The sequence below is a fragment of the Streptomyces sp. MNU76 genome (assembly GCF_020982545.1).
Lineage (GTDB): Bacteria > Actinomycetota > Actinomycetes > Streptomycetales > Streptomycetaceae > Streptomyces.
The window spans coordinates 914,972-1,028,771 of sequence record NZ_JAJKLK010000019.1 but is presented as its reverse complement, the minus strand read 5'-3'; the positions used below and the strand labels follow the sequence as shown (position 1 = coordinate 1,028,771).

Sequence of the window (113,800 nt, the reverse complement as noted above, 5' to 3'; positions counted from 1 at the left end):
GCTACGTCGGCGCCGGCACCGTCGAGTTCCTGGTCGGCATGGACGGCACGATCTCCTTCCTGGAGGTCAACACCCGCCTCCAGGTGGAGCACCCGGTCACCGAGGAGGTCACCGGCATCGACCTGGTCCGCGAGATGTTCCGTATCGCCGACGGCGAGGAACTGGGCTACGACGACCCGCCGATGCGCGGCCATTCCTTCGAGTTCCGCATCAACGGCGAGGACCCGGGCCGGGGCTTCCTTCCGGCGCCCGGCACGGTCACCACGTTCACCGCGCCCTCGGGCCCCGGTGTCCGCCTGGACGCGGGCGTGGAGTCCGGCAGCGTCATCGGCCCGGCGTGGGACTCCCTCCTGGCCAAGCTGATCGTCACCGGTGCCACCCGGCAGCAGGCCCTGCAGCGCGCGGCCCGCGCTCTGGACGAGTTCACCGTCGAGGGCATGGCCACCGCGATCCCCTTCCACCGCGTGGTGGTCAAGGACCCGGCGTTCGCTCCCGAACTGACCGGCTCCAGCGACCCGTTCACGGTCCACACCCGCTGGATCGAGACCGAGTTCGTCAACGACATCAAGCCCTTCGCGGCCCCCGCCGACACCACCGAGGCCGACGACGACGCCGACCGCGAGACGATCGTGGTCGAGGTCGGCGGCAAGCGCCTGGAGGTCTCCCTCCCGGCCGCCCTGGGCATGACCCTGGCCCGCACCGGCCTCGCCGCCGGCGCGAAGCCGAAGCGCCGCGCGGCCAAGAAGTCGGGCCCGGCGGCCTCCGGCGACACCCTCGCCTCTCCGATGCAGGGCACCATCGTCAAGGTGGCCGTCGAGGAGGGCCAGGAGGTCAAGGAAGGCGATCTCATCGTCGTCCTGGAGGCCATGAAGATGGAGCAGCCGCTGAACGCCCACCGCTCCGGCACCGTCAAGGGCCTCACCGCGGAGGTCGGCGCCTCCCTCACCTCGGGCGCCCCCATCTGCGAAATCAAGGACTGACCAGCACGTGAAATCCCCGCGCCCCATCTTCTTGGGGGCGCGGGGAACCGCGCGAGAAGCCCCACGCCGCTGCACCCGCGCACCTTCCTCCGTCACCCGAGCTCTTGGGCTGAAGGCGCCCCCAGCAGAAGAGAGCAGGTGAACACCGCAGTGAGCCTCACCCCGGCCCAGCCTCCCGCAGGGACCCGGCTTCCCGCAGCAGGCCGGAGGCCCATGCGCGCGGACGCGCGTCGCAACCACGACCGCCTGCTCATGGAGGCCCGCCTCGCCTTCGCGGCCCACGGCACCGCCGCCTCGCTCGAGGACATCGCCCGCCGGGCGGACGTGGGCATCGGCACCCTGTACCGCCACTTCCCGAACCGCCAGGCCCTCCTGAGCGCGGTCTTCGAGGAAGCCGTCGCCGATCTGCTGGCCCGCTCCCAGGTACACCTGCGCGCGGAACACCCCTGCTCGGCGCTCGTCGCCTGGCTGCGCGACATCATCACCCATGCGGGCGAATACCGGGGACTGGCGCAAGCGCTGATGACGGTCTCGTACGCGGACTCCCGCGCCGTGGACGAGAACCCCTCGGACCTGGCCCGGTGCTGCGCCCCGATCCGGGAGGCGGGTACGGCCCTCCTTCGGCGGGCGCAACACGCTCACGTCGTACGCGACGACGTGTCCATCGGAGATCTGCTCCAGCTCACCCACGCGATCGCGCTGGCGGCCGAGGAAACCCCGGACGACCCGGAGTTGGCCGACCGCCTGCTGACGCTCACCTTGCGCGGCCTGAAGCCGTAGCAACCGCCGGCCCGAGCCCACCCGGGCTCAGCCCGCGCTCCCCTGCCCGACGCCGCGGCTCACGCGCCCTGCCCGACGCCGCGGCTCACGCCCCCTACCGGCGCCGCAGATCCGCGACCCGGGCCGCCCGCTCCCGTTCCCGTTCACCGGCGGGCGGCTGGTCCCCCAGAACCGTGGCGGTGCGCAGCTGGGGCGCGGTGCCGTGGACCTGGTTGCGGCGGGGCCCCGGAAGGGGCAGGTCCCGGCGCGAAGGGCGCGCCGGGACGGGATCGCCTCCCGCTCCCCCGGCGCCCGACGCCCCGGCCACGGAGATCTGCACACCCTGATCGGCCAGGGCCTGCAGCTCGGTGACCGCGCGGTCGTCGTGGCCGGACGGATCGTCGGTGACCAGCCGGGTGATCACATCCGTCGGCACCGTCTGGAACATGGTGTCGGTGCCGAGCTTGGTGTGATCGGCGAGCACGACGACCTCGGCGGCGGCCTGGACCAGCGCGCGGTCGACGGACGCCGACAGCATGTTGGACGTGGACAGGCCGCGTTCGGCGGTCAGTCCGCTCCCGGAGAGGAAGGCCTTGGAGACACGCAGCCCCTGGAGGGACTGCTCGGCTCCGGAACCGACCAGGGCGTAGTTGGAACCGCGCAGGGTACCGCCGGTCATCACGACCTCCACACGGTTGGCATGGGCCAACGCCTGGGCCACCAACAGGGAGTTGGTGACGACGGTCAGCCCGGGGACCCGCGCGAGCCGGCGTGCCAGCTCCTGCGTGGTGGTCCCCGCCCCGACCACGATGGCCTCGCCCTCTTCGACGAGGCTCGCGGCGAGATCGGCGATGGCCGTCTTCTCGGCGGTCGCGAGATGGGATTTCTGCGGAAAGCCGGACTCCCGCGTGAACCCGCCCGGCAATACCGCACCGCCGTGTCGGCGGTCGAGGAGTCCTTCTGCCTCCAGAGCGCGCACGTCCCGCCGTACGGTCACTTCGGAGGTCTGGACGACGCGGGCGAGCTCACGGAGCGACACGGCTCCATTGGCCCGCACCATTTCGAGGATCAATTGACGACGTTCTGCAGCGAACACGAAACTGACAGTAACGCCAACGACCATCCGCTTTCAGCAGTTTGCGCCGAATAGCAGAAGTTGTTCGCAGGGTGGGGCGAGAAGTGATATAGGGGCCATCCCGGACGGAACTCGGCACACATCGGTCAGAACGCACAGATCGCACGGTCCGAACGGACCATGCGATCCGTACGGACCGTGCGAACCCTACGGGTCGTCAGACCCCTCCGCCCGACTTGCGTGTGTGGAGCTGGCGCGCGACCTCGGCGATCGAGCCGGACAGGGACGGATACACGGTGAACGCGTTCGCGATCTGCTCGACCGTCAGGTTGTTGTCGACCGCGATCGAGATCGGGTGGATCAGCTCGGAGGCGCGCGGCGAGACCACCACACCGCCCACGACGATGCCGGTGCCCGGCCGGCAGAAGATCTTGACGAAGCCGTCCCGGATGCCCTGCATCTTGGCGCGCGGGTTGCGCAGCAGCGGCAGCTTCACCCCGACGGCGTCGATGACGCCCGCGTCCAGGTCGGCCTGGGTGTAGCCGACGGTGGCGATCTCGGGGTCGGTGAAGACGTTGGACGACACGGTCTTCAGGTTCAGCGGGGCCACGGCGTCGCCGAGGAAGTGGTACATGGCGATACGGCCCTGCATGGCGGCGACGGACGCCAGGGCGAACACCCCGGTGACGTCACCGGCCGCGTACACGCCGGGGGCGGTGGTCCGCGACACCTTGTCGGTCCAGATGTGCCCGGACTCCTTGACCTTGACCCCGGCCTCCTCCAGGCCCATCCCGGCGCTGTTGGGGACGGCGCCGACGGCCATCAGACAGTGCGAGCCGGTGATGACGCGCCCGTCCGCGAGCGCGACCTCGACCCGGTCCCCCACCCGTTTGGCGGACTCGGCGCGGGACCGTGCCATGACGTTCATGCCGCGCCGCCGGAACACGTCCTCCAGGACGGCGGCGGCGTCCGGGTCCTCGCCCGGCAGCACCCGGTCGCGGCTGGAGACGAGGGTGACGCGCGACCCGAGCGCCTGGTAGGCGCCGGCGAACTCGGCACCGGTGACACCGGATCCGACGACGATCAGCTCTTCCGGCAGCTCGTCCAGGTCGTAGACCTGCGTCCAGTTGAGGATGCGCTCACCGTCCGGCTGCGCGTCGGGCAGTTCGCGCGGATGTCCGCCGGTGGCGATGAGCACGGCGTCGGCGGTCAGGGTCTCCTCGGACCCGTCCGCCGCCCGCACGACGACCTTGCGCGACCCGTCGAGGTCCTGCTGCCCCACGAGCCGCCCGCGCCCGCGCATGACCCGTGCGCCGGCGCGCGTCACCGAGGCGGTGATGTCGTGCGACTGCGCCAGCGCGAGCCGCTTCACACGCCGGTTGACCTTGCCGAGGTCCACACCCACGACACGCGCGGGCGTGTCGATGTGCGGGGTGTCGTCGGCGACGATGATCCCCAGCTCCTCATAGGAGGAGTCGAAGGTCGTCATCACCTCGGCCGTCGCGATGAGGGTCTTCGACGGCACGCAGTCGGTCAGCACCGACGCCCCGCCCAGACCGTCGCAGTCCACGACGGTCACCTCCGCGCCGAGTTGCGCGGCCACCAGCGCCGCTTCATATCCGCCGGGTCCGCCACCGATGATCACGATCCGAGTCACATGCCCCATTGTCCCGCACGAGCGGGGGTGCCAACGAGTCGGGGGTGCGGGCCGCCCCGCAAGGGGCGCGGGGAACTGCGCGACCAGCCACAACACACCCGCACCCGCCGAACAACCGCACCCCTCCACCCCTCAGGCGCCCGGCCCCCAAGCGGAGCGCTCCCGTACCCTCTCCCCCATGTCGCTCTACGCCGCCTACGCCGGCAACCTGGACTCGCGTCTGATGTCCCGCCGCGCCCCCCACTCCCCGCTGCGCGCAACCGGCTGGCTGAACGACTGGCGGCTGACCTTCGGCGGCGAGCACATGGGCTGGGAGGGCGCCCTGGCCACCGTCGTGGAGGCCCCCCGCTCCCAGGTCTTCGTGGCCCTCTACGACATCGCCCCCATGGACGAGGACGCGATGGACCGGTGGGTCGGCGTCGGGCTGGACATATACCGCCGGATGCGGGTCCGCGTACACACGCTGGACGGTGAGGAACCTGCCTGGGTCTACGTCCTCAACGGCTACGAGGGCGGCCTGCCCTCCGCCCGCTATCTGGGTGAGGTCGCGGACGCGGCGGAGTCGGCGGGCGCGCCGCACGACTATGTGATGGAACTCCGCAAACGCCCCTGCTGAGGGACCGGCCCGGGGGGGGCGAGCGCCTCCCTCGGTGTTGGAAACGACAAGGCAACGATCCGGATCCCGGGAGCCTGGTCATCTACGCGCGTAGGCCCAAACCGGATACCCTCGTCACGTGAACGCATCTCTTCTTCCGGACGACATCCAGAACGACCCGTACGCCGCCGCCGACGCCGCCGCCGCGCGCCTGCGTGAGCTGACGGGCGCCGAGACCCACGACGTCGCTCTCGTGATGGGCTCCGGCTGGGCCCCGGCCGTGGACGCCCTGGGCGCCCCCGAGGCCGAGTTCCAGGTCACCGAGCTGCCCGGCTTCCCGCCGCCGGCGGTCGAGGGGCACGGCGGCAAGGTCCGCTCGTACAGGATCGGCGACAAGCGCGCGCTCGTCTTCCTGGGCCGCACCCACTACTACGAGGGGCGCGGCGTCGCCGCCGTCGCGCACGGCGTCCGTACGGCCGTCGCCGCCGGTGTGAAGACGATCGTCCTCACCAACGGCTGCGGTGGTCTGCGCGAGGGCATGCGCCCCGGCCAGCCGGTGCTGATCAGCGACCACCTGAACCTGACGGCGACGTCGCCGATCGTCGGCGCGAACTTCGTCGACCTCACGGACCTCTACTCCCCGCGCCTGCGCGCCCTGTGCAAGGAGATCGACCCCTCCCTGGAGGAGGGCGTCTACGCGCAGTTCACGGGCCCGCACTACGAGACCCCGGCGGAGATCCGCATGGCCCGCGTGATCGGCGCGGACCTCGTCGGGATGTCCACGGTCCTGGAGGCCATCGCCGCGCGCGAGGCGGGCGCCGAGATCCTGGGCATCTCCCTGGTGACGAACCTGGCGGCCGGGATGACGGGCGAGCCCCTCAACCACGAGGAGGTCCTCCAGGCGGGCCGCGACTCGGCGACCCGCATGGGCGCGCTGCTGACGCAGGTCCTGAACCGGCTGTAGCGCGGAGGGCTCCGCCGGGGGTGCGTTGTCGGGTGCGGGTGGGTGGGGGCTGGTCGCGCAGTTCCCCGCGCCCCTGAAAAGCAGGGGCTGCGCCCCGTGCTTTTCAAGCCCCGCACCCTTCCAGGCCCGCAGGGCCTGGTCTTTCAGGGGCGCGGGGAACTGCGCGAGCAACCCCACCCGGCCCGCACCCGAAGAACCCACTGAGAGCGGGGTCAAAGGGGCGCAGCTCCTGGGATGGGTAGGGGCGGCGGGGGCGAGGACAATCGAACCGACGGCACAGCAGAAGACCGACGGCAGACATAGAACGAGAGGTTGACCCCCGTGCACGACGACCTGATCGCCCGCGCCAAGGCGTGGCTGGCCGAGGACCCCGACCCGGACACCCGGGACGAACTCGGCAGGCTGATCGACGCGGCGGACACGGCGGAACTGACCACCCGCTTCTCCGGCACCCTCCAGTTCGGCACGGCCGGCCTCCGGGGCGAACTCGGCGCCGGCCCCATGCGCATGAACCGCGCGGTCGTCATCCGCGCCGCCGCCGGCCTCGCCGCTTACCTCAACAAGCAGGGCGACACCGGCGGCCTGGTCGTCATCGGCTACGACGCCCGCCACAAGTCCGCCGACTTCGCCCGCGACACGGCCGCCGTGATGACCGGCGCGGGCCTGCGCGCGGCCGTCCTCCCCCGCCCCCTGCCCACGCCCGTCCTGGCCTTCGCCATAAGGCATCTGGGCGCGGTGGCCGGTGTGGAGGTCACGGCCAGCCACAACCCGCCGCGCGACAACGGCTACAAGGTCTACCTGGGCGACGGCTCCCAGATCGTGCCCCCGGCCGACGCCGGGATCGCGGCCGAGATCGACGCCGTCCGCTCCCTCGACGACGTGCCCCGCCCGGACGCCGGCTGGGACACCCTCGACGACAGCGTCCTTGAGGCCTATCTGGCCCGTACGGACGCGGTGCTCGCCCCCGGTTCCCCGCGGACCGCCCGCACGGTCTACACGGCCATGCACGGCGTCGGCCGGGACACCCTGCTCGCCGCCTTCGCCCGGGCCGGCTTCCCCGAGCCCGTCCTCGTCGCCGAGCAGGCGGACCCGGACCCGGAGTTCCCGACGGTCGCCTTCCCGAACCCGGAGGAGCCCGGCGCGATGGACCTGGCCTTCGCGAAGGCCCGCGAGACGGACCCCGACCTGATCGTGGCGAACGACCCGGACGCGGACCGCTGCGCCGTGGCCGTGAAGGACGGCACCGACTGGCGCATGCTGCGCGGCGACGAGGTCGGCGCACTCCTCGCCACCCACCTGGTCGCGCGCGGCGCCCGGGGCACCTTCGCCGAGTCGATCGTCTCCTCCTCCCTCCTCGGCCGTATCGCCGAGAAGGCGGGCCTCCCCTACGAGGAGACCCTGACCGGCTTCAAGTGGATCGCCCGCGTCGAGGGCCTGCGCTACGGCTACGAGGAGGCACTCGGCTACTGCGTCGACCCCGAGGGCGTCCGCGACAAGGACGGCATCACGGCGGCCCTGCTCATCACGGAACTCGCCTCGCGGCTGAAGGAGGAGGGCCGCACCCTCCTCGACCTGCTGGACGACATCGCCGTCGAGCACGGGCTGCACGCCACCGACCAGCTGTCGGTGCGGGTCGAGGACCTCTCGCTGATCGCCCGCGCGATGGAGCGGCTCCGCGAGCGGCCCCCGATGGTCCTCGCAGGCCTGGCCGTCACCGGGACCGAGGACCTGACCCGGGGCACGGACCGGCTCCCGCCCACGGACGGCCTGCGCTACACGCTCGACGGCGCCCGTGTCATCGTCCGCCCCAGCGGCACGGAGCCCAAGCTCAAGTGCTACCTGGAGGTCGTGGTGCCCGTCGCCGACCCGACCGCCCTCCCGGCGGCCCGCGCGAAGGCGACGGAGCTGCTGACCGGCATCAAGCGGGACCTCTCGGCGGCAGCGGGCATCTGACCGCCCTGCCTCTCCTCGCACACGGGGCCCCGGCCGGTTCACCCACCGGCCGGGGCCTCCGCCACGCGCGGGCCGGCGAGGCGGCGAGGCACGGTCCGCCGACCTCACCGGCACCAGCCCCTACTGCGTCGGCACAGCCGTTACGGCACCAGCACCAGCACCGCCGCCCACCCCACGGCGAGCACCGCACTCAGCGGCCACAGGGGTATCCCCCGCCCGACGTACTCCCCCTCCGGCCGCAGTGAGGGTTCCTGCCACAGGGCGGTGATCTCGGCGGCGGTCCTCTCGTAGGGGTGAACGAGCCGCAGCTTGCGCTCCAGCCAGCGCCAGCGCTCCGCCCGGACGCTCCACAGCTCGAACGACTCCTGGCGGCTGTCCACCGTCAGCACGGCACCGGCGCACCGCACGGTCGCGAGGTCGTCCCATGTGACGTGCCGGGGCCTGCCCCAGCCGCTCAGCCACAGCCCCGAACGGTCGGCTGTGATGCGCCAGGTGAGCATCTGGGGCAGCGTCAGGACGCCGAAGAGGCCGAGGAGCCCCCCGAGGACGTAGCGCGTCGGTCCGTCCGGGTAGAGCCCCACGGCGGCGGTCACGGCGATCATGAACAGGGCGGCGGCCCAGTCCGCCCAGCCCGCCCGCCAGCGCCGCAGGGACACCGGCTCGTCCCCCAGCCGCGCCCGGCTCTCCGTGACGGCCGTGGCCCGCAGCTCCTCGTGGACCGTGTGCCGCTTCGCCCCGGCCCGCTGCCGGGCGGCCCGGTGCCGTACGGTCCGGTCGGACAGGGGCCGCACGGGCCCGCTGGACGACTCGACGACCAGTTCGGCGGGCGCACCGCCCTCGGCGGACGCCGTGGCGGACGTCGGCTTTGCCAGGTCCACCGGTCCGCCGGCCCCGCCCGGGGCCTCCGGCGCCTCCGCCGCGCTGACGATCACGATCTCGGCGCCGTCGTGGGGCAGCCCGTACAGCACGGCCTCGCGCAGGGGACCGGGCTGGTCGTCGTCCTCGTCGACGCCCTCGACGGCGTCGAGGAGCGCGTCCCGCTCCGACCGGCCGTCGCGCTCCTCGGCCTCCTCGGCGTCCTCATCGTCTTCGTCGGCGTCGTCGTACCACTGCTCGGTGGCGACCGTGAACAACGGCCGCAGCGCCGCCATGTCGTCGACGGCGAACACTTCCGCGTCCCCGTCGGCGCCGTCGCGGACGAGCACCCGCAGCACCGGCACGGGAGCGCCCCGCAGCGCGGCGGACCGGCGGCGGCCCAGCAGCCCGGAGAGCGACGTGGTGAGTCCCCAGCCGACCACGAACCAGCCGACGAGCGTGGCCTGGTGCCCGTCGGTGGCGACGTCCCAGCCGGAGACGGCGGAGAGCATCCCCGCGCCGACCACGGTCAGCACGGCCCCGAAGCCCATGAGGAACCGGCCGCGCCGCAGCGGCCCGGCCTGGTCCGGCACCGTGGCCGTGACCCCCTCGGTGGCCGCGAGCGCCCACTGCCGCTGGAGTCGGCGCTTGCTCAGCCGGATCTCGGCCGCCGCCCAGGTGAAGGTCGCGGCGAGGAGGCCCACCAGGGTCGGCACGTCGTGCGAGCCACCGAACCAGGCGAGCAGAAGCAGCAGGGCGGGCGCGGAGAACCGTACGACCTCGGGCCTGACCAGGGTCCACACCAGCTGCAACGGCACCAGCGCGGCGAGGGCGGCGGGCACCTCCACGAAGTTCGCCAGCCAGAAGCCGACGATCAGGCCACCCGGGACCACGGCGAGCAGATGCAGGGGCCGCGTCCGCGCGGGCACCCACAGGGGCGGCCGGGTCCGCGCCCAGACCTCCGTCTTCTCCCCGCTCCAGGCGACGCTGCCGTCGGGCACGGCGAACGCGGGCAGGGGACGCGGCGGTGGGGAGACCCCGGCCGGGAACTGGGACTCAAGCTCGGTACTCATCGTTGTGTGGACACTCCGGCCGCCGTCGTGGTTGCGCCGCGCGGTCCGACACGATCCAAGCGGACCAGGCTGTGAAGGCGGGACACACGAGCAGCGCCACCCTAGAACAGACGTCCGGTGTTCCTCACGGAAACGACTCCCCGGAGCTCCACGTCACACCGGACCGATGTCACAACGGACCGATGTCACACCGGAACCAGTGTCACACCGGACCGATGTCAGACCAGGCCGGTGTCACCCCAGCGCGATCAGCACCACCAACAGCACGGCTCCGGCCGCCGCGGGCCCCACGATCTCCCAGGCCCACCGCACGCTCGGCTCCCCCTGCGACCCGGCCGCCTTCGCCCGCGCCTCGCACAGGTCCCGCAGATCGGCCATGACCTGATCGGCCTCCGCCCGCACGGGCCGCCCGGCGTCGGCGGTACGCCCGCCACCGTCGCCCCTGGCCGCCCGACGGGCCTCCCGGGCCTGCTGCCGATGGGCCTTCTTGCGCCCCCGCAGCGAGACGGGGATCGCCCAGAGCTGGTACTTGGTGCCGCTCTCGTCGATGACCTCGTTCGTGTAGCCGGACCGCAGCGACACCACGCTCGCCCAGGGCAGTTCGATCACCCGGAACGGATTGCGCACCCGCAGCCGGTCGTCGTTGGCGAACACGGCCGGCCGCACCGAGAACGCGACCACCACCGGCACGGCCACCAGCATCGAGGCCAGCGCCAGCCAGGGCGTACGCCCGTCGCCGGACACCACGGCGTCCCCACCGAGCCAGGCGATCAGCCCGAGCAGCAGCACGCCGCCCACGAGCCCGGCGGGCGACCGGTACGCCCGGTCCTTGTAGACGGGCTTGTTGTCGGGCCTGTTGTCGGGCTTGCCGTCGGGCTTGCCGGGCGTCGACGCGGAGGCCTGATCCGAGGTGCTCATACGTCCGATTCTGCACGATGGCGCGCACCTGCCCGCAGCCGAGGTCGCGCCCCGCGCGGGGCGCGGGGAACCGCGCGACGAGCCACGGACGGCCCGCACGCGCCGGAGACGGCACGCGCCCGCCCCCTCACTCGCCCGCGGAACAATCCCGAGGGCTGTACACCCGCTACGCGCGTAGATATGCTCGTCTGGTGACCATGTCCACAGCTGCACCCCACGCTCTCGCCGACGTCACCGCGTCCGACAGCACGCTGCGCCGCTTCCTCCACGGGCTGCCCGGCGTCGACCCGGTCGGCCTGGAGGCGCGCGCCGCCTCCCTCGGCACTCGTTCCATCAAGACAGCCGCCAAGGCGTACGCCATCGACCTGGCGATCTCCATGGTCGACCTGACGACCCTGGAAGGCGCGGACACCCCCGGCAAGGTCCGGTCCCTGGGTGCCAAGGCGGTCCTCCCCGACCCCACCGACCGCACCACGCCCGCCACCGCCGCGGTCTGTGTCTACCCCGACATGGTGCCCGCCGCGAAGGCCGCCGTCGCCGGCTCCACCGTGAAGGTCGCCTCCGTGGCCACCGCCTTCCCGGCCGGCCGCGCCCCCCTCACCGTGAAGCTGGCGGACGTCCGCGAGGCCGTCTCCGCGGGCGCCGACGAGATCGACATGGTCATCGACCGTGGCGCGTTCCTCGCGGGGAACTACCTCAAGGTCCACGAGGAGATCACCGCGGTGAAGGAGGCCTGCGGCACCGCGGCCCGCCTGAAGGTCATCTTCGAGACGGGCGAGCTCTCGACCTACGACAACATCCGCCGGGCCAGCTGGCTCGGCATGCTCGCCGGCGCGGACTTCATCAAGACGTCCACCGGCAAGGTCGCGGTGAACGCCACGCCCGCCAACACCCTCCTCATGCTGGAGGCCGTCCGTGACTTCCGCGCCCAGACCGGCGTCCAGGTCGGTGTGAAGCCCGCCGGCGGCATCCGCACCACCAAGGACGCGATCAAGTTCCTCGTCCTGGTCAACGAGACCGTCGGCGAGGACTGGCTGGACAACCACTGGTTCCGCTTCGGCGCGTCCTCGCTCCTCAACGACCTGCTGATGCAGCGCCAGAAGCTGGCCACCGGCCGCTACTCCGGCCCCGACTACGTGACGGTGGACTGATCCCCATGGCTTCCGCATTCGAATACGCACCGGCCCCCGAGTCCCGGGCGATCGTCGACATCGCCCCCTCCTACGGCCTGTTCATCGACGGCGAGTTCACCGAGGCCGCCGACGGCAAGGTCTTCAAGACGGTCAGCCCCGCCTCCGAGGAGGTCCTCTCCGAGATCGCCCAGGCGGGCGAGGCGGACGTGGACCGCGCCGTACAGGCAGCCCGCAGGGCGTTCGAGAAGTGGTCGGCCCTGCCCGGCACGGAGCGCGCGAAGTACCTCTTCCGCATCGCCCGCATCATCCAGGAGCGCTCCCGCGAGCTGGCCGTCCTCGAAACCCTCGACAACGGCAAGCCGATCAAGGAGACCCGCGACGCCGACCTCCCCCTGGTCGCCGCGCACTTCTTCTACTACGCGGGCTGGGCCGACAAGCTCGACCACGCCGGCTACGGCGCGAACCCCCGCCCCCTCGGCGTGGCGGGCCAGGTCATCCCCTGGAACTTCCCGCTCCTGATGCTGGCGTGGAAGATCGCCCCGGCCCTGGCGACCGGCAACACGGTCGTTCTGAAGCCCGCCGAGACGACCCCCCTCTCGGCCCTCTTCTTCGCGGACATCTGCCGCCAGGCGGGCCTCCCGAAGGGCGTCGTCAACATCCTCCCCGGGTACGGCGACACGGGTGCGGCGCTGGTCGCGCACCCGGACGTGAACAAGGTGGCCTTCACGGGCTCCACGGCGGTCGGCAAGGCGATCGCCAAGACGGTCGCGGGCACCCGCAAGAAGCTCACCCTCGAACTGGGCGGCAAGGGCGCGAACATCGTCTTCGACGACGCGCCCATCGACCAGGCCGTCGAGGGCATCGTGAACGGCATCTTCTTCAACCAGGGCCAGGTCTGCTGCGCGGGCTCCCGCCTGCTGGTCCAGGAGTCGATCCAGGACGAGCTGCTCGACTCCCTCAAGCGCCGCCTGTCCACCCTCCGTCTCGGCGACCCGCTGGACAAGAACACGGACATCGGCGCGATCAACTCCGAGGAGCAGCTCACCCGGATCACCTCGCTCGTCGAGCGCGGCGAGTCGGAGGGCGCCGAGCGCTGGTCCCCGGCCTGCGAACTGCCCACCGCCGGCTACTGGTTCGCCCCGACGCTCTTCACGAACGTCACGCAGGCGCACACCATCGCCCGTGACGAGATCTTCGGCCCGGTCCTGTCCGTCCTCACCTTCCGCACCCCGGACGAGGCGGTCGCCAAGGCCAACAACACCCAGTACGGCCTGTCGGCGGGCATCTGGACCGAGAAGGGCTCCCGGATCCTGGCCGTCGCGAACAAGCTGCGCGCGGGTGTCGTCTGGTCCAACACGTTCAACAAGTTCGACCCGACGTCGCCGTTCGGCGGCTACAAGGAGTCGGGCTTCGGCCGCGAGGGCGGCCGCCACGGCCTGGAGGCGTACCTCGATGTCTGACCGCTTGACTGTCTTCAAGACCTACAAGCTGTACGTCGGCGGGAAGTTCCCGCGTTCCGAGAGCGGCCGGGTGTACGAGGTGACGGACTCGAAGAACAACTGGCTGGCGAACGCGCCGCTCTCCTCCCGCAAGGACGCCCGTGACGCGGTGGTGGCCGCGCGCAAGGCGTTCGGCGCCTGGTCGGGAGCCACGGCCTACAACCGCGGCCAGGTCCTCTACCGCGTCGCCGAGATGCTGGAGGGCCGCAGGGCGCAGTTCGTCCACGAGGTGGCCGACGCGGAGGGCCTGTCGAAGTCGAAGGCGGCGGCCCAGGTGGAGGCCACGATCGACCGCTGGGTCTGGTACGCGGGCTGGACCGACAAGATCGCCCAGGTGGTCGGCGGCGGAAACCCGGTCGCGGGCCCGTACTTCAACCTGTCCTCCCCCGAACCGACGGGTGTGGTGGCGGTCCTGGCCCCCCAGGAGTCGTCGTTCCTGGGCCTGGTCTCGGTCCTCGCCCCGGTGATCGCGACGGGCAACACGGCGGTGGTGGTGGCTTCGGAAAGGTCTCCCCTCCCGGCCCTCTCCCTCGGCGAGGTCCTGGCCACCTCCGACGTCCCCGGCGGCGTGGTCAACGTCCTCTCCGGCCGTACGTCGGAGATCGCGACGCCCCTCGCCGCGCACCAGGACGTCAACGCGATCGACCTGGCCGGCGCGGACGACGTCCTGGCGAAGGAACTGGAGATCGCCGCGGCCGACAACCTCAAGCGCGTTCTGCGTCCACAGCCTGTGGACGACTGGTCGGCCACGCCCGGCACCGACCGCATGACGGCGTTCCTGGAGACGAAGACGGTCTGGCACCCGACGGGGTCACTGGGGGCGTCGGGGTCGGCGTACTGACACAACGAGGCTTCAACGCAGATCGACGGAGCCGCGCCCTCCTCCGTAGGGGGAGGGCGCGGCTCTTTCCCTGTCCATCACACCAGCACGGTCCGCGTCACGCGCATCTAGTTAAATAAATTGCTCACAAGAGTAATCATGTGCCACCATGCGCCCATGGTTGAGATCGCCATCAGTGCCGCCCGCTCCCAGCTCGGGGACCTGGTCCGCCGCGCCGCCCACGGCCGCGAGACCATCGCCCTCACCGACCACGGACACGTGGCCGCGCTCCTCGTTTCGCCGCAGGTGATAGAGGACTTCGAAGACGCCCTGGCCGTGGCGGACTACCAGCGGCGCAAGGCGGAGGGAACGCTCGGCCCCGGCATTCCGATGGCAGAGGTTCGTCGACGGCTGGGGCTCGAACAGCAGTGAAGTACCAGGTCGTCTTCGAACCACACGCCCTCGACTCGGCAGCGCGGTTCCTGAAGGAAGACCCGAGCGGCCTCGCGCTGGTCCTCGACACCATCGACAAACTGGCCGACGACCCCCGCCCAGCGGCATCGACTCCGTACGGGTCACCCGACGTCCGGCGCCTCCGTGTCGGCGACTACCGAGTCCTGTACGTCATCGACAACGAGGTGATCCACATCATGATCACCCCCTTGGGCCGTACCGTCTGAACAAAACGCGTCGACCCCCTTCGGGCGAAGGGGGTCGACTCACGTCACTCACGGGCGTACCGCGCACCCGACAACTCAGCGCAATCCGCCCACCACCTGCCCCACCACCGGAATGCTCCCGATCGACGATGCCTGTGCCACCGGCCCGGTCAGCGCCGTCGACGTCAGTGGCTGGAAGTCGGCCAACTGCGTCCCCACCCCGTTGTCGAGAGGATCGACCCCGGTACCCGCCAGCGGGTTGGGCTTGAGCCCCGCGACCGGTCCGGTGACGTAACCGACCGTGCCGGTCAGGGCCTGCAGGCCCGCCTGCGGGTCGATCTTCCCCAGCGACGTCGGCCGGGTGCGCAGCACGTCGACGACCGGGGCCGCGTCGTCCGCCGCGGCGGCCGTGCCCGCGCCCGCGCCGAGCGCGACCCCGGCGGTGGCGGCGGCCAGCAACGCGCGCCGGGCGGTGGAGTTCTGGGGAGCCGAGTGTCGAGCCATCAGGGGGCCACCTTCTGCTGTGCGTTCCTCTTGCGGAAAGTAATCATAGAGACACGTAAGGTAGTTGAGGTGTGATGTGCGCTCCAAGGGCGACCCGCCGTCTCGGCGGGAGCCGCGCGATGCCTCACACTGGACTCTCGTGAGTTCGCATCCCCCGATACCGACCCGAGTCGTCCTGCTGTCCGGTCCGTCCGGCTCGGGCAAGTCCCTCCTCGCCGCCCGCTCCGGCCTGCCCGTGCTGCGGCTCGACGACTTCTACAAGGAGGGCGACGACCCGACGCTGCCGCTGGTGGAGGGCAGCACGGACATCGACTGGGACCACCCGCTGTCGTGGGACGCGGACACCGCCGTCGCCGCGATCGGGGAACTGTGCCGCACGAGCGGGACGACCGTCCCGACGTACGACATCTCCCTCAGCGCGCGGACGGGCGCGGAGGCCCTGCACATCGGACGGACGCCGGTGTTCATCGCCGAGGGCATCTTCGCCGCCGAGATCGTCGAACGCTGCCGTGAACTCGGTCTGCTGGCGGACGCGCTCTGCCTGACCCGTGGACCGGTGAAGACCTTCCGCCGCCGTTTCCTGCGCGACCTCAAGGAGGGCCGCAAGTCGGTGCCGTTCCTGCTGCGTCGCGGCTGGCGGCTGATGCGGCTGGAGCGTTCGATCGTGGCCCGGCAGACGGAGTTGGGCGCCCACCCCTGCGACCGGGACGAGGCGCTGGGTCGGCTGGCGGCGGCCGCCGGCCGCGTCGCGAAGGCCCCGGCCTGAGCCCGAGGCCCCCTGGGCCCGACGCCGGACATGAAAGCGGGACTGGACGGACCCCCCGGCCCTCCAGTCCCGCTTCCCCGTGATCCCCCCATGTGTCACACCGGCGCCCCCAGCGCCACGGTGACGTTCCCCGTTCCCCGTGCTCCCCGCACCCCCGCTTTCCCCGTTACTTACCCCCCGCTGACCTTCAGGCGACAAGCTCCCCGAAGGACTCCTCCTCGTCACGGCCGAAGCTGAGGACCTCGTCCTCACGCAGCCGGCGGAGGGACCGCCAGATGCTGGACTTCACCGTGCCGACACTGATGTCGAGGATCTCCGCGATCTCCGGGTCGGTGCGGCCCTCGTAGTAACGCAGGACCAGCATCGTCCGCTGGAGTTCGGGGAGCCGGGCGAGCGCCTGCCACAGGACGGCGCGCAGTTCGGTGCCGCGCATCGCGTCCGTGTCGCCGGCGGTCTCCGGCAGTTCCTCGGTCGGGTACTCGTTCAGCTTGCGGCGGCGCCACGCGCTGATGTGCAGATTGGTCATGGTGCGGCGGAGGTAGCCCCCGACCGCGGCCTTGTCACTGATCCGGTCCCACGCCCGGTAGGTCGAGAACAGCGCGCTCTGCAACAGGTCCTCGGCCTCGAAGCGGTCTCCGGTCAGGTGGTAGGCGGTTGCGTACAGGGAGGCACGACGCTCCTGGACGTAGGCGGTGAACTCCGCCTCCGACACAGACCGGTGTTCCCCCGTGCCCTCCCCGTACGCGGTCCCCGTTCCCCGTGGCGACCCCCGTTGCCCCGTGGTGCTTCCCCACGTGTGCGTCAACCACCGACATGAACGTGGTGTGCTGACGCCCGGTGCCGCGAGCGCACCCTGCTCCCCCACGCTCGACTGCGCTCGCGCGGGAGGTACCCCCATCCGCACCGGACTTCTCCGTGCTCCGGACGTCGTGGAGACGCGTGACAACTGCGCCAGTGCTGTTGCCGTGCAGCGTGTTCATCTCGCGCCCCCCGTCGTGGAGTTCCGGTCTTCGGCCTGCTTGCTTGCCTGTGCCGAAAAGATTGCCGGTTCACCTTCATGGCTCTGTCCGCCGACTGTCACAGACCTGTCACAGGGGTCGGTGCCTGGGCACGGCCCAGGCGGGGCACAGGTCGATCACAGAGAAGAGTCGTACGGCTACGCGATCGGCACGATCGTGTGCGGGTGTCGGGTGGGAGCGCTCCAACGGTCGATTCGCCGCCATGCCATGGGCCAGAATGAGCCCGTGCCTTCCCTGTTGCTGATCGAGGACGACGACGCCATCCGCACGGCCCTGGAGCTCTCACTGACGCGCCAGGGGCACCGTGTCGCCACCGCCGCCACCGGCGAGGATGGTCTCAAGCTGCTGCGCGAACAGCGGCCGGATCTGATCGTTTTGGACGTGATGCTGCCCGGCATCGACGGCTTCGAGGTGTGTCGGCGGATCCGGCGCACCGACCAGCTGCCGATCATCCTGCTCACCGCGCGCAGCGACGACATCGACGTCGTGGTGGGCCTGGAGTCGGGCGCGGACGACTACGTGGTCAAGCCCGTGCAGGGGCGGGTGCTGGACGCCCGGATCCGCGCGGTGCTGCGGCGCGGTGAGCGCGAGGCCAACGACGCCGCGACCTTCGGCTCCCTCGTGATCGACCGCGCGGCGATGACCGTGACGAAGAACGGCGAGGACCTCCAGCTGACGCCCACCGAGCTGCGGCTGCTCCTGGAGCTGAGCCGCCGCCCCGGACAGGCCCTGTCCCGGCAGCAGTTGCTGCGTCTGGTGTGGGAGCACGACTACCTGGGCGACTCCCGCCTGGTGGACGCGTGTGTACAGCGGCTGCGCGCCAAGGTCGAGGACGTACCGTCGTCGCCGACCCTGATCCGTACCGTGCGCGGCGTGGGCTACCGGTTGGACACGCCTCAGTGACGAAGGCCCGAGGGGGGATCCGCGGCTGGGCCGCGGTTCGCAGGACAGTGCAGTCCCGGATCCGTTTCACCAGTCTGCGGCTGCGCCTGGTGGTCGTCTTCGGCCTGGTGGCCCTCACGGCCGCCGTGTCGGCGTCCGGTATCGCCTACTGGCTCAACCGCGAGGCCGTCCAGACCCGCGCGCAGGACGCGGCGCTCAACGACTTCGAGCGTGAGATGCAGAGCCATGTGAGCACGCTGCGCCCGAACCCGACGCAGGACCAACTGCGCGTCGCGGCCCGGAAGATGGCGGACGGCGGCGAGCGCTCCAGCGTGCTGCTGATCGCCCAGGGCGCCGACGGCGAGACGGTCTCCGGCTCCTCCACCGACAACGCGCTCACCGGTTTCTCGCTGGAGGACGTGCCCGCGTCCCTGCAGAAGGCCGTCAACAAGCGGCAGAAGCTGACCTCGGGCAACAAGCACGCGTACCACGTGTACTGGCAGCGGGTCATCGACGGCGACACCCCCTATCTGGTGGGCGGCGCGAAGATGATCGGCGGCGGGCCGACCGGCTACATGCGCAAGTCCCTCGCGGAGGAGGCGAAGGACCTCAACTCCCTCGCCTGGTCCCTCGGTATCGCCACGGGTCTGTCGCTGATCGGCTCGGCGCTGCTCGCGCAGGCCGCCGCGACCACGGTCCTGAAGCCGGTGCAGCGCCTCGGGGTGGCTGCCCGGCGCCTCGGCGAGGGCAAGCTCGACACCCGGCTGCGGGTCTCCGGCACGGACGAACTGGCCGACCTCTCCCGGACGTTCAACCTCGCGGCGGAGTCCCTGGAGAAGAAGGTGGACGACATGAGCGCCCGTGAGGAGGCCTCCCGCCGCTTCGTCGCCGACATGTCCCACGAACTCCGTACGCCGCTGACGGCGATCACCGCCGTCACGGAGGTGCTGGAGGAGGAGCTGGACGCCGACACCGGCAGCCTCGACCCCATGATCGAACCGGCGGTACGGCTCGTCGTCAGCGAGACCCGGCGCCTGAACGACCTGGTCGAGAACCTGATGGAGGTCACCCGCTTCGACGCGGGGACGGCCCGGCTCGTCCTGGACGACGTGGACATCGCCGACCAGATCACCGCCTGCATCGACGCCCGCGCCTGGCTGGACGCGGTGGAACTGGACGCCGAGCGCGGCATCATCATCAACCTGGACCCGCGCCGCCTGGACGTGATCCTGGCGAACCTGATCGGCAACGCGCTCAAGCACGGCGGCTCCCCGGTGCGCGTGTCGGTGCGCACGGAGGGCGAGAACCTGTTCATCGAGGTCCAGGACCACGGGCCCGGCATCCCCGAGGACGTCCTCCCGCACGTCTTCGACCGCTTCTACAAGGCGAGCGCCTCCCGCCCGCGCTCCGAGGGCAGCGGCCTCGGCCTGTCCATCGCCCTGGAGAACGCCCACATCCACGGCGGCGAGATCACCGCCGCCAACTCCCCCAAGGGCGGCGCGGTCTTCACCCTGCGCCTGCCCCGCGACGCGGCCTCCCTGGTCGCGCAGGAACGGGACGAGCTGGACGGCGATCAGGGCGACAGCGGCCCGGCGGGCACCGAGGGGGACGGCCAGTGACGATACGAACCGTGCACGGCGTACGGCTCCTGGCGGCAACCGGGGCGCTCGCCGGCCTGCTCACCGGCTGCGGCATCCGGGCCACGCAGGTGCCGACGGACTTCGGGCCGGCGCCTTCGATGGTGCCGTGCGAGCTGTCGGTGTCGGACATCGCGACCCAGGCCACCCCGTCCGAGATACCGGTCGAGGTGTTCCTGCTCTGCTCGGGGGCGCTCGTCCGTGTCAACCGCTCGGTGCAGGTCGCCGAGGGCACCGAGGATGCGCAGCGGCGGGTCGTCGTCGCCCAGGGCCTGCTGGACGCCCTGGCCGGCGACCCCAGCGACGTCGAGGACGAGGTCGGCTACAGCACGGCCGTCCCCCGGCCTCACGGTGTCGGGCCCCGCCCCGGGCGACCCCGAGGACACCCTCCGCCTGTCCACCGCCCCCGACTCCCTCCCGAAGTACGCCCTCGCCCAGATCGTCTGCACCTTCGCCGACTCCGCCGCCGCCGGCGACAACGGCTCGGTCGTCCTGGGCAGCACCGGCGCGGCCTCCCTACGCCGCTACGAGTGCACCCAGGAGACCCAGTCGGCCCCGGGAGAGGGCAACCCGCCTTCCGAGGAGATCGACGGGTCCTGACGGACGCCCACGGTCACGGGTTCACGAGCGAGCGCCTATCCCACCGACGGCCCCTTGGCAGGCCCACTGCAACAGGGGTCGGCGAGTGAGCCGAAGGGGCGCGCCTGTGTCGAGACGGTGATCGCGCGCAGCGCCCGACGAAGGAGGGCCGAGCACGATCGCCGTCTCGACACAGGCTTCTGCGCCCCGGAGGCGAACCGAGCCCAAAAAAAGAAGGTGCAACCGATCGTGCCGGGGGCCGCGTCTTGGGGGGCGTGCAGCCTCAAGGTACGAACGGCCGTAGCGCCGGGGTCCGTGTCCGTGTGGCGGGGGGTGTCCTCCTCGCCGTACATCTCGTGGTCGTTGCCTGGATCACGCTGCGCCCGCTGGACGTCACCTGGATGAGTCCGGCGAATCTGCGGCCGTTCGCGGGGATCAGAGCGGATCTGGCGCTCGGCTGGCCGGAGGCCGCCCACCGCATCGGCGAGGGGCTGGCGCTGCTCGCCCCGCTGGGCGTCCTGCTGCCGATGCTGCACGGCAGGCTCGCCGTGTCGCCGCTCGCCTCGCTGGCCCGGTCGGTCGCGGCCGGGGCGCTGCTGTCGCTGGCCATCGAGCTGTTGCAGACCGGGGTGCCCGGTCAGGTCGTGGATATCGACTCGATCCTGCTGAACTCGGTCGGCGTGGGCCTCGCCCATGTCGCGGTCGTACCGGCGCTCAGGTCGGCGTTGCGGCGGAGGGCGAAGACGCGGGTGGGGGCGGCCCGGTTGCTCCCCGAGGAGCTGTCTCAGGGTCGGACCCCGACGATTCCCAGGGTGGGGATGGCCCCGTAGAGGGACGCTTCGTCCGGTTCGTCACCGTAGTGTCGAAGGTGTGGAAAAGAGAGCGGGCCGCTTCGAGGTCCCGTCCCACCGTCGGCCTCCGGTCGACGTCCTACGCTGACGAAGGAGCCCTCATGAGCCGCCTTGCCCGCCCCACCGAAGGCCGGATGATCGGCGGAGTGTGCGCCGCGCTGGCACGGCGCTTCGGCACCTCCGCGACCACGATGCGCGTGATCTTCCTGGTGTCGTGTCTGCTTCCGGGCCCGCAGTTCCTGCTGTACATAGCCCTCTGGATTCTGTTCCCCTCGGAGGGCAAGGCCCGCGCGGCCTGGTGACGCTCGCCGGACCGGCGGCCGACCACGACCGGGGACCGGCGACCGACGACGACCGGCGGCCTCCCGGCGCACGCACCGACGGGGCGCCCCCTGCGAAGGGTGCGCCCCGTACAGGTGTCGCGAGGTGCCTCAGGCGGCGGGGCCGCCGCCGAGGGGCAGGCCGTTGACGCCGAGACCCTTGGCGGGGAGGGTCTTGCCGACGGGGAGGCCGCCGAGCAGTCCGGCGACGGGGCGGTGGGCCCTCGGCGAGGACGTTGGTGGCGGCGGGCTGGGCGGCTTCGAGGCCGGCTGCCGAGCGCGCTCTGACCCTGGGCGAGGGCGCCGGAGGCGGTCGGCAGCACCTTCGAGACGTTCTCCACGGGCAGTGCCTGGGTGACGGTGCCCAGGGCCTGGGAGGCGTCGGGGGCACCCGGTGCGGCGTTCGCGGCGCCCGCGCCCGCGGCGGCGATGGCGGCACCGACGACGGCGACACCGAGGGTCTTGGCAGCAGACTGCTTCATGTTGAATGCGTCCTTGGAATGCGTGTGACGGGTGGAGAGCGGTGCCGAAACGTAAACACCAAAGTCCCGCCGGAGGCAAACATCGAAAAGCGGCCGCGTCGCCGTCGGCGCGACCGCTTCCCGATGCCGCCGGTCAGCCCTGTTCGCCCTCAGAACCGCTGGTGGAGACCGTCTGACGGAACAGCCATTCGGATTTCAACTCGGCATATCCGGGCTTGATCACGTCATTGATCATGGCCAGTCGTTCATCGAAAGGAATGAATGCTGACTTCATAGCATTGACCGAGAACCACTGCATGTCGTCGAGCGTGTAGCCGAAAGCGTCGACAAGGTGCTCGAATTCGCGGCTCATGCTGGTGTGGGACATCAGCCGGTTGTCGGTGTTCACGGTGGCCCGGAAGTGCAGTCGCCGCAGCAGCCCGATGGGGTGCTCGGCATACGAACGGGCCGCGCCGGTCTGGAGGTTGGAGCTGGGGCACAGCTCCAACGGGATGCGCTTGTCGCGGACGTAGGAGGCGAGGCGGCCGAGCTTCACGGAGCCGTCCTGGTGGACCTGGATGTCGTCGATGATGCGGACGCCGTGGCCGAGCCGGTCGGCGCCGCACCACTGCAGGGCCTGCCAGATGGAGGGCAGTCCGAAGGCTTCACCGGCGTGGATCGTGAAGTGGTTGTTCTCGCGCTTGAGGTACTCGAAGGCGTCGAGGTGGCGGGTGGGCGGGTAGCCGGCCTCGGCGCCCGCGATGTCGAAGCCGACGACCCCCAGGTCGCGGTAGCGGTTGGCGAGTTCGGCGATCTCCAGGGCGCGGGCCGCGTGCCGCATGGCGGTGAGCAGGGCGCCTACGCGGATGCGGTGGCCGTCGGCCCTGGCCCGCCGCTCGCCTTCCCGAAAGCCCTCGTTGACGGCCTCGACGACCTCTTCGAGGGCGAGGCCGCCTTCGAGGTGTTGCTCCGGGGCGTAGCGGATCTCGGCGTAGACGACGCCGTCGGCGGCGAGGTCCTCGGCGCACTCGGCGGCGACGCGGAAGAGGGCGTCGCGGGTCTGCATGACGGCGACGGTGTGGGAGAAGGTCTCCAGGTACCGCTCCAGCGAGCCGGAGTCGGCGGCCTCGCGGAACCAGAGGCCGAGCCGGTCGGCGTCGGTCTCGGGGAGTTGGGAGTACCCGCTGTCGCGGGCGAGTTCGACGACGGTTCCGGGGCGCAGGCCGCCGTCGAGGTGGTCGTGCAGCAGAACCTTGGGCGCCCGGCGGATCTGGTCCGAGTCCGGGGTGTTACCGGTCGGGTCGGTCTGGTTCGTCATTTTCGTACGATATCTCCTACGCGCGTAGAGCGCCTGTCGGGCGGTTCCGTCGATACCCAACGGTGACCCTCAGGACGGGTGGCGTACACCATCTCTTCTGACACTGTTCTGCCATGGCGCAGCAAGCAATGCCGGTACGTACGCCCCGACTTGGGCGGACGATCGGCCCGGAGCCGAGCACGGTCAGCGGGGTCGTCCTGCTGCTCCCGGCCGGCGACGAGGCATCCACCCGCAGACCCTCCCCCATGATGGCCACGGCGTCCGTGCGCGCCCTCGGCCGCCGGCTCGCCCGCGCGGGCCGTACGGAGGGGCTGGCCACGCATGTCGTGCACTACCGCTACCGAGGGTGGAACGGCTCTCAGGCGCGGCTTGCGCGGGACGCCGAGTGGGCCGCGGACGAGGTCGTCCGGCGTTACGGAGACGTCCCGGTGTGTCTCGCCGGGCTCCACATGGGGGCGCGGGCCGCGCTGCACGCGGGCGGGCACGAGGCCGTCAACTCCGTGCTGGCCATCGCTCCCTGGTTGCCCGAGGAGGATGTGGCGGCGCCGCCCGAACCGGTGAAACAGCTGGCCGGGCGGCGGGTGCTGATCGTGCACGGGACGAACGACGAGCGGGTGGATCCCGAGTTGTCGTTCCGGTACGCGGCGCGGGCGAAGAAGACGAACCCCGACATCTGCCGGTTCGAGGTGCACGCGGATCGGCACGGGTTGACGCAGTACCGGGACGAGGTGCACGCGTTGGCCGCGGATTTCGTGATGGGGGTGTTGTTCGGGCGGGCGTTCGCGCGGCCCGTGGAGGACGCGCTCGCGGCGCCGCCGCCGTTGGGGTTGCGTATGCCGCTTGCCTCCGGCTTCGGGGGGGCTCGCTCGCAGAGGGGTGTCTGAGGTTCGTTGCGCGACCGCGGGTTCGGTGGGGCTTCTCGCGCCCACGCGGCGGAGCCGCACGTTCGACACAGCCCCGCGCCCCTGAGGGGCGCGGCTGCGGCTCAGCTGCCCAACAGGTTGCCCCTTCTCGACAGCAGGAACTTCTTGAAGGCCGCTACCGGGGGTGTGTCCGGGTGGCCGTCGAGCCAGGCGACGCCGATTTCGCGGGCCGCCCGCGGGGCGGTGACCGTCAGTTCGACGACGCCCGGTCGTGGGACGGCGGGTGGGGGCAGGAGGGCCACGCCCAGGCCCGCCGCCACCAGGCCCCGTAGGGTCTCCGCCTCCTCGCCCTCGAAGGCGATACGGGGTTTGAAGCCGGCCTCCTTGCAGAGGTCGTCGGTGATGCGGCGCATGCCGTAGCCGGGTTCGAGGGTGACGAAGGTTTCGTCGGCGGCCTCGGCGAGGCGGACGCGTTTGCGGGCGGCGAGGCGGTGGTCGGCGGGGACGACGAGGCGGAGCTTCTGTTCGTCGAGGCGGCGGGCCACCAGGTCGGGGGCATCCGGGACGGGCGAGGTGAGGCAGAGGTCGAGTTCGCCCGCGCGCAGGCGCTCCAGCATGGCCTCGCCGTAGTTCTGGACGAGGCTGAAGCGGACGCGGGGGTGCTCGGCGCGGAAGGCATGGAGGAGGCCGGGGACGGTCTCGGCGCCCATGGTGTGCAGGAAGCCGAAGGCGACCTTGCCGGTGGCGGGGTCGGCGTCGGCGCGGACCTCGTCGGCGGCGCGTTCGATCTCGGTGAGGGCGCGCTCGACGGAGGTGTGGAAGGTGCGGCCGGCGTGGGTGAGGGAGACCGTGCGCCCCCGGCGGGCGAACAGGTCGACGCCGAGGTCCTGTTCCAGGCGGACCATCGCCCGCGACAGCGTCGACTGCGGGACCCGCATCTCGCGCGCGGCCCGGGTGACGTGCTCGGTGCGGGCGACCCCGGCGAAGTAGGCGAGGCGGGGGGCGAGCCGCAGGACGATCTCCTCGATGTCCCCGCCCTGGTCGCCGTGCCCGGTGTGCTCGATGTCTTCTGTGTCACCGGACGGTGACAGCCGCGACCCTGACCTCTGCTGATGCTTCACAGGAACGATTATGACCGTTCCATGCATTGGACGGATGAATGGCGGCGTACGTAGTTTCGAGGCATGCCTTCCGCGAGTACCGAGGCGCCCACCAGCGTGGGCGCCGGATCAGTCATCACCCCCATCGATTCCCGTGTGGCCCCGGGCGGGCCCGGCTACCGGCGGATGAGCCTCGCGCTGTTCCTCGCGGGTGTCGCGACCTTCGCCCTCCTCTACTCCACGCAGGCGCTGCTGCCGTTGATCTCCGACGGTTTCGGAACGACGGCGAGCGCGGCCAGTTGGACGGTGTCGGCGGCGACGGGTGCGCTGGCGCTGTTCGTGCTGCCGATGAGCGCGCTGTCGGAGCGGTTCGGGCGGCGGACGTTGATGACCGCGTCACTGGCGGTCGCGGTGACGGTCGGGCTGCTGATCCCCTTCGCGCCCTCGTTGGGGGCGCTGGTGGTGCTGCGGGCCGTGCAGGGTGCCGCGCTGGCCGGGGTGCCGGCCTCGGCCACCGCCTACCTCGCCGAGGAGGTGCGGCCCAAGGCGCTCATCACCGCGATCGGTCTCTTCGTCGCCGGCAACAGCGTCGGCGGCATGAGCGGGCGGGTCGTCACCGGGTGGGTCGCCCAGGAGTGGGGCTGGCGGGTCGCGCTGGGCGTGCTCGGGGTGGTCGCGGTCGGCTGCGCGGTGGCCTTCCGGCTGCTGCTGCCCGCGCCGAGGCACTTCGTGGCCGGGTCGCTGCGGCCCGCGGTCTTGGGCCGTACGGTCCGGGCGCACCTCGCCAACCCGCTCCTGCGTCGGCTGTACGCGATCGGCGCTCTGTTCATGACCGTCTTCGGGGCGGTGTACACGGTGATCGGCTACCGGCTGACCGACGCGCCGTTCTCCCTGCCGCAGGGGGTCATCGGGTCGATCTTCCTGGTGTATCTGGTGGGCACGGTGTCGGCGTCGACCGCCGGGAAGCTGGTGGGCAGGCTGGGGCGCCGGGGCACGCTGTATCTGGCGGGCGGTACGACGACCGCCGGTCTGCTGGTGTCGCTGTCCGACTCGCTCCCGCTGGTCCTGCTCGGACTCGTCCTGATCACCGCCGGGTTCTTCGCCGGGCACGCCGCCGCGTCGTCGGCGGTGAGCCACACGGCGAAGGAGGGGCGGGCTCAGGCGTCGGCGCTGTACCAGTCGGCGTACTACGTGGGTTCCAGCGCGGGCAGCACGCTGGGGCGGTGGCCTTCCATGCGGGCGGCTGGGGCGGGACGGTTTCGCTGGGGCTGCTGGCTGTGGTGGGGTTGTGGGGATCACTGTGGTGGGGTCGCGTGCGGCTCGGCGGGGGCCGGTGCCGGTGCCGGTTCACTGAGGTTTTCGCCCCCGCCGCCCCTACCCGTCCCATCCAGAAGGGGCTGCGCCCCTTCGCCCCCTTTCGCGCCCGCGCGGGTGGGTCAGCGCGGGTCGGTGGGGTTCTCGCGCAGTTCCCGCGCCCCTGAAAGCAGGCTGCGCCCCGTGCTTTTCGATGAAGGGCCGAAGGCCCCTTCAGGGGCGCGGGGAACTGCGCGACCGGCCCCCACCGGCCCGCGGACGACCCGCAGCCCCCTGACCTGTGCCTTCGCTCCTACGCCAGGCCATTGTCAGTGGGCTGCGGTAGCTTCCGAGGTGGTGCGCAAGGGTGCGTGCGACGGAGTGAGCCACAGGGGTGGGTTGGGCCATGAGCGACGGTACGGCGACGGCGGAACTGGACGTCCGGCTGGAGAAGCACCGGGTCGAGCTGACCGGGTACTGCTATCGGATGCTGGGGTCGTCCTTCGAGGCCGAGGACGCCGTGCAGGACACGATGATCAGGGCCTGGCGGAGTTACGAGAAGTTCGAGGGGCGGTCCTCCCTGCGGTCCTGGCTCTACCGGATCGCCACGAACGTCTGTCTCGACATGCTGACCGCGGGGAACAAGCGGGCCCGGCCCATGGATCTCACCGACTCCACGCCGCTCGCGCAGGCCGCCCTCTCCCCCCGCCCCGACAACACCTGGCTGGAGCCGGTGCCGGACGCCCGGGTGCTGCCGACCACCGACGATCCGGCGGAGGCCGCCGTGGCCAAGGAGTCCGTGCGGCTGGCGTTCGTAGCGGCGCTGCAGAAGCTGCCGTCCAAGCAGCGGGCGGTGCTCATCCTGCGCGAGGTGCTGGCGTGGAAGGCCAGCGAGGTCGCCGAGCTGCTGGACACGTCCGTCGCCTCGGTGAACAGCGCTCTCCAGCGGGCCCGCGCGACCCTCGCCGAGGGCGACGGGAAGGTCGCGCCGGCCGATGTCTCCGACCCGCTCGACGACGAGCAGCAGAAGCTGCTGGAGCGCTATGTGGCCGCCTTCGAGGGGTACGACATGGCGGCGCTGACGGCCCTGCTGCACGAGGACGCGGTCATGACGATGCCGCCGTTCGACCTGTGGCTGACCGGCACCGGCGACATCACCGGCTTCATGACCACGCTCGGCGCGCCCTGCGCCGGATCGCACCTCGTGCCGGTCGCGGTCAACGGGCTGCCGGGCTTCGCGCAGTACAAGCCGGACCCGGAGAAGGGCGGCTTCAGCGCGTGGGCGGTGCAGGCGCTGGAGATATCAGAGGGCCGGATCGCCGGATTCCACTGCTTCCTCGACACCGCCCGCTGGTTCCCCCTCTTCGGCCTGCCGCTCCACCTCGAAGGCAAGCCCGACCAGGCCCAGTAGCGCGCGCAGCGCCGGGTCGGGGTCCCGCAGCCGTATGCGGCCCCCGGCCCGGCGGGCGGTGAGCTGCATCCGCGCCAGTACGTCGACCACGGCGAGGCCCGGCGGTCCGACACCGGCGACGTCGCACACCACGGTCCCGCCCCCGGTCTCTGCCAGTCGCGCGTGTACCTCGGCACAGAGCCGAGGCGTCTCGTCCCGGGTGACGGGGCCTGGCAGCACGAGTACGGCGGGTGTCGTCGCGTCCACGATCGGTAGACCGGGGAGCGTCCCGGAACTCATCGCGGAGGCGACCACACCCGCCGTGACCTGCCCGGGTCCGCCGGGCTCGACCGTGTCAGGCGATGCGGTCCAGCACGATCGGGGCCGGGGAGTACGCGGTGCCGGGGGCCGCGATGTCGTACGACCCCCGCACGGCCTCCAGGGCGTAGTCGAAGCGCTCGGGCGTGTCGGTGTGCAGCGTCAGCAGGGGCTGGCCCTCGGTGACCGTGTCGCCGGGCTTGGCGTGCAGCTCGACGCCGGCGGCGGCCTGGACCGGGTCCTCCTTGCGGGCGCGTCCGGCGCCGAGGCGCCAGGCGGCGATGCCGATGTCGTACGCGTCCAGGCGGGTCAGGACCCCGGAGGCGGTCGCCGTGACCACGTGCTGCTCGCGCGAGGTCGGCAGCGGGGCGTCCGGGTCGCCGCCCTGGGCGGCGATCATGCGGCGCCAGGCGTCCATCGCCGAGCCGTCGGCCAGGGCCTTCGCCGGGTCGGCGTCCTTCACCCCGGCCGCGTCGAGCATCTCGCGGGCCAGGGCGACGGTCAGCTCGACGACGTCCGCCGGGCCGCCGCCCGCCAGGACCTCGACCGATTCGCGGACCTCGAGGGCGTTGCCGGCGGTGAGACCGAGGGGGGTCGACATGTCCGTCAGGAGGGCGACGGTCTTCACGCCGTTGTCGGTACCGAGGCCGACCATCGTCGACGCCAGTTCCCGCGCGTCCTCGATGGTCTTCATGAAGGCTCCCGTGCCCACCTTCACGTCCAGGACCAGGGAGCCCGTGCCCTCGGCGATCTTCTTCGACATGATCGAGGAGGCGATCAGCGGGATGGCCTCGACCGTGCCCGTGACGTCGCGGAGCGCGTAGAGCTTCTTGTCCGCCGGGGCCAGGCCGTCGCCCGCCGCGCAGATGACCGCGCCGACCTCGTCCAGGACGTTCAGCATCTCCTCGTTGGAGAGCAGGGCGCGCCAGCCGGGGATGGACTCCAGCTTGTCCAGGGTGCCGCCGGTGTGGCCGAGGCCCCGGCCGGAGAGCTGCGGTACCGCCGCGCCGCAGGCCGCCACCAGCGGTGCCAGGGGCAGGGTGATCTTGTCGCCGACGCCGCCCGTGGAGTGCTTGTCGGCGGTGGGGCGGGACAGGGACGAGAAGTCCATGCGCTCGCCGGAGGCGATCATCGCGGCCGTCCAGCGGGCGATCTCGCGGCGGTCCATGCCGTTGAGGAGGATCGCCATGTTGAGGGCGGCCATCTGGTAGTCGGCGACCTCGCCGCGGGTGTACGCGTCGATGACCCAGTCGATCTGCTCGTCGCTGAGCTCGCCGCGGTCCCGCTTGGCGCGGATGACTGAGATGGCGTCCATGGCCATGGCTGTCCTTCCAAAGATCTGCGAAAGTGCGCGGCCCCTCCGACCGTTCGTCAGGAGGGGCCGCACGGGACTTACTTGGTGAGATGGCCAGGGCCGAAGGCCTGGGGCAGCATCTCCGAGAGGGGCAGGATTCCCGCCGGGGTCTCCAGCAGCAGGCCGGGCCCGCCGAACTCGTACAGCAGTTGTCGGCAGCGGCCGCAGGGCACGAGGATCTCGCCCTTGCCGTCGACGCAGGTGAAGTGCGTCAGCCGGCCGCCGCCGGTGCGCTGCAGCTCCGAGACCAGTCCGCACTCGGCGCACAGACCGAGGCCGTACGAGGCGTTCTCGACGTTGCAGCCGGAGACCGTGCGGCCGTCGTCGACGCGGGCGGCCACGCCCACCGGGTAGCCCGAGTACGGGGCGTACGCGTGGGACATGGCGTCCCGCGCGAGGGCGCGCAGCTCGTCCCAGTCGGCCTCGGCCGGTGCGCCGGCGGTCACTTGCCCTGGCCCTTGCGGTACGGCAGTCCGTCCGCCTTCGGCATCCGCAGCCGTTGTGCGGAGAGCGCGAGGACGATCAGGGTGATGACGTACGGCGTGGCGGCGACGACCTGGTTCGGGACCTCGTTGGTGGTCGCGTACCAGGCGTAGACCAGGGCGCCGATGACGAAGGTGATCGCGGCCGGGACGTACTTCTTGCGCACGGCCTGCCAGATCGCGCCGATGATCAGCAGGAGGGCACCGAGGAGCAGCAGGGCGTGGACGTTCTCGGAGCCGCCGCGCAGGTTGAGGCTGTCGGTGTAGCCGAAGAGGCCGGCGCCGAGGGCGAGGCCGCCCGGCATCCAGTTGCCGAAGATCATCGCCGCGAGACCGATGAAGCCGCGGCCGCTGGTCTGGCCCTCCAGGTAGAAGGGGTTGGCGACGATGGAGAGGAAGGCTCCGCCGAGGCCGGCCAGACCGCCGGAGATGATCACGGCGAGGTACTTGTACTTGTAGACGTTGACGCCGAGGGACTCGGCGGCGATGGGGTTCTCACCGCAGGAGCGCAGGCGCAGGCCGAAGGCGGAGCGCCACAGGATCCACCAGGTGGCGGGGATCAGTGCGACGGCGACGAGGGTCAGCCACGAGACGTTGGTGACCAGACCGCCGAGCAGCCCGGCGAGGTCCGAGATGAAGAACCAGCCCTTGGAGTTGAGTTCCGTCAGCGCGTCCGACAGTCCGGGGATGGTGAAGTCGCCGATGGACTCGACCGGCGGGGACTGCTTGGCCGAACCGCCCTGGTGGCCCTCGAAGGCGAGGGGGGCCAGGTAGCGGGTGGCGCCGAGGGCGAGGATGTTGATGGCCACACCGGAGACGATGTGGTTGACGTTGAAGGTGACGGTGACGAAGGCGTGCAGCAGGCCGCCGATCGCGCCGCCGGCGATGCCGACCAGGACGCCGGTCCACGGGCCGTACTGGAAGCCGGCCCAGGCACCGAACCAGGTGCCGAGGATCATCATGCCTTCGAGGCCGATGTTGACGACGCCCGCGCGCTCGGCCCACAGACCGCCGAGACCGGCCAGGCCGATCGGGACGGCCAGCTCCAGCGCGGTGGACATCTGGCTGACGTTGGTGATGCCGTCGGCGCCGGTGATGATGCGGACGATCGAGGTGAGTGCCAGGACGCCGGCGATGACCAGCAGCAGCACGGGCAGCGACATCTTGCGCCCGGTCGGGGCGGTCGGCTCCAGCGAGGGCTGGTTGAGGTCGGTCGCGGTGGTGCTCGTGGTCATCGGCCCGACACCTCCTTCTTGACGTTGTTGTTGTCGGAGGCGTCCGCGCCGAGGACGTTCCCGGCGGCGAGTTCGGCGCCGACCCGGCGCTGCTGCCGGCGCAGGCCCCACTCGCGGACGGTCTCGTAGGAGACGACGACCGAGAGCACGATCAGGCCCTGCATGATGACCGCGATCTCCTTGTCGTAGCCGTGGAAGTCCAGCTCCGGGGAGGCCTTGTCGAGCCAGGCCCACAGCAGGGCGGCGAAGGCGATGCCGACGGGGCTGTTCCGGCCGAGGAGAGCGATGCCGATACCGAGGAAGCCGATACCGGTGGGGAAGTTGAGGCTGTAGGTGTGGGTGTCGCCGAGCAGGATCGGCAGGCCCGCGAGGCCCGCGACACCGCCGGAGATCAGCATGGCGGTGAGGACCATGCGCTTGGGGTCGACACCGCTGGCCGCGGCGGCCGACTCCGAGGCGCCGGAGGCCCGCAGGTCGAAGCCGAAGCGGGTGCGGTTGATGACGACCCAGTAGCCGACGCCGAGGAGGACGGCGAGGAGGACCAGGCCGTAGATCTCGCCGGCCTTGCCCATGTCGATGCCGGGCACCCAGCCCGACTCGGCCATCTCGCCGGTGGTGTTGTTGTTGCCGACCTTGACGCCGAAGACGTTCGGCAGCCAGAGGTAGCCGATGACGGAGGTCGCGATCGCGTTCAGCATGATCGAGGAGACGACCTCGCTGACGCCGCGGGTGACCTTGAGGACACCGACGATGGAGGCCCAGAACGCGCCGGTGCAGATCGCGGTGAGCATCAGCAGCGGGATCTGGAGGGCGGCCGGCAGGTCCATGTGGGCGCCGACGATCGCGGTGATCATGGCGCCGAGGAGGTACTGGCCGTCGACACCGATGTTGAACAGGTTCATCCGGAAGCCGATGGCCACCGCGAGGGCCGCGATGTAGTACAGCGAGGCCTGGTTGATGATCCGGACCTGGATGTCGGAGAACGTGGCCTGCTCGAACATGATCGCGAACGGCTCGACCGGGTTCTTGCCGGAGGCCAGCAGCACGATCGCGGTCAGCGCGAAGGCCACGGCGAGCGCGAGGACCGGTCCGGCCACCGCGAGGAGCACGCGCTCCTTGTCGAACTTCTTCATCAGCGGGCCTCGTCTTCCTCGGACCCGGACGCGGACTCGTCCGCCGAGGTCTCGGGGGTCTCTTCGTGTTCGAGGTGGCCGGTGGCGGCACCGGTCATGGCCGAGCCCAGCTCCTCGGGGGTGATGGTGGCCGGGTCGGCGTCGGCGACCAGCTTGCCGTTGTAGATCACCCGGAGGGTGTCGGACAGGCCGATCAGCTCGTCCAGGTCGGCCGAGATCAGCAGCACGGCCAGGCCCTCGCGGCGGGCCTCGCGGATCTGGTCCCAGATCTGGGCCTGCGCGCCGACGTCCACACCACGGGTGGGGTGGGCGGCGATCAGGAAGCGCGGCTTGTGGCTCATCTCGCGGCCGACGATCAGCTTCTGCTGGTTGCCGCCGGAGAGGGAGGCGGCGGTGACGTCGATGCCGGGGGTGCGGACGTCGTACTCGGCTACGATCCGGCGGGTGTCCTCCTGGGCGGCCTTCGGGTCGAGCCAGACGCCCTTGGCGTTGGGCCGCTCGGTCACATGGCCGAGGATACGGTTCTCCCAGAGGGGGGCCTCCAGGAGCAGACCGTGCCGGTGGCGGTCCTCGGGGATGTAGCCGACGCCCTGCTCGCGGCGCTTGCGGGTGGCCCAGGTGGTGATCTCCTCGTCGGCGAGCGAGATCGTGCCGGAGTCGGCGTGCTTCAGGCCGATGAGGGCGTCGACCAGCTCGGTCTGGCCGTTGCCCTCGACGCCGGCCAGGCCCAGGACCTCGCCCGCGTGGATGGTGAAGCTGATGTCGTCGAGCAGTGCCTTGCCGCCGACGGCCTCCAGACGGAGGTCCTTGACGGTGAGGACGGGACGGTCGGTGACCGTGGACTCGGCCGTCTCGGGGGTGGGCAGTTCGCTGCCGACCATCAGCTCGGCGAGCTGGCGCGGAGTGGTCTCGGCGGGGACGGCCGTACCGACGGTCGTGCCGCGCCGGATGACGGTGATCTCGTCGGCGACGGAGAGCACCTCGCCCAGCTTGTGCGAGATGAAGATGACCGCGAGGCCCTGCGCCTTGAGTTCGCGCAGGTTGGCGAAGAGGGAGTCGACCTCCTGGGGCACCAGGACGGCGGTCGGCTCGTCCAGGATGAGGGTGCGGGCGCCCCGGTAGAGGACCTTGAGGATCTCCACGCGCTGGCGCTCGGCGACGCCCAGTTCCTCGACCAGGACGTCGGGGCGGACCCCGAAGCCGTACCGCTCGGAGATCTCCTTGATCTTGCGGCGGGCCTTGGCGCCGATGCCGTGGAGCTTCTCGCTGCCGAGGACCACGTTCTCCAGGACCGTGAGGTTGTCGGCGAGCATGAAGTGCTGGTGCACCATGCCGATGCCGCGCACGATGGCGTCGGCCGGGGAGGAGAACGAGACCTGTTCGCCGTCGACCGCGATGGTGCCCTCGTCCGGCTTCTGCATGCCGTAGAGGATCTTCATCAGGGTCGACTTGCCGGCGCCGTTCTCCCCGACGAGGGCGTGGACGGTGCCCTTGCGGACGGTCAGGTGGATGTCGTGGTTGGCCACGACGCCGGGGAATCGCTTGGTGATCCCGGCGAGTTCGACGGCGGTCACCGAGTCGTTGACCGCCGCGTCGGCCGGAGGGCTGCTGGACGCGTTGATGGCGCACTCTCCTGAGAAAGGGGGGTCGTCTACGCGCGTAGCGCCCCTACGGCATCGAAATTGGGCGGCGACGCACCGGGACAACGGGGTACAGGGAGCGATACTCCCCGTGCCCCGTTGAGCGGACGTAACCCCGCGGTTACCGGAGACTTCGGGAGGGCCTCGGTGGTGTCCGAGACCACCCCTCGGTCGCCCGGCTGCTCGTGCTGTGGCTGGGTGGGTCGGTCGCGACCTGGATCAGCTGGTCTTGACCTTGATCTCGCCGCTGATGATCTTCTCCTTGGCCGTGGCGATGGCCTCCTGGAGCTCGGTGTCGCTCTTGAACTTCGGGTTGGAGTCGGCGAGGCCGACCTCGCCGGTCTTCAGATCGCCCCTGACGATACCGGTCCCGGGCTTGCCGTCCTCGACCGACTTCGCCAGGTTGTACACCGCCTTGGCGACGTCCTTCGTGGCCGAGGTCAGGATGGAGTTCTTGTACGTCGCGAGGGCTTCCTGCCGGTACTGGTCGGAGTCGACGCCGATCGCCCAGATCTTGTTCGCGGCGGCGGCCTCGATCACTCCCTGGCCCGACAGACCGGCCGCCGCGTACACGACGTCGGCCTTCTTCTCGATCTGGCCCTCGGCGGCCGTCTTGCCCTTGTCGGGGCTGGAGAAGCCGCCCTCCTCGGCCGTCTGGGTGAGGTACTGGGTGAGCACCGTGGCCTTGGGGTTGGTGTCCTTGACGCCCTGCGCGAAGCCCGCCTGGAACTTGTGGATCAGCGGGATGTCCACGCCGCCGACGAAGCCGACCGTGTTGGTCCTGGTGGCCTTCGCCGCCGCGACGCCTGCGAGGTACGAGGCCTGCTCCTCGGAGAAGACCAGGTCCGCGACGTTGTCCAGCTGCACCGTGGAGTCGTCCACGATGCCGAAGGTGGTGTCCGGGTACTGCTCGGCGGCGGCCTTCACGGCCGTCGCGTAGGCGTAGCCGACACCGACGACCGGGTTGTAGCCCTGCTTCGCCAGGGAGACCAGGCGCTGCTCCTTGTCGGCGTCCGTCTCGCCCTCGGTGGGCTCGATGTCCTGCGTCTGGTACCCGAACTCCTTCTTCGCCTTCTCCAGGCCCGCGTACGCGGCGTCGTTGAAGGACTGGTCGCCCTTGCCGCCGACGTCGTACGCGATGGCGAGGCCCTTGTCGCCCTTGGAGTCGGCCGAGGACGAGGCGTCCGTCGACGTACCGCCGCAGGCGGAGAGGGCGAGGGTGAGGGAGGCGGTCGCTGCGCCTGCGACCGCGAGGCGGGAAACCCGGCGCATTTGTGGTGCTCCTGTCGTACAGCGCCGGAGGGTACTGGACAGTAGTGCTGCCCGGCATCGGCGCCTGGTATGGCTTTCGTCGCAGAGTAACGCGCGTAGACCCTCCGGGTGAAGCCTGGTGGACCACGTTGTTATGGGGCCGTGTTGCAAGGGTCGTCCGGCGGTTGGGGGCGCCAGGTGGGGGGTGGTTCGGTCGGGTCGCGATCGTCCGTGCGTCGTGGCTGGTCGCGCCGTTCCCCGCGCCCCTTGGCGGCGTGGGGCTCGTCCGGCGCTGGAACGTGAAGCGGGCGGGTGTACATGTACACCCGCCCGCTGTCAGGACGCTCTCGGAGGCGTGACCGTTACTCGGTCTTCACCTTGATCGTGCCGTCGATGATTTCCTCCTTGGCCTTGGCGACCGCGTCCGAGAGGCCGGCGATCTCGGCCATCTTCGGGTTGGAGTCGGCGAGGCCCACGCCGTCGACCTTCAGGTCGAAGGTCTGGACACCGTCGAGCGGCTTGCCGTCCTCGACGGACTTGGCGAGGGCGTAGACCGCGCCGCCGACGTCCTTGAGGGCGGAGGTGAGGATGTACTCCTTGTAGGGGGCCAGGGCCTCCTGGTTGTACTGGTCGGAGTCGACGCCGATCGCCCAGACCTTGGCCTTGGCGGCGGCCTCGATGACACCCTGGCCGGAGAGGCCGGCGGCCTGGTAGAGGACGTCCGCGTCCTTCTCGATCTGGCCCTCGGCGGCGGCCTTGCCCTTGTCGGGGCTGGAGAAGCCGCCCTCCTCGGCCGTCTGGGTCAGGTACTGCGAGACGACCTTGACCTTGCCGCCGCTGGTGTCCTCGACGCCCTGCTTGTAGCCGGCCTCGAACTTGTGGATCAGCGGGATGTCCACACCGCCGATGAAGCCCACGGTGTTCGTCTTGGTGGCCTTGGCGGCCGCGACACCGGCGAGGTACGAGGCCTCCTGCTCGGCGAAGACGAGGGACGCGACGTTGTCGCCCTCGACGACCGAGTCGACGATGCCGAAGGTGGTGTCCGGGTACTGCTTGGCGGCGGCCTCCATGGCCGGGCCGTAGGCGAAGCCGACACCGATGACCGGGTTGTAGCCCTGCTTGGCCAGGGACTCCAGACGCTGCTGCTTGTCGGCGTCCGTCTCGCCCTCGGTGGGCTCGATGTCCTCGGTCTGGTAACCGAACTCCTTCTGAGCCTTCTCCAGGCCCGCGTACGCGGCGTCGTTGAAGGACTGGTCGCCCTTGCCGCCGATGTCGTACGCGATCGCGAGGCCCTTTTCGCCCTTGCTGGTCTCGCCGCCGTTGCTGCTGCTCTCGCTGCTGGTGCCACCACAGGCCGTGGCGGCGAGCGCCAGCGACGCGACCCCCACCGCGACGCGGGTCAGTTTGGAAATCCGACGCATCTTGAAGTTCCCCATCTTCTCCAAAGCCCCGCGACCGGGTGCTCAGTTCGGCGCACATTAACGCGCGTAGACCCTCCTGGGAACGGGGTTTCGACTGGCCGTTATCCATTCGTGCCGGTGGCCGTTACGCCCTCGTGAACCAGGGGATCGAAAGGGACGTCTCGGGCACGGGGCCTTTCGCGTCCCTGACGGTCCGTGTACAGGGGGCGACTTCAGCGTGAGCGTGCGCGGTCCGTACGGGGCTCGTACGGACACGCGCACCAGGCTGCCGCGAGGGTGGGCGGGGCGCAAGCCGACGGCTCGGGAGGGATTACCGGCCGGCCGCGTCGAGGACCCGCATGCGGGCGTCGAGGAGGGCGGCAGCGGTGAAGAGCTCGACGCCCACGGTGATGGCGTGTTCGTCGGCGTCGAAGTCGCCCTGGTGGAGGTCGCGGACGGTGAGGTCGCCCGGGCGGCGGACGCCCAGGCGGGCCATGGCGCCGGGGACGTGCTCCAGGTACCAGGAGAAGTCCTCGCCGCCGAGGCTCTGCTCGGTGTCCTCGACGGACTTCACGCCGCGGCGGGCCACCATCGAGTCGTGCAGCAGCTCGGTGACGACGGGGTCGTTGACGACCGGCGGGACGCCCCGGATGTAGTTGATCTCGGGCTTGGCACGGTGCATGACCGCGACCTCCTGGACCGCCTCGTGGATCAGGTCGGGGGCCTGCCGCCAGGCGTTGATGTCCAGGCAGCGGACGGTACCGGAGAGCTCGGCGTGCTGCGGGATGACGTTCGGCGCGTGGCCCGACTCGATGCGGCCCCAGGTCACGACGAGCCCGGCGCGGGCGTCGAAGCGGCGGGCGACCAGCGCGGGCACGTCGGTGACGACCCGGGCGGCGGCGGTGACGAGGTCGGTGGTGAGGTGCGGGCGCGCGGTGTGGCCGCCCGGGCCGTCCAGGGAGAGCTCCAGCCGGTCGCAGGCCGAGGTGATGGGGCCGTGGCGCAGTCCGATGCGGCCCGCGTCGACGCGGGGGTCGCAGTGGACGGCGATGATCCGGCCGACGCCTTCGAGCGAGCCGGTCCTGATGACGTCCGCGGCGCCGCCGGGCAGCACCTCCTCGGCGGGCTGGAAGATCAGCCGGACGGGGCGGGGCAGCTCGCCCCTGCGGTGCAGGTCGGCGAGGACGAGGCCGGCGCCGAGGACGACGGTGGTGTGCACGTCGTGGCCGCAGGCGTGGGCGCGGTCCGGGACGGTGGAGCGGTAGTCGCAGTCCACCTTGGTGTCCGGGATCGGGAGGGCGTCGATGTCGGCGCGCAGGGCGAGCGCGGAGTGGTCGGCGCCGCTCCAGTCGCCGATGTCACAGATGAGTCCGGTCCCGGTCTCGAGCACGCGCGGCCTGAGCCCTGCCTTCTCCAGGCGGGCCTTGATCGCGGCGGTCGTACGGAACTCCTGGTTGCCGAGCTCCGGGTGCATGTGCAAGTCGCGGCGGAACGCGACGAGTTCGGCACGCAGGGCTTCCGGCAAGGTGCCGGGGAGCGACGTTTCGGCTTCCCCTGGCAGATCGGCCTCGGACTCTCGGGACATCAGTTGGTTCACCCTCTGAAGGGTAGGGCGATCGGGCGACCTTCTCACCCTCGATCAACAAAAAATCAGCCTGTAAGGGGAAGTTTTCCGGCCGCACAACGCATACGTATTGGCAGGGATGGGTATACCCGTCCGTCTTGCGGTGCGGGTGGCCCGTCGGAGACGGGAGCGCCGGGTTTGCCCGCGAATCCCATCGACTAAACGTCCGGGGGTGCCCGAACGATTCCCACACTCCACCCTTACCACGTCCGCGTCGTCCCACGGTGCCGGAAGCGTCACCAGCGCGCGACCGTTCGGCTACGTGGTGTGTTCGGCCGTGCGGCCGGACCGCCGTCGCGCCCAGGCGGGACGGGGGCGGTGGCCTGCGGTTGTCCGGGCGGGCGGGGCGTCGGCGACCGGTTGACCGACCGGGCTATGTACGCATGCCCGGGGTGACGGGGATCACGGTCGGCGCATGACCCGGGACACAGGGACCGGTGGTCCCGCCGGCCCTCAGGCCGACGCCACCGACGACAGCCGGTGGACGTCGCGGGCCGTGCCCGTGACGCCGGACAGGAAGCCCTGGGCGCGGGGTGAGGCGTTCTCGGTGAGCCACGCCGGGTCGATGTCGCAGACGGCGACGCGCACGTCCGTCCCGGCCAGGGCCAGGGGCAGGGTGTGGACGACCGTCGACGGGAAGCTCAGGATCGTCCGGCCGATGGGGCCGCGGCGGGCGATGAGCTCCAGAGGGAGGTCGGGGCGGACGATCTCCAGGCCGGTCTCCGCGCCGAGGGTGTGGAGTTTCTCGGCGCTCTCGCGGCGGTGCGCGAAGTAGCGCGTGGCGCCGTGGGCCTTCGCGAGGGAGCGCACGGCTTCGCGGTAGCGGTCGCCGTCCACCACTCCGGTCTCCACGAGGGAGGTGCCCACGAGGTCGGCGCCCTTGGTGATGCGGGGCGGGCCGAAGCGGGAGCGGGTCCAGGCGAAGTCATTGGCCGTGACGAAGACACCCTCGGGGGTCTCGTCGATCGGCATGGAGGAGAAGACCTCGACCCGTCGGCCGTCGGCCGGGGTGAGGCGCTTGCGGGCCTTGGCGGAGACCGGGGCGAAGATCAGGTCGCGGGGGCCGGGGCGGCCGCCCTTGCGGTGCCAGCGCACGAGGCGTTCGCCGCGGGCCAGCTGGGAGACGAACTCCATGGTCGCGGTGCCGTCGTCGACGACGACCACGTCCGGGGCCCGGGTGATGGTCAGCAGGAGCTGGACGTAGCGGGAGAAGGGGTCGCCCAGGACGATGCGGCGCGCGGCGCGCAGCAGCGGGGCGAGGCCGCCGACGGTGCGGAAGGGGGCGGCGGTGCCGCCGCGCGCCTCCTCCCAGCGCACCTCGTGGCCCTCGTCCCGGGCCAGCTCCGCCATCCGGCGCAGCTGGCCCCGGGTCATGGGGTCGTTGGGCGACAGGACCACCAGGGTGAGCCCCGCGCCACCGGAACGGAAGGGCCCCGCAGCGGGGTCCTCGGGGGTGCCGAGGGCGTGGGTGTGCGCCCACTCCAGCACGTTCAGGAGCTGTACCGGGCTCTCGACGAAGGCGAGAGTGCGGGGGCCGGCGGTTCCGGTGCGGGGGCTCATCGACGTATGTCCGTCGCTTCCGGGAGTACGGATGGTGGGGGCGGGGCTGGGGATCGCTCGCCGACGGTGGCGGGTGCCGCCGTGGGCCGCGGGCCACCCGTGCCGCCCCGGCGGCACGACGGCCCGCGGCCACCTGCGGTCGGTCAGACGCCGACCGGCTCGCCCGCCGCCACCGCGATCTCCGCCTCGGCGACGACGCCGGTGACACGGCGCAGCTTCTTCATGGGGCCGAGCTCGGAGTCGTAGACCTTCTTGACGCCGTCGCCGAGGGAGGCCTCGATGGTGCGGATGTCGCGGACCAGGCGGGTCAGGCCCTGCGGCTCGACGGAGGCGGCCTGGTCGGAGCCCCACATGGCGCGGTCGAGGGTGATGTGGCGCTCGACGAAGGTGGCGCCGAGGGCGACGGCGGCGAGCGTGGTCTGCAGGCCCGTCTCGTGGCCGGAGTAGCCGATCGGGACGTTCGGGTACTCGGCCTGGAGGGTGTTGATGACGCGGAGGTTGAGCTCCTCGGCCTTGGCCGGGTACGTCGAGGTGGCGTGGCAGAGCAGGATGTTGTCGGAGCCGAGGACCTCGACCGCGTGACGGATCTGCTTGGGGGTCGACATGCCGGTGGAGAGGATGACCGTGCGGCCGGTGGCGCGCAGGGCGCGCAGCAGCTCGTCGTCGGTCAGGGAGGCGGAGGCCACCTTGTGGGCGGGGACGTCGAACTTCTCCAGGAAGGCGACGGCCTCGGTGTCCCACGGGGAGGCGAACCAGTCGATGCCCTTCTCCTTGGAGTACTCGTCGATCTGGCGGTACTCGTCCTCACCGAACTCCACGCGGTGGCGGTAGTCGATGTAGGTCATGCGGCCCCAGGGGGTGTCGCGCTCGATGTCCCACTGGTCACGGGGGGTGCAGATCTCGGGGGTGCGCTTCTGGAACTTGACGGCGTCGCAGCCGGCCTCGGCGGCGGCGTCGATCAGCTTGAAGGCGTTCTCCAGCTCACCGTTGTGGTTGATGCCGATCTCGCCGACGACGTAGACAGGGTGACCCGGGCCGGCGGTCTTCGAACCGAACGTGCGCAGACGGGAGTTGGTGCTCATGGTGGGACCAGTTCCTTACTTGTCGAGGGGGTCGAGAGAGTCGAGAGAGGGACCGAGGATCCAGCCGGCGATCTCCCGGATCGCGCCTTCACCGCCGGGGACGGTGGTGACCGCGCGTGCGGCGCCGCGTACGACGTCGTGGGCGCTGCCGACCGCCACGGGCCAGCCCACGAGGGCGAAGCACGGGAGGTCGTTGACGTCGTTGCCGACGTAGAGCACGCGCTCCGGCGCGATGCCCTGCTCCTCGCACCACTGCTTCAGTGCGAGGTCTTTGCGGTCGATGCCGTGCAGGACCGGGATCTTGAGCTTCCGGGCCCGTGCGGCGACGACCGGGTTCTGTTCCGTGGACAGGATGAGCATCTTCAGGCCGCTCCTGCGGAGGGCCGCGATGCCGAGTCCGTCGCCGCGGTGCACGGAGACGAACTCCCGTCCGTCGGAGTCGATCAGCACCCGGTCGTCGGTCTGGGTGCCGTCGAAGTCGAGGACTACGGCGTCGATGTCGTCGTAGACGGGGAGGGCGCCGGGCCGGTTCGCGTCGAAGAGCGGCGCGAGGGCCTGGGCGCGGGCGAGGTCGTGCGGGTCGTCGATCTCCAGGACCCGGGCGGGGTCGGTGCGGACGGGTTCCGTACGGCCGAAGAAGCGGTGCTGGTGCTTGCGCAGTCCGGCCGCGTCCATGGCGTAGGCGGCGCCGGTCTCCAGCAGGTCCTGGGGGCGGTCCTGGCGGCGGGGACGGAAGGACTTGTCGTGGTTGACGCCGTAGCCGCCGGCGGTGAAGCCGGGGGTGGTGCGGACGTCGCCGGGCAGGGCACCCGGGGCCCCGGTGAGCCCGGTCGCCGGGCGCGGGGCCTCGGGTCCGGCGGGCCCGTCGGCCCCGGCGGGTTCGCCGTGTGCGCTCGCCGACGCGGGCGACGCCGTACCGAGCGGTGTCGTCCCGGGGACGCCGTACGGCTCCCCGTTCATGTCGTGGCTCTCGGCGTTCACATCGCCGCCGGTGAACTCGTCCGCCGTGTCGCGCCAGATGAAGCCGTGGAACGGGGCGACGGTGAGGGCGGTGTCGGCGCCGTGCTCGACGACGGCGCGGGCGACGCCGTCGATGTCCTCGCGGAGGATGAACGGGCTGGTGCACTGCACGAGGAGGACGACGTCGACCGGGGCGCCGTGGCGGGACTCGTGGGCGTCCAGGGCGTGCAGGACGGCGGCCTCGGAGGTGGCGGTGTCACCGGCGATCGCGGCGGGGCGCAGGACGACCTCGGCGCCGGACTCACGGGCGGCGGCGGCGATGGCGTGGTCGTCGGTGGAGACGACGACGTCCGTCACCAGCTGGGCGGCGAGGCACTCGCGGACCGCGCGGGCCACCAGCGGAACGCCGCCGACGGGGGCGAGGTTCTTCGCGGGGACGCCCTTGGAGCCGCCCCGCGCGGGGATCACGGCGAGGACGCGGCGGGCGGAAGGCGTCTGGCCCGCTTCCGGGTTGGACATGTCGGGAACTCCTAGCGGCTCTTGCGAGGCGGTGGGGCGGCGGCTCACAGCTCCCCCATCCGGCGGATGACGGGCGCCACGCGCTGCACTCCGTGGCGGTAGGCGCCGCGCGCCGCCCGGCGCACGATCTGGCGTACGGGCCCGGCCTGCCGGTCCTCGGCGGGCGCCCCGGGCAGCGGTGCGCCGTCGGGGCCGAGGTGGTGGCGGGCGAGGATGCCGGGGAGGTAGCCGGGCGCGGTGACGGGCGTGTAGTACGGCGCGAGGGGCGGCAGTTCGGGCGCCGTGACCAGCTTCGCGATACGGGTGCGGGCCGTGTCGAAGGCAGTGGCGTACGAGCCTCCCCCGGACTCCGTCCGAGAGGTCCCCCCAGCCATGACCCCTTGCCGGGCCACCCACTCGGGGTCCGGCGTCGGCTCGTACCCGGCGTCCAGCTGGTCCCAGGAGGCGAGGCAGCCGGAGCCCACGAAGTGGTGGTTGCCGAGGGTCTCGCGGATCCCGAGGTCGGTGAGGACGACGGTGGGGATCCGGCGGTGCAGCGACTCCAGGGCCGCCGTGGAGCTGACGGTGACCAGCAGGTCGGTGGTGTCGAGGACCTCGCCCATGTTCCCGTACGCGAGACGGAAGTTGGCCGGCAGACCGCCGGGAAGCTTCTCCGTCAGCTTCTGGTAGGGCAGTTCCTCGATGTGCGTGGTGTGCTCGCCCGGCTTGGAGCGCAGCTTCAGCAGCACCTGGCGGTCCGGGTGCAGCCTCGCGTGCTGGACGAGACGGTTCAGCAGGTACATACGGTCCCGGCGGTTGTCCGGGACGGACGGCTGTACGGCGAAGACGACCGTGTAGGGGCCGTCGGGGCCGGCGTACGCCTTGCCGCCCAGGAAGGGCAGCGCGACCTCGGTGACCGAGGAGGCGTCGGCGCCCACGCCCTCGTAGACGGCCCGGAAACGGTCCGCGTCCTGACGGGAGTTGGCGAGGACGAGGTCCGCGCCGTGCCGCAGCAGCAGACCGTCGGCGAGCTTCTCGTAGACGACACCGACGTAGCCGGTCACGACCACGGGCCGCTTCGTCCGGCCGTCCCATGCCCGGCGCAGGCCGTGCAGTATCGCCTGGACGCCTCCGCCGACGAGGGAGAGCACGATGACGTCGTACGCGTTCTCCCTCGTCTCCTTGCTCGTGTCCTCCTTCATGGCGCGCAGGAATTCGAGGCCGGTCACCTCGCGCAGGGAGTCGGGGCGGACCCCGACCTCCTGGAGCTGGCGGGCGGTGGGGGTGGCCCGGCCGCGCAGGAGGAAGCCGTCCAGGCGGATGTCCGCGTCCTTCGGAGCGAGACGGTGCGCGGTGAGCGCGCCCCATTTCCACCGGGTGTCGGAATCCGCGAGTACGGCGACTCGCAGGCTGTTCGTAGCACTTGCTGGCACATCGAAGACGCTAGGAAGCGATTCCGTTGATCGGCCCAACCCGAATGCAACAAAGGGTTAACAGCACATCGCCGAACGGCGAATCGGGGCGCGAATGGCACCGGAAAGTATCTGGTTCACGGTTCCGCCACGCGTCGTTCACCTGACATCAAGCAGGTGGTCAAGACGAATGCCGGAGCGCCGCCTAACGTCACGGGGGTGGTCAAGCTCTCCGTCATCGTGCCGTTCTACAACGTGCAGCAATACGCGCCCGACACCCTGAAGAGCCTCGGAGCCAACGCTCGTGAGGACTTCGAATTCATTCTCGTCGACGACTGCTCCCGCGACGAGACACCGGACATCCTCGCGCGCGCGGAGCGCGAGCTGCCGGGGGCGGTGTACGTCAGACACGAGCAGAACGGAGGACTGGCGACCGCGCGCAACACGGGCATCGACAAGGCCCGCGGCGAGTACCTGACGTTCCTCGACGGGGACGACTGGCTCGCCCCCGGCTACTATCCCCAACTGCTCGGCGCCATCGAGGACTTGGGCTGCGACTTCGTGCGCACGGATCATGTCCAGTGCACCGCGCGGGCCCGCTCGGTCCACCGGGTGCCCAACGGGCGGCGGGGCGTGGTGATGAACCCGCGCGACGCGATCCTGCCCGCCGACCGGTCCACCTCCGTGGACTACGCGTACGCCTGGGCGGGCATCTACCACCGCCGGCTGGTCGACAAGGGCGTGCTGCACTTCACCCACGGGCTGCGCACGGCCGAGGACCGGCCGTGGATCTGGAAGCTGCACCGGGAGGCCGATTCGTTCGCCACGGTGGGGCTGCTGGGCGTCTTCTACCGGCGCGGTGTGGCTTCCTCGCTGACCCAGATCGGCGACGTACGACAGCTCGATTTCATTCGCGCATTCGACCAGGTCGTCGCGGAAACCGCGAAGGACCGGGACGCGGACAAACTCCTCCCCAAGGCCGTGCGCACCTATTGCGCGATCATCTCCCACCATTTGGGTTCCATCGAAAGGTTCGAGCCGGCGGTGGCACGGAAACTGAAGTCGATGAGCGCGGTCGCGCTGCGCGGAATGCCGCAGGACGTGCTCGACGAGGCCCTCGACTCCATGGACGTCCAGCGCGCCACCCGGCTGCGCCGGCTGCGCCGCCGTCCCGCCGCCACGGGGGTCGCCGCATGACCACGCAGATCTTCATGGCGTCCACCCTGTACGGCGTGGCCACGCTGGCCGCCGCCCTGGACACCGAGTGCTTCCGCCCCGCCTCCCGGCGCATCCTGCTGGTCTCCAACAACGCGGCGACCCCGGAGACGGCCCCCGGCCCGGACGAGATGCCCGGCTTCGAGCGGCTGCGGTCCCGCTTCGACGAGGTGATCTCGTGGAACGAGACCATCTCCCCCTTCCACCCCGGCGGCTGGTCCCCGCGCATGGACGACGTACCGCTGTGGGAGCGGCATCTGCGGCTGCTGTGGAACCTGGGGGACGACGACGTCGAACTGGCCGTGGAGTCCATCCAGGTCCACCCCGCGCTCGGTTTCACGCAGATCTTCACCGGCGCGCCGGTGACCGTGTACGCCGACGGTCTGATGAGCTACGGCCCCACCCGGAACAAGATCGACCCGCTGGTCGGCACCCGTATCGACCGGCTGCTCCACCTGGACCTCGTACCGGGTCTCGAACCCCTGCTGCTCACCGAGTTCGGGGTCGGGGCGGAGATCGTGCCGACGGACGCCTTCGTGAAGGTGCTGGCCGAACTCGTGGACACGGGTGACGAGTTGCCCGCGATCGAGGAGCCGGCGCTGCTGCTCGGCCAGTACCTCTCCGCGCTCGGCATCCTGACCGCCGAGGAGGAGGAGGACCTCCACGTACGGATGCTGAAGGGTGCCGTCGCGCTCGGGCACTCCAAGGTCGTGTTCAAGCCGCACCCCAGTGCCCCGGCCCGCTGGTCGCGCGGTCTGGAGAAGGAGGCGGAGCGGCTCGGCGCCGACCTGACCGTGCTGGACACGCCGGTCCTCGCCGAGGTGCTCTACCAGCGGATGCGTCCGGCCCTGGTCGTCGGCTGCTTCTCGACGGCCCTGCTGACGGCCTCCGCGCTGTACGGGCTGCCGGTGGCACGCGTCGGCACGGGCGCGCTGCTGGACCGGCTCGCCCCGTACGAGAACAGCAACCGGGTGCCCGTCACGATCGTGGACGCGCTGCTGCCGGAGCTGGGGGACGCGGCGGCCGTCGCCTCGCAGCGGCCGGGCACGGCGGTGTCCGACCTCAACAGTCTGGTCCGGGCGGTGGGGTTCGCGATGCAGTCGAAGATCTACCCGTCGCTGCGGGCGGAGACCGAGGCGTATCTGACGCGGCATCTGAGCACGCACACGCTGCGGTACTTCAAGCGGCGGCGTTTGACCTCGCTGGGGCTGCCCGGTGGGATTCCGGTGCAGCTCGCGTTCATTCCGCGTAACGCGACGGTGCGGAGAGTCGCCCGGCGGGCTCGGTCGCTCAAGCGGGCGACTCTGGGGTGAGCCCTCGGTGACTTCTTCGACCAAGGTTGATGACCGGGTCGAGTCGCGGGTGCGGGTGAGTGGGGGCTCGTCGCGCCCCGCGGCGGAACCGCAGATCGACGCAGCCCCGCGCCCCGACAGGGGCGCGGCCAACCCTCGACCCCGGCTCTATGCGCTCGACGGCTTGCGGCTGGTCGCCGCTCTCGCCGTCGCCGCTTATCACTACGGTGGGCGTGACGGTGAGATCGCGAAGGCCTGGGGGGCCTCGCCCGCCCTGCAGTTCCCCACCGCCCACAGCTGGCTCGCCTATGGCTGGGCCGGGGTGCAGGCCTTCTTCGTGATCAGCGGGTTCGTGATCTGCGCCAGCGGCTGGGGCCGTTCGGTGCAGGCGTTCCTCGCCTCCCGGGCGGCCCGGCTGCTGCCGGCGTACTGGGCGGCGGTGATCCTGGTGGCGGCGGTGTTCGCGCTGCCGGGCTTCGCCTTCGCACGGGTGTCGGTCAGCGAGTTCCTGGTGAACCTCACGATGCTGCAGATGCCACTCGGCGCGGACCGCGTCCTCGGCGTGTGCTGGACGTTGTGGGCGGAGGTCCGCTTCTACGTCCTGTTCGCGCTGTGCGTGGTGCTGCCCGGGGTGACCCGCAGACGGGTGATCTGGTTCTGCGGAGGCTGGACCCTGGCCTCGGTGCTCGCGCACGGGGCGAAGGAGCCGCTGTTGGACATGGTCCTGATGCCGGAGTACGCGTCCCTGTTCATCGGGGGCATGGGCCTCTATCTGGTGCACCGCGACCGCCGGGACACCGCGGCCTGGCTGATCGTGGTCTTCAGTCTGCTGCTGAGCCAGTACCAGACGGTCGAGGCGATGTGGCACGCCCCGAACGCGGACTACTTCTCCTACCGCTCCCAGCTCGGCATCATCGTCGCCGTCACCGTCGGCTTCGTGGCCGTGGGTGCCGTGGCGCTGGGCCTGCTGAACCGCGTCGACTGGCCCTGGCTGACCACCGCGGGGGCCCTGACGTACCCCTTCTACCTGGTGCACGAGCACCTGGGCTGGCCGGTGGTGCGGGCACTGCACCAGGGACTGGGCGTTCCGTCGGCCCTGACCGTCGCGCTCACCGTGGCGCTGATGCTGACGCTCGCCTGGCTGCTGCACCGGTGGGTCGAACGTCCGTTGCAGCCGCTGCTGCGGACGTCGCTCGGTGGACGCCGCCGCTGAAGGGTCCCGGAACCTGGAATTGGCCCACTGTTCATGCGACGCGAGGATTCGAAAACGCTTCCGCGGAGAGGCTCCGCAGCATCCTTGACCGGGCCATAGGCATCTCATAGGTTCCTGGCCCGTTCGCCGGTTCGCCTCGTCGACGCAAGAAGGTCTTCCGTCCTCATGACCTATGAAATGACCTCTGAACACGGCACGATCCGACTTCCCCGTGAGCTCGACGACGTCCCCGGCTGGTTCCCGGTGCTCGACCAGCTGCTCTTCGACTGGTTCCTGAACCGGCAGGAGGCAGCGGGCGAGAGGGGCGACCTCCTGGAGGTCGGCGTCTACATGGGCAAGAGCGCCATCTTCCTCGGCCACCATCTCCAGGAGGGCGAGGCCTACACGGTCTGCGACCTCTTCGAGAGCGACGCACCGGACGACGCCAACGCGGCGGAGGCCACCAAGTCGTACCGCAGCACGCTCACCCGCCGGGCCTTCGAGGCGAACTACCTCTCCTTCCACGACGAGCTGCCGCGGGTGCTGCAGGGTCCCAGCTCGGTCGTCCCCGGCGAGGTCAAGCCGCGCTCCTGCCGTTTCGTGCACATCGACGCCTCGCACCTGTACGAGCACGTCGAGGCCGACATCACCGCCGCCCGGGACATCCTCCTGCCCGGCGGCCTCGTCGTCCTCGACGACTTCCGCTCGGAGCACACACCGGGCGTCTCCATCGCCGCATGGGAGGCCGTCCTCAACCGGGGCCTCAACCCCGTCTGCCTCAGCACGCAGAAGCTGTACGGCACCTGGGACGACCCCGAACCCCTCCAGGAGGCGCTGCTCGCCATGGTCGCGGACCGGGACGACTGCCACCTCAGCAACCAGCAAGCCGCCGGTCACCGCATCCTGCGCCTGAAGTCCAAGGGCATGAAGGCCCCGGCCTTCCCGAAGTCCCGCCACTGGACCGAGCCCGCGCCGCCGGCACCCGCCCCGGCCGCGCCCGCACCCCAGCCCTCGGCCCGCCCCGCCCGCCCGGAGCCCCGCCCGGAAGCTGGCCGCGGACCTGCTGCCTCCGGTGGTGACGAGGGCGATCAGGAAGGCGCGCGCGGCGAACCGGCCGGTGAGGTGAGCCGGGGCGGTGAGGTGAGCCGGGGCGGGCCGGGGGCGCGGAGAGGCTAGGCGCTGCTCGCGAGCGACAGCTTGACCGCGAATCCCAGGAACAGGGCACCCGCCGCCGAGGTCGCCCCCGCCGACAGTCGCTTCCGGCGGCGGAACGTGGCGGCCAGCCTGGTGCCGCTGAATATCAGCGCGCTCAAGTAGAGGAAGCTGGCGAGCTGGGCGAAGGCGCCGAGGACCACGAAGGAGAGGGCCGGGTAGGCATAGCCCGGGTCCACGAACTGCACGAAGAAGGCGACGAAGAAGAGGATCGCCTTCGGGTTCAGCAGACTGATCACCAGGGCCCGCCGGAACGGCCGCTCGCCCTCCGCGACCTCCTCGCCCGGCCCCTGCACGACCCGCTCGCGGCGGCTGCGCCACATCGCCCACGCGGCCCGCAGCATCCCGATCGCCAGCCACGACAGATAGCCGGCGCCCGCGTACTTCACGATCCCGAACAGCACGGCGTTGGCCTGCAGCAGCGAGGCCACTCCCGCCGCCGACAAGGTCATCAGCACGGTGTCGCCGACCCATACGCCGGCGGCGGCCCGATACCCGGTCCGTATCCCGCGCCGGGCGGCCACGGACAGCACGTAGAGGGAGTTGGGGCCGGGCAGCAGCACGATCAGGACGAGGCCCGCCAGATAGGTGGGGAGGTCGATGACACCGAACATGAGAAGGAGTGTCGCACGGGGGTCCGACATCCCGATATGCCCGTCCGAAGCCAGACGAATACCAGACGAGAGCCAGACAAAAGGGCGGCCGGAAGGCGGCCGCGGTCGATCGCGATCGGCCGCGGTGAGCCGCGGTCGATCGCGATCGGCCGCGGCTCACGCACGAGCGGTCAGAAAGCGTCGCTGGGGATGTACGTGCCCCACACCTCACGGAGGGCGTTGCACACCTCGCCCACCGTCGCGCGGGCCCTCAGGGCCTCGCGCATCGGGTAGAGGACGTTGTCCGTGCCCTCGGCGGCCTTCTTCAGGGCGGCCAGGGCCGTGTCGACCGCCTGCTGGTCGCGTCGCGCGCGGAGCCCGGCCAGCCGCTCCGCCTGCTGGGCCTCGATCGCCGGGTCCACCCGCAGCGGCTCGTACGGCTCCTCCTCGTCCAGCTGGAAACGGTTGACGCCCACCACGACCCGTTCCCCGGAGTCGGTCTCCTGCGCGATGCGGTACGCGCTGCGCTCGATCTCGCCCTTCTGGAAACCGTGCTCGATGGCCGCGACGGCACCGCCCAGGTCCTCGACCTTCCGCATCAGCTCGACGGCCGCCGCCTCCACGTCGTCGGTCATCTTCTCCACGACGTACGAACCGGCGAACGGGTCGACCGTCGCCGTCACGTCCGTCTCGTAGGCCAGCACTTGCTGGGTGCGCAGCGCGAGGCGGGCGCTCTTGTCGGTCGGCAGGGCGATCGCCTCGTCGAAGGAGTTGGTGTGCAGCGACTGGGTGCCGCCCAGCACCGCCGCCATCCCCTGCACCGCGACCCGCACCAGGTTCACCTCGGGCTGCTGCGCGGTCAGCTGCACCCCGGCCGTCTGCGTGTGGAACCGCAGCATCAGCGACTTGGGGTTCTTCGCGCCGAACTCCTCACGCATCACCCGCGCCCAGATCCGACGCGCCGCACGGAACTTGGCGACCTCCTCCAGGATCGTCGTCCGGGCGACGAAGAAGAACGACAGCCGGGGCGCGAAGTCGTCCACGTCCATGCCCGCCGCGACCGCCGTGCGCACGTACTCGATCCCGTCGGCCAGGGTGAACGCGATCTCCTGCGCGGGCGAGGCACCGGCCTCGGCCATGTGGTAGCCGGAGATCGAGATCGTGTTCCACTTCGGGATCTCGGCCCTGCAGTACTGGAAGATGTCGGCGATCAGCCGCAGCGAGGGCTTGGGCGGGAAGATGTACGTCCCGCGCGCGATGTACTCCTTCAGCACGTCGTTCTGGATCGTGCCCGTCAGCCGGTCCGCCGGTACGCCCTGCTCCTCGCCGACCAGCTGGTACATCAGCAGCAGCAGCGCGGCCGGCGCGTTGATCGTCATCGACGTCGAGACCTTGTCCAGCGGGATGCCGTCGAACAGCACCCGCATGTCCTCGACGGAGTCGATCGCCACCCCCACCTTGCCGACCTCGCCGTGGGCGATCGGGGCGTCGGAGTCATGACCCATCTGGGTGGGCAGGTCGAACGCGACCGACAGCCCCATCGTGCCGTTGGCGATCAGCTGCTGGTAGCGGGCGTTGGACTCCACGGCCGTACCGAAGCCCGCGTACTGACGCATCGTCCACGGACGACCCGTGTACATCGACGGATACACACCCCGCGTGAACGGGTACGCGCCCGGCTCCCCCAGCTTCTCCGCCGGATCCCAGCCCTCCAGCACCTCCGGCCCGTACACCGGCTCGATCGGCAGCCCGGACTCCGACTCGCGCGCCATGATGTGTGCCTCCGTCTTGCTCGTCGCTTCGGATGCTCGCTTGTTACTCGTCAGTACAACGGCCTTGGCGTCGGACTGTAGCGGCGACCGTTGGTCCGGTGGAGTGCCCCTGGCTGGGACCTTGCTCACAACCATGCCCGTTTGTTCGCGACGGCTCACGTCCGGGCAACCTGTCCGGGAAGAACGACCGGACGCGGCCGATCATGAGACGACGGGGACCCCGATGCGTACCAAGGACATGCGGAGATCGGTGGCCGCGATCGCGGCACTCGCCATGACCGGCGCCTGCACGGCCCAGGGGATCGAGGTGCACGGCGGCCAGCGCCAGCCCGTGCGCGTCGACGGGAGCGCCACGCCGAACGGCGCTCCGAAGCAGGGCGAGGGCGACGGCGGCGGCGAGGACCAGGTCGCGGGCGGGAGCCGAGGAAGCGGAAACGGAGGAAGCGGGAACGACGACAAAGGGGCGCCCGAGGAGGCCCCGACGACCGCGCCTCCCTCCCCACATCCACCCCACCCCGCACCCCCGCCCCGGTCCTCTGGTCCCAGGGCGACGAGGGCCTCGACGTACGCGAGTTGCAGGCCCGGCTGCGGCAGGTCGCCTGGCTCTTCGCGGGGCCCACGGGGACGTACGACGACCTGACGGTCCAGGCGGTCAAGGGCTTCCAGGGCAAGCGGGGGCTGCCGCGGACCGGGAAGACGGACAGCGTGACGTGGGCGCGGCTGCTGAACATGACGCGGGAGCCCGGCAAGTGGGAGCTGTACGCCTACGGCGGGCAGCCGGCCGCGTCACCCGATCCGCGCTGCATGACGGGCCGGGTGCTGTGCATCAGCAAGACGAGCCGCACGCTGCGCTGGATGGTGGACGGCAGGACGCTGACGACGGTCGAGGTGCGGTTCGGCTCGGAGTACACCCCGACCCGGGAGGGCCTCTTCAGCGTCTACTTCAAGTCCCGCGACCACTGGTCGACCCTGTACGACACCCCGATGCCGTACGCGATGTTCTTCAGCGGCGGCCAGGCCGTCCACTACTCCTCCGACTTCGCGGCCCGTGGGTACTACGGCGCCTCGCACGGCTGTGTCAACGTCCGGGACAAGGCGGCGATCGCGCGGCTGTTCGACCAGGTCAGGAGCGGCGACAAGGTCGTCGTGTACTGGTGATGGATGCCCGGTGACAGAAGTCCGGTGACGGAAGAATTCGTGACGTGCGTCACATGACGCATAGCCGGAGGGCGCCTGGCGCGTCAGGGGGAGTACGGGGTCACGGGGACCACGGGGAAATACGGGGGTTATGAGGCGCGGGCGGGACCGGGGGAACGTGTCCCGCCCGCGCCGAGGTGCACGAGCCGTAGGTACGGGGGGAACCCCGGCTCAGTGCGACGGCCGATGACCAGTCGGCTCACTCATTACTGCGCCGGGGCCGCCAAAAGTGTTACCCGTTCCGCGAAAGAATTCGTGACGGGTGCGAAAGCACAGGTCGGGAGGGGTCAGGAGGGGGTGATGCGGACGGCCACTTCGGTCCGCGCCGCTGAGGCGAGCTGACTCCGGTGGCCGTTGCCCCCGTTACCCTTGCCGCCCTTGCCGCCCTTGTTCCCCTGGCCGCCCTTGCCGTGGCCGTGGCCCTTGCCATGACCACTGCCCTGGCCCTTGCCGCCGTCGCCGTGGCCCTTGCCGTGCCCGGGGCGGTTCTTGCCCTTGCCGTCGCCGTGCCCGCCGCGGTGGGAGTCGTCGTCCTCGTCGGAGTCGCCGCCGGACCGCGGGCTGCCGTCACCGCCACCGGACCGGCCGGCCGAGTCACCTGAGTCCGCCGTACCGGACCCGCTCCCCGTGCCCCGGCCCGTCCCGGTGCCCCGCCCGGCCGCTTCTTCGTGCCGGGGTAGTCGGAGCCCCCGGCCAGGACGCCCTCGCAGTACCGCTTCAGCTGCCCCTTGCCGTTGCCGCCCGCCGCGTCCTCGAGGCTGCGCCGACGGTCGGCCCCCAGGCCCTTGCCGTCGCGGACGTCACGGCAGGCGGAGAGGACCTTGTTCCACCACTCCTGACCGGGGGTGCCGTTCTTCCCGGAGTCCCCGGTCCGCCCGTCCTCGTCGGTGCCGTCGGAGCCGTCACCGGAGGGGCCGTCGCCCTGCGCGGAGCCGTCCGGGGTCATCTCGGGTTTCGTGTCGCCCCACGCCCCCCGTCGGCCGTCGCCGTCCTGCGCTTTCGGTGACGGCGACAGCAGCGGCCGGTCCGGCGACTGGCCGGCGGAGACGGTGGCGGAGGGTTCCGGTTCGCCGTCGCGGAACGCGGTCAGCGCACCGCCGCCGACCGCGACCGCGACGCCGCCGAGCATCCCGGCGGCCACGGCCGCGACCAGCCCGAACCGTACCGGCCGGCCCCAACGGGCCCGGTGTCCGTCGACCCCTGCCGGGCGCCCGGGACGTCCCAGGCGGACGAGCCCCGCGTCGGCGGCGGGCGCGTCGGCGGTGCGCTTACGGCTGCCACTGCCACGGCCGGGCTCCACGGCCCGCCCGCCGTCGGACGAGAGGGCGGAACGGGCGGAGGTGGAGGAGACAGAGGTGGCAGAGGTGGCGGACGTGGTCGCGTCGGACGCGCGCGCTGTTCGCGCGCTGCGGAAGGCGGCCAACGCCGCTTCCTCACCGGGGAGTTCGGGGCTCCGCGAGGACACCGGGGCGACATCGGCGGTCAGCGCGCCGAGCGCCTCGGCGAGCCGGGCGGCACGGTCACGGGTGTCGGCGTCGACGGCTTCGAGGGGCTCCCCACGCAGCAGCCGCTCCGCGGCGTCGCGGTTGAGCCACCTGTACTGCTCGTCGGCCATCACACATCCTTCTGCGTCCGCCAACGCGTATGCGTCACACCGGCGGACGAAGCCGCGCGTGCGCGCGGCCCTCTCGGTGGGGGTACGGCGTCCAGCGGATCTCCGGACTCCGGGTCGGCATCACCGGCCGTCTCCGGATTCTCCCCGATCAGTTCGGCGAGCCGTTTCAGACCCCGGTGCGCGGCCGTCCGTACGGCTCCCGCGCGCTTGCCCAGGGTCGCGGCCGCGGTCTTCGCGTCGAGTCCGACGACGACCCGCAGGACCACCGCCTCCGCCTGGTCCTGCGGCAGCTGGGCGATGAGGGAGAGCGTGCGGCCGGTGGCCAGGGCCTCCATCGCCTCGCCGGCCGTGTCGGACTCGGCGGCCCTGCCGGTCAGCTCGGCCTCGTCGCCGCCTATCGCGGGCCTGCGCCCCCGCATGCGTATGTGGTCGAGGGCCCGGTTGCGGGCGATCCGCGCGGCCCAGCCGCGGAACCGGTCGGCGTCACCGCTGAACCGCTCCAGGTCACGGGCTATCTGGAGCCAGGACTCGGAGGTGACGTCCTCCGCGTCCGGATCGCCGACCAGCGTGCGCACGTACCCGAGCAGCCGTGGGTGCACCGAGCGGTACACAGTCCGGAACGCGGTCTCGTCCCCGTCCTGTGCCGCAAGCACCGCGGCGGTCAGCTCCGCGTCGTCCCCCAGCACCCGCGCGCGCCCCTCTTTGCGCTTCGACCGGGCCGCTCTCGCGGACCGGGTCCTCGCTGTCGTGGTCGTGGTCCTCAATGAATCGTGCGGTGCCGGGCCGTCGATGGTTGTGGTGGTCTTCCGCCATCCACGATCCGGCGCGAATGGCACGTTACGGCCTGAAACCGCTGGGCGTCCATGTCCGTAGAACATGCAACTAACTCGTGATGCGGTGAGGTGTGACAGAAAACGTGGACGCGGCGCTGTAGGTAGTACGGGTCGCCGCGCGGCCCGTGCCGCGCGACGGTCGGGGCCTCTCCTGTGGGGGGTGGCGGCCCCGACCGTTGCCATCGGCGGAGTGGCCGGGTGTCTTGCGAGTACGGGGGTCTTGCGAGCACGCCGGCCTCACTTCGTTCTCCGCGCCTCCTGAGGCGTTTCCGGGGCGGCCTCCTGCCGCGACTCCGGCGCGGTCTCCTCACGCGACTCCGATGCGGTTCCCTCACGCGACTCCGGCGCGGCCTGCGCCTTCGGTCCGGTCGGCCCGTTCGTCTCTCCGGGCCGGGGGGACTCCGGCCGGCTGTCGGCGCCGACATCTCCGCTGCCGTTGCCGGACCCATTGCCGGACCCATTGCCGATGCCGTCGCCGTTGCCGGTGCCCGTGCCGTCGCCTGTGCGCGTGCCGCCCGAAGACGTCTCCCGCGTGCCCTTGCGGTCGTTCTGTCGGTCCTTCTGTCGGTCGGCCCGCCGGTCGGACCCGTCCGGGTTCCGGGACGCGCCGTCCTGGTCGGGCGTGCCGGCGGGGTCCGGTGCCGGAGGAGCCGTACGCGGAACGTCCGCGGGGCCGGGCCAGGTCGGGGCGCCGTCGGTGGTGCGGTCGTGCCGTTCGCGGTTCCCGTAGCTGCCGTGCTCCCGGTCGGCTTCCTTGTCGCCGCGCGCGGCCGAGCCGATCGCCGCGAAGGCGACCCCGCCGAGGGTGAGGCCGGCCAGCAGGACGGCCAGGGTGGTGCGGACGGAGAGCTGGACGCGGCGCCGTGCGTTGGGCCGCCAGTCGTCGCGCCGCCGGGTGCGTGCGGTGCGGCCCCCGCTCTCCCGCGCGGCCCGGAAGGCGGCCACGGCTCGCGCCTCCCCCGCGCTGTCGGCCGGCGCGTCGGCGCGCACGGCGGCGGCGAGAAGCGAATCGACGGAGGGGGGGTCCCGCACGGCGGCAGGCGAGGTGTCCGGGTAGGCGGGAGGCGGGGCGTCCCGGAACTCGGGGACGGTGGGTCGGAGGCAGCGGAGGTGTCGTCCCGCTCTCCGTTGTCAGGCCGGTCGCTCATGTCCGGCTCCGTCCTGCCCGACGGCATCTCGCGCCCTTCCCTCTCGCCGTGCGTCCCGGCGTCGCTGTCGGTCATCTCGACTCCCCCAGCGTCCGGGGGCCGTCATCCGTCACACCCTCGCTCCGCAGGAGCTGGGCGAGACGCTTCAGGCCCCGGTGGGTGGCGGTACGGACCGCGCCGGGGCGCTTGCCGAGGACACGGGCGGCGGCGGGGCCGTCGAGGCCGACGACCACGCGCAGCAGCACGGCCTCGGCCTGGTCACGCGGCAGCCGGGCGACCAGCGCGAGGGCCTGTTCGGTGGAGAGGCTCTCCAGCGCCTGGTCCGGGGTGCTGTGCGTGCCGGGCAGTTCCAGCAGGTCGTTCTCCAGCGCGGTCGCCCGGGGTCTGACCCGCTGGCGCCGCAGATGGTCCAGGGCCCGGTGCCGCGCGATGGTCGCGCTCCAGCCGCGGAAGCCCGCGCCGTCGCCCTTGAACCGTCCGAGGTCCCGCGCGATCTCCAGCCAGGCGTCCGAGGCGACGTCCTCCGCGTCGTCCCCGACGATGCCGCGGAGATACCCCAGCAGCCCCGGCTGCACGAGCCGGTACGCCACCGCGAACGCGGCCTCGTCCCCGGCCTGGGCCCGCGCGACGGCCGCGCCCAGCTCCCCGTCGTAGGCCTGCACGCGCCGCGGTTCCCCTCCCTGGCCCCGAACTGTCCGGGACAGTGCCAAGTCAGTGCCGGGATCGCCTTCCGAGGGCCGTCCCGGCCAACGCCCAGCCCCCACGCTGATCTGCGTCACGCCTCACGGAAGTGTCACAGCGGCCGGTACACCCCTTCCCATCACCCCTCCGCCTTCCGGGCATTGGCCGCACATCGTCCCGAAGCGGGAAGACCGCCCCCCGCGTGACATAGGCCACACCCACACCCCCGGTGCCGATCTCCGTGAAGCCCTGTGCGCTGAATAGAGGGGCCACCCCTGCGCCGGGGTGGCGCCTTCGTACCGTTCATCCAGGGGTGGGGCATTTGAGTCACCGTAGGAGCCATGCGTCGGAGCCGCTGGGGCCGAGGCGGAGGGGCTGGCTGACGTTGGGGGCCGTCGTGGCCGGTGGCGCGGGCCTCGTGTCGTACGCCGTGGTCGGTCCGGGCGTCGGCACGGCCGCCGCCGACGACGTACCCACCGCCCGCCCTCGACCGTCACCCGCCCCCGATCGTCAGCAGGGCCGCGTGGGGCGCGGACGAGGCGGCCGTGACGGGAACGCCCGAGTACAACGACCGGATCAGCGCGGTGTTCGTCCACGACACGGGCGGCACCAACGCCTACAGCTGCGCCGAGTCGCCCGCCCTGATCCGCGCGCTCATGGCCGACGACGTCCAGGCGGCGGGCCGGGGCGACCTCGGCTACAACTTCGTCGTCGACAAGTGCGGCCGTATCTACGAGGGCCGGGCGGGCGGCGCGGACCTGTCGGTGCGCGGCGCGCACACCCCCGGCTTCGACGGGGAGTCCACGGGCGTCGCGGTCCTCGGCGACTTCGACGGCGGCGCGCCGAGCCGGGCGGCCGTGGAGTCCGTGGCACGGCTGGCGGCGTGGAAGCTGGGCCAGTACGCGGGCGACCCCACGGGCAGGGTGACGCTGACGGCGTCCGAGGACACCGGGGTGTACACGGGCGGCGAGTCGGCGGAGTTGGACGTCGTATCCGGCGGCAGCGACGCGGCGTCCCTCACCTCCCCCGGAGCCGGTCTCTACGCCGAGCTCCCCGAGATACGCCGCTACGCCGCCTCCCCGGCCCGCGCATCCGCGATCCCGACCGCCGACTACACGGGCGACGGCGTGATCGACCTGGTGGTGCCGACCCCCCGAACCGGCAGCGGCTGGGTCACCCTGGTGCCGGGTGGTGCGAGCAGGCCCGTCCCGACCGCCAGACTCCGCCTGAACCAGGCGAGCGCGGGCGTGCCGGGCGTCGCCGAGTCGGGCGACCAGTGGGGCGCGGCGACCGCGTGGGGCGATGTCGACGGCGACGGGTACGCGGATCTCGTGGTCGGCGCGCCCGGCGAGGACGACACCACCGGGCACGCGGACCGGGGCGCGGTGACGATCCTCTACGGGCCGTCCTTCACCGACGGCGCCGACACCATGGCCCTCGGCGACGACCACGAGCCGGCCGGCGCGCGGTTCGGCGCGACCGTGGCGACCGGGGACTTCAACGCGGACGGCAGGGCGGACGTGTTCACCGCCGCCACCGGGACGGGCGGCAACTGGGCGGCCCGCTTCGGCGACGGCCACGAGGTCGCCGGGGACCTCACCACGGCGACCGGTTCCCTCGCCTACGCGGACGCCGCGACCGGCGACTTCAACCGGGACGGCTACGCCGACGTGGCCCTCAACTACCGTGACGCGTCCGGCATCGGCCGGATCGCCTGGTTCAAGGGCTCCCGGTCGCTGGGGCTGACGAAGGCGGCGACCCTGACCGTGAAGGGCGGCCGCGCCGTCGCGGCGGGCGACATCGACGGGGACGGCTACGACGACCTCGCCGTCGGACAGCCCTACGCCTCCGAGTCCGGCGGCAACGCGGGCGGCCAGGTGACCGTGGTCCCCGGCACGTCCACCGGGCTGGGCTCGACGGGGACGCGGACGGTCCACCAGGCCACGGCGGGGGTGGCGGGCGCCTCCGAGACCTCGGACGGCTTCGGCTCCTCGGTCGCCGTCGGCGATGTCGACGCCGACGGGTACGCCGACGTGCTGACCGGGGCGCCGAACGAGGACATCACCCGGGCCGGTAAGAACCGGCCGAACGCGGGGTCGGTGTGGCTGTTGAAGGGAGCCGCCGCCGGGGTGAGTGGTGCGGGGTCCGTGGCGTTCTCGCAGGACGCGCCGGATGTGCCGGGCTCGACCGAGGCCGAGGACAAGTTCGGGTCCGCGGTGTCGGGGGCGGATGTCACCGGGGACGGGTACGGCGATGTGCTGGTCGGGGTCGAGGGGGAGGACGCAGGAAACGGCACGGTGCTGTTCATGCCGTCGGTGGACGGCGTGCCGGTGGCTTCCCGGTCCGTGTACTACGGCGTCACGCAGCTGGGTGCGTCGGGGGGCGCGCGTCTGGGGCAGCTCCTGACGCCGTAGCCCGGCTTTTCCTCGCCCCCGCCGCCCCTACCCGTCCCTCCCAGGGGCTGCGCCCCTTCGTCCCCCATCCGCGGGTCCGGTGGGGGCTTCTCGCGCAGTTCCCCGCGCCCCTTGAGGGCCTACGGCCACTCAGGGGCGAAAAGCACGGGGCGCAGCCCCTGCTTTTCAGGGGGCGCGGGGAACTGCGCGAGAAGCCCCACGCACCCGCAGCCGAAAACCCGCCCTCACCCGGAGGGCATCGCATCGTGGCACAGCAGCCGCAGCGACCCGCCCCCCGTGTAGCACCGGCGGGCCTCGTCGAAGGGGTCCCAGAAGCGGCCGTCCCAGGTGCGGACCCAGTAGCCGCCGTCCGACTCGACCCACTCGCCGCCGGCCCACCGCACGACGACCTCACCGCCGTACGCCCCGAAACCCCGCAACGCCCCCTCCACGGCGGCGTACGGCGCTCCCTCCCGGCGGATCTCCTCGATCATCCGGTCCACCCGCCACAGGCTCTGCGTCGAGTAGTCGAGGCGCACCCGCGCCCCTTCCCGCATCATCGCCACCGCGTCGGCGGCCCACCGAAGGGGCTTCGCCGCGCTGCCGGGCCGGTTCCCGCGGCTCCCCGGTGCGCCGGAGGGACCGACCGAACTGAATGTCTGCTGTGCGCTCACACTCGGGAAAGCGCCCGCCTGGCACGAGACGTTTCGCGATTTCGGCCTGTCCCCGACACCGGTGCAGGACCGCCACACGCGACCCCAGGACACCCACAGGACCCGCCAGGAAACGAGGTTTACCGCCGCGCCCCTCGCGCGCGCCGTGACACGACCGCCCGCAGCACCCGCCGCCCCTCCGTGGCGACACCGAGCGCCTGCCGCAGCCCCGCCGCGCCGTGCTGGGCGAGCAGTTCCAACACCGCGATCTGACGACGCAGTTCGGCGGCGACGAGATGGGACGCGCCCTCGGTACGGCCCTCCCGGCACGCCGCCACGGAGTCGGCGCCCCCGGCGTCCAGCGGGTCGAGCAGCTGATGGATCCGCAGCGCGGAGACGGAGCACATCTCCGCCCACTCCCGCAGCCCGTCACCGGACCGCTCCCCGGGAACCGCGTCGAGCATCCGGCGGGCGAGCAGGACGACTTCCTCGCCCCCGTCACCACTGCCGTCACCTTCACCGCCCGCGTCGGAGCCGGGGTCGGAGGGGCCCGGTGGCGCCAGTTCGCCGCGTATCTTCGCGACTCGCTCTCCCCACTCCTCCCCCTCGTCCACCAGGCCCGCCCACAGCGGACGCAGGACCTCGTCGTCGCCCCCGAGAAGCGGTACGCAACGGTCCAAACAAGCCAACCCGCCGGCCGCCAGACCACGTTCGTCGGCCTGGGCCAACAGCTCCACCAGGCTCATCGCGCCTCCCCTAGATCCCGCTCGACCGTGCCCCGGAAATACGGAGCCCGCACTTCCCCTTACTGCGTGCGACGACCCGGGAGTGTCACAGAGGGACGACCCCGAGCCGGTCGAGCAACCGGAAGAGAATGTTTTCAGCCAAGGGGTCCGCCGGTCCAGGCTCCGAGGCCAACACCTCGACCAGGGAACGCTCGACGACGACCCGTCCCGCCTCCGCGGCCCAGGCGACGGCGCGTTCGGCGGCGTCGCGCGGTTCGAGGAAGTAGTCCTCGACCGTGAGCCCCTGGACGTCCCCCAGATAGGCGGCCATGGCCCGCCGCGCGAGACACGTCGTCCACGCCCCGCTCTCCGGTGCCGCCGCCTCGACGACCACGCAGTCGCTGTCCATGACATAGCCGAACAGCGCGGGCGCGCCCGTCTCCCGGGCGAGCGTGTTCATGTTGCCGACATCGCCGGTACTCCCGGAACCCCCGGCAGCCTCGACACCCGGCGCGCCCGTCGGGTACGCCCAGATCTGCCAGCCGTCGTCCGCCGTCACGCACAGCGTCAAGGCCTCGGCCTCGGCCAGCGCGTCCAGCTCCGCGAGCGGCCGCTCGCTTCTGCCCACGACGTAGTACCCCCAGTACCCCATACCGGGAATAGACCACACCCGTAGGGCGGTTCGCCCCCGGAATCGGGCAATCCGCCCGGGTCCCCCTGGACGGCCGCGAAGGAGGACAGGTTCACGGAGGACAGGTTCAGAGGGCGGCCACGGGCTCGGGCTCGGCACGCGGCCCGGTCCGCGCCTTGTCGTCCTGCATACGGGTGAGGGCGAGGACGAAGAAGATGGCGAACACGGCGGTGGGGATCTCGAAAGCGTCCGCGAACAGCACACGTTCGGTGGCCGTCCGCAGTTCCTCCGCCGTCTCCGCCCGGCGCAGGGCCAGGCCACTCACCTGGTTCGCCACACCGCTGATGATCCACATCGTCCACCAGGCGTTGACGAGGGCGTGCGACCGCGGCTTCGTGGACGGGCTGCCGGCGTCCCAGCTGTCCAGGGCGATCCGGCGTGGGTACCAGAGGTTCACGATCGGCACGATCCAGCCCGCTATGGCCCAGCCCCGCTTCTTCTGGTGCCCGAAAGGCTCGAACACCTCCGCGTTGACCCGCACCCGGTGGAACCAGATCAGGAAGACGACGACGGTGACGAGATAGGCGAGGATCTGCGCGCTTCCGGTCAGACCGGTGAGCCGGTCGGCCCGGTCCGCGTCCGCATCGACACCGAACCCGTACTCTCCGTCCGTCATCCTTCCCAGCACGTCGAGCATCACGAGATCCGCCCACACCGCGACCAGGTCGGTCACGGCGACCACTCCGAGCAGGATCGCCACCGCACGCCCCACCGGCGACCGCAGCCACGCGGGCCCGTGCGGGGACTGGATCGGCAGGGCCGTGTGGACGGGGAGCCCCGGCGCCGCCGGATGCGGAACGGCGGCGTGCGCGGGCGTGGGCGCCGGCGCGGGGTGCAGATCCGCCGCCTCGCACTGCCGGCACAGCTCACCGCCGGGTGCCGCCGCATAGGTCGCGCAGCGCGCACAGTTCATCGTGGAGCCCCCGTGTGATCGGTCGCCCGCGCTCGGACGCCCATGACCGGTGATGGTGATCGGGGATCGAGATCGGATGATCGGAACAGACCGAACGGCGGTCCTCCCCAGACCCTCACGCTCGGCAATCGAACAGGCGGAACATACGGTTCACCCGCGCTGCCCGTCCACCTGTTTCCCCTTCCATGACGCCGATCGTCGCGCGGGCCGGTGCCGGGCGGCACGCGGGCCCGCGCCCCGGGACTCAGCTCACCCGTCCCGCCAGCTCCCGGAACTGCGCCCAGGTCAGGCCCGGTTTCCCCGGGTCCCACAGCTTCTGCGAGAGCGCCCGCAGCGGCATCCGGACGCCCGCCGCGACCTGCGCCTCGGTCTGCCGGTTCGCGAGGTCGCACCAGACGGCGAAGGAGCCGCCGAGAATCTGGTCGTCGTACTGGGCGGGCACGGCGGTGGTGCCGCGCAGCACCCGGGGGGTCCAGGACTCGTAGATGCGCTGCCCGGTCGGGTAGACGAACTGGTTGGGCTCGCCGAGGACGTAGTACAGGTACTCGTCGTTGTAGTTGATCACCTGTCGCCCGGCGCTCAGGTATTCGATCGGCGGCCGGGCCCCGATCTCCTTGCCCGTCCAGTACGCGACCTGGATGGCCTTGTCCGCCTGGACCGAGCCGCCCCGGAAGAACCCGTCGTTCCAGGCCCGGACGGTCCGGTCGTGTCCGCGCATCACCTTGGCGCGGTCGTTCAGCCAGCCGGTGGCGAGGTCCGCGACGGTCGCACCGGCGCCGTACTTCTGCCGCGCGGCGGCGGCCAGCTGCGGGTACGAGGCCTCGGGGTCGGAGGCCATCAGCGCCCGGTACTCGTCGGCGCCCAGATGCCAGTACGCGCCGTCGAACAGGTCGGCGTACTCGTCGAGCAGTTCGTCCACGACCTCGGCGGACCGGGGATTGGAGATGTCGACGGCACCGCTCGCGGCGACGCCCTGCGCGTTCTTCAGCTGGAGCCCCGGATTGCCCGCGATCACGGCACCCAGATGTCCGGGTGAGTCGATCTCCGGTACGACCGTGATGTGCCGGCTCTCCGCGAGGTCCAGGATCTTCCGCACCTGGGCCTTGGTGAGGTGCTGCTCCGACACCACCTCGGGGTGGCTCGTGGACTCGATCCGGAACCCCTGGTCGTCGGAGAGGTGCAGGCCGAGCTGGTTGTACTTCAGGTCGCCCAGCTCACGGATGCGGTCCTCGATCCAGCCCGCCGTGAAGTGCTTGCGCGCGATGTCGAGCATGAACCCGCGCTGCGGTTTGGCCGGCTCGTCCCGGACGACGCCCTCCGGCGCCGTACCGCCGCCGCGCACCTCCTGCTTCAGGGTGCGCGTGCCGTAGAAGACCCCCGCCTCGGCGGGCGCGGCGATCCGCACGCGTCCGTCCTTCACGGTGAGGGTGTACGCCTCCGACCTCGGCGCGTCGGTCTCGGTGAGCGCCAGTTCCACGTCCCCGGCCCGGGGCCGGGCCTCTCCGCCGTACGCCAGCCCCAGCTCCCCGGCGGTCAGCCGCCCCTCGTCGGCCAGCGCGGCGTTCCGTACGACGACGCGGCCCCCGTCGGCGGGCTTCCAGCCGGGGCCGCGGGCGGGCTCGTGCTGCCGTACGGCGGGGATGGTCCGCGGCTTCGTCGACAAGGGGTAGGTGCGCGACGGCGAGGGGGACGCGGAGGGCGTGGTCCCGGCGGCGCTCACGGACGACCCCTGCGGCGACGGCCCCGAGCCGCTGGGCGCGCCCGTCCCGCCGCCCGGCCACACGGTCACGGCCACGGCGACCGCGCCGCCCGCCAGCACCACTCCCGTGCCCAGGAGCAACCCTTTCGACGTGATCGCCGTCTTCCCGCGGGGTGCCCTGCGCCGGCCTCGGTTCACGACAGGCCCCCGGTCTCCGTGCCCGTCCTCGTCCCGCTCGCCGTCCACGACATCTCACACACCTCTCGCCACGCGCTTTCCCCCGGCCTCACTCCCGACTCTCCGCCGAGCCCCCTTCTCGAACCTACGACGTCTCACCGCCCGAACCGTCCACCACTGGTTCCGAAACTCTCCCGTCCGGGTGAATTTCGGGCATCGAACGGACAGCCCATGAACCGCCTCGATATCGTGGTGGCACCTTTCGCACAGCCTGCCCAGCCGGCCCCTACGCATCGCCGAGGACCCACGCTGCCTCCGCACCGTCTTCCACGCCTCCCCGGCCAGGTCGCCGTCCCGGAGCAGGCCCACACTCCCGGCCCCTCGGCCCTGGAGCGGTTCAACCACGCCCCCGCCGAGACCGCCCGGCAGGCCCTGCTCGCCTGCCTGCGCAGCCTGCGCTGGGCGCACCGCCTCACCGACCACCGGCCCTACCCGGACCTGGGCGCCCTGCTCGCCGCGTCCGACGAGGCCGCGTACGACCTCACACCGGCGGACCTGGCGGAGGCCCTGGCGGGCGAGACCCTGCCCGCCCTGCCCGACGACACCTACGGGGTCGCCCACACCGCGCTCAACGCCGCGCACGCCGCGTACGAGGCCCGCTTCGGCCATGTCTTCGTCATCGCCCTGGACACCACCCGCCCGGACGAACTCCTCGACCGCACCCTGGAGGGCATCCGCTCCCGCCTCTCGAACGACCCGGAGGAGGAGCGCGTGGTGGTGGCCGAGGAACTACGCCGCCTGGCAAGAACCCGCCTGACCACCCGCATCAGCCCCACGAACACCTGCCCGGTGCCGTAGACCGCGGGAACCGCGTGTTTTCGGGAGCGCGGGGAGCTGCGCTTGTAGGGGCGCGGGGAACCGCGCGAACAACCCCCACCCACCCGCACCCGGAATCCAACCCGCACCCCGCCCCGCCCCGCCCGGTACTCACCCTTACGTGCGCCTTTGTATGCCAGTTTGATCACACCAACCCTCCCGGCTTAAGCCAAGTGCAACGACGTCGCTACCATGGCCGGGGCCGGTGGACCGTACCCGGCCGGGTCAGACCGACAAGCAAGCCGGCCGGCCCCAATCCCCGCTCCCGGAGGGTTCTTCCGTGCCGGCTGGAACGCTGTACCGCGGCCGGGAAGGAATGTGGTCCTGGGTGGCTCATCGAGTCACCGGCGTCCTCATCTTCTTCTTCCTGTTCGTACACGTGCTGGACACCGCTCTCGTCCGTGTCTCCCCCGACGCCTACGACAAGGTCGTGGCCACGTACAAGACGCCGATCGTCGCGCTGCTGGAGTACGGCCTCGTCGCCGCCGTCCTCTTCCACGCGCTCAACGGTCTTCGGGTCATCGCCGTCGACTTCTGGTCCAACGGCCCCCGTCACCAGAAGACGATGCTGTGGTCCGTCGTCGGCGTCTGGCTCGTGCTGATGATCGGGGCCCTGTACCCCGTCCTCGGTCACGCCGTCCGTGAAGTCTTCGGGAGCTGAGGCAGATGTCCGCCACTGAAACCACCGCCTCCGGCATCGGCCCCGTCGAGGGCGCCGGTGAACTGTCGGGCTACAGCCCCGACAACCCGGCCCCCGTCATCGAGCCGCCCCGCAAGCGCACCAAGAAGACCCCCCGGTCGACCCGCGGCAACTTCGAGATGGTCGCGTGGCTCTTCATGCGTCTGTCCGGCATCGTCCTGGTCGTCCTGGTCGTCGGCCACCTGCTGATCCAGCTCGTCCTCGACGGCGGCGTCTCCAAGATCGGCTTCGCGTTCGTCGCGGGCCGCTGGGCCTCGCCGTTCTGGCAGACCTGGGACCTGCTGATGCTGTGGCTCGCGATGCTGCACGGCGCGAACGGCCTGCGTACCGTCATCAACGACTACGCGGAGCGCCCGAACACCCGGCTGTGGCTCAAGGGCCTGCTCTACACCGCCACGGTGTTCACCATCCTGCTGGGCACGCTGGTGATCTTCACCTTCGACCCGAACATCCGCTAGGCACGGGGCTGAGGCAACCGATCATGAAGATCCACAAGTACGACACCGTCATCGTCGGCGCCGGCGGCGCCGGTATGCGCGCGGCCATCGAGTCCACGCAGCGCAGCCGCACCGCCGTGCTGACCAAGCTGTACCCCACCCGCTCCCACACGGGCGCCGCGCAGGGCGGCATGGCCGCCGCGCTCGCCAACGTGGAGGAGGACAACTGGGAGTGGCACACCTTCGACACGGTCAAGGGCGGTGACTACCTGGTCGACCAGGACGCCGCCGAGATCCTGGCGAAGGAGGCCATCGACTCCGTCCTCGACCTGGAGAAGATGGGCCTGCCGTTCAACCGGACCCCGAACGGCACGATCGACCAGCGCCGCTTCGGCGGTCACAGCCGCAACCACGGCGAGGCGCCGGTCCGCCGGTCCTGCTACGCGGCCGACCGCACCGGCCACATGATCCTCCAGACGCTCTACCAGAACTGCGTCAAGCACGGCGTGGAGTTCTTCAACGAGTTCTACGTCCTGGACCAGCTGATCACCGAGGTCGACGGCGTCAAGAAGTCGGCCGGTGTCGTGGCGTACGAGCTGGCGACCGGCGAGATCCACATCTTCCAGGCGAAGGCCGTGATCTACGCGTCCGGCGGCTGCGGCAAGTTCTTCAAGGTGACGTCCAACGCGCACACCCTGACCGGTGACGGCCAGGCCGCCGTCTACCGTCGCGGGCTGCCGCTGGAGGACATGGAGTTCTTCCAGTTCCACCCGACCGGCATCTGGCGCATGGGCATCCTGCTGACGGAGGGCGCCCGCGGTGAGGGCGGCATCCTCCGCAACAAGGACGGCGAGCGCTTCATGGAGAAGTACGCGCCGGTCATGAAGGACCTCGCGTCCCGTGACGTCGTGTCCCGCTCCATCTACACGGAGATCCGTGAGGGCCGCGGCTGCGGTCCCGAGGGCGACCACGTCTACCTCGACCTCACGCACCTCCCGCCGGAGCAGCTGGACGCCAAGCTCCCGGACATCACCGAGTTCGCGCGCACCTACCTCGGTATCGAGCCCTACACGGACCCGATCCCGATCCAGCCGACCGCGCACTACGCCATGGGCGGCATCCCGACGAACGTCGAGGGTGAGGTCCTCAGCGACAACACCACCGTCGTCCCCGGTCTGTACGCCGCCGGTGAGGTCGCCTGTGTCTCCGTGCACGGCGCCAACCGTCTCGGCACCAACTCGCTGCTCGACATCAACGTGTTCGGGCGCCGGGCGGGCATCGCGGCCGCCGAGTACGCCCAGAAGGCGGATTTCGTCGAGCTGCCGGAGAACCCGGAGTCCCTGGTCGTCGAGCAGATCGAGCGGCTGCGCTCCTCCACGGGCAACGAGCGCGTGGCGGAGCTGCGGCGCGAGCTGCAGGAGACCATGGACGCCAACGTCATGGTGTTCCGCACCGAGCAGACGATCAAGACGGCCGTCGAGAAGATCGCCGAGCTGCGCGCGCGCTACAGGAACGTGGCGATCCAGGACAAGGGCCGCCGGTTCAACACCGACCTGCTGGAGGCCGTCGAGCTGGGCAACCTGCTCGACCTGGCCGAGGTCATGGCCGTCTCCGCGCTGGCCCGCAAGGAGTCCCGCGGTGGTCACTACCGCGAGGACTACCCCAACCGCGACGACGTCAACTTCATGCGTCACACCATGGCGTACCGCGAGGTCGGCGACGACGGCTCCGAGACCGTCCGCCTCGACTACAAGCCGGTCGTCCAGACCCGCTACCAGCCGATGGAGCGTAAGTACTGATGGCAACTCCGACTCTGGACAAGGCGGACGCGGCAGGCAGCCCCGAGCCCGGCTTCGCCAACTCCCCGTACATCACGGTCACGTTCCGCGTGCGCCGCTTCAACCCCGAGGTCGCGGCCGAGGCGGTCTGGGAAGACTTCCAGCTGGAGATCGACCCCAAGGAGCGCGTCCTCGACGGTCTGCACAAGATCAAGTGGGACGTGGACGGCACGCTGACGTTCCGCCGTTCCTGCGCCCACGGCATCTGCGGGTCGGACGCCATGCGGATCAACGGCAAGAACCGTCTGGCCTGCAAGACGCTGATCAAGGACATCAACCCCGAGAAGCCGATCACGATCGAGCCCATCAAGGGCCTCACGGTCCTCAAGGACCTGGTCGTGGACATGGAGCCGTTCTTCCAGGCGTACCGGGACGTGATGCCCTTCCTGATCACGAAGGACACCAACGAGCCGACGCGTGAGCGGTTCCAGACCGCCGAGGACCGTGAGCGCTTCGACGACACCACGAAGTGCATCCTCTGCGCCGCGTGCACGTCCTCGTGCCCGGTGTTCTGGAACGACGGCCAGTACTTCGGTCCGGCCGCGATCGTCAACGCCCACCGCTTCATCTTCGACTCGCGCGACGAGGCCGGCGAGCAGCGGCTGGAGATCCTCAACGACCGTGACGGCGTGTGGCGTTGCCGTACGACGTTCAACTGCACGGACGCCTGCCCGCGCGGTATCGAGGTCACCAAGGCGATCCAGGAGGTGAAGCGAGCGCTCATCACGCGCCGCTTCTGATCCCCGTCGCGGCAACGGCCGCGGCAACGCATGAGGAAGGCCCGCAGGATCACCTGCGGGCCTTCCTCATGCTCGGGGCGTGCGCGGCGGGCGTGCGACCCGGGCGTGCCCACGCACGAGGGCCCCGTCCCCGCGCGGAGCCTTGGGGGAAGCTCCGGGGTGGACGAGGCCCTTCGGTCGATCACCTGAACGGCGATCCTCCGCACTCAGCCGCGCAGGACACGACCCTGCGAGTCGGTGCGGTCGTTGCTCGTGAGGAACAGGATGCCGTCGATCAGGGACCAGAAGCCCAGACCACCGCAGGTGAGGAGCTGGGCGACGCCCACGCCGACCGAACCGACGTAGAACCGACCGATGCCGAGCGTGCCGAGGAAGAGCTGCAGAATGCCGGCGACGATCTTCGACTTGTCGGAGTACGGGCGACCCTGCGGGTCGTGGCCGAAGGGAGCGTCAGGGGTGGGGACGGTCATGGAAGTAACTCCTGGATGTACTGACTGAAATACCGAAGCGGATTGCTCCGGGAGCGATCACAGGAGAGAAGGCGCGGCAAAGAACCTGCGGCGATCGGGCACGGCAAACACCGGCCGACGATCGAGCACGACGTAATCCCCCGTCATCCCCCCTGTAGCCGTTGCAGCGTAATGAGACGTGAGGGGCGGATGGGAGTGGATCCGGGCGATCGTTCCGATTCCGTGATCCGATTCCAGCCAACTTGCGACAACTGAGCAACATAAAGCGGGCGTAAGGGATTTACGGGGGCCGCGCGGGCTCGGTGCATGCTCGGTGCAGGCTGCGTGCGGGCTGCGTGCGGGCCGGCTCAGTGCAGATTGCGGACGATCGTCCACGTCACGGCCACGCCCAGGATCAGCGCCTGGGTGCGGGGCTTGAGCCCGGGGCGCCAACGGCGGCCGCGCAGCCCCTCGAAGGCCCAACGGCCGAGCAGGGCGAGCGCGAAGGGCGCGGCGAGCAGCAGCATCCGGTTGTCGTGCCAGGCCGCGGTGAACTGGCCGTGCATCAGGTCGTACACCATGCGGGTGCCGCCGCAGGCGGGGCAGAGCAGCCCGGTGACATAGCGGAACGGGCACTGGGGCAGCAGATGGCCGGGCTCGTGCGGGTTGGTGCCGTACAGGTACGCGGCGCCCGCCAGCCCGGCGGCGGCCACCGCGAGGGGGGCCGCCGCCGGATGCCGGAGGGTGCTGAGACCGCGCTCAGCCACGCAGGACACGTCCGTTGGAGTCCGTGGTGTTGCTGCTGGTGAGCAGGATGATGCCGTCGACCAGCGCCCAGATGCCGAGGCCGCCGCAGGTGAGGAGCTGTGCGACGCCGAGACCGACGTGACCGATGTAGAAGCGGCCGACGCCGAAGGAGCCCAGGAACAGCGAGAGGACGCCCGCGACGATCTTCGACTTGTCGGAGTACGGGCGGCCGTACGGGTCGTACCCGTACGGGGCGTTGGGGTCGCCCGTGTACGCGCCGCCCGGCGTCGGGGGCACCTGGTAGCCGCCCTGGGGGTAACCGCCCTGCTGCGGGTAGCCGCCCTGCGCGGGGTAGCCGTAGCCGGGCTGGCCCGCGCCCGGCTGCTGGTAGCCGCCCTGCGGAGCCCCGTACGGGCCGGCGCCCGGCTGGCCGGGGGCGGCGTTCGGGTACCCGTATCCGGGCTGCGGCGGCTGCGGGGGCTGAGCGGGCTGCTGAGGCTGCTCGGTCACGGTACTGACTCCTGCGTGTTGTTTGCTTGAGCGGCTGAAAACTCTATGGGCTGTCCGTCATATTGCAGGAGGCAAGGGCCCGGAGAGAAGTTGTTACTTCGACCGGTCCCGCCCCGACTCCCGCATGTGGGCGGAGTCACAGCCCCTGATCACAGTTGGCTGAGGATCGTCGGGTCCGTGATCTCCGTGTCCTTGGCGAGCAGCATCGCCTTGCTGAGGATGACTGCGAGCATACGGTCGCCCTCGAAGGGGAGACAGCCGGTCTGCGGGGTTCCGTTCCTACCGCTGCTTCCGTTCCCGCCGGTGACGGCCGACTTGGGGACGATGCACGGATAGCGGTCGTTCGGGGGCATCCGGATGCTCCCGGAGCCGAGATGGATCCGGTACGTGTACAGCTTGCCCTCGACCTGGAGGAACCGCCCGTCGAACGTGCACCGGTCGGCGATCGCGAGCCGGGGGACGAGCCGCTCCAGCAGCACCCGACGGGTCTCGGCAACGTTGGCCCGAAGGCTGGCCCGGACGCTGGTCCGAACGCTCGGCCGATGCCAGGAGGACGACGACCCGCCGCCGGATCAGCTCCCGCACCGCCATCCGCTCCTCGGCGAGTTCGACCGCCCGGCCGTCGCCCCGCACCCCACTCGCCGTCTCTTCGACGAACGTCACCGTTGCCATGGCAGGACAGCAGGGGGCCGCACTGACAGGACCGACACTCAGTCCATGTCCTCCGACATGGGCTCGTACTCCTCCCACGCCTCCGGGTCCTTCTCCACGGCGCCGAGCAGCCGGTCGAACGCGACCTCGTCGTAGAGGATCCCGGAGTACTCCTCGCTGACCCGGTTCCCGTTGATCACGGCGGTGGGTGTGCCGGGTCCGCGCGGGTCGGAGCCCGCCTGCTCGTAGGCCTTCTCGGACCTGGTCACGAAGTCGCGGTACTTCATGGTCTTGACGGCGGAGTCGAACGCCGGAACACGCAACCCCTCCACCTCGGAGGCGAGTTCGAGCAGATACGCATCGGTGAAGCCGTCGACGATCTCCTCCGGCTGGTTCTCGTAGAGCACGGCGTGGTACTCGGCGAACTTGCCCTCCTCCAGCGCGGCGCGCAGGGCGTTGACGGCCTTCTTCGAGCCGCTGCCCCCCACTCTGTCGTCCAGGAAGGAGGCGAGGGTGTACTCGGTCACCACCGTGCGCCGCAGCGTCCGGTCACGCGCGGCCGGACCTCCGCCGGTCTGCTCGTACTCCTCGCAGTAGGGGCAGCGCGGGTCCTCGTAGAGACGGAGGGTGACCGGCGCGTGCGGATCCCCGACACGGATCGTCGTACCGTCGGCGTCCAGCTCCTCGGGCAGCTCCCCCAGGCTTTCGTACGCCGGCTTCCGCTCCACCGAGGTGGCACGCTCACCGCATCCACCGAGCAGCAGCCCCAGCGCCACGACCACCACGGCCGTCACCCCTCTTCTCCGCGCACCCACCGTCGAGAACGCCCCTCCCCCACTCGCCGACGGGCCGGATCACAGCCTGCGCGGCTCTCCTCCCTCAGCACCCGTCGTCCTCGCCCGGAACACCCACGGGCCTGACATGTCCGCGTACTGTACGACGTCCGGCGTTGCCCCGGCACTCGGAAGAAGACCTCTCCCGTCCCGTACAACCCTCGCGATCTCAACAAGTCTTACCTTGAGCCTGTTCGGCACGTCAGCGAAAGTCCGTTCGCCTCGCGATCGCAGCGCGGCCGCGTGCACAAATATGCGGATATCCGGGCAGGGCACCCCTACCAGCACGGGGCCCCAGCGGGCCCCGCGCCCACCGCAGGAGACGCATGTTCACGCGCAGGAACACCCGCCTGGTTCTCGCGACGGCCGCGGCCGTGTCGCTGACCGGCGGACTGCTCGGCCTCTCGACCGACACCGCGAGCGCCGCCCCCGCGAAGTACGCCGACGATTTCAACGGCGACGGGTACCGGGACTACGCGACCACCGACTGGGGGTCGTTCACGGTGACGTACGGGACGGCGACCGGCCCCGGCACCAAGGCCAAGACGTTCACGCAGAACAGCGCGGGTGTGCCGGGGAAGTCCGGCGACGCGGGCGGCTACGGCGACGGATTCGGTGAGGACCTCGCCGCCGCCGACCTCAACCGTGACGGCTACGCCGATCTGGCGGTCGCCGACCGCAGCGAGAAGGTGAGCGGGAAGGTCAGCGCGGGCGCGGTCACCATCATGTGGGGCGCCAAGTCCGGTCTCGGGACCAAGGCGACCAGGCTCCCCCTCAAGGCCAAGTCCCACCTCAGTTTCGGCAATGAGCTCGAGACCGGCGACTTCGACGGCGACGGCAAGGCGGACCTGGCGGTCGCCGACGGCATCGACACGGTCCACATCTACCGGGGTGGTTTCACCAAGACCGGCAAGACGGGAAAGGTCACCCGGCACACCCGCTCGAACCACGCCCGCACCCTGGAACCCACGGGGCTCGTCGCCGGGAAGGTCACCAGGGACAAGGCCACCGACCTGTACGTCCTCGGCCAGGGCTACCGCAAGAACAAGATGACCCAGGACGCCTGGTTGCTGCGCGGCGGCAAGACGGTCAGGTGGAGCGACAAGCTGGTCGCGATCAACAACACGGAGCCGGACTACGACCCGACCGGCGTCATCGCGGACTTCGACAAGGACGGCTACGGCGACCTGGCGGTCGGCGACACGTCGTACAACAAGGGCGCCGGCTCGGTGGTCGTCGTGCGCGGCGGGAAGAGCGACCCAACCACCAAGTACCGCCTCACCCAGGCCACTTCCGGCGTCGCCACGGCCGCGACGAAGAGCGACGGCTTCGGGTACGAGCTCTCCGCCGGCGACACGAACCGCGACGGCTACGCGGACCTCGCGGTGGGCGTTCCCGGGGAGAAGATCGGCTCGGCAAAGGACGCGGGCGGCTTTCACATCCTGCGCGGCGGCAGGAAGGGCTTGTCCGGCACCGGCTCCCAGTGGTTCAGCCGGACGACGGCGGGAGTGCCGGGCAACCCCGAGGAGTACGGGATGTTCGGCTCCGCCATCCGCCTGCGCGATCTCGACGGCGATGGCGACAAGGACCTCCTGGCCGGCAGCGTGAACCGCGCGACGAGCCTGCATTTCCGAGCGGGCGCGTCCGGGATCACGAGCGACATCGTGACGGAGCTGAGCCTGACCCCGACCTTCCCACAGTAGGACTACTGGTCCGGCGCGCGCGTGGGGCGTTGCCGCTTGGCTGGATTGCGTCCAACTCCCGTGACGGATGGGGCGGTTGATCACACACTGCCTCCATGACCAACCTGAGGAAAGCCGCGGCCGCACTGTCGGCCGCGGCCGCGATCCTGATCGCGACACCCCCACGGCCTCGGCAACGCCCGCCCCGCACGCCCCTCCAGCCACACGTACGGCGGCACGCTCGTCCGGGAGAACTTCGACCGCCTCCCTCTCGGCCCGGTGACACGGGGCCGAGGCTGGACCACCGACACCTCCGACGGCACCCTGACCGTCGCCCCCAGCTCCACCGGCCACGGCCGTGAACTCCGCGTCCACACCGAGGGCAACGGCCGCGCCTTCATGGTCCTGTCCGACCTCGCCCCGCGCGGCAACAGCTTCTGGGCCCGTGTGCGACTGCGCGTGACCGAGTTCCCGATCGCTCCGGACTGGGCCCACTGGACCCTCGCGGAGGCCTCCGGCCACGACTCCCCCACCCTGGTCCGCCCCCTCGGCGGCCAGTACGCCCCCACCGACAAGGGCAACTTCTGGGGCGTCGGCTCGGACCTGGGCCCGACGGGCGACTGGACGGCCTGGAAGACCACCTCGCCGGCCGTAGCGGGGAAGTGGCAGTGCGCGGAGTTCCACCTGGACGCCACCGACAACCGCGTCACGGTCTACTTGAACGGTGTGCCCCAGCCCGACCTGACCGTCTCCACTAAGAACCACGGCGGCACGCCGGACGACTTCACCTTCCCCACCTTCGACAAACTGAAGCTGGGCTGGCAGCTGTATCAGGCGAACCCGACCCCGGCGACGTTCGAAATGAGGATGGACGACATCGCGGTGAGCACACGACGGGTGGGCGGCTGCGCGGACTGACCAAGGGGGCCGCACACCACGCTTCTGCTGTTCTCGAAGCCAAGGCTCCCGAGGGGCCACTCGTTCTCTGCGAACGGGTGGCCCTCTCGCCTATACGCCCGGGAGACGCCACTCCGCCCACACCTCCTTGCCACCGCCGCCACGGCGCCCGTTGACGACGAGGTAATGCCCCCATTCATCGGCGCACGCCCTCGACAGCCACAGCCCCCGCTCTCGGTGTCGAGCCCCGGCCTTGGCGTCTGGCGCGGCAGACACGGGCTGCTGTCCCACACGCTCAACCGCAGCCGCCCCCTGAGGGAGCTTGAGGCGAGCGAGAACTCAACCTCGTGTCTCATCTCTTCGATCACGGACCCGGAGACCGCCAACTTCATTTTCTGTTGGCCTATTTACCGGGAAGGGGAAGATGTCTACGTGCAAAACCCGATCATCTTCCTGGATGACCCCGAAGAGCACTTCGATCCGCAAGAGCCTTGGCGATATGTGGAGGCGCGAAGTTTGGTCGATGAGGACGGAAACCAAATTTCTGAGTGGACGACGAACATCTCTCAGGTGCGGCGGTTCCGCGAGTCCATCGGGGGACAGTAGCCCACGTGCACGCGCAAATTTGAAGCCCCGTCAGGCCGTGCCTGGCGGGGCTTCAACGTGGTGTGACGGCAGTAGTTGACGGCAACGTCAGCGGACGGAGGCTACGCAGAACGGCGGTTCGTCACCGCCGTCGGGCTGGTTGCCAGTATCGGCGGAAGCTCGGAGGGCGTGGTCGAGTAGATCGATGGCGTCTCGCTGGAGGCGGATTCGGACGTGGGCGTAGACGGTGGCGGTGACGCCGATGTGGGCGTGGCCGAGTAGTTCCTTGATGACGACGAGTTCGACGCCCTGTTCCAGGAGCAGGGTGGCGGTCGAGTGGCGGAGGTCGTGGAAGCGGATGCGGCGGAGGCCGGCCTTGCCGAGGAGCGTGGTGAAGGTGCGGGTGAGGTTGGTCGGGTCGATCGGCCTGCCCTGGGGAGTGGTGAAGACGTGCCCGTTGTGCTGCCACGTGGTGCCTGCTGCCTCGCGCTCGCGCTGCTGCTGTTCGTGGTGGTGCTTCAGCGACTGGATGCAGCGGGCGGGGAGGGCGATTCGGCGCTCGGAGGCGCGGGTCTTGGTGGGCAGCGTGGTGAGGCCGCCTGCGCTGGTGCGCTGGAGAGTGCGGCGGATGGCGGCGGTGCCCGAGCCGAGGTCGAGGTCTTCCCAGTGCAGGCCGAGGAGTTCGCCCTTGCGGAGTCCGGTGTGGAGGGCGAGTTCGAACAGCGCGTGCAACCGGTGTCCGCGCGTGGCCGTGAGGAACTGGCGGGCTTCGTCGGCGGTGAGGGGTTCGAAGCGGCGGGGTCGGGGCGTGCCGGTGCGGACGTTGCGGGCGACGTTGCGCGGGATCTCTTCCTCGCGGACGGCGTGCTCCAGGGCGGACTTGAGTACGGAGTGGATGTACGTGAGCGTCAGTGGGGAGAGCCGCTTGGAGCAGCATGCTCCGGCGGCGCAGCAGCGGGGCTGATCGCGGTCGGCGTCGATGCCGCGTGCGCAGCACTGGCAGATGGTGCGGAGCTGGTTGAGCCAGGTGCGGACGTCCTTGGCGGTGATCTTGGTGAGCTTCTTCTTGCCCAGGCCGGGGAACAGGTACCGGTCGACGCAGGCGGCGTATCGCGTGTGGGTGTTCTCGCGGAGTTGATGTACGGCGACGTTCTCCAGCCAGTACGTCAGATACGCGGCCACGCTGCCCTGGGCGGAAGGGACGGGGAGGCCGCGGTTGCTGGCGGCGATCTTCTCGGTGAGCATGGCCAGAGCGTCCTTGCGGGTGGTGCCGTAGACGCGGACCCGCTTGCGGGTGTTCCCGGGGGCGAGGACGTATCCGGCGGCTTCCCAGCGGCCGTCCTTGCGTTGGTAGACAGTGCCGTCGCCGTTCGCGCGCACGCGGCGGGAGGCGGGGGTGTCACGGGGCGTGGTCATCAGGCGGCGGCTTCCTGTTCGAGTCGGGTGGTGATGAGGGAGTCGAGCGCGGGGGCGGGGATGCGGCGGGCGCGGCCGAGGGTGATGGAGGGGAGTTGCCGGGTGCGGATGAGGTCGTAGACGGCGGTGCGGCCGAGTTGGAGGCGTTCCATGACCTGGGGGACGGTGAGGAGTTCGGTGCCGGCGGTCACGCGAGGGCCCCCGTCCGGACAGTGCTGGTCAGCCGATGAGTGGCGTGGCCGACCCTTCATATCCGTCACCGGGCTCACCGAGGGCGGTGGCCGACGTTGCCTCCAGCGGGGAGCGAAGCTCCCAGCGCCCCACCATCGTCCGGTCCCTCTCCGCCTTGCCTTCGGAACATGCACTCGGCCGTTCGCCGGGCTGGCGTACGGCTTCCTGCGCGTACCCGCCCCCCGGGGCAGGCCACCGGCCCAAGACCCGACAATGCCTGCGAGGATCGGCGCACGCGCGTTCGGAGATCGGCTCCGTGGGGTGAAGCCCGGTGCCAGCACAGGTCGGTCCCCGTATGCTGGCCTCGGTAGTCACATCCCGTCCCTGGTGGAGGTCCCGATGAGCACACCCGACGCGGAGTACTTCGGCTACCCACCGCTTCGGCCCCGCGTTTCGGTCGAGGAGCTGCTGGCCGCGAAGAACACCCAGCCGATCCGGTCCCTGGACGACCTCGCCGCCGACACCTTCGAGTCAGACGAGGAACTGGAGGAGTTCCTAGCCTTCACATACGCCGAGCGCCACCGCGACGTCGCCTGAGCCGCCGCCGTGCAACCCGTCATCCTCGACACCGACGTCGCCTCGCTGTCCCACAAGCGCAAGCTCACCGGCCCGCTCGCCACCAGGCTCATCGGCCGCAAGCCGCTGATCACCTTCGTGACCTTCGGCGAACTGACCAAGTGGACCGAGATCCGCCACTGGGGCCCCCGCAGCCGCCAGGAACTCGCCGACTGGCTCTCCGGCGTCCCGATCCTGCCCGGCGACGAAGCCGTCGCCGCAACCTGGGGCCGTCTGTCAGCCGCGGGCATCCAGCGCGGACGACCACGCCCGATCAACGACATGTGGATCGCGGCCTGTGCCCTCACCTACGACCTGCCGCTGGCCACGCTCAACCTCAAGGACTACGAGGACTTCCAAGCCCACCACGGTCTGCGCACCCTCGGTACGGAGTAGCCGCCGGCGCAGCCGGACCGGGCTCCCGGACGAGGCAGCGGCCCGTGACCAGGCCGACCAGAAACGGGCTGTCGGCGCGTCGCCTCCGACAGAGAGCGAAGCTGGCCCCCTGCGAGCGGCGAACCCGTCTCGCCCCGCCCCCGCACTGCCTGACTGGCGGACGCACGAACCTTGCCGCACGCAGACCGAGGGCTGCGGAAGCCCACCGCCGGGCCGCCGCGTGGACCCAGCCCTGCCTGATTGGTCAAGACCCTTGACGGCAGTAGTGACGGCAACAACCACGAACAACCCTGGCCGAACCCGGACGTCAGCGGACCAGCGAATATCACTTGACCTGCGAAAACGCAGGTGGGGAGGGGGCGCTTAGCACACGTACTATGTGCTGGCGGGGACCACGCCGGTACTCGTTCACAACAGCAACTGTGATCTTCCTGAGGGATACACCTCTTCCCCTGCGCTCAAGGGTGATCCATATCATCCGGACTCCGTCGCCGCAGGGTGTACCCCGGCGACGGCTAAGGCGCCGTCAACATCGACAAGCGCGTGGAGATCCTGCTGCCCGAGGGGGCCCCGAGCCCCGCCTCGCTGACGCAGATCGTGTCCACGGGTGACGCCACCGGCGACGGCCGTACCGACTTCTTCGCCACCGCGGGCGACGAACTCTGGGCCCTCACCGGCTACCACGGCGCCACCATCGACCAGGCCACCCGCCTGGCGGCGTCCACCTGGACCGAGCGCGACATCGTCACCGTCCTGGACATCACCGGCGACGGCGTGACGGACATGGTGTACCGCACGGACAAGCACGCCCAGCTCATGCTCCGCAAGGGCAAGGCCGCGAGCGGCGGCGGCACCGACCTGGACTCCCTGTCCTCCGGCGCCGACTCCTCCGGCGGCACCGACCTCGAGTACGGGTCCGCCGGCTGGTCCAGCGCCAACATCCCGCTGCTGATCGGGACCCCGGACGCGAACAGGGACGCCATTCCCGACGTCTGGACGGTGCGTTCGGACGGTTCGGTCCGCTTCTACGCCGGCGGCAAGGCCGTCCTGGCGGGCTCGGGTACGGAGATCGTGGCTCCCGCGAGCCACTGGAAGACCCGGATCGCCATCGGCTGACCGCGTCACCGGGTGAAGGGCTCGGCAGGGGGCGACCCTGCCGAGCCCCTCGCGACGTCAGGGCACCGCCGGTCCCACGGCACGAGTGCTGTCGCTCCCACCGATACAGACCCCGGCGATCTAATCTGACGACATGTCAGACAACGAGTCGTACGACCTGCTCGGTTTCGACAACGTCCTCCTCCCCGTCGGCGACCTCGGCGAAGCCGTCTCCTTCTACGAGCGGGCCGGGTTCGAGGTGGCGTTCCGGCTGGACGAGGCCGGGATCGCGGGGCTGAAGGTCGGCAAGGAGACGCCCGGACTGCTGCTGCGGGCGGAGGAGGAGTTGCGGCAGCGGCCGCCCGTGTGGGCGTCCGCGCGGGTGTGGCTGGAGGTGCCCGACGCGCGGGCCGCCGCGCGGGCCCTCGCGGCGGCCGGTGTGCCGCCGCTCGACGCCCCCTTCTCCGTCGCCACCGGATGGACCGTCGAGTTCGCGGATCCCTGGGGGAACGTCATCGGCCTCACGGACTACAGCAAGCGGCCGGAGCTCGCCCGCACCGGATGACCGATCGGCCGTCCACCCGTTCACCCCACCGACCGGTTGAACGTGTTCAAAAATAGCGATACAGTCGCCCCCAGAGCGCTTTGAACGCGTTCAAGAATGCCACTGAGGGGTGGGGACATGGATCTCACGGTCGTCGCGTACGTCGTCTATTCGCTGGTCAGCGTGGGGCTGACGGTTTGGGTGGCGCGGACGCTCAGCAGGAACGGGCGGATCTTCCTCTCGGACGTGCTGCGGGGGAACGAGACGCTCGCGGACGCCGTGAACCATCTCCTGGTGGTCGGGTTCTACCTCGTGAACCTGGGCTTCGTGGCGCTGTACCTGAACGCCGACGGCGCCATCAGCAGCCCCCGCGAGGTCTTCGAGGCGGTGTCGGCGAAGCTCGGCGTGGTGCTGCTCGTGCTCGGCGCGCTGCACCTGGGCAATGTGTTCGTGTTGAACAGGTTCCGGCGGCGGGGCGTCATGGAACGCGAGCAGCTGCCGCCGGTCCCGCCGCAGGCCTGGGTCGCTCCGGCAGGCCGCGTGTGAGCGCCACGGCCGGGCCGGCCACCGTGGACCGGGGCGCCGAGCGCGTCCCGGTCCACGGGCTCACCGTGCTCTACGACGCCGGGTGCGGGCTGTGCGCCTTCCTGCGGGAGTGGCTGGGCAGGCAGCGGCAGTTGGTTCCGCTGACGTTCGTCGCGGCAGGCTCGGAAGAGGCACATCGGCAGTTCCCGTCACTCGATCACTCGGCGACGCTGGAGGAGATCACGATCGTGGGGGACGGCGGGCAGGTGTACCGGGGGTCCGCCGCCTGGATCGTATGCCTGTGGGCGTTGCGCGAGCACCGGCCGCTCGCGCACCGGCTGAGCACCCCGGCGGGGGCCCGGCTCGCGCGCACCGCCGTGCTCACCGCCGCGAAGTGGCGGGGCGCCCACCGGCAGCCCGGCTCGGGCTGTGGGAGCGACGGGGCCGAGCTGAGCGGGTGGGCGTACGACCGGCGGTACGGGTGGGTCTACCGGCCTCCGGGTGACTGCGACACCGGTACCTGCCCGACTCGTTAGGCTCTGCCCGTGCCCGCAGCGAACGACAGCCCCAGCCCAGAGCCCTTCGACGACCAGCTCGACGCGGAGCCCGGCGGCCCCGGGTCGGCAGCGTCCGTGGCCGGTGGCGGCGGCCCCGGGGACGACACGGAGCAGTCCGGCCCCCGGGGCAGCACCGCCAAGTCCGAGCAGACCCGCGCGCTGATCCTGGAGACCGCGCTGCGGCTCTTCCAGGAGCGCGGGTACGACAAGACGACGATGCGGGCCATCGCGAAGGAGGCCGGGGTCTCCGTCGGCAACGCGTACTACTACTTCGCCGGCAAGGAGCATCTGATCCAGGGGTTCTACGACCGGATCGGCGCGGAGCACCTGGTGGCGGTGCGGCCCGTGCTGGAGCGGGAGAAGGATCTGGAGGCGCGGATCGCCGGGGTGCTGAAGGCGTGGCTGGACGTGGCGGAGCCGTACCACGAGTTCGCGGCGCAGTTCTTCAAGAACGCGGCCGATCCGCAGAGCCCGCTGAGCCCCTTCTCCCCCGAGTCGGAGGGGCCGCGCGAGGAGTCCATCGCCATCCACCGCGAGGTGCTCGCCGGGTCCAAGGCCAAGGTGCCGGACGAACTCCGGGAGATTCTCCCCGAGTTGATGTGGCTCTCCCTCATGGGGCTCGTCCTGTACTGGGTCTTCGACCGGAGCGAGGGGCGCGCCCGCAGCTACCGGCTGGCCGAGCGGGGGGCCCGGCTGACCACCCGGGGGGTCTCGCTGGCCCGCTTCCGGGCACTGCGGCCGCTGGTCCGCGAGGTGCACGAGCTGTTCACGGACTTTCTGCCGGGGATGACGAAGGCAGAGCCGGGGGTCGAGGGGCGGGCGGCGGAGTGATCACTTTCGGGTGAACGGGATCGAACGGGACATCCCTCGTCGAGCCTGCTTACCATGATGGTCTCGACACCAGCCCATGGGAGGCACGTGATGTCCGCAGCAGCTGTCGAGCGGTCGCACGAGGAGCGGGCGCTGATCGCCGAAGCGAACCACATCATGGAGAGCGTTCCGGGCCTCCGCGTCGAGATCATCGGAGACCAGATCCTCGTGAGCCCCGCACCGGACGGCCCTCACTCCGAGGCGCTGATGCTGTTCGCCGCCCCCTTCATGCAGCTGGGCCTGGTGCGTGCGCTTCCGGGCATCGGCCTCTGGCTGCCCAGCGGCCCCGAGGACTACGCCATCCCCGATCTGTCGGTCGTCGACGACGACTACCGCGATCACCTGGTGGAGAATAGCTGCTACGACCCGATGTGCTTCCGCCTGGTCATGGAGGTCACCTCCAACAACTGGAAGACGGACCTGCAGACGAAGGTCACCCACTACGCCAAGGCCCGCGTCCCCGTCTACGTGATCATCGACCGCAAGCACCAGCGCCTCCACGTCCTGACCGATCCGGCGCGGGGAAGCTACGCCAAGCACGGCATCCACATCCCCGGGGAGCTCGTCACGCTCCCCGAGTCCGTGGGCGGCAAGGTCGTGCTTGACGTCGAGCGTCTCCTCAAAGCCGGTCTGTCCTGAACTAGTTGATGGCGTCCACCTCCCCCTCCGCCGCCCCCGCCAGCTCCACGTCGTACACCAGAGGCTCTTCGCCCACGACCACCTGACGCGTACGGGACGCGGACGTCGCTGAGGGCGTCGCCAGCAGATAGGGGCCCGGGCCGGGGGCGGCCACGATGTACGAGCCGTCCGCCAGTGATGTCACCCGGTCCAGCTCACGGCCGCCTCGCGACAGCAGGATCACCTCGGCGCCCTCGACCGGCTCGCCCTCCGCCGTGCGGACGAAGCCATGGATCGCGGAGGCGTGGTCTTCGCCGTCCACCGAGGGCGGCTGAACCGCCGGAGGCGCTTCCTCCCTCGGCTCCACCGCCACGTGCGGCAACCACCTCTCCAGCCCGGCCGGCAACCACCAGTTCGCCTTGCCGAGCAGATGCATCGCGGCCGGCACCAGTGCCGTACGGAGGACGAAGGCGTCCAGGGCGACGGCGGCGGCCAGGCCGATACCGGCCATCGCCGCCTCCAACTCGCCGCTCAGGACGAACGCGCTGAAGACGCACATCATGATCAGGGCGGCGCAGTTGATGACCCGGCTGGTCTCGGCGAGGCCGACGCGGACGGCGCGGGCGTTGTCCTTGGTGTGGACCCACTCCTCGTGCATCCGGCTGACCAGGAAGACCTGGTAGTCCATGGAGAGGCCGAACAGGAGCGAGAGCATGATGACCGGGAGGAACGCGGCGATCGGTCCCTCCTTGCCGATGCCGAGGAGTTCCGTTCCCCAGCCCCACTGGAAGATCGCCACCAGCACCCCGAAGGACGCGGCCGCCGCGACGAGGTTCATCAGCGCGGCCGTCAGGGGCACCAGCAGGGAGCGGAAGGCGACCAGCAGCAGCAGGAAGCCCAGCACGACGATCGCCGCGATGAAGTAGGGGAGGCGGTCGCCCGTCACCGAGGCGAAGTCCTTCGAGACCGCCGTCACCCCACCCACATGGGCCTCGGCCCCGGACGCCGGGATGACGTCCTCGCGCAGCCGGTCGATGAGCCGGTCCGTCTCCTCCGCCTGCGGTGAGGTCGTGGGGACGACCTGGATCACCGTGACGCCGTTCGTGGGCGGTAGGGCGGCCGCCTGGGCCACTCCCTCGATGGACTCGATGCGCGCGAGCAGCCCCTCGGTGTCGGTTCCGTCCACGACGACCTGGAGGGGGCCGTTGAAACCGGGGCCGAAGCCCTCCGCCAGCAGGTCGTAGGCCTGGCGGGTCGTCGTGGTGTCGCCGTGGTTGCCCTGGTCGGAGGTGCCGAGACGGATCGACAGGACGGGAATCGCGAGGACCAGCATGACGACGAGGGCGAGCACGGCGGTGGAACGCGGACGCCGCTCGACGTACGCCGACCAGCGGGCCGCGAGGCCGCTCGTCAGCTCGGGTTCGGGGCCGGTGACGGCGAGGCGCCGGCGCTCGCGGCGGCTGAGGACGCGCGGGCCGAGGACACCGAGGAGCGCCGGCAGCAGGGTGACGGCCACCAGCACGCTCAGGACCACCGTCAGCGAGGTCGCGATGACGACGCCGTCCAGGAAGCGGAGGTTCATCACCAGCATTCCGGCGAGCGCGATGCAGACGGTGCCGCCCGCGAACAGCACCGCGCGGCCGGAGGTGTTGAGTGCGGTGACCGCGGCCTCCTCCGGTTCCATGCCGCGCAGGATGCCGCGCCGGTGCCGGGTGACGATGAACAGGGCGTAGTCGATGCCGACGCCGAGACCGATGAGCGAGCCGAGCAGCGGGGCCACGTCCGGGATGTTCGTGGTGTGGCTGAGCAGGGCCGTGGCCATCAGTCCGGTGCCGACCCCGGCGACGGCGACGACGATCGGCAGCAGCATCGCGAAGAGCGAGCCGAAGGCGAGGAAGAGGACGACCGCCGCCGCCAGGATGCCGACCGCCTCGGACGTGCCCTGGGAGACCTGCTGGCTGCGCGCGATGGCCTGGCCGCCCAACTCGACCTGGAGACCGGCCTGTTCGGCGCCCTGCGCGGTCTCGATGACGTTCTCGACCAGGTCCTTGGGGACCGAGTCCACCTGCTCGGTGAAGGTCACCTGCGCGTAGGCGATGGTTCCGTCGCGGCTGATGCCCGCACCGCCGCCTGCCAGGTCCCCGTCGTCGTACGGGCTGGTGACGTCCCCGACACCCGCCATCCGGCCGATCTTCGCGAGCGCGGGCTCGATCCGGGACCGTACGGCCTCGTCGTCGACCGCCCCCTCGTCCACCTTCCACACCACCGTGTCGGTGTCGCCCGTGCGCTCGGGAAAGGCCTTGTCCAGCAGGTCGTACGCGTACTTGGAGTCCGTGTCCGGGAGGGAGAGGGCGTTCGTGTAGACCATGCCCGCGCTCGTGCCGGCGAAGCCGACGCCGAACACGGTTCCCACCCACAGCAACAGGACCACCAGCCGGTGTCGATAGCACCACCGTGCCAAGGTCGCCATGATGAACTCTCCTTGTCGTGCAGTCGATTGGTCGTCGGTCGATTGGTCGTCGGTCGGTCCACCAGGTCCTGATCTCACCCTCGGCCGCGGCGGGGGCCGGGCGACATGGCCGGGCCGAAACTCTCAAGGAACTCCAAAGCGGAGCGGCTGCATCCGGCAACTCCGGTGCGGATACTGAGGACATGACCGGAACCGAGCGAGCGAACGCTGGCCACGAGCGAGCGGCCTGCGGCCAGGAGGACGCGGCGGCCTCCGGCCACGAGGGGGCGACCGTGCTCGTCGTCGAGGACCAGCCGAGCATCGCGGACGTCCTCTCCATCGCCCTGCGCTACCACCGTTTCGAGGTGATGACGGCCGGTACGGTCCGCGAGGCGCTCGCGCTCGCCGAGCGCACCCGGCCCGACGTGGTCCTGCTGGACGTGATGCTCCCGGACGGCGACGGGCGCGCCCTGGGCCGCGAACTGCGCTCCCGGCGGCCGGAGTCGGCGCTCGTCTTCCTGACCGCCCGGGACGCGCCCGCCGAGATCGTGGGCGCCCTCGGCTTCGGCGACGACTACATCACCAAGCCGTTCGACATCGAGGTGGTCGTCGCCCGGCTCACCGCCGTCCTGCGCCGTACCCGGCGCACCGACGTGCTGCCCCAGCGCCCGCCGCTGCGCTACGGCGACCTGGAACTGGACGAGACGACGTATTCGGTGCGCCGGGAGGGCCGCACGGTGGAACTGACGCCCACCGAGTACGCCCTGCTGCGGTTCCTGGTGCGCAACGGCGGACGGGTCGTCCCCAAGGAGCAACTCCTGCGCCACGTCTGGCAGTACGAGCACGCGCCGGCCGACTCGACCGTCGTGGAGACCTACATCAGCTATCTGCGGCGCAAGCTGGACACGCTCGGCCCACCGGTGATCACCACCCGGCGGGGCGTCGGATACGGCCTCGCGTGATCCGTTCCGGAAGGCCGCGCAGGCCGTGTCGGCGGCACGGCCTGTACTCCCTGCGCGCCAAGCTCACGCTCGCGAACGTCGTCCTGCTCGCCGTGGGCGTCGTCACGGCCACCGCGGTCAGCGCGATAGCCATGTGGATGTACCTGCTCGACAGCGTCGACCGGGAGCTGATGTCGACCCGCGACTCCATCGGCGCCGCCCGGATCAGCATGGAGCAGGTCGACGCGCTCAGCGCGCTGATCGCCCTCAGCGACCGGACTCACGGTGAACCTGCCGACGGCGCCGACTCCCTGGTCCAGGGCGCCGTCTTCACCTCGCTGGACGCCGAGGGCGAGCCGCTGACCGTCGCCGGCTTCGCGCCCACCGGGGCGCAGCGCGCCCTCGCCGCCGCGGTGGACGACCCTGCCGCCCTCGTCGCGGACGACGAACCGTACGACGTCGACGTGGCGGGCGCCCCGTACCGCGTCACGGCGGCCCGGACGGACGACGGCACGACCGTCCTGCTCGGCGCCTCCACCGCCTCGCTGCACGGGGTCATCGCCAAGACCCTCAAGCTGGACTTCGCCGTCGGCGGTCTGCTCCTCGCCACGCTCGCCTGTCTGACGCTGTTCGGCGTGCGCCGCCGGATGCGGCCACTGGAGGACATGGTCGAGACCTCGTCCGCGATCGCCGAGGGCGACCTCACCCGTCGTGTCCCCTCCAGCAGCGAGACGACCCTGGAGGTCGAACAGCTGCGGCTCGCCCTCAACGCCATGCTCCAGCAGGTCGAGACGGCCCACCACACCCGGGAACGCAGCGCAGCTCAGCTGCGCCGTTTCGTCGGCGACGCCTCCCACGAGCTGCGTACGCCCCTGGCCGCGATCCGCGGCTACCTCCAGCTCCACGACAAGGGCATGCTCACGGATCCGGGCGAGCGTCGGCGTGCCTGGGACCGGATGAACGACGAGGTCGACCGGATGGGCCGCCTCGTCGACGAGTTGCTCACCCTCGCCCGCCTCGACCAGCGGCCCGAACTGCGGCTCAGGAACGTGGACCTCACCCGCCTGGTCCGCGACGCCGCCGCCGATCTCCGCGCCCAGCAGCCCGACCGCCCGGTCACCGTCCGCGCGGACGGCGTCCTCCTCGTCCGGGCCGACGAGTCGCGCCTCCGTCAGCTGCTGGGCAACCTGGTGAACAACGTCCGCACCCACACGCCGGCGGACGTGCCCGTGCGGCTCGGGGTGGAGCGCTCGGCCGGGACCGTGCGTCTGTACGTGGCGGACGAGGGGCCCGGTCTGGCGGAGGAGGACGCGGCCAGGATCTTCGACCGTTTCTTCCGGGCGGGGAGGGGTCGGCAGCGGGCTGGGCATGGCCATCGTGCAGGGGGTGGTGGAGGCCCACGAGGGTGAGGTCGCGGTGAGCACGGCCCCGGGTGATGGCCTGAAAGTGACGGTCACCCTCCCATCAGGGCCCACACGGTCTTCCCGTGTCGACCTCGGCTCCACACCCCCCAGGCCGCGGCGAGGTGCTCCACGAGCCGCAGTCCCCGCCCCGTCTCCTCCCGGTCCCCCACGTCCCTGATCCGCGGCACGGTCATGTCCTCGTCGGACACCTCGACCAGGCAGGACCCGTCGGCCAGGGCGGTCACGGCGACCTCGAACTCCCGCTCCAGCAAGGGCCCGTGGCGTACGACGTTGGTCGCGAGTTCGGAGACGACGAGGACGATGTCCGCCAGGTCCCCGGAGCCCTCCTTGTGCCCCCAGGCCACCAGATGTTCCCGTACGCGTCGTCGGGCGAGCCCCACGGACGCCGGATGCCGGGGCAGCCGGAAGGAGTCGCGTCTCGGCACGTTCGCTCCTCACCCCGGACACACCCCACCACAGAACGATGCGTGGGGCGGGCACGCCGTGTCACGCCCGCGAACGTCCGGCCCGCGACTTCGCGTCAGCTGTCACACGGCGTCTGTCATATCCGGTCCAGGGCGTCTGTCATATCCAGTCCAGCCGCCACAGCCGGAAGACGCCGGTGTCGTCGGACAGGTACTGCGCCCCGCCGACCTCCTCGGTGCTGAGCACGTACTCCTTGCGCTGCCACAGCGGGACCATCGGCACGTCCTGGGCCACGACCTCCTGGAGCTCCTTGAGGTCGTCGGCGGCCCGGCTGCGGTCCTCGTACCGCCGGCTGTCCTTGATCAGCCGGTCGGCCTGCCCACTGCTGTAGCCGTTGTTCAGGGAGCCGCCGGTGCCGACGAGGGGTCCGCTGAAGGTGTCGGGGTCGGGGTAGTCGGCGACCCAGCCCACCCCGTACGCGTCCAGCTTGCCCTCGGCGTACCGCTTCTGGAACGCCGTCCACTCGTACGCCTTGGTGGTCACGTAGAACAGCCCGCTCGCCTCCAGCTGCTGCTTCAGCTCGGCGGCCTCGGCGGCGGCCGAGCCGCTGCCCTCGGCGTAGCCGAAGGTGAAGCGGACCGGCATGCCGACACCGGCCTCGTCGAGCAGCTTGCGGGCCCGCTGCGGGTCGGGCCGGGGGTTGCCGTCGAAGAACGAGGTCGTGTGGCCCGTGAGTCCGGCCGGGATGAGCGAGTACAGGGGCTCGGTGGTGCCCTGGTAGACCTCGGCGACCAGCTTCTCTCGGTTGATCAGCGCGGCCAGCGCCTGCCGCACCCGGCGGTCCTGGAACGGCGAGCCCACCCGCACGTTGAGCACCACGTTGCGGGTCTCGGTGCTGTCGGCCTCGGTGACCCGCTGGTCGAGGTCGCTGGGCGAGACGGCGGCGAGCGTCGCGGGCGGCAGCGTGCGCGTGGCGACGTCCACCCGGCGCGCCTTCCACGCCTCCTGCAGCGCCTCCGAGTTCTCGTAGTAGCGCATCAGGACCGGACTGCGGGCCCCCTGGGCGTCGCCCTGGTAGCCGTCGTTGGGGGTGAGGCGGGCCTGCCCGTCACCGTACGACGTCAGGGTGTACGGGCCGGTGCCGTCGGCGCCGCCGTCCGTGCGGAGCCGGTTGACGGGGTACCTGGTCCGGTCGACGATCGAGCCGGCGCCGGTGGCCAACTTGAACGGGAACGTGGCGTCCGGCGAGGACAGACGGAAGGTGACGGTCGGCCCGTCCGCGCTGACCGACTGCAGGGTGTCGAGCAACCCGGCCGGTCCGACGTCGGAGTTGACGCGCTTGACCCGGTCGAAGGAGTACTTGACGTCCTTCCCGGTGACCTCGCGTCCGCTGGGGAATGTCAGGCCGGGGCGCAGGACGCAGCGGTAGACGGTGAGCGCGTCGCCGAGGAACTCACAGCTGCGGGCGGCGTCCGGCACGGGAGCCGCGCCGCCCGGTTCGAAGGTCAGCAGCGACTGGAACACGTTGTTGAACAGGGCCCAGGATCCGGCGTCGTAGGCTCCGGCCGGGTCCAGCGAGGTGACCTTGTCGGTCGTGCCGACGACGATCGTCCTGTTCTCGTCCCGCTGAGCCGGCATCAGCTGCCAGCCACCGATCGCCGCGATCGCCACCACCAGCAGCGACGCGAGAATCCGTATGCGAACCGACCGCATCGGTGCCCCTTCCAAGGACCCCACCCGGCCCACTACGCACAGTGGTTCCGCGATGGCGCGGATCACCTAACCACAGTCGGCTGTGTGGACGGAAGACAGGTTTTGTTGAGTTGAGAAAGAACTCGGTAAGCATGTCGTCATATGTGCCCGAAAGGCTTCCGTACCTGCATCAGACCTGCGCCGGAAGCCTTCCTGACGAGCCGTCACGCCTGCTTCGACGCCAGCTCCACGACCGTGATGTCCGAGGGCGCCCCGACCCGCACCGGCGGCCCCCAGGCGCCCGCGCCGCGGGTCACGTAGAGCTGGGTGTCGCCGTAGCGCTCCAGACCCGCGAGGGTCGGATTGGCGGCCTGCGCGACATAGGTCATGGGCCACATCTGGCCACCGTGGGTGTGACCGGAGAGCTGGAGGTCGACGCCGTGGTCGACGGCGTCGTGGATCTGGACGGGCTGGTGGGCCATGAGCACCACGGCCCGCGAGGTGTCCCGGTCGCCGAGTGCCTTGGCGAAGTCGGGGCCCTGGCCCTCGTCCTCGCCCGCGATGTCGTTCACCCCGGCGAGGTCGAGGTACGGCAGTTCACGGCGGGCGTTCTCCAGCGGCGTCAGCCCCAGCCGCCGCACCTCGTCGACCCACTGCTCGGCGCCGGAGATGTACTCGTGGTTGCCGGTGACGAAGTAGCCGCCGTGCCGTGCCTTCAGTCCGGCGAGCGGTGCCGCCGCCGGGCCGAGGTCCGCCACATCGCCGTCGACCAGGTCGCCGACCACCGCGATCAGGTCGGGCTGCGTCGAGTTGATCGTGTCGACGACCTTCTGCGCGAAGCCCCGGCCCAGCATCGGCGAGAGGTGGATGTCGCTGACCACCGCGATCCGGAAGCCGTGCGCGGCGCGCGGCAGCTTCGCCAGCGGCACGGTGACCCGTTTGAGTTTCGGTCCGCGTACGACGCCGTAGGTGCCGTAGCCGACCGTGCCCACGGCGGCCGCGGCGACGGCGCCGCCCACCACCCGGGAGACGAAGAGACGGCGGGAAGGGTCGGCCGGGGCCGCGGGGCGGTCGGGTCCGGGGATTCCGGCGCGCGAGGCGCCGCCGACCGTCCGGGGTCGGCGGGCTGCGCGGGCCCGGTGGACTGAGCGGACTCGGCGGACTCGGCGGACTGAGCGGGCTGCGCGCCCGCCGGAACGGGCTCCGGCTCCCGCACCGCGGGCTCCGGCCGCGGCTCCGGCTGCCGCGCGGGCTCGGGGGCGCGCCACGCCACCAGACGGCGTACGAGAGGGCGTAGCAGCTCCCCCACCAGAAGGGCGAGGAGCAGGTACAGCGCGAGGGCGAGCCACATGAAGCCCGGCCAGGTCAGCGTCTGCTGCAGCCAGAAGGGCGCGCCGGTGCGCTCGGCCGCGAAGCCGCCGATCATCAGCACCGGCCCCGCGACGAACACCGCCGTGCCCACGCGTCGGGCCGGGCCCGGCCCGCGTGTCGTGTCGCGCACCAGGCGGCGCCACGCGTACCAGTGCAGCGCGCCGAAGAGGGCCAGCACGAGCAGGAGCACCAGGACGAAGACGACGGTCATCACGAGGCGCTCCCGGTCGCGGCTCGGCGAAGGGCGCGCACTCCTCGCAACCCGATGACCCCGATGACCGTCCCCAGAACAAAGGAGACGACGGCGAGCGTCAGATGCACCCAGAAGTACGCCGTCGGATCACCCGCGTCGTCGAACGCGAGCCCGCTGCCGTCCTTCCAGAGGTTTTTGACGAAAGTGATCCAGATGACCCAGCTCCACACCCCGAAGGCGAGCAGGAACCAGGAGAGGGGGCGGCTGAGCTTCATGCGTTCAGTATCGCCGTCGAGCGTCCGGGTATCGCGCCGGGGTGCGAGCGGGGGCGTGAGCAGGAGTCGGAGCGCCACGGGGCGCTCCAGTGGGATTTACCGGTCGGAGCCATGTACTTTCTCGATCGTGCCCGCCTCCAAGAAGACCGTCAGGCGCCCCCTGTCGGTCACCTCAGCCACCCTGCTGTCTTTCTCCCTGGCCTCACTGCCGCTGTTGACGGCCGGCCCGGCCTTCGCGGCGAAGCCGTCGCCGAGTTCGAGCGCCTCGCCGTCCGCGACTCCCCCGGCGACCATGTCGACCGTCGGCGGCGAGGCGCTCGGCCGACCCGGCACGCAGGCCAGCCTCGGCAGCGACGCGCCCGTGCTGCCCAAGGGCATCAGCGCCCGCTCCTGGATCGTCGCCGACGCCGAGTCGGGCGAGGTGCTGGCCGCGCACAACGCGCACTGGCGGCTGGCCCCCGCGAGCACGCTGAAGATGCTGTTCGCGGACACGCTGCTGCCGAAGTTCAACAAGGACGACGAGCACAAGGTCGTGCCCGCCGATCTCGCGGGGGTCGGCTCGGGCTCCAGCATGGTCGGCATAAAGGAGGACGAGACGTACACCGTCCACGACCTGTGGCTCGGTGTCTTCCTTCGCTCCGGCAACGACGCGGTGCACGTCCTGTCGGCCATGAACGGCGGTGTGAAGCAGACCGTCGCGGACATGAACGCGCACGCCGAGGAACTCCAGGCCCTGGACACGCACGCGGTCAGCCCGGACGGGTACGACGCGAAGGGGCAGGTGTCGTCCGCCTACGACCTGACACTGATCGCCAGGTCGGGGCTGCAGAAGAAGGACTTCCGGGAGTACTGCTCCACCGTGCGGGCGAAGTTCCCGGGCGAGACGAAGAAGGGCAAGAACGGCAAGAAGAGCCGTTCGTCCTTCGAGATCCAGAACACCAACCGGCTGCTCACCGGGGACAGCGGCCTCGACTCCTACCAGGGCATCGCGGGTGTGAAGAACGGCAACACCACGAACGCGGGCGCCACGTTCACCGGGGTCGCCGAGCGCGGCGGCCGGGTCCTCCTCGTCACCGTCATGCACCCGGAGAAGGAGGAGCACAACCAGGTCTACAAGGAGACCGCGAGCCTCCTCGACTGGGGGTTCAAGGCAGCGGGCAAGGTGACGCCGGTGGGTGAGCTGGTGCCGCCCAAGGGCGCGGACACCTCCGGTGGGGGTGCCGACGAGCCGAGTGCGCAGCCGGGGGCTACGGCGTCCGCGTCGGCGTCGGTCTCCGGTGGGCGGGCGGGAAGTCGGTCGCGTCGGGTGCGTCCGGTGGGGGCGGCGGGGCCGGGGTTGCCCTCGGGATCATGGGGGCGTGCTGGTGTTGGTGGCCGGTGGGGTGTTTCTGGTGAATCGGAAGTGGCCTCTGCGGGGCAGCAAGTAGGGCGGTCCGGGAGCGGCTGCCTCGCTGGGGTCCGGTCCGGTCCGATGCGGGGTGCGGGTCTCGTCGTGGTTGCTCGCGCCGTTCCCCGCGCCCCTTACGGGGCGGTGGTGCCGGTCGGGGGCATGAGATCTTCTGCGGTCCCAGCGCCTCCGGTGTCCCCCGCGCCTCCGGTGCCCCCCGCGTCTCCTGCCTCCCCGCTCTCCTTGCTGTCCTCCGCCGTCCATGCCGCGCAGTACAGCAGGAGCTTGGTGGTGAAGTTGATCCAGAGGAGGAGGGCGATGGGGACGCCGAAGGCGCCGTACATGCTCTTCGAGGCGATGCCCTGGATGTAGCCGCTGAGGAGGAGCTTGAGGAGTTCGAAGCCCACGGCTCCTATGAGGGCGGCCACCACGAGGCGGCGACGGGGCGGCTGGACGCCCGGGAGCAGGGTGAGGACGTAGAGGAGGAGCAGGAAGTCGGCCAGGACGGCGACGGCGAACGCGGCGAGGCGCAGGAGGATGCCGCCCCAGCCGTCGCGGTCGATGCCGAGCTGGTCGGCGAACCGGCCCACAGCCCAGGAGGCGGCGGCGGAAGCGGCCAGCGAGACGAGGACCGCGCCACCGAGACCGACCAGCAGGCCCGTGTCCTTGCCCTTGGCGAGGACGGGGTTCTCGTCGGGGTCCTCCTTCTCCCACACCGCGCGCAGGCACCCGCGCATCTCGCCGACCCAGCCGATGCCGGTGAACAGCAGCAGCGCGCCGGCGATGATCCCGACCGTGCCGGCGTTGTCGACGAGGCCCGCGACGTCGAGCTGGTCGGAGATGCCGGGCACCTGCTCACTGAGCCGGTCCTCCAGCTCCTGCTGCTGGTCCTTGCCGAGGGTCGCCGCGACGATGGCCGCCGCCAGGGTCACCAGCGGGAACAGCGCCAGGAAGCTGATGAACGTCATCGCCGCGGCCAGCCGGGTCCACCTCACCCGCTCCAGCCGCTCGTACGAGCGCCACGCGTGCGTGGTCATCAGACGTTCCACCCAAGGACCCACCCCGGGAAGCTTTTTCAGCCAGTCCATGATCCGAACTCTGCCCCAGTCGTCGACACCCGATACCGGGTACCCCCGGAACAGTTCGCGGATCCCCTCCCGACGTCACTGTCCGCGGCGCCGTGGCGGCCGGCTCACCAGTCCGCGACCGCCAGCCCGTACATCGTCAGCCACACGGCGCCGATGAGGGTGAGGGCACGGTCGCGCAGGATGACGTCCTCGGGTTCACCGGCGGTGCCCCGGTCGGCGAAGACGGCGTAGCGGAGGACGGCGAGGACGAAAGCGATCATGGAGAGCTGCCGCCAGGGCAGCACGCCGGCGGTGGGTACGCCGCCTTCCTCCAGGGCCCAGAGGCAGTAGCCGAGCACGGCGACCCCCGCTGCCAACTGCCAGACGAACCGGAGGTATCCGGCGGTGTACTCGGTGAGCAGGGCCCGGGTCGCGCCGGCCCGGTCGGCCAGCTGCACGGCCTCCGAGTACCGCTTGGCGGCGACCATGAACAGCGCGCCGAACCCGGTGGTGATCAGGAACCAGCGGGAGAGCGGGATGCCCAGCGCGAGTCCGCCGATCATCGCCCGCATCAGGAAACCGGTGGTGACGACCGCCAGATCGACGACCAGGACGTGCTTGAGGCTGACGCAGTAGGCGAGTTGGAGTCCGAGGTACGCCGTCAGCAGCGCTGCGGTGTACGGCGAGCAGAGCCAGGCGGCGCCCAGGGGCGCGAGCACGGCGAGGGCGCCCCCGACTCCGTACGCGACGGGGACGGGCACCTGCCCGGCGGCGACCGGCCGGTGGCGCTTGACGGGGTGCGCACGGTCCGCGTCGGCGTCCCGGGCGTCGTTGACGAGGTACACGGCGGCGGCACAGGCCGTGAAGAGGACGAAGACGAGCGGGAGTTGGACGAGCGCGCGAGGAGTGAAGAGCTCCCCGGCGGCCGCGGGCGCGGCGACGACCAGGGTGTTCTTGATCCATTGCCGGGGCCGGGTCGTCCGGAGGAGCCCGCGGACGAGGCCGGCCTTCGGGGGCGGCGCCTGTCCGGAAGGCGTTCGGCGCTCCAGGACCACGGCGCTCCCCGGCGTGCGCCCTGCCACCGTGCGCTCAGCCATCACCGCTCACCACCCAGCGCGCACCCAACCGCACCGTGAGCGCCCCGAGCGCCACGCCCGCCGCCACGTCCGACGGATAGTGCACGCCGACGACGAGCCGGGAGACGCACATCGCCGCGGCGAGCGGCGCGGCGGCGGACAGCAGCAGCGGGGCGCCGCCCAGTGCTCCGTGGGCCACGACGGCGACCGCCGCGGCCGCCGAACTCGCGTGCGAGCTGGGGAAGGAGTGCCGTCCGACCGTGCCGACCAGCGGCTCGACGTGTGCGGGGCGCGGTCGCCGTACGACGCGTTTGACGCCCATGCTGGCCAGATGCGCCCCGGCGGTCAGCGCCGTGCCGCGCAGCCACACACGACGCCGCTCCCGGTCGACGGCGGCCCCCGCCAGCCCGGCCGCGAGCCACAGCAGGCCGTGCTCCCCGACCCGGGACAGCCCCCGCGCGGCGCTCGCGACACGCGGGTCGGCACCACGGGCGTGCAGCGCGGAGAGGAGCCGCCGGTCCAGTCCCCGCACGCCCTCGACGACGTCAACTTCATCCATGCGACGCCACTCTCGCGGGCGACCGGGCCGGAGCTACGGCAATCTTGAACGACATCCCACTAATCACCCATTTCGGTGAGGCGACCGAGCGGCCGCGCCGACGTGCCCGACTCCTCCGCATACGCGACGATACGGTCGCGAGCATGCCAGCCGACGCCGCCCCGACCTCCCCGGCTCCCCGCCCGCCGGCCCACGCCGTGCCACACCCGCCCCCGGCTCCGCCTCGACCTCCGACGCCGCCCCGCCCCCGCCCCGCTCCCGCTCCCGTCACGGTGACCGGCTGGGGCCGCACCGCGCCGAGCGCCGCGCGGCTGGTCCGTCCACGGACCTACGACGAGGCCGCGGCCGCCGTACGGGCGTGCGGGGCGCAGGGGGCGCGGGGCGGGATCGCCCGGGGCTCGGGCGGGCGTACGGCGACGCGGCGCAGAACGCGGGCGGCGCCGTCCTCGACATGACCGGCCTCGACCGGGTCCACGCCATCGACGCGGACGGCGGCACCGTGCTGTGCGACGCGGGCGTCTCGCTGCACCGGCTGATGGAGGTCCTGCTCCCCCTGGGCTGGTTCGTGCCGGTGACCCCGGGGACCCGTCAGGTGACCGTCGGCGGCGCCATCGCGGCCGACATCCACGGCAAGAACCACCATGTCTCCGGGGCCTTCGCCCGCCATGTGCTCTCCCTGGACCTGCTCACGGCCGACGGCGAGATCCGCACGGTCGTCCCCGGCACCCCGCTCTTCGACGCCACGGCCGGCGGCATGGGCCTCACCGGCGTCATCCTCACCGCGACCGTCCGCCTCCTGCCCGTCGGGACGTCCTGGATGTGCGTCGACACCGAACGCGCGCGCGACCTCGACGACCTCCTCGCCCGCCTCACGGCCACGGACCGCTACTACCGTTACTCGGTCGCCTGGATCGATCTGCTCGCCAAGGGCTCCGCGACGGGCCGGGCGGTGCTCACCCGCGGCGACCACGCGCCCCTGGAGGCCCTGGAGACGCGGTGGCGGGGGAACGCGGGGCAAGGGTCGGCGTGGACACAGCCGTCCGGAACGCCGTGGACACCGGCCTCGGGATCACCGTGGGCACCGCCGTCGGGAGCGCCGTGGACGCCGCCGTCGGGCGTGTCCCGGGTCTCGTCCACGCGTGCGCGTGCGGGTCGCCTTGCGCTCGGTGACGTGTTGCGGTTCCGCAGGGCGCGCCCGTCGGCCCGCTGGAGTTCCGCACCCCCGCCTCCCCGCCGCCCCTCCTTCGTCCCCGACGGTCTTCTCGGCCGTACCGCCGTGGGGCTCTTCAACGAGCTCTGGTACCGCCGGGCGCCCCGGTCCCGCACCGACGAACTCCAGCGCATCCCCACCTTCTTCCACCCCCTCGACGGCGTCCCGCACTGGAACCGGATCTACGGCCGGTCCGGCTTCGTGCAGTACCAGTTCGTCGTCGGACACGGCCGGGAGGAGACCCTGCGCCGGATCGTCCACCGGATCTCGGCGCGCCGCTGCCCCTCCTTCCTCGCCGTGCTGAAGCGGTTCGGCGAGGGCGACCCCGGCTGGCTGTCCTTCCCGATGCCCGGCTGGACCCTCGCCCTGGACATCCCGGCGAGCCTGCCCGGTCTCGGCGCCTTCCTGGACTCGCTCGACGAGGAGGTCGCGGCCGCCGCCGGCCGCGTCTACCTGGCGAAGGACGCCCGGCTACGGCCCGAACTGCTGGCCGCGATGTATCCGAGGCTCCCCGAATTCCGCGCACTGCGCGAGGAGTTGGACCCGCGCGGGGTCTTCGTCTCGGACCTGGCCCGCCGCCTCGACCTGTGAACGCCGTGCCGTGAGCGTGGTGCCCACCCCTGCCCCCGCTGTCCTCCCTCACTGCCCCCACCGTCCCCCACACCCAGGAGCTGTCATGAAGGACGCCTTCGGCACCCCCCAGTCCCTGCTGATCCTCGGCGGTACGTCGGACATCGCGCTCGCCACGGCCCGTCGGCTGATCGCCCGCCGCACTCGCACGGTGTGGCTCGCGGGGCGCCCGTCGCAGGCTCTGGAGAACGCGGCGGTCCATCTGCGCGGCCTCGGCGCGCAGACCCACACGGTCACCTTCGACGCGCTCGACCCCGGCTCCCACGAGGCGGTCCTCGGCAAGGTCTTCGCCGAGGGCGACATCGACATGGTGCTCCTCGCCTTCGGTGTCCTCGGCGACCAGGCGAACGACGAACGCGACCCGGTGTCCGCCGCGCGTGTCGCGCAGACCAACTACACCGGCGCCGTCTCGTCCGCCCTGGTCTGCGCGCGGGCCCTCCAGGCGCAGGGCCACGGCTCCCTGGTCGTCCTGTCCTCCGTCGCCGCCGAGCGGGCCCGCCGCTCCAACTTCATCTACGGCTCCAGCAAGGCCGGCCTCGACACCTTCACCCAGGGCCTGGGCGACGCCCTCCACGGCACCGGGGCCCACGTCATGCTCGTCCGCCCCGGCTTCGTCCGCACGAGCATGACGGCGGGCCGCCCGGAGAGCCCCTTCGCCACGACCCCGGAAGCGGTGGCCACCGCCATCGAGCTGGGGCTGCGCCGCCGCTCGGAGACGGTCTGGGTCCCGGGTGCGCTACGCCTGGTGATGACGGCCCTGAGGCACCTGCCGAGGCCGATCTTCCGCCGCCTGCCGCTGTAGCGCCCCTCAGGGGGCGCGGGGAACTGCGCGAGCAGCCCCCACGAACCCGTTACCGCGCGCGAAGCCCGCTGAACCACCCCTCCCGGAGCGGTCCCACTCACCCGGCGCCCGACGTCACCGCGCGGGCAGCGTCGTGTCTCCGACCGGCGCACCCGCCTGCGGCGGCACCACGGACCCGCCGAACGCGAACTCCCGCAGCTTGCGCCAGACCCCGTCGGAACCCTGCTCGTAGAGCGCGAACCCGGTGCAGGGCCACTGCGCCTCGTACCCGGCGAGCTCCTCGAACGCCCGGTCCATCGCCTCCTCGGCGATGCCGTGCGCCACGGTGACGTGCGGGTGGTACGGGAAGTTCAACTCGCGTGCCACGGGTCCCGACGCGTCCCGGACCTGCTTCTGCAACCAGGTGCAGGCCTCGCCCCCCTCGACGACCCGCACGTACACGACGGGCGAGAGCGGGCGGAAGGTGCCCGTGCCGGACAGCCGCATCGGGAAGGGCCGTCCGGCCGCCGCTACCTCGCGGAGGTGCGCCTCGATCGCCGGGAGGTCGGTGGCCTCGACCTCGGTCGGCGGCAGCAGCGTGACGTGCGTGGGGATGCCGTGAGCCGCGGCGTCGCCGAAGCCCGTGCGCCGCTCCTGGAGCTGGCTGCCGTGGGGCTCCGGGACCGCGATCGACACACCGATCGTTACGGTCCCCACGTCGTCTCCTGTCGTCGTGTCATACGAGTTGTCGTAGTCCTTGTCAGCCGCGGTCCGTCGTACCGGCGGTCCGTCGAACCGACCACCGGTCGTACCGACTGCCGGTCGTACCACCGCCCGTCGTACCGCTGTCGGTCGTACCGGCTATCGACTGTACGGCCACGACGGTCCTCCGGGCAGGCGCAGCGGGAGTGATGTGCGGCGCTGTCGGTGGTGCGGCAGGCGCGCGGGGGCAGAGGTGGTGCGGCTCAGTGCTTGGCGGGCAGGAAGCCCACCGCGTCGTACGCCTGGGCGAGCGTCTCCGCCGCGACGGCGCGCGCCTTCTCGGCCCCCTTGGCCAGGATCGAGTCGAGCGTCTCCGGGTCGTCCAGATACTGCTGGGTACGCTCCCGGAACAGCGTCACGAACTCGACCATGACCTCGGCGAGGTCCGTCTTGAGCGCACCGTAGCCCTTGCCGACGTACTTCTGCTCCAGTTCCGCGATACCCGCCCCCGTCAGGGTCGAGTAGATGCTCAGCAGGTTGCTGACGCCCGGCTTCTCCGCGGTGTCGAAGCGGATCACCGTGTCGGTGTCGGTGACGGCGCTCCTGACCTTCTTCGCGGTGACCTTCGGATCGTCGAGCAGGTTGATCAACCCCTTCGGGGTCGACGCCGACTTGCTCATCTTGATCGCGGGGTCCTGGAGGTCGTAGATCTTCGCCGTCTCCTTCAGGATGTACGGCTTCGGGATCGTGAAGGTCTCGCCGAAACGGCCGTTGAAGCGCTCGGCGAGGTCCCGGGTGAGCTCGATGTGCTGGCGCTGGTCCTCGCCGACCGGCACCTCGTTCGCCTGGTAGAGCAGGATGTCCGCGACCTGGAGGATCGGGTACGTGAAGAGGCCGACGCTCGCGCGGTCGGCGCCCTGCTTGGCGGACTTGTCCTTGAACTGGGTCATGCGGGAGGCCTCGCCGAAGCCGGTGAGGCAGTTCATGACCCAGCCGAGCTGCGCGTGCTCCGGGACGTGGCTCTGGACGAAGAGCGTGCAGCGCTCCGGGTCGAGACCGGCGGCGAGCAGCTGCGCGGCGGCGAGCCGGGTGTTGGCGCGCAGGTCCGCGGGGTCCTGCGCCACGGTGATCGCGTGCAGGTCGACGACCATGTAGAACGCGTCGTGGGACTCCTGCAGGGCCACCCACTGGCGGACGGCACCGAGGTAGTTGCCGAGGTGGAACGAGCCGGCGGTGGGCTGGATGCCGGAGAGCACGCGCAGACCAGGCAGCGGCGCGGAGCGCCCCGTTTGAGGGCGGTGGTGGGCGACGGGTGGGCGGTCAGAGGCCATGCTCACCATTCTCTCAGGTGTCGGGGGGCGTTCCGGAACCGACCGGAAACAGATGTGACACGGGTGGGAACCGATCCGGTCCGGGCGGTGTACCCATGTTGTGAGAACGCGGGAAGGGGGCCGCATCGTCGATGAGGCCGCGGTGATCGCACGCGTACGCGCCGGGGAGCCGGAGGCCTATGCGGAGCTGGTGCGTGCCCACACGGGCATCGCGCTGCGAGCGGCGCGGGCGCTCGGCGCCGGTTCGGACGCGGAGGACGTGGTGCAGCAGGCCTTCTTCAAGGCGTACTGCTCACTGGGCCGCTTCCGGGACGGTGCCGCGTTCCGGCCGTGGCTTCTGTCGATCGTGGCCAATGAGACGAGGAACACAGTGCGGACGGCGGGGCGCCAGCGTTCGCTGGCCGACCGGGAGGCCGCCTTCGTGGAGGCCGAGCCGCTGATACCTCCCTCGGCCGACCCGGCGGTCGCCGCGCTGGAGATAGAGCGGCGTGTCGCGCTCCTGGGCGCCTTGGAGAAGCTGAGCGAGGAACACCGGCTGGTCGTCACGTACCGCTATCTGCTGGAGATGGACGAGCCCGAGACGGCGGCCGCCCTGGGCTGGCCCCGGGGCACGGTGAAGTCCCGTCTGAGCCGGGCCCTGCGCAAGCTGGGCCGCCTCCTGCCGGAGTTCGAGCCGAGGGAACCGCTGGGCCGGAAGGGGAAGGGGTGAGGGGCGTGCGTGAGCCGGGCGAGGGCGGGGAGCGTGGTTCTGGCGAGGACCGGGGGCGGTCGCGGGAGGGCGGGAACACGGGGGTGACATGCGTGACATGCGTGACGTCCGGTTGCCCCAGGAGCTGCGGGCGCTCGGGCGGGCGATGGACCGGCCCGGGAGCGACGGCGACGAGACCATGGTCGAGCGGGTTCTCCAGCAGATACTGGCCGAGCGGGTGCCGACGCCGGTGGCCGAACCGCCGGGGGCCGGGGATCGGCTGCGGGCGGTGCGCCGGTGGGCGCGGACGCGGTGGCGCGCGCTGATCGCCGCGCTGTGCGGGCTGCTCACGGCCCTCGTCCTCACCCCTCCGGTGCGGGCGGCGGTGGCCGACTGGTTCTCCTTCGGCGGGGTCGAGGTGCGGTACGACCCGTCGGCGACGCCTTCGCCGGGCGCGCGGGTGCCCGGCTGCCCGGAGCCGGTCCCGCTGGCCGAGGCCGGGCGGCGGGCGGGGTTCGCTCCGCTCGTACCGAAGGCGCTGGGCCCTCCGGACGCGGTGTCCGTGACGCGTGCGCCGAAGGACCGCTTCGTGATCACCCTCTGCTGGGACGAGCGGGGAGGGACCGTCCGGCTCGACGAGTACGCGGCCCGGCTGGCCCCCGAGTACGGCAAGACCGTGGCGGGCGAGCAGGCCGTCGAGTGGGTCGGGCTGAAGGAGGGCGCGCACGACGCGCTGTGGTTCCCCGAGCCGCACCTGCTGCGCTTCTGGATGACCTCCGAGGACGGCTCCCGCCTCACCCGCTCGGAGCGCACGGCGGGGCCCACCCTTCTGTGGGTCCACGACGAGGCGTTCACGCTGCGGCTGGAGGGCGTGGAGTCGAAGGCACGGGCGCGGGAGATCGCGGAGTCGTTGGACTGATCGGTCCGGTCCGGGTGGGAACCCCGGCGGTCCGAGCGGTGTACCAGGAATGACACCGCGAGTGCGGGAGGACCGCACCGGGATCGATCGGGGGGTGTCGGATGCGTGGACTGCGACAACTGACGGCGACGGTGGGCGGGGTGCTGACCGCGTTCGCCCTGGTGCTGCTGGGGGCTCAGCCCTCAGTGGCGGGCGGACCGACCAGTGTGCTGCTGGTCTCCCCGACCAGCCAGCGGACGGCTTCGCTGTACGGCACACAGGACGAGTACGGCGACCTGGAGAAGCTCCTCGCCCGCGCGGGCGGCGAGCTCGACCGGGGTCGGGAGGAGGCCCGCGGTGGGGGGGGAGGACATAGGGGAGAGCGGATCGGTGACATGGTCAGCGTGACGTGGATGATTCACGACGTGACGCCGTGGCGGCTGGACCGGGTCTACACGGCCGCGCCGGACACCAAGGACATCTGGATCCACACGACGCTCGTCGTCGGCGAGGAGGATCCGGGTGCCGCGGGCGCCGGCGTCTGGCACCGGGCGAAGCAGCCGGACCAGCTGCGGAAGCTGCTCAACGGCCTGGGAATCCTGGGCGCGGCCCAGGGTGATCCGGCCCCTGGGGACCCGGTGCGGGACGAGCCGCGTTCCGGCGAGGCGGCGGGAGGAACCGCGGCCGATGCCGCCGGGACGACCGCCGACACCAGGGCCGCGGCCACCGCGCCCGGTCTGGCCGGCCACGCCCACTGGGCGATACCCGCCCTGGCGCTGGGCCTGCTCGTCGGCTCCGGCGGCGCCACGCTCCTGCTGCGCCGCGCGGCGGCCCGGAACGGGTCCGGGCCGCCGCGGGAGCCCCGTCAGGAGCTGCTGGACGCCTGAGGGCGGCGGTCGGCAGGCGGTCGGTGGCAGCCAGAAGGTCGGCCGGTTCAGCCGAGGTCGATCTCCGGGTACAGCGGGAAGCCGGCGACGAGGTCGGTGGCACGACGGGAGATCTCGTCGGCGACCTTCGCGTCGAGGACGTGCTGGGCCTTGGAGGGGGCGCCGGACTTGGTGGTGCCGGGTTCGGTGGTGGTGAGGACGCGGTCGATGAGGCCGGCGACCTCGTCCATCTCGGCCGTGCCCAGCCCACGGGTGGTCAGCGCGGGCGTGCCGATGCGGATGCCGGAGGTGTACCAGGCGCCGTTCGGGTCGGCCGGGATGGCGTTGCGGTTGGTGACGATGCCGGAGTCGAGCAGCGCGGCCTCGGCCTGACGGCCGGTGAGACCGTAGGAGGTGGCGACGTCGATCAGGTTGAGGTGGTTGTCGGTGCCGCCGGTCACGAGGGTGGCGCCCCGGCGCATCAGGCCTTCCGCCAGCGCACGGGAGTTGTCGACGATGCGCTGGGCGTAGTCCTGGAAGGCGGGCTGACGGGCCTCGGCGAGGGCGACTGCCTTGGCGGCCATGACGTGCGGGAGCGGACCGCCGAGGACCATCGGGCAGCCCCGGTCGACCTGGTCCTTGAGGGAGTCGTCGCACAGGACCATGCCGCCGCGCGGGCCGCGCAGCGACTTGTGGGTGGTCGTGGTGACGATCTGGGCGTGCGGTACGGGGTCGAAGTCGCCGGTGAGGACCTTGCCGGCGACGAGGCCCGCGAAGTGCGCCATGTCCACCATGAGCGTGGCGCCGACCTCGTCGGCGATCTCGCGCATGATCCGGAAGTTCACGAGACGGGGGTAGGCGGAGTAACCGGCGACGATGATCAGCGGCTTGAAGTCGCGGGCGGAGGTGCGCAGGGCGTCGTAGTCGATGAGGCCGGTGGCGGGGTCGGTGCCGTAGGAGCGCTGGTCGAACATCTTGCCGGAAATGTTCGGGCGGAAGCCGTGGGTGAGGTGGCCGCCGGCGTCCAGGGACATGCCGAGCATGCGCTGGTTGCCGAAGGCCTGACGGAGTTCGGCCCAGTCGGCGTCGGAGAGGTCGTTGACCTGGCGGGCGCCGGCCTTCTCCAGGAAGGGGACCTCGATCCGGTCGGCGAGGACGGACCAGAAGGCGACCAGGTTGGCGTCGATGCCGGAGTGCGGCTGGACGTAGGCGTGGCGGGCGCCGAAGAGTTCCCTGGCGTGCTCGGCGGCGAGGGACTCGACGGTGTCGACGTTGCGACAGCCGGCGTAGAAGCGGCGGCCGACGGTGCCCTCGGCGTACTTGTCGCTGAACCAGTTGCCCATGGCCAGGAGGGTGGCCGGGGAGGCGTAGTTCTCGGAGGCGATCAGCTTGAGCATCTCGCGCTGGTCGGTGACCTCCTGGCCGATGGCGTCGGCCACCCGCGGCTCGACGGCGCGGATCACATCGAGGGCGGCACGGAAGGCGGTGGACTCGTGGGAGAGGGGCTCGGCTGACATGGGGACCTCCGGACGTTGCGTTCAGCGTTCACGGTACGGCCCAGGCGCACGGCACTCATCTTCCCCGGGCCGCTCCCCGATGGTCCGTCCCATCCCAGCGCGCCAGTCACGGCCCACCGCTCACCCTATCGGGCGGGCCGGCGCGGCGGGCCGGGACGTCCACCATTCGAACGACGGGGGAAGTCGGGAGAAGTCGGGAGGAGGGACCGTCGGTCAGAGGATGACGTGGGGGAGGAAGCGGGCGTACTCGTCCGTGACCAGGCCCGAGGACTCGCGGATGCCGAGGCCCGCGGACCCGTTCTCGACGACCCAGGCGCCGAGGACGACGTGGTTGCCGTCGAAGGCGGGCAGGGGGGCCAACTCCTGGTAGCAGCAGGGTTCTTCGCGGAGTGCGGGGGCGGTGCCCGGGGCGTGCAGGGTGACCCCGGCGCCCTCGCGGCCGAGGAGGGGTTTGGCGACGTAGCCGGTGGTGGCGGCCAGTTCGCGGGGGCCGTCGAGATAGGCGGGGAGGAGGTTGGGGTGGCCGGGGTACAGCTCCCAGAGGACGGCCAGGAGGGCCTTGTTGCTGAGGAGCATCTTCCAGGCGGGCTCGATCCACATCGTGGTGCCGGTGCCGCCGCCGTTGTCGAGGGTGGCGAGGACATGGGAGGCGAAGCGGTCGGTGGTGAGCCACTCCCACGGGTAGAGCTTGAAGATGCCGCGGATGAAGCGGAGCTTCTTGTCGACGAAGCGTTCGGCGAGGCGGTCCCAGCCGATGTCCTCCATGGAGATCCAGTCGGTGGCGAGCCCGGCCTGTTCGGCGGTCTCCTTCAGATAGGCGACCGTCATCAGGTCCTCGCCGAGTTCGTCGCCGGCGGAGTGCGCGAAGTAGAGGGGGCTGCCCGGCGGCAGGAGGGGGGACTGCTTCTTCCAGGCGTCGACGAGGCGTTCGTGGAGGGAGTTCCACTGGTCGGCGCCCGGGAAGCGTTCCTCCATCCAGAACCACTGGGGGCTGGCCGCCTCGACGAGCGAGGTCGGGGTGTCGGCGTTGTACTCCAGCATCTTGGCCGGGCCGGTCCCGTCGTGGCGGAGGTCGAAGCGGCCGTAGACGGACGGCAGTTCGGCGCGTCGGCGCCACGCCTCGGCGACGAGGCCGGCGAGGCGCGGGTCGGTGATGCCGAGATCGGCGAAGCGGTCCTCGGTCACGATGTGTTCGGCCGCCGCGAGGCACATGCCGTGCAATTCCTCGACGACCTCCTCCAGAGCCTCGACCTCGGGCAGCGAGAAGACGTAGTAGGCGCTCTCGTCCCAGTACGGGCGCAGGGAGCCGTCGGGGTGGCGGGTCAGCGGGTAGATGAGCCCCTGTTCCTCGACGGTCTCCTGCCAGCCCGGTCGGGGTTCGATGGTGCGGCGTTCCATGGTGGTGCCTCGCCCGCCGGGTCAGCCGCCGCTGGAACCGGAGCCGTCGCCGTCGCCCGAGCAGCCGAAGCCGTCCCGGTCGACGGCCTCGCTGCGGCTGAAGGTGCCGTAGTCGGCGCGGCCGCCGCTGACGTCGGCGTCGTAGTACCAGGCGGCGTCGACCGAGCCGGTCTGGCTGCGGTTGCCGCTGCTGTTGCTCTTGCGGTTCTTGCCGAACGACGACGAGGAGCTGGAGCCCGAGTTGCAGTTCTTGTCGGCGATGATCTTGTAGCCGTTGGCGTAGTCGTAGCTGTCGCGGTCCACGCAACGGCGGTCCGGATCGGAACCGCAGGAGGTCAGGGCCGCCGCGACGACGCCCATCCCACCGAGTACGACCGTGCTGGACCTCAGCCGCCTGCGCTGTTCTCCCATGTGTGCTCCCCCGTAGGGCTCGTGAGCCCTGCCGTACCGGGACGGTTCGCGATGCGCTGCACGAAAACCGGCCACCGTCTTATGTGCGCTTTATCGGCGCTCAGACTAGTGATCGACTCCTGGCGGAGGCCAATTGGGTGCGAGGGGTGGCCTACGGGCGGCGGATCGCCCGCAGCGACCGGGTGGCCTGGGCGCGCAGGGCCTCGGCGAGTTCGGGTGGGGCGGACGCGTCGAGGGTGAAGTCGGCGTCCACCGAGGTGATCATCCAGGCGAGGTCGCGCGGGGTCTCGGCGCCCAGGTGCAGCAGACAGCGATCGTCGTCGACCGGTTCGAGCACCCCCATGCCGGGCCAGAGCCGGTCCCCGACCGATGCGGCCGACTCGTGCAGGGTGACGGTGGCCCGGAAGGGCCAGGCCCGGGACGAGAGGCGGTGGGCCAGATAGGTCGCCGCGTCACCTTCGGGGAGTGCGCGGGGGACGAAGCGTGGTCCGGTCGGGGTGCGCGGCACGAGACGGTCGACTCGGAAGGTCCGCCAGTCCGTGCGGTCCATGTCCCAGGCGACGAGATACCAGTGGCGGTCGAAGCTGACGAGCCTGTGCGGCTCGACGCTGCGGACGCGGGGCGCCGTTGGGGGCGTGGATCGGGACGTGGCTCGGGACGTGGCTCGGGGCTCCGGTGTACGGGGATCCGGGGCCGAGGTGTGCGGACTGGTGTAGTCGAAGCGGAGGCGTTCGTGGCGGCGGCAGGCTTCGGCGATGGCCATGAGGGTGTCCGGCGCGACCTTGGGGGCGGGGGCCGCTCCCGCTCGGACGGTGGCGTGGTGCAGGGTCGTCACCCGGTGCCGCAGCCGGGACGGCAGCACCTGCTCCAGCTTGGTGAGGGCCCGCAGCGAGGCCTCCTCGATGCCGGTGACCGTGCCCTCGGCGGCGGTGCGCAGTCCGACCACGACCGCGACGGCCTCCTCGTCGTCGAGCAGCAGGGGCGGCAGGCTCGCGCCGGCGCCGAGCCGGTAGCCGGCGGTCCCCCGGCCGGCGTGCACGGGGTAGCCGAGATCACGCAGTCGCTCGATGTCCCGGCGCAGGGTGCGTCGGCTGACGCCGAGCTGCTCGGCGAGTTCGGCGCCGGAGCGGTCGCGGTGGCTCTGCAGCAGGGCGAGCAGTTTCAGCAGTCGTCCGGAGGTCTCCAGCATGGTCATGAGGGTGCCGCAGAGTTAGGACCGGGGCTGACCCAACCGGTTCGTAGCGTCGGAGCCATGACGAACCCGACAGCCACGCCCACGCCCACGCGTACGCCCACACCCGCACCAGCACCCGCACCCAGTCCGTTCCGGCTCGCGATCCCGCAGGACCGCATCGACGACCTGCGCCGACGCCTGGCCGACACCCGCTGGCCCGACGAACTCCCCGGTGTGGGGTGGAGTCGGGGCGTGCCGACGGGCTATCTGAAGGAGCTCGCCGAGTACTGGCGCACCGGCTTCGACTGGCGGGCGCAGGAGGCGGTGGTCAACGCGTACGACCAGTACACGGCGGAGGTCGAAGGACAGCACGTGCACTTCCTGCATGTGCGGTCGCCGGAGGCGGGGGCCACGCCGTTGCTGCTGCTGCACGGCTGGCCGGGCTCGGTGGTGGATTTCCTGGACGTCATCGGCCCGCTGTCCGATCCCCGGGCGCACGGCGGGGACCCGGACGACGCGTTTCACCTGGTCATCCCGTCGCTGCCGGGGTTCGGACTCTCCACGCCGCTTGCCGGGCCCGGGATGGACGCGGCCCGGACGGCCTCGGTGTTCACGCAGCTGATGTCCCGTCTGGGGTACGAGCGGTACGGGGTCCAGGGATACGACACCGGGTCGTGGATCGCGCCCGAGATGGGGAAGCAGGCGCCGGAGCGCGTCGTCGGGGTCCACGTCAACGGCATGATCTCCTTCCCCGTCGGGGCGGAGGGCGAGACGGACGGTCTCAGCGAGGTCGAGCAACGGCGCTGGCAGACCATGCAGGACTTCAACGACGGCTACCTCCAGTGCAACTCCAAACGGCCGCAGACCGTGGCGTACGGGCTGACGGACTCCCCCGTGGGGCAACTGGCCTGGATCGTCGAGAAGTTCAAGGAACTCACGTACCCCGAGGACGGGCTGCCGGAGGACAGCGTCGACCGGGACAGCATGCTGACGAACGTCTCGCTCTACTGGTTCACCGGCACGGCCGCCTCGGCCGCGCAGATCTACTACGAGGAGATCTCCGCGAGTTCCTGGGGGGACGCGGAGGGTTCCTGGGGCGAGACCGAGGCTTGGGGTGGGGCGGAGGGCCAGGGTGAGACCGGTGGCGGCGGCGCGAAGGTGCCCACCGCCGTGCTGGTCTCCGCGCGCGATGTGACGGTCCGGCGTTGGGCCGAGCGGGACCACGACATCGTGCGGTGGACCGAACTCGAACGCGGGGGCCACTTCCTCGCCCTGGAGGCCCCGGAGGCGCTGGTCGAGGACCTGAGGGAGTTCTTCCGCGAGCTGCGGTGAAGGGACCGGAGCGCCCCGGAGCACCGGGCGCGCCTCTTCCTGAAGAGGCCGTCGTAGGCCGGCCCTTGGGCTCACCCCCGTACGCAGGTCGCTCCCGTCGGGCACAGGGAGGTGACCGCCATCGTGACCGGCTCGCGCAGGGTGTCGAGCGGGGTCGACTCGGGAACGCTGAGGCGAATGCCGTAGATCTGGTCGTCGGCCGTGCGGAAGCGGTGGTCGATGACCCGGCGGGGGCCCAGGTCGCCGTCGCCGTCGAAGCGGTAGACGACCTCGGAGAAGCTGTCGTCGTCGGCGGCGCGGTCGATGACGCGGTAGCCGGGGAGGCGGGCGAAGCCGTAGTTCTCGTTCTCGGCCATCTCCATGGATTCGACGGGGGTGCCCTCGCTGACCTGGAAGATCTGGAGGATCCGGCTGCCGTCCGGGGACTCGTACGTCACGACCGGGGGTTTGCCCGACGGTGTCTTCGCGGTCCGGTCCCAGCCGGAGGGCGCGTAGACGGTGAAGCCCGCCGGGTCGTCGGAGCGCACGTAGCCGGGGGCGGGGTCCGCGCCGTCGCTGGCGCCCGCACTCCCGCTCTCTCCCCCGTCCTCACCGTTGTCCGCGTCCGTGCCGTCGGCCCCTTCCCCGCCCGGGGCCGACTGTTTCGGGGTGGCCGAGGAGGTGGCCTCGTCGTCCTCCGGGCCGGCCGCCGAGAGAGAAGGCGGAGGCGTGGTGGAGGAGGTGTCCGTGGCCGTCGTACGGGTCGAGTCGTCGTCCCGGGACAGGGTCCACACCCCGAATCCGGCGCCGCCTCCTAACAGTGCGGCGAGTACGACGATGGCTGCCGTGCGCGGCCAGGGGCTGCCCCCTGCTGAGGGCTCGTCCACCCAGCGTCCTTGGTGCGGGTCCCAGCGCGTCATCCTGTCCCCCTTGCCGACGTCGGCGTTCTCATGACGTACGTAGGCAGACGATAGCGGCGAACACGCCGAACAGGCCCTGTCCTGGTCGAAACCGGGACAGGGCCTGCGCGGACGAGCTAGGGGGCGCCGCCCCCGGGAGGGCTGCTCAGAGGAGGCCGAGCGCGCGGACCGCCTCGCGCTCCTCCGCCAACTCCTGGACCGAGGCGTCGATACGGGCGCGGGAGAACTCGTTGATCTCCAGGCCCTGGACGATCTCGTACTTGCCGTCCTTCACGGTGACCGGGAAGGAGGAGATGAGGCCCTCGGCCACACCGTAGGAGCCGTCGGACGGGATGCCCATGGAGGCCCAGTCGCCCTCGGCGGTGCCGTTGACCCAGGTGTAGATGTGGTCGATGGCGGCGTTGGCGGCGGAGGCGGCCGACGATGCGCCACGGGCCTCGATGATCGCGGCGCCACGCTTGGCGACGGTCGGGATGAAGTCCTCGGCGAGCCACTTCTCGTCGCTCACGACCTCGGCGGCGTTCTTGCCGGCGACCGTGGCGTGGAAGATGTCCGGGTACTGGGTCGCGGAGTGGTTGCCCCAGATCGTGAGCTTCTTGATCTCGGAGACCGGGACGCCCGTCTTCTTCGACAGCTGGGTCAGCGCGCGGTTGTGGTCCAGACGGGTCATCGCGGTGAAGCGCTCGGCCGGTACGTCCGGCGCGGCGGCCTGGGCGATGAGGGCGTTGGTGTTGGCCGGGTTGCCGACGACGAGGACCTTGATGTCGTCCGCCGCGTGGTCGTTGATGGCCTTGCCCTGCGGCTTGAAGATGCCGCCGTTGGCCTCGAGCAGGTCGCCGCGCTCCATGCCCTTGGTACGGGGGCGGGCGCCGACGAGCAGACCGACGTTGGCGCCGTCGAAGGCGACGTTCGGGTCGTCGGTGATGTCGATGCCCGCCAGGAGCGGGAAGGCGCAGTCGTCGAGCTCCATGGCGGTGCCCTCGGCGGCCTTGAGCGCCGGCGTGATCTCCAGGAGGCGGAGCTTGACCGGCACGTCCGCGCCGAGCAGCTGGCCGGAGGCGATGCGGAAGAGCAGGGCGTAACCGATCTGGCCGGCCGCGCCGGTGACGGTGACGTTCACGGGAGTGCGGGTCATGGCGTTCTCCGTATGACAGCTGGCGGTGGGGCGTCCCGGCCCCTGCGGGACGTACAAATGATCGATCTCTCGGCGTCAAGAGATCGGTGGTCAGGCTATCGCGCATCCGGGATCCCGGACGGCCGGGGTTCGTGTGGCCCAGCCCACAAGTCGCACTGCGGGGAGGACCACACGAAAGAGGCGGCCGCCGGTCCGGGGGGTGGGACCAAGGCGGCCGCCTGTGGGGTGCCGGGCCGGGAGGGTGGTGCGTCTCCCGGGCGGGCCGGACTCCCGTGGGGGTCCCCTCCGTCTGCCCCGGAGTTCGGCGGGCATTCCACTTACGCCGTGATTGCTTTTCGGTAGGGGCAATGACGGAAGGTGACCGGATCGGTCGACGGGCGAGTCGGCACATAGCGAGTCCACCGACGGCGAGTCGACGGATGGCGAGTCCGCCGACTGTGCGTCGACCGAGGGCGAGGAAGAGGCGGCGAATCGCTACCCCGTGCAGCCCTTCTGCCCGGATGCCAGGGTCGCGCAGGCCGTGGCCTCGCCCGCGTCCTTCACGGCGACCATCTGGGTGTAGGCGATGTTGTCGCCGGCGGCTTCGATGGCGGCCGTCTGCTTGGTCTTCCCGACCGTGACCTGGACCTCGTCGCCCTGGGCGGCGCCGGTGATGCGCGCCCAGGCGGCCTGGCAGGCCTTGCTGTAGCGGACCTCGACGCGGGTGGTGCCGATCGTGGCCTCGTCGGTGGTCCGGACGAGGTTGCCGATGCATCCCATGGTCTCGGGGTCCTTGCCGTCGCAGCCCTTACCGCTGCACTTCACGCCGACCGGGAGGTCGGGGTTCGTGCCGATCGAGGTCGACGGGGAGGTCGGCGACCTGTCCCCCGCCTGGTCCTTGCCGTCTCCGTCGGTGAGCAGGAAGGCCGCCGCGATGACGACGAGCGCGCCCACGGCCCCGGCGAGGAACATCGTCACGCGCCGCTTCGGCTGGGAGTCGCCGTCGCCGGACCGGCCCCCGCCGCCCGGCGGGGGCCCGAAGACACCGGACGGGGCCGCAGCGTCACCGCCGCCCTGGACACCCCCGGGGACCGAGGCCCCGGCCGGGCCCCGGGACGAGGAGGCCGACGACACCGAGGCGGAACCCGGGGCCGCCCCGGAGGAGGCCGAGGACGACCGCCCGCCCATCAGGTCCGACGGGGAGGAAGAGGACGCCGAGGGCGCGGAGCCCGGCGGGGTCGCTCCCCAACTGACGCGCGACGCCCCTCCGGCGACCGACCCGGCCCCGCCGACCCCGCCGTACGGCGGCGCGGAGGAGGACGAGGAGGACACGGAGGGAGCGGACGGCGACGAGGCCGACGACTCGCCCGAACTCCCGTACGGCGAGCGCGAGATGCGATCGCTCGGGGAGCGCGGCTGCGGCGGGACGGTCGGCGAGACGCCCGCCGGGCCCGCCACGCCCGGCGTCGCGGTGGCGCTGCGGCCCGCTCTGCCGTTCCTGCCGCCACCCTTGACGGTGGACTGGCCGCCCGTCTCGCCGAGGGCGGCGCGGGCCTGGGAGATACGGATCGCTTCCATGGTCATGTCGTGGCGCATCTCCGAACGGCTCCAGGCCCGCTCGGCAAGCTCCCACATCGTGGTCAGATGGACGGGATCGGCACCCGTCACCTCGGCCAACGCGACGATCGCGCCTTTCGGCGCGAGCAGTCTGCCGTTGAGATACCGCTCCCAGGACGTCTTGCTGTAGCCCGTGCGGTCGGCCACCGCGGCGATGCTCAGTCCACCACGGTCGACGAGCCGGCGGAGCTGGCCCGCGAACTCCCTGACCTGTGGATCGAGTTCATCCGGCAAGGCCCTCCAACGAGGCATTACTTCCCCCCTCTTCCCCCCGTACGTCTCTCCGTACGACCCGGGGCCCTCTCCGAAGCCCCGTTCTGACCTACCCACTGGGATGCGCCCGGCGGGGATGCCAGTTCCGTGGAAAGGGGCGTGCGGGAGCATTTCGGACGTGCTCACGCGCTGTCGCGCGCCCCACAACGGTCTGTGGTCCAGTGTCCCACCGGCATCCCGGATTTCCGGGCGGAATCGCAGGTCCAGGCACGGGACGTCCCGGACCATCCCGAATGCCCACGTTAGCCCTGGTGTCGAGCGGGTCGGCCGCACAACCTCGAAGTTGTCAACACATCGACACAGGGACCACACAGGCACGGTCACACAAGTCGAACAGGGGCTCGTGCACCTCGTACACACCGGCGAGGAACGTGTGCGTCAGTGAAGACCGACAGACAACGGGGACCAGGGGGATCACATGCGACTCAAGTCCAGGCTGCTGCTCGCGGCCGTCGCCGTGACGGCCTCGGCCGGGCTCGCGCTCGGCACCGCCGCTCCGCTCGCCACGGCCGCGGAGCCGCACGTCGTCGACGGCTCCGGTGCCGCGTACAACGACTGGGGCGACGAGGGCACGCTGTCCGTCAACTCGCACGCCAAGAGCAACGCGACGCGGCTGTGGCAGAGCGTCCTGTACGCCGACGGAGCCAAGTGGAAGGACTCCAGCGGGAATCTGCACACCTTCACCCCGTGGGACATCGACGGGATCTTCGGCTGGAAGACCCGCTCGGCGACCAAGTACTGGCAGGCACAGGAAGACCTGGAGGACGTCGACGGGATCGTCGGCGAGGAGACCTTCGGCCAGGCCGACGGCTTCCTTGACGGGCCGTACGGCGACGGCAAGGTGACGTACGCGGGCCTGTCGCACGAGGTGGACCTCAAGCGCCTCGACGGGGACTACTACGTCAGGATCGGCTCGAAGTGGAAGGTCGCCGCGTACGACTGGCGCGGCTGAGGGGGTTCGGCCAGCACCGATCGGTGCCGGTGAGCGCCGATGGGTGAGGGCCGGCACCGATCGGGTGACGGTGGGCGCCGACAGGTGACCGTGGGCACCGCCGGAGGTCGACTGACGCCGCAAGGTCGACGGGGGTCGTCACGACAGGGTGACGGCCCCTATCAGCGCGGCGGTGACGAGGGCCAGGGCGAGCAGGACGGCGAGGGCGGCGTAGAGGGCGACGCGGCCGGGTGGGCGGGGCCGGTTCGTCGGCGGGGTGTCCCACCAGGGAGCGTGGGGTCGTCCTCGTACGCCTCGGCCACGTTCCCCTCCGCTCCCCGCCGCTCCGGGCTCGGGCGGCTGGGACGGCACCGTCTGGGGGGACGGGCGCGGCCAGGCCCGAGGGCCAGTTCGCGCAGCGCCCCGAAGCGTGCGGCGTCCTCCCCGGCGACCCGGCACAGGGCCACGACCGCCTGGCGGGGCGGGGGCTGGGCGCCGTTGAGGTACCGCTGCCAGGAGGACTTGCTGTAGGCGGTGCGCGCGCCGAGCGCGACGAGACTCAGTCCCGTGCGGTCCTTCAGCAGGCGCAGCTGCTCGACGAAATGCTGTACCTCCGGGGGGAGTTCGTCCGCCAGCGGCTGCCAGGCGCTCATCGGGCTGCCTCCTCGACTCAAAGGCGGGGCTCAAGGGTGGGGCTCGGGCGGGTCTGAGCAGGTGACGAAGCTCGTGGGTGGACCGGTTCCCACCAGTACGGGTGTCGGAGCCGTGGCGTTCGGACAGCGCGCCGGACCGGGCGGGAGTGGTGTGGGGTGACGTGGGTGGCCTGGTGAGGCGAAGCGAAGGGCACGAACGGGGGCGCGTGAAATCCGCCCGCGCCGGTGATGATCCACGGCTGCCGGACTGCCGCCGCCGGCCTGCCACTGCCGACCTGCCACCGCCGGCCTGCCACGGCCGGCTGCCGTCGGTGGCCCGCGCTGCTGCCATGCCGGGATGACGTCCGGGTGCCGTCGCCGTGGCTCGATCCGGACACCTTGGCGGAACGGTCACTTCCGTGCCACAGCGGCCTGACAGGTGTTGAACAGGTCGTTCGCCGTGCAGGAACGTGGAACGCGACGGCGGCCCGTCCTTACTCGGGGGAGGGGACGGACCGCCGTCGCACCGCGTCAGGGACCGGGGCCGAAGCGGCCGGTCTCAGCCCGTCTCCTCCTCGCCCACCGTGAAGTGCAGCGTGTCCTTGAGGAACGGGATCTCCAGCCACGGCTTGGGCTGGGCCATCAGTGCGAGCAGCACGATCGCGGTGCCCAGGACGATGTACGTGGCCATGTCGGTGAAGCGGGAGCGGACGGCGAGCATGCCGACGTCCCGGACGGCGCAGCGCAGCGCCGCGCCGGCGAGCAGCGCGACGCCGATCAGGATCGTGCCGATCCGGAACGCGTCCAGCGCGGTGAGCAGCAGACCGAGGCCCACGGTGCTCAGCACGGCGAGGATCGGCCACTGCCGGACGGGCGCGGGCGCTTCACGCGGTGCCGCCCGGCCGCCGCCCTCGGGCCGCGCGGTGTCCTTC

General features: G+C 71.2%; 100 protein-coding genes and 10 pseudogenes (2 of these 110 cut by a window edge). 51 read left to right on the top strand and 59 right to left on the bottom strand.

Going from position 1 to position 113,800, the window contains the following annotated elements:
• Positions 1–980, top strand: the 3' portion of a protein-coding gene (locus E4N62_RS31175; RefSeq protein ID WP_230219750.1) for a biotin carboxylase N-terminal domain-containing protein. 796 nt of this gene lie to the left of the window's left edge; 980 of the gene's 1,776 nt are visible here — the last part of the coding sequence; the start codon falls outside the window, past its left edge; its stop codon occupies positions 978–980.
• A 213-nt stretch (positions 981–1,193) separates the two neighbouring features.
• Positions 1,194–1,760 carry a TetR/AcrR family transcriptional regulator gene (locus tag E4N62_RS31170; protein ID WP_230219749.1) on the top strand — a complete coding sequence of 189 codons (567 nt, stop codon included), beginning with the start codon at positions 1,194–1,196 and terminating at the stop codon, positions 1,758–1,760.
• 94 nt (positions 1,761–1,854) lie between these two features.
• Here E4N62_RS31170 and E4N62_RS31165 read toward each other — a convergent pair whose 3' ends face one another.
• Together E4N62_RS31165 and E4N62_RS31160 are read right to left on the bottom strand one after the other, a co-directional pair.
• Positions 1,855–2,862: a DeoR/GlpR family DNA-binding transcription regulator gene (locus tag E4N62_RS31165; protein WP_268269919.1), complete on the bottom strand. Its 1,008-nt coding sequence runs from the start codon at positions 2,860–2,862 to the stop codon at positions 1,855–1,857.
• Between the two features lie 169 nt (positions 2,863–3,031).
• Positions 3,032–4,480 (bottom strand): NAD(P)H-quinone dehydrogenase, encoded by a 1,449-nt coding sequence (locus tag E4N62_RS31160; protein WP_184904279.1) that lies wholly within the window; start codon positions 4,478–4,480, stop codon positions 3,032–3,034.
• Between the two features lie 169 nt (positions 4,481–4,649).
• Here E4N62_RS31160 and E4N62_RS31155 point away from each other — a divergent pair, with 169 nt between their 5' ends.
• From E4N62_RS31155 to E4N62_RS31145, 3 genes are all read left to right on the top strand, one after another.
• Positions 4,650–5,087 (top strand): gamma-glutamylcyclotransferase, encoded by a 438-nt coding sequence (locus E4N62_RS31155; RefSeq protein ID WP_045562870.1) that lies wholly within the window; start codon positions 4,650–4,652, stop codon positions 5,085–5,087.
• A 118-nt stretch (positions 5,088–5,205) separates the two neighbouring features.
• Positions 5,206–6,030 (top strand): purine-nucleoside phosphorylase, encoded by an 825-nt coding sequence (locus E4N62_RS31150; RefSeq protein WP_230219747.1) that lies wholly within the window; start codon positions 5,206–5,208, stop codon positions 6,028–6,030.
• A 321-nt stretch (positions 6,031–6,351) separates the two neighbouring features.
• Positions 6,352–7,983, top strand: a complete 1,632-nt coding sequence (locus E4N62_RS31145) for a phospho-sugar mutase (RefSeq protein ID WP_230219745.1) — start codon at positions 6,352–6,354, stop codon at positions 7,981–7,983.
• Positions 7,984–8,123: 140 nt separating this feature from the next.
• On the opposite strand, the gene E4N62_RS31140 is transcribed toward E4N62_RS31145, so the two are convergent.
• Together E4N62_RS31140 and E4N62_RS31135 are read right to left on the bottom strand one after the other, a co-directional pair.
• Entirely contained in the window at positions 8,124–9,911 is a 1,788-nt protein-coding gene (locus E4N62_RS31140; RefSeq protein WP_230219743.1) for a hypothetical protein, read from the bottom strand.
• 234 nt (positions 9,912–10,145) lie between these two features.
• Entirely contained in the window at positions 10,146–10,829 is a 684-nt protein-coding gene (locus E4N62_RS31135) for a PH domain-containing protein (RefSeq protein WP_230219741.1), read from the bottom strand.
• A 197-nt stretch (positions 10,830–11,026) separates the two neighbouring features.
• Here E4N62_RS31135 and deoC point away from each other — a divergent pair, with 197 nt between their 5' ends.
• From deoC to E4N62_RS31110, 5 genes are all read left to right on the top strand, one after another.
• On the top strand, positions 11,027–11,980 hold the full coding sequence (gene deoC, locus E4N62_RS31130; protein WP_230220294.1) for a deoxyribose-phosphate aldolase: 954 nt from the start codon (positions 11,027–11,029) through the stop codon (positions 11,978–11,980).
• A 5-nt stretch (positions 11,981–11,985) separates the two neighbouring features.
• Entirely contained in the window at positions 11,986–13,422 is a 1,437-nt protein-coding gene (locus E4N62_RS31125) for an aldehyde dehydrogenase family protein (protein WP_230219740.1), read from the top strand.
• Complete coding sequence (locus E4N62_RS31120) at positions 13,415–14,302, top strand: aldehyde dehydrogenase family protein (RefSeq protein ID WP_230219739.1); 888 nt, start codon at positions 13,415–13,417, stop codon at positions 14,300–14,302. Before E4N62_RS31125 ends, E4N62_RS31120 begins: the two co-directional genes overlap by 8 nt.
• A 156-nt stretch (positions 14,303–14,458) precedes the next feature.
• Positions 14,459–14,713, top strand: coding sequence for a type II toxin-antitoxin system Phd/YefM family antitoxin (locus E4N62_RS31115; protein ID WP_133049980.1), 255 nt, complete (start codon positions 14,459–14,461; stop codon positions 14,711–14,713).
• Positions 14,710–14,961, top strand: coding sequence for a type II toxin-antitoxin system RelE/ParE family toxin (locus tag E4N62_RS31110; protein ID WP_230219738.1), 252 nt, complete (start codon positions 14,710–14,712; stop codon positions 14,959–14,961). Before E4N62_RS31115 ends, E4N62_RS31110 begins: the two co-directional genes overlap by 4 nt.
• Positions 14,962–15,036: 75 nt before the next feature.
• Here E4N62_RS31110 and E4N62_RS31105 read toward each other — a convergent pair whose 3' ends face one another.
• Entirely contained in the window at positions 15,037–15,444 is a 408-nt protein-coding gene (locus tag E4N62_RS31105) for a hypothetical protein (protein WP_230219737.1), read from the bottom strand.
• A 139-nt stretch (positions 15,445–15,583) separates the two neighbouring features.
• On the opposite strand from E4N62_RS31105, the gene E4N62_RS31100 reads away from it, so the two are divergent.
• On the top strand, positions 15,584–16,210 hold the full coding sequence (locus E4N62_RS31100; RefSeq protein WP_230219736.1) for a uridine kinase: 627 nt from the start codon (positions 15,584–15,586) through the stop codon (positions 16,208–16,210).
• Between the two features lie 187 nt (positions 16,211–16,397).
• On the opposite strand, the pseudogene E4N62_RS31095 reads toward E4N62_RS31100, so the two are convergent.
• Positions 16,398–17,190, bottom strand: a pseudogene (locus E4N62_RS31095) (SigE family RNA polymerase sigma factor).
• 264 nt (positions 17,191–17,454) lie between these two features.
• Here E4N62_RS31095 and afsQ1 point away from each other — a divergent pair.
• The 5 genes and pseudogenes from afsQ1 to E4N62_RS31070 all read left to right on the top strand — a co-directional run bounded on the left by afsQ1 (position 17,455) and on the right by E4N62_RS31070 (position 21,480).
• Positions 17,455–18,132: a two-component system response regulator AfsQ1 gene (gene afsQ1 / locus E4N62_RS31090; RefSeq protein WP_013001223.1), complete on the top strand. Its 678-nt coding sequence runs from the start codon at positions 17,455–17,457 to the stop codon at positions 18,130–18,132.
• 47 nt (positions 18,133–18,179) lie between these two features.
• Positions 18,180–19,730, top strand: coding sequence for a HAMP domain-containing sensor histidine kinase (locus tag E4N62_RS31085; RefSeq protein ID WP_308185869.1), 1,551 nt, complete (start codon positions 18,180–18,182; stop codon positions 19,728–19,730).
• Positions 19,727–20,348 (top strand): annotated as a pseudogene (locus E4N62_RS31080) (hypothetical protein). Before E4N62_RS31085 ends, E4N62_RS31080 begins: the two are co-directional and overlap by 4 nt.
• A gap of 254 nt (positions 20,349–20,602) precedes the next feature.
• Entirely contained in the window at positions 20,603–21,157 is a 555-nt protein-coding gene (locus tag E4N62_RS31075) for a VanZ family protein (RefSeq protein WP_230219734.1), read from the top strand.
• Between the two features lie 122 nt (positions 21,158–21,279).
• Positions 21,280–21,480: a PspC domain-containing protein gene (locus E4N62_RS31070; RefSeq protein ID WP_086760136.1), complete on the top strand. Its 201-nt coding sequence runs from the start codon at positions 21,280–21,282 to the stop codon at positions 21,478–21,480.
• Between the two features lie 129 nt (positions 21,481–21,609).
• Here the strand turns inward: E4N62_RS31070 and E4N62_RS31065 are convergent.
• Together E4N62_RS31065 and E4N62_RS31060 are read right to left on the bottom strand one after the other, a co-directional pair.
• Positions 21,610–21,980 (bottom strand): annotated as a pseudogene (locus tag E4N62_RS31065) (ATP-binding protein).
• 133 nt (positions 21,981–22,113) lie between these two features.
• Entirely contained in the window at positions 22,114–23,277 is a 1,164-nt protein-coding gene (locus E4N62_RS31060; RefSeq protein ID WP_230219732.1) for an adenosine deaminase, read from the bottom strand.
• Positions 23,278–23,390: 113 nt separating this feature from the next.
• Here E4N62_RS31060 and E4N62_RS31055 point away from each other — a divergent pair, with 113 nt between their 5' ends.
• On the top strand, positions 23,391–24,161 hold the full coding sequence (locus E4N62_RS31055; RefSeq protein WP_230219730.1) for a S9 family peptidase: 771 nt from the start codon (positions 23,391–23,393) through the stop codon (positions 24,159–24,161).
• Positions 24,162–24,262: 101 nt separating this feature from the next.
• On the opposite strand, the gene E4N62_RS31050 is transcribed toward E4N62_RS31055, so the two are convergent.
• On the bottom strand, positions 24,263–25,261 hold the full coding sequence (locus E4N62_RS31050) for a LysR family transcriptional regulator (RefSeq protein ID WP_230219728.1): 999 nt from the start codon (positions 25,259–25,261) through the stop codon (positions 24,263–24,265).
• Between the two features lie 63 nt (positions 25,262–25,324).
• Here E4N62_RS31050 and E4N62_RS31045 point away from each other — a divergent pair.
• Positions 25,325–26,594 (top strand): annotated as a pseudogene (locus E4N62_RS31045) (MFS transporter).
• 345 nt (positions 26,595–26,939) lie between these two features.
• Positions 26,940–27,944: a sigma-70 family RNA polymerase sigma factor gene (locus E4N62_RS31040; RefSeq protein ID WP_215448690.1), complete on the top strand. Its 1,005-nt coding sequence runs from the start codon at positions 26,940–26,942 to the stop codon at positions 27,942–27,944.
• On the opposite strand, the gene E4N62_RS31035 is transcribed toward E4N62_RS31040, so the two are convergent.
• From E4N62_RS31035 to E4N62_RS30975, 13 genes are all read right to left on the bottom strand, one after another.
• Complete coding sequence (locus tag E4N62_RS31035; RefSeq protein ID WP_230219726.1) at positions 27,837–28,223, bottom strand: STAS domain-containing protein; 387 nt, start codon at positions 28,221–28,223, stop codon at positions 27,837–27,839. The genes E4N62_RS31040 and E4N62_RS31035 overlap by 108 nt on opposite strands.
• Before the next feature lie 55 nt (positions 28,224–28,278).
• The gene (locus tag E4N62_RS31030; RefSeq protein WP_230219724.1) at positions 28,279–29,562 is read right to left on the bottom strand and encodes a thymidine phosphorylase; all 1,284 of its coding nucleotides are present in this window, start codon (positions 29,560–29,562) and stop codon (positions 28,279–28,281) included.
• 71 nt (positions 29,563–29,633) lie between these two features.
• The gene (locus tag E4N62_RS31025; RefSeq protein WP_184904314.1) at positions 29,634–30,041 is read right to left on the bottom strand and encodes a cytidine deaminase; all 408 of its coding nucleotides are present in this window, start codon (positions 30,039–30,041) and stop codon (positions 29,634–29,636) included.
• Positions 30,038–31,312, bottom strand: coding sequence for an ABC transporter permease (locus E4N62_RS31020; protein ID WP_230219722.1), 1,275 nt, complete (start codon positions 31,310–31,312; stop codon positions 30,038–30,040). Before E4N62_RS31020 ends, E4N62_RS31025 begins: the two co-directional genes overlap by 4 nt.
• Positions 31,309–32,445, bottom strand: coding sequence for an ABC transporter permease (locus tag E4N62_RS31015; protein WP_230219720.1), 1,137 nt, complete (start codon positions 32,443–32,445; stop codon positions 31,309–31,311). Before E4N62_RS31015 ends, E4N62_RS31020 begins: the two co-directional genes overlap by 4 nt.
• Complete coding sequence (locus E4N62_RS31010; RefSeq protein WP_230219718.1) at positions 32,445–34,019, bottom strand: ABC transporter ATP-binding protein; 1,575 nt, start codon at positions 34,017–34,019, stop codon at positions 32,445–32,447. The genes E4N62_RS31015 and E4N62_RS31010 overlap by 1 nt, the downstream gene beginning before the upstream one ends.
• Before the next feature lie 285 nt (positions 34,020–34,304).
• On the bottom strand, positions 34,305–35,357 hold the full coding sequence (locus E4N62_RS31005; protein ID WP_230219716.1) for a BMP family protein: 1,053 nt from the start codon (positions 35,355–35,357) through the stop codon (positions 34,305–34,307).
• Between the two features lie 341 nt (positions 35,358–35,698).
• Positions 35,699–36,757, bottom strand: coding sequence for a BMP family protein (locus E4N62_RS31000; protein WP_230219714.1), 1,059 nt, complete (start codon positions 36,755–36,757; stop codon positions 35,699–35,701).
• A 310-nt stretch (positions 36,758–37,067) separates the two neighbouring features.
• Positions 37,068–38,321 (bottom strand): amidohydrolase, encoded by a 1,254-nt coding sequence (locus tag E4N62_RS30995; RefSeq protein ID WP_230219712.1) that lies wholly within the window; start codon positions 38,319–38,321, stop codon positions 37,068–37,070.
• 492 nt (positions 38,322–38,813) lie between these two features.
• The gene (locus E4N62_RS30990) at positions 38,814–39,920 is read right to left on the bottom strand and encodes a hypothetical protein (protein ID WP_230219711.1); all 1,107 of its coding nucleotides are present in this window, start codon (positions 39,918–39,920) and stop codon (positions 38,814–38,816) included.
• Positions 39,921–40,063: 143 nt separating this feature from the next.
• Complete coding sequence (locus E4N62_RS30985) at positions 40,064–41,002, bottom strand: N-acetylneuraminate synthase family protein (RefSeq protein ID WP_033527067.1); 939 nt, start codon at positions 41,000–41,002, stop codon at positions 40,064–40,066.
• 15 nt (positions 41,003–41,017) lie between these two features.
• The gene (locus E4N62_RS30980) at positions 41,018–42,481 is read right to left on the bottom strand and encodes an N-acylneuraminate cytidylyltransferase (RefSeq protein ID WP_230219710.1); all 1,464 of its coding nucleotides are present in this window, start codon (positions 42,479–42,481) and stop codon (positions 41,018–41,020) included.
• Positions 42,482–42,525: 44 nt separating this feature from the next.
• The gene (locus E4N62_RS30975) at positions 42,526–43,893 is read right to left on the bottom strand and encodes a DUF6716 putative glycosyltransferase (RefSeq protein WP_230219709.1); all 1,368 of its coding nucleotides are present in this window, start codon (positions 43,891–43,893) and stop codon (positions 42,526–42,528) included.
• Positions 43,894–44,091: 198 nt separating this feature from the next.
• On the opposite strand from E4N62_RS30975, the gene E4N62_RS30970 reads away from it, so the two are divergent.
• From E4N62_RS30970 to E4N62_RS30955, 4 genes and pseudogenes are all read left to right on the top strand, one after another.
• A complete protein-coding gene (locus E4N62_RS30970; RefSeq protein WP_230219708.1) occupies positions 44,092–45,069 on the top strand; it encodes a glycosyltransferase family 2 protein in 978 nt (325 codons plus the stop codon).
• On the top strand, positions 45,066–46,400 hold the full coding sequence (locus tag E4N62_RS30965) for an alpha-2,8-polysialyltransferase family protein (RefSeq protein WP_230219707.1): 1,335 nt from the start codon (positions 45,066–45,068) through the stop codon (positions 46,398–46,400). Before E4N62_RS30970 ends, E4N62_RS30965 begins: the two co-directional genes overlap by 4 nt.
• Before the next feature lie 7 nt (positions 46,401–46,407).
• Entirely contained in the window at positions 46,408–47,592 is a 1,185-nt protein-coding gene (locus tag E4N62_RS30960) for an acyltransferase family protein (protein ID WP_374117091.1), read from the top strand.
• A gap of 177 nt (positions 47,593–47,769) precedes the next feature.
• Positions 47,770–48,697: pseudogene (locus tag E4N62_RS30955) on the top strand (class I SAM-dependent methyltransferase).
• 46 nt (positions 48,698–48,743) lie between these two features.
• On the opposite strand, the gene leuE reads toward E4N62_RS30955, so the two are convergent.
• Positions 48,744–49,397 (bottom strand): leucine efflux protein LeuE, encoded by a 654-nt coding sequence (gene leuE / locus E4N62_RS30950; protein WP_230219706.1) that lies wholly within the window; start codon positions 49,395–49,397, stop codon positions 48,744–48,746.
• Positions 49,398–49,567: 170 nt separating this feature from the next.
• Positions 49,568–51,148 (bottom strand): methylmalonyl-CoA mutase, encoded by a 1,581-nt coding sequence (locus tag E4N62_RS30945; protein ID WP_230219705.1) that lies wholly within the window; start codon positions 51,146–51,148, stop codon positions 49,568–49,570.
• A gap of 223 nt (positions 51,149–51,371) precedes the next feature.
• On the opposite strand from E4N62_RS30945, the pseudogene E4N62_RS30940 reads away from it, so the two are divergent.
• A pseudogene (locus E4N62_RS30940) lies at positions 51,372–52,306 on the top strand (L,D-transpeptidase family protein).
• A gap of 271 nt (positions 52,307–52,577) precedes the next feature.
• Here E4N62_RS30940 and E4N62_RS30935 read toward each other — a convergent pair.
• The 4 genes from E4N62_RS30935 to E4N62_RS30920 form a co-directional block, all read right to left on the bottom strand.
• The gene (locus tag E4N62_RS30935; RefSeq protein WP_230219704.1) at positions 52,578–53,960 is read right to left on the bottom strand and encodes a hypothetical protein; all 1,383 of its coding nucleotides are present in this window, start codon (positions 53,958–53,960) and stop codon (positions 52,578–52,580) included.
• Positions 53,960–54,646 carry an RNA polymerase sigma factor gene (locus E4N62_RS30930; RefSeq protein WP_230219703.1) on the bottom strand — a complete coding sequence of 229 codons (687 nt, stop codon included), beginning with the start codon at positions 54,644–54,646 and terminating at the stop codon, positions 53,960–53,962. The genes E4N62_RS30935 and E4N62_RS30930 overlap by 1 nt, the downstream gene beginning before the upstream one ends.
• 384 nt (positions 54,647–55,030) lie before the next feature.
• Positions 55,031–55,825, bottom strand: a complete 795-nt coding sequence (locus tag E4N62_RS30925; RefSeq protein ID WP_230219702.1) for a hypothetical protein — start codon at positions 55,823–55,825, stop codon at positions 55,031–55,033.
• A 187-nt stretch (positions 55,826–56,012) separates the two neighbouring features.
• Entirely contained in the window at positions 56,013–56,603 is a 591-nt protein-coding gene (locus E4N62_RS30920; RefSeq protein ID WP_184904348.1) for an RNA polymerase sigma factor, read from the bottom strand.
• Positions 56,604–57,167: 564 nt separating this feature from the next.
• Here E4N62_RS30920 and E4N62_RS30915 point away from each other — a divergent pair.
• The gene (locus E4N62_RS30915; RefSeq protein WP_230219701.1) at positions 57,168–59,036 is read left to right on the top strand and encodes an FG-GAP-like repeat-containing protein; all 1,869 of its coding nucleotides are present in this window, start codon (positions 57,168–57,170) and stop codon (positions 59,034–59,036) included.
• Between the two features lie 224 nt (positions 59,037–59,260).
• Here the strand turns inward: E4N62_RS30915 and E4N62_RS30910 are convergent, their stop codons facing one another.
• The 5 genes from E4N62_RS30910 to E4N62_RS30890 form a co-directional block, all read right to left on the bottom strand.
• Positions 59,261–59,689 (bottom strand): hypothetical protein, encoded by a 429-nt coding sequence (locus tag E4N62_RS30910; protein WP_230219700.1) that lies wholly within the window; start codon positions 59,687–59,689, stop codon positions 59,261–59,263.
• 119 nt (positions 59,690–59,808) lie between these two features.
• Positions 59,809–60,414 (bottom strand): hypothetical protein, encoded by a 606-nt coding sequence (locus E4N62_RS30905; RefSeq protein ID WP_230219699.1) that lies wholly within the window; start codon positions 60,412–60,414, stop codon positions 59,809–59,811.
• 85 nt (positions 60,415–60,499) lie between these two features.
• On the bottom strand, positions 60,500–61,045 hold the full coding sequence (locus E4N62_RS30900) for a hypothetical protein (protein WP_230219698.1): 546 nt from the start codon (positions 61,043–61,045) through the stop codon (positions 60,500–60,502).
• 106 nt (positions 61,046–61,151) lie between these two features.
• Positions 61,152–61,997 carry a DUF4328 domain-containing protein gene (locus E4N62_RS30895; RefSeq protein WP_230219697.1) on the bottom strand — a complete coding sequence of 282 codons (846 nt, stop codon included), beginning with the start codon at positions 61,995–61,997 and terminating at the stop codon, positions 61,152–61,154.
• 244 nt (positions 61,998–62,241) lie between these two features.
• Positions 62,242–63,837 carry a glycoside hydrolase family 20 protein gene (locus E4N62_RS30890; protein ID WP_230219696.1) on the bottom strand — a complete coding sequence of 532 codons (1,596 nt, stop codon included), beginning with the start codon at positions 63,835–63,837 and terminating at the stop codon, positions 62,242–62,244.
• A gap of 267 nt (positions 63,838–64,104) precedes the next feature.
• Here E4N62_RS30890 and E4N62_RS30885 point away from each other — a divergent pair, with 267 nt between their 5' ends.
• The 5 genes from E4N62_RS30885 (at position 64,105) to E4N62_RS30865 (ending at position 68,464) form a co-directional block, all read left to right on the top strand.
• Complete coding sequence (locus tag E4N62_RS30885) at positions 64,105–64,731, top strand: 2-oxo-4-hydroxy-4-carboxy-5-ureidoimidazoline decarboxylase (protein ID WP_230219695.1); 627 nt, start codon at positions 64,105–64,107, stop codon at positions 64,729–64,731.
• A gap of 298 nt (positions 64,732–65,029) precedes the next feature.
• Positions 65,030–65,410, top strand: a complete 381-nt coding sequence (gene sdhC / locus E4N62_RS30880) for a succinate dehydrogenase, cytochrome b556 subunit (protein WP_308185863.1) — start codon at positions 65,030–65,032, stop codon at positions 65,408–65,410.
• A gap of 5 nt (positions 65,411–65,415) precedes the next feature.
• Positions 65,416–65,907 carry a succinate dehydrogenase hydrophobic membrane anchor subunit gene (locus E4N62_RS30875; RefSeq protein ID WP_230219694.1) on the top strand — a complete coding sequence of 164 codons (492 nt, stop codon included), beginning with the start codon at positions 65,416–65,418 and terminating at the stop codon, positions 65,905–65,907.
• A gap of 23 nt (positions 65,908–65,930) precedes the next feature.
• Positions 65,931–67,685 carry a succinate dehydrogenase flavoprotein subunit gene (gene sdhA, locus E4N62_RS30870; protein WP_230219693.1) on the top strand — a complete coding sequence of 585 codons (1,755 nt, stop codon included), beginning with the start codon at positions 65,931–65,933 and terminating at the stop codon, positions 67,683–67,685.
• A complete protein-coding gene (locus tag E4N62_RS30865; protein WP_184904368.1) occupies positions 67,685–68,464 on the top strand; it encodes a succinate dehydrogenase iron-sulfur subunit in 780 nt (259 codons plus the stop codon). Before sdhA ends, E4N62_RS30865 begins: the two co-directional genes overlap by 1 nt.
• Before the next feature lie 206 nt (positions 68,465–68,670).
• On the opposite strand, the gene E4N62_RS30860 is transcribed toward E4N62_RS30865, so the two are convergent.
• From E4N62_RS30860 to E4N62_RS30840, 5 genes are all read right to left on the bottom strand, one after another.
• Positions 68,671–68,934: a TM2 domain-containing protein gene (locus tag E4N62_RS30860; protein ID WP_033525300.1), complete on the bottom strand. Its 264-nt coding sequence runs from the start codon at positions 68,932–68,934 to the stop codon at positions 68,671–68,673.
• Between the two features lie 347 nt (positions 68,935–69,281).
• On the bottom strand, positions 69,282–69,680 hold the full coding sequence (locus E4N62_RS30855) for a DUF2752 domain-containing protein (protein WP_230219692.1): 399 nt from the start codon (positions 69,678–69,680) through the stop codon (positions 69,282–69,284).
• Positions 69,673–70,170, bottom strand: a complete 498-nt coding sequence (locus tag E4N62_RS30850; RefSeq protein ID WP_184904371.1) for a TM2 domain-containing protein — start codon at positions 70,168–70,170, stop codon at positions 69,673–69,675. Before E4N62_RS30850 ends, E4N62_RS30855 begins: the two co-directional genes overlap by 8 nt.
• A gap of 149 nt (positions 70,171–70,319) precedes the next feature.
• A complete protein-coding gene (locus E4N62_RS30845) occupies positions 70,320–70,649 on the bottom strand; it encodes a hypothetical protein (protein ID WP_308185860.1) in 330 nt (109 codons plus the stop codon).
• Positions 70,650–70,880: 231 nt separating this feature from the next.
• Entirely contained in the window at positions 70,881–71,606 is a 726-nt protein-coding gene (locus E4N62_RS30840; protein WP_230220286.1) for a thioredoxin domain-containing protein, read from the bottom strand.
• A 374-nt stretch (positions 71,607–71,980) separates the two neighbouring features.
• Between E4N62_RS30840 and E4N62_RS30835 the strand changes: the two genes are divergently transcribed.
• The 3 genes from E4N62_RS30835 to E4N62_RS30825 all read left to right on the top strand — a co-directional run bounded on the left by E4N62_RS30835 (position 71,981) and on the right by E4N62_RS30825 (position 74,839).
• Positions 71,981–73,357 (top strand): FG-GAP and VCBS repeat-containing protein, encoded by a 1,377-nt coding sequence (locus tag E4N62_RS30835; protein ID WP_230219691.1) that lies wholly within the window; start codon positions 71,981–71,983, stop codon positions 73,355–73,357.
• 258 nt (positions 73,358–73,615) lie between these two features.
• On the top strand, positions 73,616–74,254 hold the full coding sequence (locus tag E4N62_RS30830) for a hypothetical protein (protein WP_230219690.1): 639 nt from the start codon (positions 73,616–73,618) through the stop codon (positions 74,252–74,254).
• Positions 74,255–74,419: 165 nt separating this feature from the next.
• Complete coding sequence (locus E4N62_RS30825) at positions 74,420–74,839, top strand: hypothetical protein (RefSeq protein ID WP_230219689.1); 420 nt, start codon at positions 74,420–74,422, stop codon at positions 74,837–74,839.
• An 87-nt stretch (positions 74,840–74,926) separates the two neighbouring features.
• Here the strand turns inward: E4N62_RS30825 and E4N62_RS30820 are convergent, their stop codons facing one another.
• Both E4N62_RS30820 and E4N62_RS30815 read right to left on the bottom strand, forming a co-directional pair.
• Complete coding sequence (locus E4N62_RS30820; RefSeq protein WP_230219688.1) at positions 74,927–76,234, bottom strand: site-specific integrase; 1,308 nt, start codon at positions 76,232–76,234, stop codon at positions 74,927–74,929.
• Entirely contained in the window at positions 76,234–76,425 is a 192-nt protein-coding gene (locus E4N62_RS30815; protein ID WP_155058002.1) for a helix-turn-helix domain-containing protein, read from the bottom strand. The genes E4N62_RS30820 and E4N62_RS30815 overlap by 1 nt, the downstream gene beginning before the upstream one ends.
• 379 nt (positions 76,426–76,804) lie before the next feature.
• Between E4N62_RS30815 and E4N62_RS30810 the strand changes: the two genes are divergently transcribed.
• From E4N62_RS30810 to E4N62_RS30775, 8 genes and pseudogenes are all read left to right on the top strand, one after another.
• Positions 76,805–77,002, top strand: a complete 198-nt coding sequence (locus E4N62_RS30810; RefSeq protein WP_230219687.1) for a hypothetical protein — start codon at positions 76,805–76,807, stop codon at positions 77,000–77,002.
• A 9-nt stretch (positions 77,003–77,011) separates the two neighbouring features.
• The gene (locus E4N62_RS30805; protein WP_230219686.1) at positions 77,012–77,416 is read left to right on the top strand and encodes a type II toxin-antitoxin system VapC family toxin; all 405 of its coding nucleotides are present in this window, start codon (positions 77,012–77,014) and stop codon (positions 77,414–77,416) included.
• Positions 77,417–77,914: 498 nt separating this feature from the next.
• Positions 77,915–78,532, top strand: a pseudogene (locus E4N62_RS30800) (hypothetical protein); the annotation flags it as partial.
• 133 nt (positions 78,533–78,665) lie between these two features.
• A complete protein-coding gene (locus E4N62_RS30795; RefSeq protein WP_230219685.1) occupies positions 78,666–79,076 on the top strand; it encodes a VOC family protein in 411 nt (136 codons plus the stop codon).
• Positions 79,077–79,193: 117 nt separating this feature from the next.
• A complete protein-coding gene (locus E4N62_RS30790; RefSeq protein ID WP_230219684.1) occupies positions 79,194–79,601 on the top strand; it encodes a hypothetical protein in 408 nt (135 codons plus the stop codon).
• A complete protein-coding gene (locus E4N62_RS30785; RefSeq protein WP_230219683.1) occupies positions 79,598–80,116 on the top strand; it encodes a DCC1-like thiol-disulfide oxidoreductase family protein in 519 nt (172 codons plus the stop codon). The genes E4N62_RS30790 and E4N62_RS30785 overlap by 4 nt, the downstream gene beginning before the upstream one ends.
• A 96-nt stretch (positions 80,117–80,212) precedes the next feature.
• The gene (locus E4N62_RS30780; RefSeq protein WP_374117110.1) at positions 80,213–80,968 is read left to right on the top strand and encodes a TetR family transcriptional regulator; all 756 of its coding nucleotides are present in this window, start codon (positions 80,213–80,215) and stop codon (positions 80,966–80,968) included.
• Positions 80,969–81,058: 90 nt separating this feature from the next.
• Entirely contained in the window at positions 81,059–81,646 is a 588-nt protein-coding gene (locus E4N62_RS30775) for a Uma2 family endonuclease (RefSeq protein WP_230219682.1), read from the top strand.
• Position 81,647: 1 nt separating this feature from the next.
• Here E4N62_RS30775 and E4N62_RS30770 read toward each other — a convergent pair whose 3' ends face one another.
• A complete protein-coding gene (locus tag E4N62_RS30770) occupies positions 81,648–84,095 on the bottom strand; it encodes an MMPL family transporter (protein ID WP_230219681.1) in 2,448 nt (815 codons plus the stop codon).
• Between the two features lie 272 nt (positions 84,096–84,367).
• Between E4N62_RS30770 and E4N62_RS30765 the strand changes: the two genes are divergently transcribed.
• Positions 84,368–85,036: a response regulator transcription factor gene (locus E4N62_RS30765; RefSeq protein ID WP_230220282.1), complete on the top strand. Its 669-nt coding sequence runs from the start codon at positions 84,368–84,370 to the stop codon at positions 85,034–85,036.
• 131 nt (positions 85,037–85,167) lie between these two features.
• A pseudogene (locus tag E4N62_RS30760) lies at positions 85,168–86,422 on the top strand (sensor histidine kinase); the annotation flags it as partial.
• Between the two features lie 46 nt (positions 86,423–86,468).
• Here the strand turns inward: E4N62_RS30760 and E4N62_RS30755 are convergent.
• The 4 genes and pseudogenes from E4N62_RS30755 to E4N62_RS30740 all read right to left on the bottom strand — a co-directional run bounded on the left by E4N62_RS30755 (position 86,469) and on the right by E4N62_RS30740 (position 90,375).
• Positions 86,469–86,864, bottom strand: a complete 396-nt coding sequence (locus tag E4N62_RS30755; protein WP_230219680.1) for an ATP-binding protein — start codon at positions 86,862–86,864, stop codon at positions 86,469–86,471.
• A 139-nt stretch (positions 86,865–87,003) separates the two neighbouring features.
• Positions 87,004–88,557, bottom strand: a complete 1,554-nt coding sequence (locus tag E4N62_RS30750) for an ABC transporter substrate-binding protein (protein WP_230219679.1) — start codon at positions 88,555–88,557, stop codon at positions 87,004–87,006.
• 203 nt (positions 88,558–88,760) lie between these two features.
• Positions 88,761–90,118 (bottom strand): annotated as a pseudogene (locus E4N62_RS30745) (metallophosphoesterase).
• Entirely contained in the window at positions 90,118–90,375 is a 258-nt protein-coding gene (locus E4N62_RS30740; RefSeq protein WP_230219678.1) for an SCO4848 family membrane protein, read from the bottom strand. The pseudogene E4N62_RS30745 and the gene E4N62_RS30740 overlap by 1 nt, the downstream one beginning before the upstream one ends.
• Before the next feature lie 127 nt (positions 90,376–90,502).
• On the opposite strand from E4N62_RS30740, the pseudogene E4N62_RS30735 reads away from it, so the two are divergent.
• Positions 90,503–91,802 (top strand): annotated as a pseudogene (locus E4N62_RS30735) (D-alanyl-D-alanine carboxypeptidase family protein).
• Positions 91,803–91,896: 94 nt separating this feature from the next.
• Here the strand turns inward: E4N62_RS30735 and E4N62_RS30730 are convergent.
• The 3 genes from E4N62_RS30730 to E4N62_RS30720 form a co-directional block, all read right to left on the bottom strand.
• Positions 91,897–92,850, bottom strand: coding sequence for a YihY/virulence factor BrkB family protein (locus E4N62_RS30730; RefSeq protein WP_230219677.1), 954 nt, complete (start codon positions 92,848–92,850; stop codon positions 91,897–91,899).
• A gap of 104 nt (positions 92,851–92,954) precedes the next feature.
• Positions 92,955–93,926, bottom strand: a complete 972-nt coding sequence (locus E4N62_RS30725; protein WP_230219676.1) for a decaprenyl-phosphate phosphoribosyltransferase — start codon at positions 93,924–93,926, stop codon at positions 92,955–92,957.
• Positions 93,919–94,464, bottom strand: a complete 546-nt coding sequence (locus tag E4N62_RS30720) for a phosphatase PAP2 family protein (protein ID WP_230219675.1) — start codon at positions 94,462–94,464, stop codon at positions 93,919–93,921. The genes E4N62_RS30725 and E4N62_RS30720 overlap by 8 nt, the downstream gene beginning before the upstream one ends.
• A gap of 358 nt (positions 94,465–94,822) precedes the next feature.
• Here E4N62_RS30720 and E4N62_RS30715 point away from each other — a divergent pair, with 358 nt between their 5' ends.
• Positions 94,823–96,265, top strand: a complete 1,443-nt coding sequence (locus E4N62_RS30715) for an FAD-binding protein (RefSeq protein WP_230219674.1) — start codon at positions 94,823–94,825, stop codon at positions 96,263–96,265.
• Positions 96,266–96,350: 85 nt separating this feature from the next.
• On the top strand, positions 96,351–97,106 hold the full coding sequence (locus E4N62_RS30710; protein ID WP_184904430.1) for a decaprenylphospho-beta-D-erythro-pentofuranosid-2-ulose 2-reductase: 756 nt from the start codon (positions 96,351–96,353) through the stop codon (positions 97,104–97,106).
• 114 nt (positions 97,107–97,220) lie between these two features.
• Here E4N62_RS30710 and E4N62_RS30705 read toward each other — a convergent pair whose 3' ends face one another.
• Together E4N62_RS30705 and trpS are read right to left on the bottom strand one after the other, a co-directional pair.
• Positions 97,221–97,802: a 2'-5' RNA ligase family protein gene (locus E4N62_RS30705; RefSeq protein WP_184904432.1), complete on the bottom strand. Its 582-nt coding sequence runs from the start codon at positions 97,800–97,802 to the stop codon at positions 97,221–97,223.
• Between the two features lie 248 nt (positions 97,803–98,050).
• Entirely contained in the window at positions 98,051–99,043 is a 993-nt protein-coding gene (trpS, locus tag E4N62_RS30700) for a tryptophan--tRNA ligase (RefSeq protein WP_230220280.1), read from the bottom strand.
• A 175-nt stretch (positions 99,044–99,218) separates the two neighbouring features.
• On the opposite strand from trpS, the gene E4N62_RS30695 reads away from it, so the two are divergent.
• The 3 genes from E4N62_RS30695 to E4N62_RS30685 all read left to right on the top strand — a co-directional run bounded on the left by E4N62_RS30695 (position 99,219) and on the right by E4N62_RS30685 (position 101,591).
• A complete protein-coding gene (locus tag E4N62_RS30695; protein ID WP_230219673.1) occupies positions 99,219–99,827 on the top strand; it encodes an RNA polymerase sigma factor in 609 nt (202 codons plus the stop codon).
• An 88-nt stretch (positions 99,828–99,915) separates the two neighbouring features.
• Positions 99,916–100,725, top strand: coding sequence for a hypothetical protein (locus tag E4N62_RS30690; protein WP_230219672.1), 810 nt, complete (start codon positions 99,916–99,918; stop codon positions 100,723–100,725).
• 101 nt (positions 100,726–100,826) lie between these two features.
• Entirely contained in the window at positions 100,827–101,591 is a 765-nt protein-coding gene (locus E4N62_RS30685) for a hypothetical protein (protein WP_230219671.1), read from the top strand.
• Between the two features lie 47 nt (positions 101,592–101,638).
• Here E4N62_RS30685 and E4N62_RS30680 read toward each other — a convergent pair whose 3' ends face one another.
• From E4N62_RS30680 to E4N62_RS30665, 4 genes are all read right to left on the bottom strand, one after another.
• A complete protein-coding gene (locus tag E4N62_RS30680; RefSeq protein ID WP_230219670.1) occupies positions 101,639–103,087 on the bottom strand; it encodes a glycine hydroxymethyltransferase in 1,449 nt (482 codons plus the stop codon).
• Positions 103,088–103,300: 213 nt separating this feature from the next.
• Positions 103,301–104,485, bottom strand: a complete 1,185-nt coding sequence (locus E4N62_RS30675) for a glutathionylspermidine synthase family protein (protein WP_230219669.1) — start codon at positions 104,483–104,485, stop codon at positions 103,301–103,303.
• Between the two features lie 21 nt (positions 104,486–104,506).
• A complete protein-coding gene (locus tag E4N62_RS30670; RefSeq protein ID WP_230219668.1) occupies positions 104,507–104,896 on the bottom strand; it encodes a hypothetical protein in 390 nt (129 codons plus the stop codon).
• 151 nt (positions 104,897–105,047) lie between these two features.
• Entirely contained in the window at positions 105,048–106,085 is a 1,038-nt protein-coding gene (locus E4N62_RS30665; protein WP_230219667.1) for a YafY family protein, read from the bottom strand.
• A 63-nt stretch (positions 106,086–106,148) separates the two neighbouring features.
• Here E4N62_RS30665 and E4N62_RS30660 point away from each other — a divergent pair, with 63 nt between their 5' ends.
• On the top strand, positions 106,149–107,402 hold the full coding sequence (locus tag E4N62_RS30660; protein WP_230219666.1) for an epoxide hydrolase family protein: 1,254 nt from the start codon (positions 106,149–106,151) through the stop codon (positions 107,400–107,402).
• Positions 107,403–107,473: 71 nt separating this feature from the next.
• On the opposite strand, the gene E4N62_RS30655 is transcribed toward E4N62_RS30660, so the two are convergent.
• From E4N62_RS30655 to E4N62_RS30645, 3 genes are all read right to left on the bottom strand, one after another.
• Entirely contained in the window at positions 107,474–108,301 is an 828-nt protein-coding gene (locus E4N62_RS30655; protein ID WP_230219665.1) for a hypothetical protein, read from the bottom strand.
• A gap of 145 nt (positions 108,302–108,446) precedes the next feature.
• Positions 108,447–109,436 (bottom strand): malate dehydrogenase, encoded by a 990-nt coding sequence (locus E4N62_RS30650; RefSeq protein ID WP_184904451.1) that lies wholly within the window; start codon positions 109,434–109,436, stop codon positions 108,447–108,449.
• A 474-nt stretch (positions 109,437–109,910) separates the two neighbouring features.
• On the bottom strand, positions 109,911–111,266 hold the full coding sequence (locus E4N62_RS30645) for a DUF2690 domain-containing protein (RefSeq protein ID WP_374117090.1): 1,356 nt from the start codon (positions 111,264–111,266) through the stop codon (positions 109,911–109,913).
• A gap of 457 nt (positions 111,267–111,723) precedes the next feature.
• Here E4N62_RS30645 and E4N62_RS30640 point away from each other — a divergent pair, with 457 nt between their 5' ends.
• Positions 111,724–112,257 (top strand): peptidoglycan-binding protein, encoded by a 534-nt coding sequence (locus E4N62_RS30640; protein ID WP_230219663.1) that lies wholly within the window; start codon positions 111,724–111,726, stop codon positions 112,255–112,257.
• A gap of 161 nt (positions 112,258–112,418) precedes the next feature.
• Here the strand turns inward: E4N62_RS30640 and E4N62_RS30635 are convergent, their stop codons facing one another.
• Positions 112,419–112,889, bottom strand: a complete 471-nt coding sequence (locus tag E4N62_RS30635) for a helix-turn-helix transcriptional regulator (protein WP_308185851.1) — start codon at positions 112,887–112,889, stop codon at positions 112,419–112,421.
• A gap of 538 nt (positions 112,890–113,427) precedes the next feature.
• Positions 113,428–113,800, bottom strand: the 3' portion of a protein-coding gene (locus tag E4N62_RS30630; protein ID WP_230220278.1) for a DUF3017 domain-containing protein. The gene runs 119 nt beyond the window's last position; the window shows 373 of its 492 coding nt (coding positions 120–492); its start codon lies beyond the right edge, outside the window; it ends in the stop codon at positions 113,428–113,430.

Bases quoted from the DNA above. Each gene is read 5' to 3' on its own strand.
- E4N62_RS30660 (WP_230219666.1), top strand. From the start codon at position 106,149: ATGACGAACCCGACAGCCACGCCCACGCCCACGCGTACGCCCACACCC.
- E4N62_RS30665 (WP_230219667.1), bottom strand. From the start codon at position 106,085: ATGCTGGAGACCTCCGGACGACTGCTGAAACTGCTCGCCCTGCTGCAG.
- E4N62_RS31020 (WP_230219722.1), bottom strand. From the start codon at position 31,312: ATGACCACGAGCACCACCGCGACCGACCTCAACCAGCCCTCGCTGGAG.
- E4N62_RS30685 (WP_230219671.1), top strand. From the start codon at position 100,827: ATGCGTGGACTGCGACAACTGACGGCGACGGTGGGCGGGGTGCTGACC.
- E4N62_RS31040 (WP_215448690.1), top strand. From the start codon at position 26,940: ATGAGCGACGGTACGGCGACGGCGGAACTGGACGTCCGGCTGGAGAAG.
- E4N62_RS30650 (WP_184904451.1), bottom strand. From the start codon at position 109,436: ATGACCCGCACTCCCGTGAACGTCACCGTCACCGGCGCGGCCGGCCAG.
- E4N62_RS30990 (WP_230219711.1), bottom strand. From the start codon at position 39,920: ATGAGCCCCCGCACCGGAACCGCCGGCCCCCGCACTCTCGCCTTCGTC.
- E4N62_RS30945 (WP_230219705.1), bottom strand. From the start codon at position 51,148: ATGGCGCGCGAGTCGGAGTCCGGGCTGCCGATCGAGCCGGTGTACGGG.
- E4N62_RS30775 (WP_230219682.1), top strand. From the start codon at position 81,059: ATGTCCGCAGCAGCTGTCGAGCGGTCGCACGAGGAGCGGGCGCTGATC.
- sdhA (WP_230219693.1), top strand. From the start codon at position 65,931: ATGAAGATCCACAAGTACGACACCGTCATCGTCGGCGCCGGCGGCGCC.
- E4N62_RS30790 (WP_230219684.1), top strand. From the start codon at position 79,194: ATGGATCTCACGGTCGTCGCGTACGTCGTCTATTCGCTGGTCAGCGTG.
- E4N62_RS30710 (WP_184904430.1), top strand. From the start codon at position 96,351: ATGAAGGACGCCTTCGGCACCCCCCAGTCCCTGCTGATCCTCGGCGGT.
- E4N62_RS30720 (WP_230219675.1), bottom strand. From the start codon at position 94,464: ATGGATGAAGTTGACGTCGTCGAGGGCGTGCGGGGACTGGACCGGCGG.
- E4N62_RS30810 (WP_230219687.1), top strand. From the start codon at position 76,805: ATGAGCACACCCGACGCGGAGTACTTCGGCTACCCACCGCTTCGGCCC.
- E4N62_RS31070 (WP_086760136.1), top strand. From the start codon at position 21,280: ATGAGCCGCCTTGCCCGCCCCACCGAAGGCCGGATGATCGGCGGAGTG.
- E4N62_RS30640 (WP_230219663.1), top strand. From the start codon at position 111,724: ATGCGACTCAAGTCCAGGCTGCTGCTCGCGGCCGTCGCCGTGACGGCC.
- E4N62_RS31035 (WP_230219726.1), bottom strand. From the start codon at position 28,223: ATGAGTTCCGGGACGCTCCCCGGTCTACCGATCGTGGACGCGACGACA.
- E4N62_RS30965 (WP_230219707.1), top strand. From the start codon at position 45,066: ATGACCACGCAGATCTTCATGGCGTCCACCCTGTACGGCGTGGCCACG.
- E4N62_RS30865 (WP_184904368.1), top strand. From the start codon at position 67,685: ATGGCAACTCCGACTCTGGACAAGGCGGACGCGGCAGGCAGCCCCGAG.
- E4N62_RS30860 (WP_033525300.1), bottom strand. From the start codon at position 68,934: ATGACCGTCCCCACCCCTGACGCTCCCTTCGGCCACGACCCGCAGGGT.
- E4N62_RS30795 (WP_230219685.1), top strand. From the start codon at position 78,666: ATGTCAGACAACGAGTCGTACGACCTGCTCGGTTTCGACAACGTCCTC.
- E4N62_RS30655 (WP_230219665.1), bottom strand. From the start codon at position 108,301: ATGACGCGCTGGGACCCGCACCAAGGACGCTGGGTGGACGAGCCCTCA.
- E4N62_RS30730 (WP_230219677.1), bottom strand. From the start codon at position 92,850: ATGGACTGGCTGAAAAAGCTTCCCGGGGTGGGTCCTTGGGTGGAACGT.
- E4N62_RS31055 (WP_230219730.1), top strand. From the start codon at position 23,391: ATGGCGCAGCAAGCAATGCCGGTACGTACGCCCCGACTTGGGCGGACG.
- E4N62_RS30985 (WP_033527067.1), bottom strand. From the start codon at position 41,002: ATGAGCACCAACTCCCGTCTGCGCACGTTCGGTTCGAAGACCGCCGGC.
- E4N62_RS30935 (WP_230219704.1), bottom strand. From the start codon at position 53,960: ATGGCCGACGAGCAGTACAGGTGGCTCAACCGCGACGCCGCGGAGCGG.
- E4N62_RS30740 (WP_230219678.1), bottom strand. From the start codon at position 90,375: ATGAAGCTCAGCCGCCCCCTCTCCTGGTTCCTGCTCGCCTTCGGGGTG.
- leuE (WP_230219706.1), bottom strand. From the start codon at position 49,397: ATGTTCGGTGTCATCGACCTCCCCACCTATCTGGCGGGCCTCGTCCTG.
- E4N62_RS30750 (WP_230219679.1), bottom strand. From the start codon at position 88,557: ATGCGGTCGGTTCGCATACGGATTCTCGCGTCGCTGCTGGTGGTGGCG.
- E4N62_RS30690 (WP_230219672.1), top strand. From the start codon at position 99,916: ATGCGTGACATGCGTGACGTCCGGTTGCCCCAGGAGCTGCGGGCGCTC.
- E4N62_RS31005 (WP_230219716.1), bottom strand. From the start codon at position 35,357: ATGCGCCGGGTTTCCCGCCTCGCGGTCGCAGGCGCAGCGACCGCCTCC.
- E4N62_RS30770 (WP_230219681.1), bottom strand. From the start codon at position 84,095: ATGGCGACCTTGGCACGGTGGTGCTATCGACACCGGCTGGTGGTCCTG.
- E4N62_RS30900 (WP_230219698.1), bottom strand. From the start codon at position 61,045: ATGGGGTACTGGGGGTACTACGTCGTGGGCAGAAGCGAGCGGCCGCTC.
- E4N62_RS31155 (WP_045562870.1), top strand. From the start codon at position 4,650: ATGTCGCTCTACGCCGCCTACGCCGGCAACCTGGACTCGCGTCTGATG.
- E4N62_RS31165 (WP_268269919.1), bottom strand. From the start codon at position 2,862: ATGGTCGTTGGCGTTACTGTCAGTTTCGTGTTCGCTGCAGAACGTCGT.
- E4N62_RS31000 (WP_230219714.1), bottom strand. From the start codon at position 36,757: ATGCGTCGGATTTCCAAACTGACCCGCGTCGCGGTGGGGGTCGCGTCG.
- E4N62_RS30835 (WP_230219691.1), top strand. From the start codon at position 71,981: ATGTTCACGCGCAGGAACACCCGCCTGGTTCTCGCGACGGCCGCGGCC.
- E4N62_RS30875 (WP_230219694.1), top strand. From the start codon at position 65,416: ATGTCCGCCACTGAAACCACCGCCTCCGGCATCGGCCCCGTCGAGGGC.
- E4N62_RS30635 (WP_308185851.1), bottom strand. From the start codon at position 112,889: ATGAGCGCCTGGCAGCCGCTGGCGGACGAACTCCCCCCGGAGGTACAG.
- E4N62_RS30680 (WP_230219670.1), bottom strand. From the start codon at position 103,087: ATGTCAGCCGAGCCCCTCTCCCACGAGTCCACCGCCTTCCGTGCCGCC.
- E4N62_RS30995 (WP_230219712.1), bottom strand. From the start codon at position 38,321: ATGTCCCGAGAGTCCGAGGCCGATCTGCCAGGGGAAGCCGAAACGTCG.
- E4N62_RS31140 (WP_230219743.1), bottom strand. From the start codon at position 9,911: ATGAGTACCGAGCTTGAGTCCCAGTTCCCGGCCGGGGTCTCCCCACCG.
- E4N62_RS31125 (WP_230219740.1), top strand. From the start codon at position 11,986: ATGGCTTCCGCATTCGAATACGCACCGGCCCCCGAGTCCCGGGCGATC.
- E4N62_RS31060 (WP_230219732.1), bottom strand. From the start codon at position 23,277: ATGACGAACCAGACCGACCCGACCGGTAACACCCCGGACTCGGACCAG.
- E4N62_RS31115 (WP_133049980.1), top strand. From the start codon at position 14,459: ATGGTTGAGATCGCCATCAGTGCCGCCCGCTCCCAGCTCGGGGACCTG.
- deoC (WP_230220294.1), top strand. From the start codon at position 11,027: ATGTCCACAGCTGCACCCCACGCTCTCGCCGACGTCACCGCGTCCGAC.
- E4N62_RS31030 (WP_230219724.1), bottom strand. From the start codon at position 29,562: ATGGCCATGGACGCCATCTCAGTCATCCGCGCCAAGCGGGACCGCGGC.
- E4N62_RS30905 (WP_230219699.1), bottom strand. From the start codon at position 60,414: ATGAGCCTGGTGGAGCTGTTGGCCCAGGCCGACGAACGTGGTCTGGCG.
- E4N62_RS30670 (WP_230219668.1), bottom strand. From the start codon at position 104,896: ATGGGAGAACAGCGCAGGCGGCTGAGGTCCAGCACGGTCGTACTCGGT.
- E4N62_RS30980 (WP_230219710.1), bottom strand. From the start codon at position 42,481: ATGTCCAACCCGGAAGCGGGCCAGACGCCTTCCGCCCGCCGCGTCCTC.
- E4N62_RS30725 (WP_230219676.1), bottom strand. From the start codon at position 93,926: ATGGCTGAGCGCACGGTGGCAGGGCGCACGCCGGGGAGCGCCGTGGTC.
- E4N62_RS31015 (WP_230219720.1), bottom strand. From the start codon at position 32,445: ATGAAGAAGTTCGACAAGGAGCGCGTGCTCCTCGCGGTGGCCGGACCG.
- E4N62_RS30675 (WP_230219669.1), bottom strand. From the start codon at position 104,485: ATGGAACGCCGCACCATCGAACCCCGACCGGGCTGGCAGGAGACCGTC.
- E4N62_RS31120 (WP_230219739.1), top strand. From the start codon at position 13,415: ATGTCTGACCGCTTGACTGTCTTCAAGACCTACAAGCTGTACGTCGGC.
- E4N62_RS31170 (WP_230219749.1), top strand. From the start codon at position 1,194: ATGCGCGCGGACGCGCGTCGCAACCACGACCGCCTGCTCATGGAGGCC.
- E4N62_RS31105 (WP_230219737.1), bottom strand. From the start codon at position 15,444: ATGGCTCGACACTCGGCTCCCCAGAACTCCACCGCCCGGCGCGCGTTG.
- E4N62_RS30825 (WP_230219689.1), top strand. From the start codon at position 74,420: ATGCCCCCATTCATCGGCGCACGCCCTCGACAGCCACAGCCCCCGCTC.
- E4N62_RS30885 (WP_230219695.1), top strand. From the start codon at position 64,105: ATGAACCGCCTCGATATCGTGGTGGCACCTTTCGCACAGCCTGCCCAG.
- E4N62_RS31135 (WP_230219741.1), bottom strand. From the start codon at position 10,829: ATGAGCACCTCGGATCAGGCCTCCGCGTCGACGCCCGGCAAGCCCGAC.
- E4N62_RS31160 (WP_184904279.1), bottom strand. From the start codon at position 4,480: ATGGGGCATGTGACTCGGATCGTGATCATCGGTGGCGGACCCGGCGGA.
- E4N62_RS30820 (WP_230219688.1), bottom strand. From the start codon at position 76,234: ATGACCACGCCCCGTGACACCCCCGCCTCCCGCCGCGTGCGCGCGAAC.
- E4N62_RS30895 (WP_230219697.1), bottom strand. From the start codon at position 61,997: ATGAACTGTGCGCGCTGCGCGACCTATGCGGCGGCACCCGGCGGTGAG.